Here is a 115,343-nt window from a genome sequence, read left to right on the forward strand (position 1 = left end):
GCATGGGCGAGGAATTGAAATCAAGGTTAAATGATCTTGAGGAGTTGATTTATGCTTTAGCCGGTGAAGCATTTAATATTAATTCACCAAAACAGCTTGGCGTTATTTTATTTGAAAAGCTGGGGCTGCCTGCTATTAAAAAAACAAAAACAGGCTATTCCACTTCTGCAGATGTATTAGAGAAATTAGAGGATGACCATGAAATTATCAGGCAGATTCTTCTTTTCCGTCAGCTGGGAAAATTGCAATCAACCTATATTGAAGGACTGCTGAAAGTCATCAACCCGAAAAACGAAAAGGTTCATACTATTTATAATCAGACATTAACACAAACAGGAAGGTTAAGCTCGACCGACCCTAACCTTCAGAATATCCCAATTCGTTTAGAGGAAGGGCGGAAAATCCGCCAGGCCTTTGTACCTTCTGAAGAGGGCTGGGTCATTTTTGCAGCCGATTATTCACAAATCGAATTACGAGTACTCGCCCATATTGCCGGTGACGAGAAGCTGATCGAGGCCTTTAAAGAGGGCATGGATATACATACGAAAACGGCCATGGAAGTATTCCATGTGAAGGCAGATGAAGTGACAGACCATATGCGCAGGCATGCAAAAGCAGTTAATTTTGGAATAGTCTATGGAATAAGTGATTATGGATTGAGTCAAAGTCTTAAGATCACACGAAAGGAAGCTGGCCATTTTATTAACCGTTATTTGGAAAGCTATCCCGGGGTTAAAGAATACATGGATGAGATCGTTCAGGAAGCCAAGCAAAAGGGATACGTATCGACACTGATGCACAGACGCAGATATCTGCCGGAAATTACAAGCCGCAACTTTAATTTGCGAAGCTTCGCCGAGCGGACAGCCATGAATACGCCAATCCAGGGAAGCGCAGCAGATATTATTAAAAAAGCAATGCTGGATATGGCTGAGCGTTTAAAAGAAGAAGAGTTACAAACCCGATTATTACTGCAGGTACATGATGAATTAATTTTCGAAGCACCAGTTGACGAAGTTGAGAAATTAAAGGTAATTGTTCCCGATGTCATGGAAAACGCGATTGAATTGGATGTACCGCTAAAAGTTGACTACGCATACGGCCCAACATGGTTTGATGCAAAATAGAAAAGCTACACATCAATATAATGGAAAGGAGGGTGGGGAATGCCGGAGCTTCCTGAAGTAGAGACAATTAGAAGAACGTTGCTGCAGCTGATTATTGGAAAGAAAATTCAATCGATTTCCATTTTTTGGCCTAAAATTATTAAACTCCCGCTTGAAGTCGAGCAATTTTCAGATGCATTAATTGGACAAACCATGCAGGATATTGGCAGACGAGGTAAGTTCCTTGTTTTTTATACAGAGATTTATGCGCTCGTATCGCATTTAAGAATGGAAGGGAGATATACACTTACCCAATCGGAGGAACCTGTAGATAAACATACGCATGTTATATTTCACTTTACTGATGGTACTGAACTTCGTTACCGTGATGTTCGGAAATTTGGTACCATGCATCTTTTCCGAAAAGGGGATGAATTTAATTCATTGCCGTTATCACAGCTCGGTCCGGAGCCGCTCGATGATACATTTGACTTAAAAGAGTTTAAAAACAAGCTTGAAAGTAAGAAAAGAAATATCAAATCGGTACTGCTTGATCAAACCGTCTTAGTCGGGCTAGGTAATATTTATGTGGATGAGGCACTGTTTAAGGCACGGATTCATCCGGAAAGAATGGCGCAATCCCTTACAAACGAAGAAATAAACGTTCTTTACGACAGTATTGTTGAAACATTATCAGAGGCAGTGAAAAAAGGCGGAAGTACCGTTCGTACCTATGTGAATTCACAAGGTGAGATGGGCATGTTTCAGTTAGAGCATAATGTGTACGGCAGAAAAGGTGAAGCTTGTAAAGTCTGCGGAGCAGAATTAATAAAAACCGTTGTCGGTGGCAGAGGAACAGTTTTTTGTCCAAACTGTCAAAAACCTTAAAAGCATAGACGCCTTGCCCAGCCGCGACCAGCTTAAGACGATCAGAGGGAAGGTTGTACTTTAACCTTCTCATCGGGAGCGGCTTAAGACCTCGAGAGGCTATGCGTCGGAGCTGGATAGATTAAAAGCGTAGACGCATTGTTTTGCATTTTTTCTTATTAACAATGGAAATGCTCCTTTCATAAACTATCATAGTTGTTTATGCAGGAAGGAGCTTAATCCAATGGTACACACACTTTCTCTTTTATTGTTAGCATTAGCTGTAAGCTTAGATAGCTTTAGTGTTGGTTTCACATATGGGCTAAGGAACATGCGGATTCCTTTTAAGTCAATTATCATCATTGCGTGCTGCTCGGCAATCACCTTGATGCTTGCCATGCTGATGGGCCATCTGCTGGAGCAATTTCTGTCACCTAAAGTGACAGAAAGAATGGGTGGAATCATCTTAATTGTTCTAGGTGCCTGGGTTATTTATCAGTTTTTTCAGCCCGAGAAAGAAAAGGATATCCTGCCGCATGAAAAAGTCATTATTAATTTTGAAATTAAGTCACTCGGTATTGTAATCAACATTTTAAAAAAGCCAATGGTCGCTGATTTTGATAAATCAGGAACGATAACAGGGGTTGAAGCTTTTATGCTCGGACTTGCACTTTCTCTGGATTCATTCGGAGCAGGAGTAGGAGCCGTTATGCTCGGGTTTTCCCCAATCTTTTTAGCCGTTGCTGTCGCCATTTTGAGTTCAGGGCTGGTGTGCTTAGGGATAAAGCTAGGAACAAATCTGACACAAAATGCCTGGCTGCAGAAGTTTTCTTTTATACCTGGCATCGTTCTTATTATCATTGGACTATTGAAAATTCAGATCTAACAGGGGATGTATATAAATATGGCAATGATTATTGGACTTACCGGCGGTATCGCAAGCGGTAAAAGCACGGTTTCGAATATGATTAAGAACTTAGGCATTACGGTGATTGATGCAGATATTGAAGCAAGACTTGCGGTCGAAATTGGAGAAGAAGCTTATCACAAAATTGTTGCTCATTTTGGTCAGTCCGTACTCCTCGAAGACGGAGCCATTAACCGTGCCAAATTAGGTGAAATCATCTTTAATAATGAACAGGAACGAATAGTTTTAAATGGAATTGTCCATCCAGCTGTGAGAAAAAGAATGGCTGAAAAGCAAGAAGCGGCCATCGGCAGAGGAGAGTCGCTGATTGTGATGGACATTCCTTTGTTGTTTGAAAGTAAGTTAACGAATATTGTAGATCGAATATTATTGGTTTATGTTGATCAAGAAATACAATTACAGCGGCTGATGGAAAGGAATCAATATACAAAAGAAGAAGCGCTCACAAGAATGCAATCACAAATGCCATTAAGTGAAAAGAAAGCTTTAGCGGATGCGGTTATCGATAATAATGGATCACTTGAAAAAACACAATGGCAGTTATATAACGTACTAAAAGAATGGGGATTTAAAAAAGAGGGGTAAAAACCTCTTTTTTTATTGGGTTTTTCCGCTATTTTTTTTCATATATAGCCAAATATCGCGGGTTAATAAGTGAAAATTAAAAAATGTTAACAAAAATATACTTAAACTTGTCACAAATGCGAGTCAATGTGTTATACTAATTACATATGAATGGATAACAGTATAACATTATTGTGGAAGGGGCCGAATTATGAAGGCGAGAATAGCAATTAATGGGTTTGGAAGAATTGGACGAATGGTATTTAGAAGAGCTATCGTAGATAATAATCTTGATATAGTAGCCATTAATGCAAGCTATCCGGCAGAGACGCTTGCTCATCTAATAAAATACGACACAAATCATGGACCTTTTGCAGGTGAGGTAAAAGCAGAGCAGGATGCGATTATTGTGAACGGTAAGCGCGTTCAATTATTAAGCAACCGTAATCCTGAAGAACTGCCGTGGAAAGATTTGAAGATTGATATTGTTATTGAAGCAACAGGAAAATTTAATGCTCGTGAGAAGGCTGCCCTACATTTAAATGCAGGGGCAAAAAAGGTTATTCTAACAGCACCTGGTAAAAATGAAGACGTTACAATTGTAATGGGAGTAAATGAACATGCTTTAAATATTTCAGAGCACGATGTGATTTCAAATGCATCATGTACAACGAATTGTTTAGCGCCGGTTGCAAAAATACTTGATGAGAAATTTGGTATTGAAAATGGATTAATGACTACTGTACATGCATATACAAATGATCAAAAAAACATTGACAATCCTCATAAAGATTTGAGAAGAGCTCGAGCATGCGCTCAATCGATTATTCCAACATCGACTGGTGCTGCGAAGGCATTATCACTAGTACTGCCGCAGTTAAAAGGTAAATTGCATGGTATGTCGTTGCGTGTACCAACTCCAAATGTTTCTTTAGTTGATCTTGTTGTTGATCTAAAGCAAACAGTGACAATTGATGATATCAATAATGCTTTTAAAGAAGCTTCAGAAAACGAATTACAGGGTATTTTAGATATCACTGATGAACCATTAGTTTCAATTGATTTTAATACAAACTCGCACTCTGCTATTATTGATGGTTTATCCACTATGGTAATTGGTTCCAATAAAGTTAAGGTACTTGCATGGTATGATAACGAATGGGGTTATTCTTGCCGTGTTGTTGACCTAACAAACTATGTAGCTGAAAAGCTGCTAAATTCATCAATCGTTAATGCATAAAATTTTATTCATAAGGGGATTATCTCATCGAAGGTAATCCCCTTTTATATGTATAAACAATCATATGATTTCTTTTTTATTTGGTGCAGAAATTAATTTTTTAACATAAGGGATGCAGGAAACCGCATCTCTTTTTAATTTCTAAATTTCAAAATGACTTGTACTAGGTTCATCTTTTTAATAAGATAGTAGATAGGAAATTAAAGTCGGAGCTGATTGTATGAAATGCCCTTCATGCCAAAATAATAATTCTCGTGTTGTTGATTCTCGTCCTGTTGATGATGGACGGTCGATTCGACGTCGAAGAGAGTGTGAAAGATGCGGTTATCGTTTTACGACATTTGAGAAAGTAGAAGAAAGTCCTCTTGTTGTTGTGAAGAAGGAAGGCACTAGAGAGGAATTCAGTCGGGAAAAAATGCTGCGTGGTTTAATAAAAGCATGTGAAAAAAGACCTGTTGCCTTAAAACAGCTGGAGGATCTTACTTCAGATGTGGAAAAGGAATTGCGCAACCAAGGGGCTTCTGAAATCAAAAGTGATGAAATTGGTGAAATGGTAATGGAAAGACTAGCCAAGATTGATGAGGTTTCCTATGTCCGTTTTGCTTCCGTTTACCGCCAATTTAAAGACATTAATGTGTTTATTGATGAATTAAAGGAATTAATAAAAAAAGAGCAATCTTGATCGTGTCCTTCTGCAGCATTCATGCGGAACAAGGTGCTTGTGCTTTTCTTATGAGCTGAAGAGTATTCTTTAGCTCTTTTTCAAATTATTCAAGAAAGGTTGACTGTCATGACTCAACATTGGCAAGAACTTTTACCGATTGATCGTTATGCCGTCACTGCCAATGGTCTATTGCATGATTATGATCGTAAAGTGCTTACCTTTTTGTACCAGCCTTTAATCGGTGCAAGCTGTGTAAGCTTGTATATGACTTTGTGGGCGGAGCTGGAGGAAAATCGCCTTTGGTCAGAATCACATTCACACCACAGCTTAATGAATTTTATGGATATGAATCTAAAGGCTATTTATGAAAACCGGTTGAAGCTTGAAGGTATAGGGCTGTTAAAAACATTTGTCAAAAAAGATGAGGAACGAAGATCGTTTATTTATGAATTACAGCCTCCCCTAACCCCAGAGCAGTTTCTATCAGATGGAATGCTAAACATCTATCTTTATCGAAAAATCGGCAAATCTCAATTCTCGAGAGTAAAGCGGTTCTTCAGTGAAAGAACAATGCATAATACAGAGTTTTCTCAGGTTACAAAGGGCTTTCAGGATGTTTTTTCTTCGGCGCACCTAAGTGTTCTCTCTTTTGAGGAAGAAACAAAACAGGACACGACTCTCACTGATGGTGAGCGCTTTATTGGACGGAGTGAAGGAAACAATATAATGGCTGAACCAAGCGATTTCAATTTTGATTTGCTTTTAGCCGGTCTGCATGAAAATTTACTCACGAGAAGTGCCTTTACCCATCAAGTAAGAGAGGCTGTGAAGAATCTTTCGTTTTTATATGGAATTGATGCACTGCAAATGAAAAATATCGTTATTAGTGCAATCACGGAGAACAATGAAATTGACCTTGAGGAATTAAGAAAATCTGCACGGGACTGGTATCAATTTGAACACCAGGACAAGCTGCCGGCTCTCATTGAAAGAACGCAGCCGCTTATTTATCAAACATCAAATAAAGAACCTGAAACAAAGGAAGAAAAGTTAATCCATTATTTTGAAACGACTTCACCGCTGCAATTTTTAAGAGATAAAAGCGGCGGTGCTGAGCCTTCAAAGGCTGATATAAAAATTATTGAAGATGTGATGTTTCAACAGAAATTAAATCCAGGTGTTGTGAATGTTTTAATCGATAATGTACTGCAAAAGACGGATATGAAGCTGACAAAGAATTATGTCGAGAAGATTGCCAGTCATTGGGCAAGAAAAAATATCAAAACAGTTAAAGATGCGATGGAGTTAGCGAAGACGGAGCATCGCCAATATGCTGAGTGGGCCGAGGCGAAGAAAATAGGCAAACAGACTGCTGCAAAGAGGAAACCGATAAGAACGGAAATGATACCGGAGTGGTTTAATGGTGACGATAAAGCTGATACGGCAAAACCAAGTAAGAAAGATGAAAAACAGGAACTTAAAAAATTAGAAATTGAAGCCATGCTGAAAAAATTACGACCACATGAGGTGGAGGAACATGGAGAAAATTAATGAAACGTTAAAACGATTAGCTGGAAATGAGAATTTTCAGAAAAAGTATCAAGAAATGAAAAAGAGGATTTTAGAGAATCCTGAAGTAAAAGCATTTATGCTTGAACATAAGGATGAATTGACTCCGAAAATAATTGAAAGCAGTATGATGAAGCTTCATGAATATGCAAATCAAAGTAAAAAATGTGATAAATGTCCAAGCCTTGGCGGATGTATTAATTTAATGAAGGGCTATTACCCCGAATTAGTGATTTCAAGAGGCGCCATTGAAATCCATTATGATAAATGTCCGAATAAAATAATGGACGATGAAAAAAGAAAAAATGAAAAGCTTATTCAAAGCTTGTATGTACCTAAGGATATATTACGTGCGTCCTTTTATGATATGGAAAAGGATGGGGATCGTACAGATGCGATTCAAAAGGCCCTTGCTTTTGTGCTTAATTATAAAGAAGGGGCAGCCAATAAAGGCTTATATTTTTATGGGCAATTTGGCGTCGGGAAATCCTATCTATTAGGTGCAATTGCTAACGAATTAGCACAAAAAGGGGTTTCTTCAATGATTGTTTATGTTCCGGAGTTATTCAGGGAATTAAAAAGTTCAATTGGAGATCAAACCTTAAATGATAAATTAGAAGCAATCAAAAAAATGCCTGTTCTTATGCTGGATGATATCGGGGCAGAAACGATGTCCAGCTGGGTAAGAGATGAAATTCTTGGTCCCATTCTGCAATTCCGCATGCTTGATAATTTACCAACTTTTTTCACTTCCAATTATGATTTTAAGGAGCTTGAGCATCACCTTGCCCACAGTCAGCGCGGGGAAGAAGAATGGGTGAAGGCGAGAAGAATTATGGAGAGAATTAAGTATTTGGCAGAGCCTGTCTATGTAACAGGCAGAAATCGGAGAAATTAACCGGCTTATAGGCCGGTTTTTCTTATGACCTGCTTCTAATTTGGTCAAGACCCCCATATACATATAAACAGAAGATATGCAAAGGGGGGAGACGGTTGATTGAAATCCATTTCCAGCATAAAGAAGATGCAAAGAGGTTGTATGGCTTTTTACAACAATTACTAGATTACGAGTCATTTGCTAAATATACTCTTCATTATGAAGATTCACATATAGTTCAATGCAGGTATATGGAAGAAACCTATTATTTACAAGATAAAAAAGCTTTCTATCATTGGGTGAAAAAGTCCTTATGTCAATTTATGCTGACAGTTAAATTAAATGATTGGTTAAGACATATTCTCGCTTCGCATTATCATTATCGTGATGAAGAAGAGCAACAGCAAATTATCGATATCGTGCATTCGGTTTTAGAAGGCAAATTGGAAGAACTAACAGTATTTCTCCCGAAAATGAATATGAAGGATTATTTATCAAACCTTATTAACGATTGGTTTGAAGAACATACGGAAGTGCTTTCCTTTGATTCATTTATTACCTTTCGACTGAGGAATTTCTTTAACGAATTGAAGAAATACGTTGAATTGTCGCTTGATGAATATAAAATGGAGCAGGAATATCAAATGTTTATCCAAACGCTTCGAGACTTTTTAGTGGACAGAAAGCCTAAATTGAATCAGCTTCATCTGCTATTATCTGATGTTATTACTTTTTTTGATGAACAATTTGAAGAAATCAGACGGGGCGATTTAGCAAAAATGGTTGATCGCCGGCTGTTAATTAATCACCCAGTCTATGTTGACTCGATTACGATAGCTCCCTTGCTTTCCATTGCTCCATCCCAGATTTATATCTATACTGACGACCTAGAGCAGCCGATTATCCGAACTATCCGAAATATTTTTGAAGAACGGATTATCAGCCGGCCCCTAGCAGCTATTGAAGAATACAAGAAGCAGCATAGAGCCTCTTTCGATAAAAAAGTATAAAAGCTCTTGATTTTAGAAATATTAATAACTATAATACGTACATAGATATTGGAGCGGAAGCACCTTGCCCACCCCCGACTAGCACAAGACGAGCCTCTCGAAAAGGTGTTCTTTACCTTTTTGAGAGGATTGGCTTGTGACTCGAGGGGGTAGGTGCTGCAGCTGGACAGTAGTCAAACTTTTAAGAGCTGACTTAGTCAACCTATAAAATTAAATGTGATGATGAGGACAAGGGTATTCTTTTACGGTTTATAGAGAGGGAAGGCAAGGCTGAAACCTTCCTAACACGAATGGACTACTTACCACCTCTAAACTTCAACCGGGAAGAACGAAGGCAGGCGGCAATTCGCCTCAGCAATCGTTTGAGTATCGGGAGACGGAAACAAACCGTTATCTTACTACGAAGTCATTTTTGCGCTTGTGAAAATGAGAAGTAGGGTGGAACCACGTGTATAACAGCTCGTCCCTTTTTGAGGGAGGAGCTTTTTTATTTTTATATTTTATGAGGAGGAAATAACATGTCAGAGGTTGTGAAAATTTCGTTTCCAGATGGAGCTGTAAAGGAGTTTCCAAAGGGAACCACAACAGAAGATATCGCCGCTTCTATTAGTTCAGGATTAAAGAAAAAGGCGCTGGCAGGAAAACTTGATGGTGTGATGTATGATTTAAAACGCCCGATTGAAACAGATGGAGCGATTGAAATTATTACGCAAGACCAGCCGGAAGCATTAGAAATTCTGCGTCACAGCAGTGCTCATTTGATGGCACAGGCGATTAAACGCTTATATAAAGATGTGAAGCTTGGAGTTGGGCCTGTTATTGAAAGCGGCTTTTATTATGATATTGATATGCCGGAATCATTAACACCAGAGGACCTTCCGTTAATTGAAAAAGAGATGAAGAAGATTATTAATGAAAATCTTCCGATTATCCGTAAAGAAGTAAGCCGTGCAGAAGCGATTCAAATTTATAAGGAAATCGGCGATGAGTACAAGATTGAGCTTGTTGAAGCGATTCCTGAAGATGAAACAGTTACGATGTACGAGCAAGGCGAGTTCTTTGACTTATGCCGCGGCGTTCATGTACCATCGACTGGGAAATTAAGAGAATTCAAACTGTTAAGTATTGCCGGGGCCTATTGGCGCGGCGACAGCAATAATAAAATGCTGCAGCGTATCTACGGTACTGCATTCTTCAAAAAAGAGGATTTAGACGAGCACTTGCGGCTGCTTGAGGAAGCAAAGGAACGTGACCACCGTAAAATTGGGAAAGAGCTACATTTATTTGCTCATTCACAGCAGGTGGGACAAGGCCTACCATTGTGGCTTCCAAAGGGTGCAACAATCCGCCGGATCATTGAAAGATATATTGTCGATAAAGAGGTCAGCCTGGGCTATGATCACGTCTATACACCAATCATGGCAAATGTTGAGTTGTATAAGACATCAGGTCACTGGGCTCATTATCAAGAAGACATGTTCCCTGTCATGGAAATGGACAATGAACAGCTAGTCCTTCGACCAATGAACTGTCCGCACCATATGATGGTTTATAAAAATTCCATGCACAGCTATCGAGAATTGCCGATCCGTATTGCTGAGCTTGGAATGATGCATCGCTACGAAATGTCAGGTGCACTTTCCGGCTTACAGCGTGTTCGCGGGATGACGTTAAACGATGCTCATATCTTTGTCCGCCCGGATCAAATCAAGGAAGAATTTAAACGGGTTGTAGAATTAATTTTAGAAGTATATAAAGACTTTAATTTTACAGATTACTCATTCCGTTTATCCTATCGTGATCCAGAAAATACAGAGAAATACTATGATGACGATGAAATGTGGGAAAAAGCACAAAGCATGTTGAAGGAAGTTATCGATGAAATGGGCGTTGAATATTACGAAGCAGAAGGAGAAGCGGCTTTCTATGGTCCTAAGCTTGATGTACAGGTAAAAACAGCCTTAGGAAAAGATGAGACTCTTTCTACTGTTCAACTGGATTTCTTGCTGCCAGAGCGATTTGACTTAACATATGTAGGTGAAGACGGCAAGCCGCACCGCCCTGTTGTTATCCACCGCGGTGTCGTTTCAACGATGGAACGCTTTGTTGCCTTCCTGCTTGAAGAATATAAAGGAGCGCTTCCAACTTGGTTGGCACCGGTACAAGTTCAAGTTATTCCGGTTTCTCCTGATGTACACTATGATTATGCGAAAAAAGTGCTTGATCAGTTAAAAGCACAAGGATTCCGTGTTGAACTGGATGCCCGCAATGAAAAAATCGGTTATAAGATTCGTGAAGCACAAATGCAAAAAATTCCATACATGTTAGTTGTCGGTGACAAGGAAGTGGCAGAGGATGCTGTAAATGTTCGGAAATATGGCGAGCAAAAGTCCGAAACTGTACCATTTGCGGACTTCGTCAACGGATTAAAAGAGGAAGTAAAAAAATAATTAACTTCATGAATGAAGTTAAGCCTCCGGCGAGCCTTGCGATTTTTTAAGGAAATTTATCGAGCAAGCTCGACGACGGACAGGACGTCCTAGTCAGGCTAGACATATGGATGTGGCGTTTTGAAGCGTGATAAAAATCCGGGCGCATATTCGCCGGGTGGCGAATTTGATTATGATTTCCACTATATCCAAATGAGTAAGGGAATAAATGGATGGCAAAAAACTGTTGCAAGAAATTCATTTATTTGTTAAGATTCTTTTTGTTGTGATAAAAATCAATTATTCCTTTGACATAACAACATCATTTGTGATATAGTGAAACAGTTGAAATTGAATACTTTTAGGGAAAAGAAGAGGCACCCGCTTCTCACCTGATTGACGCATAAGGCAGTTGACAGGTTTTGCGAAGACTTTTATTAGTGATGAACGGTTTCGTAAAGTGTGGGTGTATTCACCCACACTTTTTTGTTGATTTTATATATACCTGTTATCACAGGATCAGGTGATTCTTGACCTAAACTTTGTATTCTGACAAAACCCCGGAGGTGTTTAACTATTAGCAAAGATATGTTATTAAATGAGGGAATTCGTGCTCGCGAAATTCGTCTTATTGATCAAAATGGTGAACAGTTAGGAATTAAATCAAAAAACGAGGCACTTGAAATTGCTGCTCGTGTCAATCTTGATCTTGTTCTTGTTGCTCCAAATGCAAAACCTCCAGTAGGCCGTATTATGGACTACGGAAAGTTTAAATTCGAACAACAGAAGAAAGAAAAAGAAGCACGTAAAAATCAAAAGATTATCAATATCAAAGAGGTTCGGTTAAGCCCGACTATTGATGAGCATGATTTCAATACTAAGCTTCGTAATGCGATTAAATTCCTTGAAAAAGGCGATAAAGTGAAAGCATCCATCCGTTTTAAAGGACGTGCTATCACACATAAAGAAATTGGACAACGTGTATTAGTCCGTTTCTCTGAAGCATGTAAAGAAATTGCGACTATTGAATCACATCCAAAAATGGATGGAAGAAGCATGTTCATGGTCTTGGCACCTAAAAACGAAAAGTAAGAGGAGGAATACCAAATGCCAAAAATGAAAACTCACCGCGGCGCTGCAAAGCGTTTCAAAAAAACTGGATCTGGTAAATTAAAGCGTGACCACGCATATACAAGCCACTTATTCGCAAATAAATCAACGAAACAAAAGCGTAAACTTCGTAAAGGTGCTTTAGTTTCTAAAGGTGATTTCAAACGTATTCGTCATTTATTAGACAACATCAAGTAATATTAAAGTGCATGCCTCCGGCGGATGCCTCAGATTTTTAAAGGAATTTATTGAACGAGTTCGATAAAAATTTGGGCGCAAATACGCCAAGGCGAATTTGATTATATCAGGAGGGAAACCATATGCCACGTGTAAAAGGCGGTACAGTTACTCGCAAACGTCGTAAAAAGGTTCTTAAATTAGCTAAAGGTTATTTCGGTTCAAAACATACTTTATATAAAGTTGCAAATCAACAAGTAATGAAGTCATTACAATATGCTTACCGTGATCGTCGTCAGAAGAAGCGTGATTTCCGTAAGCTTTGGATTACTCGTATCAATGCAGCTGCACGTATTAACGGTCTTTCATACAGCCGTTTAATGCACGGATTAAAGCTTGCTGGTATCGAAGTAAACCGCAAAATGCTTGCTGAATTAGCAGTAAGCGATGCAAATTCATTCGCTGAATTAGCATCTGTTGCAAAAGCAAACTTAAACAAATAATCCTTTTGATAAAAGCCATTCTCTATACGGAGAGTGGCTTTTTGTATAAGGCATTTTAAAAGGAGGAGGCAGTATGGAATACATCGTTTTATACTTTCTTATCATTAATATTGTTGGTCTTATCATCATGAAAGTTGATAAACAGAGAGCCATTAAACATCAATATCGAATAAGTGAGCAGACTCTTTGGGCTATTGCTATTATTGGTGGAGCTATTGGTGCCGCTTTAGGGATGAATATATTCAGACATAAAACCAAGCATTTATCCTTTAAGATTGGTTTTCCGCTGCTGGCTGTAGTTGATCTCTTTCTTATTTTATATAATTTGTCATAACTTTCTCTGTTTGATGATATGCTGTAGAGACAACAAGAAATCGGCAGAGAGAAGGTGGAAAAATGGATGAGAGTCTTTCAATCCTATTCGTTCTCGTTAAAACGGGCGGGATTTTGGCCCCGATTGCTTTTATTTTCTTTCATATTTTTCGTCAGTTTCTTTTTATCCCCGTAACGCTGGTCTGTATGACGGGTGGGATTCTTTTCGGCTCTGTCCTTGGAACAATCTATTCTCTCATTGGCCTAATGATTAGCTCTGTTTGCTTTTATTTTGTGGTGGGAAAGCTGCCAAAAACACATGAAAAATTATCTTATTTGAGAAAAAAGTGGTTTGGTGAATACCGAAATATTACCGTGGCCCAAACAGCGATATTGCGTTTAATCCCCTTTATTCATTATCATTTGCTTAATTTTTGTTTAATCGAAAAAAAACATGAGTTTAATGCTTATGTGAAAAATTGCTTCTTGTCTAACTTGCCCTTAGCGTTCTTTTTCTCGGTATTTGGGCAATTTATAAGAGGTTTCACGCCAACTATTATTGCCATTATCTTATTTTCCTTAGTGATTCTTGCTTATTTGTTTAGGGAGAAGGCATCAATTATTAAATGGCGTGAATTTTTTAAAGCGGGCCAGGCATAAGAAATGATAAATACACAAAAAGAGGCTTCCTTATCAGGGAGCCTCTTAGATATGGTCTAGCTCCAGCGCCTAGCCCCTCGAGGTCATAAGACAAGCCGTCAAGAAGGTTAAAGAACAACCTTCTTGACGGCTTGTCTTATGCTTGTCGGGGCTGAGCAAGGCGCTTGCGCTTTTCTTATTCATATGGCGTTTCAGGTTTATTGTTTTGTTGGACAAATTCTTTGACCGGGCTTTTCCAGTCAATAGAAGCATTGGGATAATCTACTAGGATCATTTGCTCAAGAAAACGAAAATCATCGCGGACAAACCCTTTCAATGCATTGACACTGTGAGGCCAAATAAAAATGGACACGACATCGAACTTGCTATCGGTTGTTCCTAAATATTTCTCCCCCTCGAAAAGAGCGCCTTTATATGTAAGCAGGAAATTTTTTCTTACATTGTTTGGGTCATCTAGAAAATAAAAACGTTTTTGTTCATGTGCGAGTTCAAGTTTTCTTTTTGGGGCTAGGATAAATTTAATGATTCGATAGATGAGAAAAAGAATGAGGGCGAATAGTAAAAAGCGTATGAGCCACATCATAAAATAATTCTCCCCTCTCTATAGTTTTCTTATTTTACGTATGAAATTAGAAAAGGTTTCATTTAAAGATATTTTCCAATGAAAAACTTTAAAAAGGAGGAATAGGCTATTTTTTGTATAAACAGAATGCCCTTTTGTATAATAGAAAAGAAACCAGAAAAAGGAGTCGAAACGATGGCTAATTTAGATGAAACTCTGATGATGTTAAAAGAATTAACGGATGCTAAAGGGATTCCTGGAAATGAGCGTGAACCGCGTGAAGTCATGAAAAAATACATAACTCCTTATGCGGATGAAGTAACTATGGACAATCTTGGCAGTCTGATTGCTAAAAAGACAGGTGACGAGAACGGTCCTAAGATAATTGTCACTGGCCATTTAGATGAAGTCGGTTTCATGGTTACACAAATTGATAAAAATGGATTTTTGAAGTTCCAAACAGTCGGTGGCTGGTGGAATCAGGTCATGCTTGCCCAGCGTGTGACCATTGTAACTCGTAAAGGTGATATAACTGGGGTTATCGGTTCAAAACCACCTCATATTTTATCGGCTGAAGCACGAAAAAAACCATATGAGATTAAAGATATGTTTATCGATATTGGTGCTTCGAGTAAGGAAGAGGCGGAGGAATGGGGAGTTCGTCCAGGAGACATGGTCACACCATATTTTGAATTTACGGTCATGAATAATGAAAAAATGCTTTTAGCCAAGGCTTGGGATAATCGAATCGGTTGTGCTATTGCCATCAATGTGTTGAAGCAGCTAAAAGAGGTCAACCATCCAAATGTCGTTTATGGAATTGGCGCCATTCAAGAAGAGGTGGGACTAAGAGGTTCGAAAACATCAACCTTTAAAGTGGAGCCTGATATTGGATTTGCCGTAGATGTCGGTATTGCCGGCGATACACCGGGAGTAACTGAAAAAGAAGCACTTAGTAAAATGGGCAGCGGCCCGCAAATCGTTTTATATGATGCTTCCATGGTGTCCCACAAAGGATTGCGGGATTTAGTAACAGACACAGCAGATGAGCTGCATATTCCTTATCAATTTGAATCCATTCCAGGCGGCGGTACAGATGCCGGTTCTATTCATGTCACAGCGAAGGGTGTTCCAGCTTTATCGATTGGTATTGCTACACGTTATATTCATTCACATGCTGCGATGCTGCACCGTGATGATTTTGAAAATGCAGTAAAGCTTGTTGTTGAAGTGATTAAACGTTTAGACCGTGAGACGGTCAATCGAATTACATTTGAATAAATGCTACATGAAAAAAGCACCCTTTCGTTCAGGGTGCTTTTCATCTTTATTTATTTTAAACCGTTTTCTAATGCCTGAAGCATTTCCTGTTTGTCCTGTTCTGATGAATTCTTCCAGATGACTTCAAAAAGAACACCTAAGCCAGGAAGCATTTTCTCCTCACCAGTTTGTATTGCGTCAACAATTGTATCTTCTAGCTGTGCCTGTGTATTTCCTGAAACATTGTTAAGAATGGCATTGCGCAGATTTAAATTCATAACAGAACTCCTCCTGTGTATATAATCGCCCAACGAGCATAGTCTCCCACATAACGGAATGCATTATGTATGGTAAATAAGCTATAATAGAAACAAGTGTGAATCTTAAAGGAGCGTTAAGGTTGAAATATATTGAGTCAGTTAAAAACCCAAAAGTAAAAGCATGGAAGAAGCTGTTAATGAAAAAGGAACGGGACCAAACGGGGAAATATCTTGTGGAAGGCTTTCACCTTGTCGAAGAAGCTTTAAAGGAACAGGTAGTTCTGGAGGTTATTGTAAATCAGGACATGGAAATGCCGGCTTCTTTTAAAATAGAAGAAACGGAAGTCATTTATGTTAAAGAAGATGTGATGAAGGCAATTTGTGATACAGAAACACCTCAAGGGATTGCGGCTGTCTGTGAGCAGCGAAAATATCCAATGGAAAAAATCAAGTTAGAAAAACTGTTGCTGCTTGATCGAGTGCAGGATCCCGGCAATCTTGGGACAATGATTCGTACTGCTGATGCGGCCGGGATGGACGCGATTATTTTAGGAGAAGGTTGTGCTGACCCTTATAATCCCAAAGTGATTCGGGCGACACAGGGAAGTTTGTTCCATTTACCAATTATTAAGTCACCATTAGCAGAGTTTATCGATAAACTAAAGATACCAGTATATGGAACGGCATTAGAAGGGGGAATCCCATTTGAGCAGGTAGAAAAAGCAGATGCTTTTGCCCTTCTTTTAGGAAATGAAGGTCAGGGTGTTGCGAAGGAATTATTGGCAAAGACAACGAAGAACCTTTATATTCCTATTTACGGAAAAAGCGAATCATTGAACGTCGGTATCGCTGCGGGAATATTAATGTATTATTTGCGAAAATGAATTTGAATCCAATTTTAAATTGTAATATAATATAACAGAATTTAATAAAAAAAGACATTGACAGAGAAGAGTAGCTTAGGAAATCCATTTCAAGGGAAAAAATGCCGTGACTGGAAGCATTTTAATGGCACTGCTTAAGTGAATTCACCTCTCGAGTCGACATTGGGAAGATCCTTTGATCTGAAAAATGTTCCGGTGAAGAGCCGTTATGTTTATTGAGTGAGTGTGGATGATTAATTCTGCACTAATAAGGGTGGTACCGCGATACATAAACCTCGTCCCTTTTTGGGATCGAGGTTTTTTTGTGTTTTACCATAAGTCTGATGGGTTTTTTAAAACAAAGGAGGAATTTGTAATGCAGGAACGTTTACAACAACTGCAGGCTGAGGCGCTGGAAAAGATAGCAGCATCAGCAAGCTTAAAAGAGCTGAATGATATTCGTGTTGCATATTTAGGAAAGAAAGGACCTATTACCGAAGTATTACGCGGGATGGGGAAGCTTTCTGCTGAAGAACGACCAAAAATGGGTGCTCTTGTGAATGTGGTTCGTGAAACGATCACAACACAAATTGAAGAAAAGCAAGCTGTGCTTGAAGAAGAAGCAGTCAATGCCAAGCTGGCACAAGAAACAATCGATGTAACATTGCCGGCTAGACCTGTAAAACGGGGGAATCACCACCCATTAACACGTATAGTAGAGGAAATTGAAGATATTTTTATCGGAATGGGCTATCAAGTGGCAGAAGGTCCGGAAGTGGAAACGGATTATTACAACTTTGAGGCGTTAAATCTACCGAAGAGCCACCCTGCCCGTGATATGCAGGATTCCTTCTATATCACAGAAGAAATACTCATGCGTACACACACTTCCCCGGTTCAGGCAAGAACAATGGAAAAGCATAAAGGGCAAGGCCCTGTGAAAATTATCTGCCCTGGTAAAGTATACCGCCGCGATAATGATGATGCGACACACTCACACCAATTTATGCAAATTGAAGGACTGGTCGTTGATGAGAATATTTCCATGAGTGATTTGAAAGGGACTCTTGAAGTTTTCTTAAAAAAGGTATTCGGTCAAGACCGTGAAATCCGTCTTCGCCCAAGTTTCTTCCCTTTCACAGAGCCATCTGTTGAGGTGGATATTTCTTGTAAAATCTGTAAAGGATCAGGCTGCAGCGTATGTAAACAAACAGGCTGGATTGAAGTGCTGGGCGCGGGGATTGTTCATCCGAATGTACTTGAAATGGCTGGGTTTGATTCGAAAAAGTACTCAGGCTTCGCATTTGGTATCGGTGTGGAACGAATTGCAATGTTGAAATATGGCGTTGATGATATTCGTCATTACTATACAAATGATGTTCGTTTCTTAAAGCAATTTAACAACTATGAATCATAAAATCGGACGCACGATGAGTGACCAATGATAAAATAAGCGATTAATAAGGAGGATCAACATGTTTGTTTCATATAAATGGCTGCAGGATTATGTAGACCTTTCCGGCATCAGTGCTGCTGAGCTTGCGGATAAAATTACGAAAAGCGGGATTGAAGTAGAAGGCGTAGAGAAGAAAAGTGAAGGATTAAAGGGTGTTGTCATTGGACACGTATTAGAATGTGAACAGCATCCGAATGCCGACAAATTAAATAAATGTTTAGTCGATATTGGTGCTGGGGATCCGGTTCAGATTATTTGCGGTGCGCCGAATGTCGGGAAAGGCCAAAAAGTGGCTGTTGCAACAGTTGGTGCAGTGCTGCCGGGGAATTTTAAAATCAAAAGAGCGAAGCTGCGCGGGGAAGAGTCAAATGGAATGATTTGTTCGCTTCAAGAGCTTGGCATTGAATCAAAATTAGTTGCAAAAGAGTATGCTATTGGAATTTTCAATTTTCCTCAAGATGCTGTTGTCGGTGAGGATGCTCTTGCAGCACTTGGTTTAGATGATGAGATTCTTGAGCTTAGTATTACACCAAACCGTGCAGATGCTCTAAGTATGTTAGGTGTGGCCTACGAGGTAGCTGCCATTCTTGGACGTGATGTAAAGTGGCCAGCTACAGATAAAGAAGAAGCAGCTGAGAAAGCTTCTGATTACATCAACGTAAAAGTGGAAGCACCTGAGGACAATCCATTATATATTGCAAAAGTTGTAAAAGATGTAAAAATTGGACCGTCTCCATTATGGATGCAAACACGTCTGATGAATGCCGGCATTCGTCCTCACAATAATGTGGTGGATATCACGAATTTTATTTTACTTGAATACGGCCAGCCGCTTCATGCGTTTGATTATGATCGTTTTGGTTCTAAAGAGATCGTAGTTCGCCGAGCAAAAGATGCCGAGAAAATCACTACCCTTGATGAAGCAGAGCGTACGTTAACAGCCGATCATCTTGTAATTACGAATGGCAAAGAACCTGTTGCAATTGCCGGGGTAATGGGCGGCGCCGATTCTGAAGTAAAAGAGGATACAACAAATGTTATTATCGAAGCAGCTTATTTTGCAGGTCCGGTCGTTCGTAAAGGTTCAAAAGACCATGGATTACGCAGTGAAGCAAGTGCCCGTTTCGAAAAAGGTGTGGATCCTGCACGTGTACGTGAAGCAGGTGAACGTGCAGCTAAGCTGATGGCTGAATTAGCAGGGGGAACAATCTTAGAAGGATCAGTTGAATTCAATGATTTAAGAATGGAGCCGGCCGTTGTTTCGATCACACTCGATAAAATAAACACATCAATTGGCACAAATATCAGTGCTGATCAAGTAATGGATATTTTCACTCGCCTACAATTTGATGTGAAGCGGGACGGTGAAAACTTCATTGTGACTGTTCCAACCCGCCGCGGCGATATTACAATTGAAGCGGATTTAGTAGAGGAAATTGCGCGTTTATATGGTTATGACAACATTCCTTCCACACTTCAGGTTGGTGTGACGACACCTGGCAGATTAACGGACTATCAGCAAAAGCGACGCATTGCCCGCCGCACATTAGAAAGTACGGGGCTATACCAGGCAATCACTTATTCACTGACAAGTCTTGAAAAGGCTTTACAGTTCTCATTAGCGCAGAGCGATTCCATTCGTCTTGCTATGCCGATGAGTGAAGAACGCAGTCAGCTTCGATTAAGTATCCTTCCACAGCTATTAGAGGTGGTAAAATACAATCAAGCACGACAAATCGATTCAGTAGCTGTATATGAAATTGGTTCTGTCTTCTTAAAGCAAGGCGATAATCAGCTTCCAAATGAGAGGGAGCATGTTGCCGGCGCTGTTACAGGCCTGTGGGAAGCAAACCTATGGCAAGGTGAGAAAAAACCGGTTGATTTCTATGTGGTAAAAGGTGTGTTAGAAGCATTATTTGATTCACTTGGAGTTACAGAAAACATTACGTACCGCCAGGCAGCAATTAAAGATATGCACCCAGGACGTACGGCAGAAGTACTGCTGAATGGCGAAGTCATTGGTTTTGTCGGTCAAGTACATCCAACTGTACAAAAGGATTATGATATTAAAGAAACCTATGTATTTGAGTTATCCTTTAAAGCACTTGCTGAGGCAGAGGTTGAACCGATTTCTTATGAAATGATTCCGCGTTTCCCTTCTATTACACGTGACATTGCGCTTGTTGTCGATAAAGAGAAAACAGCAGGAGAACTGGAAGCTATTATTACAGAAGCTGGCGGAGCATTATTAAAAGAAGTTCATCTTTTTGATTTATATGAAGGTGAACATATGGAAGCAGGCAAAAAATCACTTGCTTTCTCACTAAAATATTTCGATCCGGAACGTACGTTAACGGATGAAGATATTACGAAAGCGCATGATAAGGTATTGAACGCCGTAAAAGAGCAGGCTGGCGCCGTATTACGCAGTTAATATAATGAGATACAAAAAATCCTTCACCATTACTAGGTGGAGGATTTTTTTGTGAAAACTGATTATTTTTTTCTTAATAACTTCATCGCTTTTTCAGTATTGGCAAAATGCAGCTTTACATAAGCGGGCAGTACTTCTTTGCCTTTTTCTTTTATCAGTCTGGCACATGCCGTGTCTACCTGTGATCCGGCACCCTTCGGAATTTTAAAGCCTGCTGCCTTGCTTAATTTTTCAAAATGCTGGACAAAAGCATGTCTTGCGATAATCGACGCAGCAGCAACAGCTAGATGGATTCCTTCCGCTTTTGTACTAAAATAGACATTCTCTCTATGAATGACCTTTTGTCCTTTTAAATATTGATAATAGACTTCTTCTTTGGCGAACTGGTCAATTAAAATAGCCTCGGGCTTTTCAGGAGCCATTTTTGTCAGTAAATGGCCGATCGCTTGATTATGGAGAAGTGCTTTCATTTTCCCCTGTGACATGCCTGTTGCCTGTAGTTTATTGTATTTTTCGTTATGTAAAACCAAAAGGCTGTACGGTAAAAACTTTATTAATTGTTTTGCAATATCAGATATTTTCTCATCCGTTAGATTTTTTGAATCCTGCACGCCGATTTCCTTTAATAAGGCCATGTCTTCTTTTCTCACATATGCTGCGCAGACGGTGATCGGTCCGAAAAAATCGCCTGTTCCTACTTCATCAGATCCGATGGCAGACAGTTGACTGATATTGTTTGGCAGGTTCGCAGAAGCTTTTGTCTTTGTTTGTTTTTTGGCTGCAGTTTCTTCTACAGGGAGTGATCCCCATTTCTTTGCTTCCACATCACACCCGCTGCCCTGAAAAAGAACTTTGCCTGATTTATAGGCTGTAATGGTGCAGCCGTGAGTCTTGGCGGAAAACACTCCTCCAGGAGGGGTTTTTCCTGTTAAATTTGCTTGATAGTGCTCCATCATTTTCATCATTTCCTGGCTGCTTTTCTTTAGTACGACATTGCTCAAATGATTCACTCCTTATCAATTGATCTCACTGATCAAGACGTATTTTGACATTCTTCAACGGAAACCAACATTTCTTTCTTTTCACTGTTTTCTGTTCATGATATGATTATGTTTAGGATTCTTTTGAATGGAGGCATGCAGTTTGTCAGAAACGAAAAAAAATCGTATTACTGTTGATATTTACGGTGTCCCGTATATTATTATCGGCACTGAAAGCCCACGCCATATTCGCCAGGTTGCTTCAATGGTAGATGAAAAAATGCGTGAAATTAACTCCATGAATCCTTCTCTCGGTACCAATAAACTGGCTGTTTTAACAGCTATTAATGCTGTTAATGACTATCTTCTTTTAATGGAACGAGTTGAACGTTTAGAAGAAGAATTAAAACGAGTAAAGGACTGAAAAAGTCATGTTGGACTTAGCTGTACTCATTATTTTAGTTTTTGGATTTTTAGTAGGGTTAAGGAGAGGGTTTATCCTCCAGCTTATTCACCTTACCGGATTTATTATTGCTTTTATTGTTGCTTATTTGTACTATAATCAGCTTGCGCCGAAATTAACTCTTTGGATACCATACCCTAATCTAGATATGAATTCTACATATTCATTACTGTTTGAAAATGCAAATTTAGAAGATGCCTATTATCGCGCCATTGCATTTGTCGTGATTTTTTTTGCTGTGAAAATATTATTGCAAATAATCGGAAGCATGCTGGATTTTATCGCCCAAATTCCAATTCTAAAGCAGTTAAATAGATGGGCGGGAGGGATATTAGGTTTCATTGAAGTTTATCTTATCATGTTTATTATATTATTTATAGCAGCACTCTTGCCAATTGAATCGATTCAAGTTTCACTGACAAATTCAATTCTTGCAGAATTCATTGTAAAGCAAACTCCGATTCTATCACAACACATTCAAGATTTGTGGATACAAGCCCCTTCGGTGAAATAACTTCTCTTTCGAGAGAAGTTTTCTTTTTAAGGGAATAATAAGAAGAAAAGGAATGGACCTGAAGGTGAATAAAGATGACTAATAAAAAAGAAATCATTCGTTTATTGGAAACGATTGCGATTTATATGGAATTAAAAGGTGAAAATACCTTTAAAGTATCGGCATTCAGAAATGCAGCCCAATCATTGGAAGTACATGAAACAGCTTTGGAAGAGATAGCAGACTTTACCGCACTGCCGGGTATCGGAAAGGGAACAGCAGCGGTCATAGAAGAATATATGCAGGAAGGAAAATCCTCGGTTCTAAAAGAACTGCAGGAAAAGGTTCCAAAAGGCTTAATTCCATTGTTACAGCTGCCTGGCTTAGGGGGTAAAAAGATAGCGAGGCTGTACAAGGAATTGGGGATTGAAAATGCGGCGGACCTTGAGAATGCATGCCGGGAACATAAGATACAAGGATTAACCGGTTTTGGTAAAAAATCTGAAGAAAATATTTTAACTGCTCTCCTAAAGGCAGGAGGGAGGCCGGATCGGCTTCCGCTTGCGTTCATGCTGCCACTTGCGGAAAAAATTGAAGCCGCGCTGGCACAAATGGGGGGAGTTGTGCAATTTTCACGTGCAGGCAGCCTGCGCAGAACGAAAGAAACGATAAAGGACCTTGACTTTATTATTTCCACGGAAAATCCCTTAGTGGTGAAAGAGCAGCTGTTAAACTTGGCAGATATAAAGGATATTATTGCCGCGGGTGATACGAAGGTATCAATCGTATTGGACAATGGTTATGAAGTATCGATTGATTTCAGGCTGGTACGTCCGGCAGAATTTGCGACCACTCTGCATCATTTTACTGGATCAAAGGAGCATAATGTCCGGATGAGGCAGCTTGCAAAGGCAAAAGGAGAAAAAATCAGCGAGTACGGGGTCCAAACTGAAAATGGTGACGTTCTAACATTTACATCAGAGGCTGAGTTTTATGCTCACTTTGATCTGCCGTTAATCCCGCCGGAAATGAGGGAAGACGGGAGAGAAGTTGATGAGTACAAAGAAAATTACGGTTTGATTTCCTTGGCTGACATTAAAGGGGATCTCCATATGCATACGACCTGGAGTGATGGAGCCCATTCGATTGAAGAAATGGTGGAGGCATGCCGGGCGAAAGGCTATCAATATATGGCGATTACCGATCATTCACAATATTTAAAGGTAGCAAACGGCTTAACAGCTGACAGGCTCCGTAAACAAAAAGAAGAAATTCACCGCTTAAATGAGAAATATGAAGATATTACGATTCTTGCCGGAGTGGAAATGGATATCTTACCAGATGGTACGTTAGATTACGATGACCAATTGTTAGAGGAAATGGATTTTGTCATTGCCTCCATCCATTCAGCTTTTTCTCAGCCAAAGGAAAAAATCATGGAACGGTTAAAAACGGCTTTAAATAATTCTAACGTAGATTTGATTGCCCATCCTACCGGAAGGAAGATTGGAAAGAGAGAAGGTTATCCGGTCGATATCGATTTACTAATTGAATTAGCAAAAGAAACGAATACGGCACTAGAGTTAAACGCAAATCCCAATCGATTAGACTTATCTGCTGACCATATTCAAAAAGCGCAGGCAGCAGGAGTGAAAATCATGATTAATACGGATGCCCACAAGCTGGAAACACTGGATCATATGAAAATAGGTGTATCGACAGCCAAAAAGGGCTGGATAAAAAAAACTAGTGTAATAAATACATGGGATAAGGATGCATTGATGGCTTATCTCAATGAACGGTAATAATGGAAGGCAAAACAAGCTTTTTAAAATAGAGGGAGGAAATAACTCCATGCAGCAAAAGGTTCTAAAGGTACTAGAATTTGATAAAGTGAAGGCGCAGCTTCTCGAGCATGTATCGTCATCATTAGGAAGGGAGCTCGCTGAACAGCTGATGCCTTCTACAGATTTTGTAGAAGTGGTAAAAAGGCAGGAAGAAACAGATGAAGCGGCAAAAGTATTCCGCATTAAAGCCAATATTCCTTTAGGTGGGATTTTTGATATTCGCCCGCATATTAAGCGTGCTGTTATTGGAGGCATGCTGAGTTCGCATGAATTAATGCAGGTAGCCAGTACAGTCCATACCAGCAGACGAATGAAACGATTTATTGAAGAGTTTTCTGAGGAAGATGGAGATATTCCCCTTCTACTCGAGAAAGCAGGAAGGATCATTGTTCTTGCAGAATTAGAACAATCGATTAATAATGCTATTGACGATAACGGAGAAGTTCTCGACAGTGCAAGTGAAACACTGCGTTCACTTAGAAACCAGCTTCGCACGAAAGAGGCAAGGGTACGGGAACGTCTGGAAAGTATGATCCGTTCTTCAAGTGCCCAGAAAATGCTTTCTGATGCGATTGTAACCATTCGTAATGATCGGTTTGTTATTCCGGTTAAGCAGGAATATCGTGCCCATTACGGCGGAATTATCCACGATCAAAGCTCTTCAGGACAAACGCTTTTTATTGAGCCGCAGGCGATTGTTGAGCTAAATAATGATATCCAAAACATTCGTGTCAAGGAACAACAAGAAATAGAGCGGATCCTCATCATGCTGTCTGCCCAAACAGGAGAGTATAGCTTTGAACTTGAAACCATTGTAGAGATTCTTGCCGATGTGGATTTTATGTTTGCAAAAGCACGTTATAGCAATAGGATTAAAGCAACGAAGCCAATCATGAACCATGAAGGGCGGATTTCCTTAGTCAAAGCCCGCCATCCCTTAATTCCAATTGATGAAGTAGTGGCGAATGATGTTACCCTTGGAAAGGACTTTACAACGATTGTTATAACAGGTCCAAATACAGGCGGAAAAACAGTTACACTTAAAACCGTCGGCCTCTGTTCTTTAATGGCCCAGGCTGGTTTGCAGATTCCTGCATTAGATGGATCGGAAATGGCTGTTTTTGGTGCTGTTTATGCCGATATTGGCGATGAACAATCAATTGAACAGAGCCTAAGTACATTTTCTTCACATATGGTTAATATTGTTGAAATATTAAAAAGTGTAGACTTTGAAAGCCTTGTATTATTTGATGAGCTTGGTGCAGGAACGGATCCGCAGGAAGGTGCAGCATTGGCAATTTCAATATTAGATGAAGTGAATAGAAGAGGAGCCCGGGTGATTGCAACAACCCATTATCCTGAATTAAAAGCATATGGGTATAATCGAGAAGGAGTTGTCAATGCCAGCGTCGAATTTGATATTGAAACACTTAGTCCGACCTACCGTTTATTGATTGGTGTTCCGGGTCGAAGTAATGCATTTGAAATTTCAAAGCGTCTTGGCTTAAGTGACCGTGTGATTGAAAAGGCCCGTTCTTTTATTGGTACTGACAGCCACCAGGTTGAAAATATGATTGCTTCGTTAGAAAGTAGCAAGCGTGAAGCAGAAAAGGAATTACAGGAAGCGAATGAGATTCTGAAAAATGCCGAAATGCTTCAAAAAGACTTGCAAAAGCAAATGATGGAGTACTACGAAAAGAAAGATACGCTGTATGACAAAGCAACAGATGAAGCCCGTGATATTATTGATAGGGCCAAAAGAGAAGCAGAAGGTATTATTCATGATCTGAGAAAAATGCGCCATGAAAAACAGGCTGAGATAAAAGAGCATGAATTAATTGATGCACAGAGAAAATTAAACGAGGCTGCTCCGAAAGAAAGAAAATCGAGAGCTCTGACAGAAAAGAAAACAAAAAAACATGTGTACAAACCGGGTGATGAAGTAAAAGTATTAAGCTTTGATCAAAAAGGTACACTTCTTGAGAAAGTATCAACCGATACGTGGCAGGTCCAAATAGGAATATTAAAGATGAAAGTTGAGGAAAAAGATCTCGAGTTTATTAAGACGCCGAAAGTAGTGGAAACAAAACCACTTGCAACGGTAAAAGGAAAAGACTTTCATGTTAGTCTTGAATTGGATCTCCGTGGAGAAAGATATGAAAATGCCCTTTCCAGGGTTGAAAAGTATATTGATGATGCATTACTGGCTGGATATCCTCGTGTGTCGATAATACACGGCAAGGGGACGGGAGCGTTGCGGCAGGGTGTACAGGAATATTTACGTAATCATCGTGCCGTCAAGAATATACGCTTCGGCGATCATGGGGAAGGCGGTACGGGTGTCACGATAGTGGAGTTTAAATAGCGGGCGGTGAGGCTTAGATGAATCAATTTTGGGAGAACCAATATGTTCAAACAGCTGCCAATTACAGCGTTGTTATACTTTGTATCATTGTTTTCTTAGCTGTATTTGAACTGGTGACAAAGTATAGAAATTGGTCGGAAATAAAAAAGGGAAATTTGGCAGTAGCCATGGCCACCGGAGGAAAAATATTCGGCATCACGAATATTTTCCGTTTCTCCATTGAACATAATAATACTTTGCTGACAATGGTGGGCTGGGGAGTGTTCGGTTTTCTTCTTCTACTTGTTGGATATTTTATTTTTGAGTTTTTAACTCCAACCTTCAAAATAGATGATGAAATTGAGAAGGATAACCGAGCAGTCGGCTTGATTTCGATGGTCATTTCGATCGGTCTATCTTATGTTATTGGAGCAAGTATCACATAAAGGGAGAGCATAAAGTGGAAAAACTCGCAAAAATACTATTGATTTGCTGTGGTATTTTTTTATTGATTGGGATTATTTATATGGTATTTTTTGTTTAATAGAAAAACGAACCTGTATCGAAGCGGGTTCGTTTTTTTGTGTTCTAATTAGAGGCAAGGAATCCATATATATAAATAAAAAAGAATCGTTTGCATAGGTTTGTCACGAAAAAGGAGGGCCATCATGAGTGAAAAGCCGTGGCTTCAACTTTATCCGGAGGAAATCCCTCCACAGTTAAATTACGACAATAAACCGCTTCAAGATTATTTAAAAAGTACAGCAGCTGAATTTCCAAATAAAAAAGCTATCCATTTCTTAGGCAAAGAATTTACATTTCAATATATATATGAGGCTGCTGTGAAGCTGGCAGGATATTTACAGGAAATCGGTATCAAAAAGGGTGATCGCATAGCGATCATGCTTCCTAATTGCCCGCAGGCAGTGATTTCTTTCTACGGCATCTTGATGGCCGGCGGAATTGTCGTTGAAACTAATCCCCTGTACACAGAGCGTGAACTGCAATACCAATTGAATGACTCCGGTACAAAATTGATTATTACCCTGGATATTTTGTTTCCGAGGGTAACGAAAGTGAAAGCAAGTACAAATTTACAACATATCGTTGTAACCACTATCAAGGATTTCCTTCCCTTCCCAAAAAACATCATCTACCCTTTTCTCCAGAAAAAACAGTATGGTCTTGTTGTGAATGTAAAGCACGGGAATAATAACCATTTATTGAAAGAAATATTAAAAGGGCCGAATGCTGCCTATATAGAAAATAACCTACATCATGAAGAGGATATTGCACTTCTCCAATATTCAGGAGGAACAACCGGTTTCCCTAAGGGAGTCATGCTGACACACAAAAATCTTGTTGCAAATGTTTCCATGTGTTCTGCCTGGCTATATAAATGTAAACGCGGTGAGGAAATCATCCTCGGTATTATTCCATTTTTTCACGTGTATGGAATCACAACATTAATGATACTAGCTGTTATGGAAGCCCACAAAATGGTCTTACTGCCTAAGTTTGACGCGGAAACAACTTTAAAGACGATTCACAAACAGCGTCCGACCTTATTTCCGGGAGCACCTACGATCTATATTGGGCTCTTGAATCATCCTGATTTGAAAAAATATGATATATCATCCATTGATTCCTGTCTTAGCGGTTCTGCACCATTACCAGTTGAAGTACAGCAGCAATTTGAGCAGGAAACCGGCGGGAAACTGGTGGAGGGTTATGGATTAACAGAGGCTTCACCGGTTACACATGCAAACTTCCTATGGGGCCGAAGAAAACCGGGGAGTATTGGGGTACCGTGGCCTGATACAGAAGCACAAATCGTCTCCTTGGAAGATGGGGAGTCACTTCCTCCGAGAGAAATCGGTGAAATCACCATTAAAGGTCCGCAAATCATGAAAGGCTATTGGAATAAACAGGAAGAAACAGAAAATATCATTCGAGACGGCTGGCTTTTTACAGGGGATCTAGGGTATATGGACGAAGAAGGGTATTTCTATGTGGTTGATCGGAAAAAAGATATGATTATTGCAGGCGGGTTTAATGTCTACCCGAGGGAAGTAGAGGAAGTCTTGTATGAGCATCCACATATACAAGAAGTAGTGGTTGCAGGTGTACCCGACCCATATCGCGGTGAAACAGTAAAAGCCTATATTGTGTTAAAGAAGAACACCTTTGTGACAGAGCAGGAGCTTAATGAGTTTTCGCGTAAATATCTCGCTGCTTATAAAGTACCGCGAATATATGAATTTCGTGATGAGTTACCAAAAAGTACAGTTGGAAAAATTTTACGCAGAGTGCTTATTGATGAAGAAAGAAATAACCTTGAAAATGTCGAGGACAATGAACAAGAGTGAAAAAGGCCGGAATTCATACCGGCTTTCCTTCTGAGTAAGATTACGGATAGATATTTATGTCAGACTAGCCTGTGAATTTGGAAAATAGAAGGAATAATACACATAATGATAGAAATTATGAATGAACTATGTAAAACATTTGGTAACAGAAAATGAGAAGTTAGGTGGTGTTCAAGTGGAGTTTGTAATGTGGAGTTATCAGGATCGAGTAGCAAAGATTACACTTAAGAGACCGCCCGCAAATGCGCTTTCTTCAATTTCACTAAAGGAACTCTCATCAGTACTGGATCAAATTGAGAAAAGTGATGAAATCAGAGCAGTCATTATTCATGGGGAAGGCCGTTTTTTTTCTGCAGGTGCCGATATTAAAGAGTTTACTAGTATAGAATCTACGGAACAATTTGCCCAATATGGCAAGTATGGTCAAGCATTATTTGAGAGAATTGAAACCTTTTGCAAACCGATTATTGCTTGCATCCATGGAGCTGCACTTGGAGGCGGGTTGGAATTAGCAATGGCCTGCCATTTTAGAATAGCGGCTGAGGATGCAAAGCTTGGTTTACCTGAGCTGCAGCTTGGGTTAATTCCGGGATTTGCTGGAACACAAAGGCTTCCAAGATATGTCGGGGCTGCCAGAGCAGCGGAAATGCTGTATACAAGTCAAGCCATTACAGGGAAAGAAGCCGTTCAATACGGACTAGTTAATCATGCCTTTCCTGAAAAAGAACTGCTTAATAAAACGGAGGAAATGGCTAAATTAATTGCTAAGAAAAGTCCTGCCTCCATCAAAGCAGTCATTACACTACTAAATGCTGCAAAAACAAAAGAGTATTATGCAGGAGTAGAAAAAGAAGCTGAGCTTTTTGGTGAAGTGTTCTCTTCAAATGATGCAAAAGAAGGTATCTCTGCATTTATAGAGAAAAGACAGCCGAAGTTCAAAGGGAACTGATGAATGGGTGGTATAGCTTTTTTGTTAATAATATACAGAATATTTATAAAAATTTTAATTCTACTAAGATAACGGGAGGTAATCAAGATGAATATATATGTCCTTATGAAAAGAACCTTTGATACGGAAGAGAAAATTACACTTTCTAGCGGAGGCATCAATGAAGACGGTGCGGAATTTATTATCAATCCATATGATGAGTATGCCATAGAAGAAGCAATCCAAGTGAGAGATGCTCATGGCGGAGAAGTAACAGTTATTTCTGTCGGCAGCCAAGATGCAGTAACACAACTCCGTACGGCATTAGCGATGGGAGCAGATAAAGCAGTGCTAATCAATACAGAAGATACGGTTGAACATGGGGACCAGTATACAACGGCGAAAATCATTGCGGAGTATTTAAAGGATAAGTCACCTGACTTAATTCTAGGCGGAAATGTTGCAATTGATGGCGGTTCTGGTCAAGTAGGACCAAGGGTGGCTGAACTGCTTGGAATTAATTATGTAACAACAATAACAAAGCTTGAAATAGATGGAAACCGTGCCACTGTTGTACGAGATGTGGAAGGGAATTCCGAAGTAATTGAAACAAATTTGCCATTATTAGTGACTGCACAACAGGGTTTAAATGAGCCTCGATATCCTTCATTACCAGGGATTATGAAGGCCAAGAAAAAACCGCTGGCAGAACTTGAATTAGATGATTTGGACCTTGACGAGGATGAAGTTGCAGCGAAAACAAAAACAATAGAGATTTTTCTGCCACCGAAAAAGGAAGCAGGACGTCTGCTGCAGGGTGAGTTGGAACAACAAGCAAAAGAATTAGTGCAGCTGCTTCATAGTGAAGCGAAAGTGATTTAAGTGAAAGAACAAAATACCCGGGAGGTAATAATGCCTATGTCGAAGAAAATACTTGTACTTGGTGAGGTTCGTGATGGTTCCCTACGTAATGTTTCGTTTGAAGCAGTAGCAGCTGCTAAAGCAGCCGCCCAAGGTGGCGAGGTAGTAGGAGTATTAGTCGGACAATCAGTCCATTCTTTAGGCAATGACTTGATTCAACATGGTGCAGACCGTGTTGTAACGGTGGAACATGTACAATTAGCCCAATATACATCAGATGGATATGCCCAGGCCCTTTTAGCTGTTATCCAGGATGTCAATCCGGATGGGATCATTTTCGGTCATACAGCCCTAGGAAAAGATTTAGCACCGAAGCTGGCAGCAAAATTAAATTCGGGTTTAATCTCAGATGTTACGGCGATTGAGGAAGCGGGAGGTAATATTATTTTTACCCGCCCGATCTATTCAGGAAAAGCTTTCGAAAAGAAAATGATTACGGATGGACTAATGTTTGCTACGATTCGTCCGAATAATATTGCTCCACTTGAGAAGGATGAGTCCAAAACAGGCGATATTTCCTCTTTGCAGGCAGATATTAAGGATTTACGCTCCATCATCAAAGAGGTTGTACAAAAAGCAAGTACAGGTGTAGATCTTTCCGAAGCCAAAGTCATTGTGGCCGGCGGACGCGGTGTAAAGAGTAAAGAGGGATTTGAACCGTTAAAAGAATTGGCTAAAGTGTTAGGCGGCGCAGTCGGAGCATCCCGAGGTGCTTGTGATGCAGATTATTGTGATTATTCCCTGCAGATTGGACAGACGGGAAAAGTGGTCACACCTGATTTGTACATTGCCTGCGGGATTTCCGGTGCCATTCAGCATTTAGCCGGAATGTCTAATTCCAAAGTCATTGTAGCTATTAATAAAGACCCTGAAGCAAATATTTTTAATGTTGCCGACTATGGCATTGTTGGTGATCTATTTGAAGTTGTTCCGATGCTGACGGAGGAGTTTAGAAAACTGCTTATTAAAGCATAAATAGGGTCCTGTAAAAAGAAAGCGAGCGGAAAGCCAAACCGTTCGCTTTTGTGTTTTAGAGCGTTAATTTTTGGACATACTACCTCCGATGAGGCAAAATGTTAGCAAGATGATTGTAACGATGATATACTTTCATTAGAATTTTAAGTTATTCGAGGAGGAAATTGTTAAAATGGCTATAACACATGCAACTGATCAAACGTTTGCAACTGAAACAGGTTCTGGCTTAGTGCTTGTTGATTTCTGGGCACCATGGTGTGGACCTTGTAAAATGATTGCACCTGTTTTAGAAGATCTTGATTCTGAAATCGGCGACAAAGTGAAAATCGTTAAAGTAGATGTTGATGAAAATCAAGAAACTGCTGCTAAATTTGGCGTTATGAGTATTCCAACTCTAATCGTACTAAAAGAAGGCGAAGTAGTTGATAAAGTAGTGGGCTTCCAGCCAAAAGAAGCACTTGCTGAACGTTTACAACAACAATTTTAATTTAAAGCTTCAATCAGATAAATACAGTTAAAACGTCCCGCTAGCGTATGATGTTAGCGGGTTTTTTACATTTTCTTTTTTACTGCTTATGTCCTTTCCTACTTGCCCAACTACTCTTCGAACAACTAAAATGAAAAAAGAAATGACAAAGGAGGGAGCCCTGATGAATGATACAATCAAGAATAAACTCACATTATTGCCTGAACAGCCTGGTTGTTATTTAATGAAAGACCGCCAGGGAACAATCATTTATGTCGGGAAAGCAAAAATTCTCAAAAATCGTGTGCGGTCCTATTTCACAGGTTCCCATGATGGAAAAACATTAAGACTTGTAAATGAAATCGAGGATTTTGAATATATCGTTACATCTTCCAATGTAGAGGCGCTGGTACTTGAGATCAATTTAATCAAAAAATATGATCCTAAGTACAATATCATGCTGAAGGATGATAAAAGCTATCCTTTTATTAAACTGACTACAGAAAGACATCCTAGACTGATTACAACAAGAAAAGTAAAGAAGGATAAAGGAAAATATTTTGGACCTTATCCAAACGTTCACTCGGCAAACGAGACGAAAAAGCTGCTTGACCGGATTTATCCATTGCGTAAATGTTCGACACTGCCCGACCGGGTCTGTTTATACTATCATTTAGACCAATGCCTGGCACCATGTGTCAACGAAGTAAATGAAGAGGAATACCGGAAAATAACCGATGAAATTATCCGGTTTTTAAATGGCGGTTATAAAGAAATTAAGAATGAATTAACAGAAAAAATGACGGCTGCAGCAGAAGAGCTTGATTTTGAAAGAGCAAAGGAATATCGAGACCGAATTGCTCATATTGAAGCAACAATGGAAAAGCAAAAAATGACGACGACAGATTTTACTGATCGTGATGTTTTTGGATATGCAGTGGATAAAGGCTGGATGTGTGTGCAGGTCTTTTTTATCAGACAGGGAAAGTTAATTGAACGTGATGTATCGATGTTTCCGTTTTATAATGAACCGGAAGAAGATATATTGACATTCTTGGGACAATTTTATACAAAAGAAAACCACTTTAAGCCTAAGGAGATTCTAGTTCCTGATACTGTATCAGCTGAAATAGCCGAGGAGGTATTACAGGTAAAAGTGCTGCGGCCGCAAAGAGGACAAAAGAAGGACTTAGTTAAGCTCGCCTGTAAAAATGCAAAAATTGCCCTTACGGAAAAGTTCTCGTTAATTGAACGGGATGAAGAGCGGACAATCAATGCCATCGAACGGCTTGGCCAGGCCATGGGAATTTATACGCCGCATCGCATTGAGTCATTTGATAACTCGAATATTCAAGGTACGAACCCGGTTTCTGCCATGATTGTTTTTATTGATGGAAAGCCGGAAAAAAAGGAATACCGGAAATATAAGATAAAGACTGTCCAAGGGCCGGATGATTATGAATCGATGCGTGAGGTTGTCCGGCGAAGATATACACGGGTTCTAAAAGAAGGATTGCCGTTTCCTGATTTAATTATTATTGATGGCGGGAAGGGACATATTGAAGCAGTTAGAGATGTATTAGAAAATGAACTGGGGATTGATGTACCAATTGCCGGATTGGCGAAGGATGAAAAGCATCGGACATCCCAGCTGTTATATGGAAATCCGCTTGAAGTAATAGATCTGGCGAGAAATAGTCAGGAATTTTATTTATTACAAAGGATACAAGATGAGGTTCACCGGTTTGCGATCACGTTTCATCGTCAATTAAGGGGGAAAAATGCTTTTCAATCCATACTTGATGATATTCCCGGCATAGGAGAGAAGCGAAAAAAACAATTGTTAAAAAAATTTGGCTCTGTGAAAAAGTTAAAGGAAGCGGCGCTTGAGGACATTGTCGCTGCCGGAATCCCACAGAATACAGCAAAAGCATTACTAGATAAACTCCAAGAATAATTGTCAGTATCCTAATAAATATGTTATAGTAAAATTAACTTTATAATTTTGGCACTATATAGTGTTGAAATGAAGGTAGAGGTGCGGGCTTCATGAGTAAAAATCCGGAGAAGGATGAGCTTCTGTGATGGATTTTAAAAGGGACGCTTGCCGAAGTAAGAAAGGACTCATTGCTTTTCTTGCTGGTTCTGTATTGAATAAATGCAGGATTGTCAAGACAAATTAGTCTTGGAGAGCTATCTCATTTTGTGTGCGTATTATTGGAATAATACTGGATTGTCACAGCAATGAGGTAGAGACTCATTGCTTTTTTTTGTGCTGTTCCATTCATGCGCATCCCGTATGAATGAGCTTCTTTCACAAGATAAGCAACTGCTCTAGGAAAAGAACGTACGATAGAAAGAAGGGAAATAATGGGGATTATTGTTCAAAAGTTTGGCGGTACGTCGGTTGGCAGTGTTGAGAAGATTAAAAATGTTGCCGAACGTGTTATTGAAGAGAAACAAAGAGGGCATGATGTAGTCGTTGTTGTTTCAGCGATGGGAAAAACGACAGATCAACTCGTTGTGATGGCAAATGAAATTTCAGATTATCCTAACAAAAGGGAAATGGATATGCTTTTGGCAACCGGTGAGCAGGTAACTATCTCGCTTTTAACGATGGCATTATTAGAAAAAGGATATGATGCCGTTTCCTATACTGGCTGGCAGGCAGGAATGACAACAGAATCTGTTCATGGGAATGCAAGGATTTTAAAAATCGATACAGAACGGATTGAGCGGCCCTTAAAAGAAGGGAAAATTGTAGTTGTAGCAGGCTTTCAGGGAATAACAGAAGATGGTGAAATTACGACATTAGGCCGTGGAGGCTCGGATACGACAGCTGTTGCATTAGCAGCTGCTTTAAAAGCAGATAAATGTGATATATATACAGATGTAACGGGTGTTTTTACGACGGATCCGCGTTATATCAAGGGCGCGCGTAAGCTGCAGTCTATTTCATATGATGAAATGCTAGAGCTTGCTCAGCTTGGGGCAAGTGTGTTACATCCAAGAGCCGTCGAATATGCAAAAAATTATTCCGTACCACTTGAAGTTCGTTCAAGTACGGAAAGAGAACCGGGAACCATCATTGAGGAGGAAGTGTCATTGGAGGAAAATCTAATTGTACGTGGACTGGCATTTGAAGATCAAATTACGAGAGTGACGATAAATGGTTTGTCAAATTCATTAACAGGACTTTCAGATGTGTTTACAACGTTGGCCAAACATCATATAAATGTAGATATTATTATTCAAAGTTTTTCAGATGAACGGACGAATCTGTCCTTTTCGATAAAAAGCAATGATTTAAAAGAAGCAATGGAGGTTTTGGAAAAGAATAAAAGCTTGTTTCCGTATGAAAAAATTGAGACTGAGTCAGGCTTAGCCAAGGTGTCAATCGTTGGTTCCGGTATGGTCTCGAATCCTGGTGTAGCGGCAGAGATGTTTGCGATTCTCTCTGAAGAAGGCATCCAAATAAAAATGGTAAGTACTTCTGAAATTAAAGTTTCAACTGTTATTGCTGACAGCCAGATGGTCCATGCCGTAGAATCCCTGCATGAGACCTTTGGACTTTCACACTCAACTGTCAGGGCATAAAGAAAAGCGCAAGCGCCTGATCAGCCTTAAGGCTGTAATAAGACAAGCCGGCATGAAGGTTGTTCTTTAACCTTCTTGACGGATTGGCTAGACCCAAGAGGGGCCGGCTGCTTGCGCTAGACCACTATCAAAGTCTAAAGATATACTTTTTATCGCATAAAGAAAAGAGGCTGTCTGTGTACAGCCTCCTTTTTAAGATACAATGTCTTTTTTATCCCATTTAATTGTAAAGAGGACTTTTGAAGACTTTTTTCGCGGGTGTTCAAATGCTTCGGAAATCACTTGCTTTTGTATTTCAATTTGTTCAGCTAGAAATCCAGCTTCCAATTGAAATTGATGTGAATCACGGGATTTTTTATTTTGCATGCGTTTTGAAATGATTGAACTTGTTAACTCTAATTCAAGTTCATTATTTGATTCCTTATTAATAGTTAAGATTCCCCAGCCTGCTTTATTGAAAAAGTCTATAATCTCTTCGAGGCTGTTAAGCGGGTATTTCCGTGCAAGCTTTTTACCTGCCCAATATAAAATCTCAGCGGTGTCATCTCCTAGTATTTCAGGTAATAACACCTTTCTTAGCAGTTCATAACCAAAAGCAGGAATGGTCTCTTCAGAGCTGACCTCTTGCTGTATCTCTGCAGCAGTACTTTTACTCAATGCGCTCCCCTCTTTCTACAACTCTATTATATACAATTTTCAATTTGAGTAAGCAAATGTGATGAAAAAAGAAGAATGGAAATCTGAGGGAAAAATGGATAATTTACTATGCTTCAACAAAATAAACCATAAATTTTGTTTGTTATAACGAATATTTGCAATAAGATTGAATTTTTTAAAAAAATTGTAGTAATTACGATAATTATGTAATTCGTTTTCTTGACCTATATTTCACTAGAGAGTAAAATGAAGTTGTCACACAATTGTAAGAAAATAAACTATTTACTTTTCTGATGTTGAGCGATTGCTCAAAATAAGCGGAGAGAAAACAGAAAAGTCAAAAATCACTATTTTTAAAAAACTAAGGGGGTAAAATGCAATGGCTGGAAATCGAGAGTATTTTAATCGCAGATTGCATTCATTACTAGGTGTTATACCTGTAGGATTATTCCTTACACAGCATCTAGTTGTGAATCACTTTGCTACAAAGGGAGAGGAGGCGTTTAACAATGCTTCTCACTTTATGGAAAGTCTTCCATTCAAGATCTTTTTAGAAGTTTTTATTATTTTCTTACCGTTATTATATCATGCAATTTATGGAGTCTATATTGCTTTCACAGCGAAAAATAATACTGGCAGATACACATTTTTCCGAAATTGGATGTTTATGCTGCAGCGTGTTACTGGTGTTATTACGTTTATTTTCGTTATTTGGCATGTGTGGGAAACAAGAATTGCAGCGGCATTTGGAGCAGAGGTTAATTTTCAAATGATGGAAGACATTCTGGCTAATCCATTTATGTTAGGATTCTACATAGTTGGTGTCGTTTCTGCTATCTTCCATTTTGCAAACGGTTTATGGTCATTCCTCGTAAGTTGGGGTATCACAATGACACCAAGATCACAACAGATTTCCACTTATGTTACAATGGTTATCTTCGTTGCACTTTCTATAGTGGGTGTTCGTGCTTTATTAGCTTTTGTATAATAGATACTGATGAATACAGTTTGATAGATTAAAGAACTAATGAACGTACTATGATTGGAGTGAGTTACGAATGTCGAAAGGGAAAGTTATCGTAGTCGGCGGTGGCCTTGCAGGTCTAATGGCGACAACAAAAATTGCAGAATCGGGAACAGCGGTTGACTTGTTCTCACTTGTACCGGTAAAACGCTCTCACTCTGTTTGTGCCCAGGGCGGTATTAATGGAGCAGTAAATACAAAAGGTGAAGGTGACTCTCCGTGGGTTCACTTTGATGATACTGTATACGGAGGAGACTTCCTAGCGAACCAGCCTCCAGTAAAAGCGATGACTGAGGCTGCACCAGGAATTATTCACTTATTTGACCGTATGGGAGTTATGTTTAACCGTACTCCTGAAGGATTACTAGATTTCCGCCGCTTCGGTGGAACGCAGCACCATAGAACAGCATTTGCTGGTGCAACGACTGGACAGCAATTACTATATGCTCTTGATGAACAAGTTAGAAGCCATGAGGTTTCTGGATTAGTTACAAAGTATGAAGGCTGGGAATTATTAAGCATCGTTGTCGATGATGAAGGAGTTTGCCGCGGTATTGTAGCTCAGAACCTTAAATCAATGGAAATTCAATCATTCTCAGCAGATGCCGTTATTTTGGCAACTGGCGGACCTGGAATTATCTTTGGTAAATCTACTAACTCTGTTATTAATACAGGATCAGCAGCAGCTATTGCTTACCAGCAAGGTGTTTACTATGCAAACGGAGAAATGATCCAAATCCATCCTACTGCCATTCCTGGGGATGACAAGCTTCGCTTAATGAGTGAATCTGCCCGTGGTGAAGGCGGACGTATTTGGACATACAAAGATGGTAAGCCATGGTATTTCTTAGAGGAAAAATATCCAGCGTACGGAAACCTAGTTCCAAGGGATATTGCAACACGTGAAATATTCGATGTTTGTATCAATCAGAAGCTCGGTATTAATGGGGAAAATATGGTTTATTTGGATCTTTCTCATAAGGATCCGCATGAACTTGATGTTAAATTAGGCGGTATCATTGAAATCTATGAGAAATTTACTGGTGATGATCCACGTAAACTTCCAATGAAAATTTTCCCTGCTGTTCACTATTCAATGGGTGGATTGTACGTCGATTATGATCAAATGACAAATATTCCAGGGCTATTTGCTGCTGGTGAATGTGATTATTCAATGCACGGAGCTAACCGTTTAGGAGCTAACTCTTTATTATCTGCAATCTATGGCGGAATGGTCGCAGGACCAAATGCTGTTCGCTATATTAATGGACTGGAAAAGAGCTCAGATGCTTTACCATCTACCATTTATGATCGTTATGTTAAAGAGGAAGAAGCTAAATGGAACAACATTATGTCCATGAATGGAACAGAGAATGCTTATGTGCTTCATAAAGAACTTGGAGAATGGATGACTGCAAACGTTACAGTTGTTCGTTACAATGATAAACTTCTTCAAACAGATGAAAAACTTCAAGAGCTTTTAGAACGCTATCAAAATATCAATATTAACGATACGGCTAAATGGAGCAACCAAGGTGCAGCATTTACTCGTCAGTTAGAGCATATGCTTCAGCTTGCACGTGTTATTACGATTGGAGCTTATAATCGTAATGAAAGCCGCGGTGCTCATTACAAGCCTGACTTCCCTGATCGTAATGATGAGGACTTCTTGAAAACAACAATGGCTAAATTCGTTGATAATAAGACAGCACCGGAATTCCATTATGAAGAGGTTGATGTATCACTTCTTAAGCCTCGTAAGAGAGACTATACGAAGAGCAGTCATTAATAGTAAAGTCACCGACAAGAATTAAAATTCAAAAAAGAGGGGAAATAGGGATGTCTGAACAAAAGACCGTTACATTTATTATCACCCGTCAAGATGATATGAATTCAGCACCTTATCAAGAGGAGTTTGAGGTACCGTATCGTCCGAATTTAAACGTTATTGCAGCATTAATGGAAATACGCCGTAATCCTGTCAATAAAAAAGGGGAAAAAACTACACCTGTTGTTTGGGAAATGAACTGTTTAGAAGAGGTTTGTGGTGCCTGCTCAATGGTAATCAATGGCAAACCACGCCAATCTTGTTCTGCGATTGTTGATCAGCTTGAACAACCAATCCGCCTAGAACCAATGAGCACGTTCCCAGTTGTTCGTGATTTACAAATTGATAGAAGCCGTATGTTTGACTCATTGAAAAAGGTAAAGGCTTGGATTCCTATTGATGGAACATATGATTTAGGTGCTGGACCACGTATGCCTGAGCAAAAGCGTCAATGGGCATATGAACTTTCAAAATGTATGACATGTGGTGTTTGTTTGGAAGCTTGTCCAAATGTAAATAGTAAATCAAACTTTATCGGACCTGCTCCATTATCACAAGTTCGTTTATTCAATGCTCACCCAACAGGTGCAATGAATAAAGCAGAACGTTTAGAGCAAATTATGGGCGATGGAGGTTTGGCAAACTGTGGAAACTCACAAAACTGTGTTCAGTCTTGTCCAAAAGGTATTCCATTAACTACATCAATTGCAGCTCTTAATAGAGATACAGCAATCCAATCATTTAAAAATTTCTTTGGCAGTGATACTGTCTAATAGTTATAAGAAAGAAGAGGATGTCTTGTGACATCCTCTTCTTTTCTAATTACAGCTGGCTTTTACACATGACCGCTTGGATAATAAAATAATCGATTTCGCCGTTTAATGCTTCCCAAATTGGTTTTAGTTTCTCTCCGCCTGCCATCTTAATGGCTTCTAACACCCGTTTCTCTGTTTCTGTATCAAACAGCTCCTGCCAATTGACTTCATTTCCTTCCTGAATGCTGCGAATAATATGTTTTTGGACCGTAATATTTGTTAATTTTCGCTCTTTGGCAATTTCCCCGATTGTTTTTCCTTGCATGTAGAGCTGGTAGGAGAGGTTATGACTTGGCTGTTCAAGCTGCTCCTTCCGCTTTGCTTCTTCCTTTTGAAGCGGTGGCATACCTGATACGGAAATATGATTTTCCTCTACATACTCGCATATTTTTGCCAAAAATGCCTGACCATACTTTGTAAACTTTGTTTGTCCTACCCCTTTTATTCGAAGCATTGCTTCTTCATTCATTGGGTAGTGTCTGCTCATCTCTTTTAATGTACTATCAGCAAAGATGATAAATGGCGGAATATGTTCTTCATCTGCGAGTTCTTTGCGTAGGACACGCAGAATTTCAAATAAATCTTTATTTTCGTCGGTTTCTTCTTTGTTATTTGTCATAACAGGTGCTTTTTTCATCATAACGGTTTCCTGCCCTTTTAACACAGGCATGGCTTTAGGCATCACCTTCACAACAGGATATTTTCCGTCTGTTAAGAGGAGGTAGCCTTCAGCCAGTAAATAATTAATCATGTTTACGATCTCTTTTTCTGTTTGTGTACGTAATAAACCATAGGTTGAAAGCTCTTGAAAGCGTAATTCTTTAATCCGTTTCTGGCTTGAGCCTTTTAATACCTGTGCAATTAACGTAACGCCAAACCGTTCTCCCATTCGTTTACAGCAGGAAAAGATCATTTGTGCCTCACGGGTAATATCCACCTTTTCTCGATGGTCAATACAGCTTGAGCATTTCCCACAGTTGCTGGTAGAACTTTGTTGATCAAAATACTGAATAATGTAGGATTGGAGACATTCCTCTGTATGGCAGTACATGACCATTTGATTCAGCTTATGGTATTCCTGCTCCCGTTTTTCAAAATCAAGGTTTGATTCCTCAATGAAAAATTTTTGTAACTGAATGTCCTGCGGTGAGAAAAGCAGATAGCATTCACTTTCCTCTCCATCTCGTCCTGCACGGCCTGCCTCTTGATAATAGGCTTCAATATTTTTTGGAAGATTATAATGAATGACAAAACGAACATTGGATTTATCGATGCCCATACCGAATGCATTCGTTGCAATCATGATTTCCTTTTCATCATAGACAAACTGATCTTGGGCTATTTTTCGCTGTTTTTCACTAAGTCCGGCATGATATTTTGCCACTGAATAGCCTTGCTGAGATAAGTAATGATGAAGCTGATCCGTCTCTTTTCTGCTTGCAGTATAAATAATGCCGGATTGCTTTTGATGCTGCTTTAAATAAGAAATGAGATAGTCACGTTTATTCATTCCTTTCACAACATGAAAGGCGAGATTTTCACGGGCAAAACCCGTTTTAAACGTGTCTGTACGCTGAATATTTAATAACATACGGATGTCATCTGCCACATTTACTGTTGCTGTCGCAGTTAAAGCGACCACAACAGGATTGTGTTTTAGTTTGCTTAAGGAAGAAATGATCGACCGATAGCTTGGTCTGAAATCATGACCCCATTGGGAAATACAATGTGCTTCATCAAATGCAATCAAAGGAATGTCAATTGAATTAAGCAAATCAATAAATTGTGAGGATTCAAATCGTTCTGGTGCTACATAAACAAGCTTATAGGCACCTTGGCGGATGAGAGAAATCCGTTCCGTCTGTTCCTTAGTAGTAAGAGAGCTGTTGATAAATGTTGCTGGAATTTCCGCACTGGAGAGTGAGTCGACTTGATCCTTCATGAGTGAAATAAGCGGGGAAATGACAATGGTGGTTCCGGAGAAAAGTAATGCTGGAATTTGAAAGCAAAGTGATTTTCCTCCACCTGTCGGTAAGATACCGAGCGTATTTTTCTTCTCCAAAATGTTTTCAATAATTTCCTTCTGCCCGTTTCGAAAAGATGAATAACCAAAGTATTCTTGTAACAGTTCCTTCGCTTTTAGTAACATTTCTTATCACCTTATTTACTAGAATAATATCTATTTTATCATTGAACAGTAAGCTTGATAAGAAGGGGGATTTAAATAATCTTTCTGCGTAGTGTCTCATATAATATGGGGAGCCATTTTAATTAATTTTAAATGAATTTGCACGCATTAAATAATTTACTTAAATTTGCCTTTATCATTCAAGAAATATTGTCACTCCAACACTTTCATTGACATATGATATGGTGACTAAATATATACCCATCCCGCAGTTCAAAGCTGGCGAAGGCAAGGAGGGTTACAATATTTGAAGGAGAATGAATATACACACAAGCCATTACTCACCAAACGAGAGAGAGAAGTATTCGAACTGTTAGTACAAGATAAAACAACAAAAGAGATCGCGGGAGAATTATTTATAAGCGAGAAAACAGTTCGTAATCACATCTCGAATGCCATGCAGAAATTAGGTGTCAAGGGGCGTTCACAAGCTGTAATAGAACTCCTTCGTATGGGAGAGCTAAAGCTTTGAAAATTAACCGGTATCCTCTTTTGAGGATACCGGTTAATACATGAATAGGGTTAATTTACTATTCAGCAGGTTCAGTTATCTTACTAATGGATGATTTATTACATATTTGCCTTGTTTGTTATGTATTTGTTCTTGAATTTTAAATTAAAGTGATAGAAAATAAGAACAGCCATTAGGAATGTTCAACGAATATAGAGGAGTGTCCAAAAAGAGATGGAACTTGATAAAGATGAATATTATGACGTAGTCACAAATATTGAAAAAGATCTCCGCTATATCTCCGGAATCATAAAACAAAAAGGGCGCGAGCTTTTAAGTGATTATTCAATTACCTTGCCCCAATTCATTGCATTACAATGGCTATTTGACGAAGGGGACATGACGATTGGCGAGCTGTCGACGAAAATGTATTTAGCCTTCAGCACGACAACAGATCTAATTGATAGAATGGAAAAAAACAGTCTGGTTAAAAGGGTACGTGATGAGAATGATCGCCGGGTTGTCCGGGTCCATCTGCTTCAGGAAGGAAAAAAGCTGATCGATGAAGTCATCAAAAAACGCCAGGCATATTTGCGAGAGCTTTTTCAAGAGTATTCACAGGATGATTTAGTTCAAATACAAAATAATTTAAAGAGATTACATCATGATATGCGATAAGAATGAGGCGGTTAGTTTGAGACATCCGATAGGAGTTATAGATTCAGGTGTTGGAGGGCTGACGGTGGCAAAAGAAATTATGCGCCAGCTCCCAAATGAACAAATTATATATGTTGGAGACACAGCAAGATGTCCATATGGTCCAAGACCAGCGGAGGAGGTAAAAACCTTTACATGGCAGATGACAAGGTTTTTATTGAATAAGGATATTAAAATGCTGGTGATTGCTTGTAATACGGCGACTGCTGTTGTATTAGAAGAAATTAGAAAAGAGCTTTCTATTCCGGTGCTTGGAGTCATTCATCCGGGAGCGCGGGCAGCGATAAAGGTCACGAAGAACAACCGGATCGGCGTGATAGGAACAGAAGGAACAATAAAGAGTGCAGCTTATGAAAAAGCACTTAAACAAATAAACAAGCAAACAAAAGTAGCTTCACTTTCATGTCCTAAATTTGTTCCATTAGTAGAGAGTGGAGAATATAATGGAGCTGTCGCAAAAAAAATTGTGGCAGAGACACTAAAGCCGTTAAAACATAAAGGGCTTGATACGCTAATTTTAGGCTGTACACATTATCCGCTTTTGGAGCCTGTTATTCAAAATGTGGTGGGGAGCAAGGTAAAAGTGATTAGCTCCGGTGAAGAGACAGCAACCGAAGTGAGCACGATTCTTCATCATAGCGGATTGCTGAATGTGGAGCAGGAAAGGTTAAGCCATACTTTTTATACAACCGGTTCAAAGACTATTTTTGCAAAAATAGCTTCTGACTGGCTTGGCAAACCAATTACAAATGTATTTCATATTGAGTTAGAACTGGAACCTCAAAAAAAGTAAGAGGTTCTTTTTTTATATACATTTGATGAGAACTAGCTGTAAAGCGCTTCAGAGGTAGTAGGAATATTTTCTCCTTAAAAGACGGTCTATTTTTAAAAACAGCTCGTATACATGTAGTACAAACTGTCTTTGGAGGGATTGTAATGTCTAAATCTAAATATAAAAAGACTTTAGTATCAACTGTGGTTGTTTCTGCCTTGCTGCTTTCCGGCTGTGGACTCTTTGGAGTGGAAGAGAAAGAACAAATTGATCCGCCGAAGGAAGTGACGTATACAAATGAAAAAACGGAGGTCACAGAGAAAACCAATACGACTGATAAAACTACAGCAGCTGACAAGGAGAAAGATGCAGCGGTTGAGGATACACGAAAAACTGAACTTTATTTATTTGATAAAAATGGATATGTTGTACCGCAAACATTAGAACTACCAAAAACCGAATCAGTAGCAAAACAGGCGCTGGAATACTTAGTGAAAAATGGTCCGGTAACAGATATGCTGCCAAACGGGTTTCAAGCTGTGATTCCAGATGAAACAAAGATTAGTGTGAATGTGAAGGATAAGGTCGCAACGGTAGATTTCTCCAGTGAATTTAAAAACTATAAGGCAGAGGATGAGCTTAAGATTCTTCAGTCCATTACTTGGACATTAACTCAGTTTGATTCGATCGAACAAGTTAAACTCCAAATGAATGGCCATCCGCTTGAGGAGATGCCTGTTAACGGTACACCAATTGGTGACGAGTTATCGAGAAAAATTGGAATTAATCTAGACGTATCACAGGCAGGCGATATTACGAATACAAAACCTTTAACGGTTTATTACATTGGCGGTGAAGCTGATTCCTATTATTTTGTACCTGTAACGAAACGCGTAAGTAATAAGGTGGAAAGCAACATCGATGCGGCTATTAATGAATTAGTGAAAGGACCAAGTGTAACTTCTAATTTACTCAATGAATTCAATTCAGATGTAGAATTACTGGACGAACCAAAGGTGGAGGATGGAAAGGTAACACTTAATTTTAATGAATCGATATTTGGCAGCTTTGATAAAAAAATGATATCCCAAAATGTACTGGAATCGCTTGTCCTTACTCTTACTGAACAAAAGGGGATTGAGAGTGTAGCGATAACGGTAAATGGAAAAGCTGAGCTGATGAGTGAGGATGGTAAAAAACTGACAAAGCCTGTAACTCGTCCAGAAAATGTTAATACAGGTAGCTTCTAAAGTTTTTTTTGATATACTATATAATGAAAGTGGAAAAGAGTGGGCAAAAATGCCGACTCTTATTCCCTTTGTTTAGTGTTATGAAGCAGAGAATCGCGGATATTCAAAGGTGGGCAAAGAGATGGAAAAAGTGATTATCGCAACAAAAAATCCAGGGAAAGCAAAAGAATTTATCCGGATGTTTAAACCATATGGAATAGAGGTTAAGACATTGCTTGATTTTCCGGATATAGAGGATATTGAAGAAACAGGACAAACATTTGAGGAAAACGCTATTTTAAAGGCTGAAACCGTTTGTAAGCAATTCAACCAAATGGTCATCGCAGATGATTCCGGGTTGATTGTAGATGCTCTTGACGGCAGACCGGGAATTTACTCGGCACGCTATGCAGGCGAAGAAAAAAATGATGAAGCCAACAATGATAAAGTATTAAATGAGCTCAAAGCTGTGAAAGAAAAGGATCGTACAGGAAGATTCTATTGTGCATTAGCATTGGCAATGCCCGGTAAGGAGACGATCACAGTAAACGGAAAATGTGAGGGCACTGTTCTATTTGAGAGAAGAGGAACCAATGGCTTTGGATATGATCCTATTTTTTATGTAACAGAAATGAAAAAATCAATGGCAGAACTTTCACCAGAAGAAAAAAATCAAATCAGTCACAGAAAAAAAGCGTTACAAAAACTAGAAGAACAATTATCACATTTGTTTTTGAAGGAGAACGAGTAATGAAAGTGCTGATCGTGAGTGATAGTCACGGAATGACAACCGAACTGGCAAAATTGAAGGAAATCCATGGAAGTGAAGTAGAATACTTCGTTCACTGTGGAGATTCGGAATTAGCTCCGGGTGAAACGGCTCTAAAGGAATTTATTACAGTTAGAGGTAACTGTGATTTCTATGAGGAATTTCCTGAAGATATTGTTAAAAAAATAGGCGGCCGGACGTTTTTCATTACACATGGGCACCGCTACTCTGTTAAATCCGATTTAATTAAGTTGTCGTATCGGGCAAAAGAGGCAGGGGCAGATATAGCATGTTTTGGTCATTCCCATTATCTTGGGGCTGAAATGGTGAACGGAACTCTGTTTATTAATCCAGGCAGCATCAGGCTGCCACGGGGAAGAAGAGAACGGTCATATGTTATTTTAGATATTCAGGAAAATGCCTACGAAATTAAGGTATTTGATCTTGATAAGGGTGAACTGCCTGAATTGAGACAAGTTTTTTCTCTATCGAACTAATCGATAGGGGAAAACTTTCTTCGTGAAACTTTCAACACTGCTATTGACATTTTAATTTACGCTTACTATAATTAAAAATGTCTTTTAAATAATGTCCCAGTAGCTCAGCTGGATAGAGCAACGGCCTTCTAAGCCGTCGGTCGGGAGTTCGAATCTCTCCTGGGACGCCATTTACACATGTAACCTACATAAATTCTACCAATTAAACTCATCTTCGAGAAGGATGAGTTTTTTTATGTTTTTTTGATAATAATAAAAAACAAAGAAATTACAAAATTTTATTTTTTCCTAAAACATCAATGCAACGCTAATGTAAGCGAATTCAAAAATGTTACTTTAACATAATTTTTTAATAATTCTTATGATTGGTCTTGACTCAACCGTAAAATCAGCGTAAGATAATTTCAACAAAAGAGTTACGAAATATTATTAAAAGATTGAAAACAATTCTTTTAAGTAAAAATGTACTCTTAATTGTTTGAAAGTTCTATTCATTTTGAACGCTTCATATGACATATAGTATAAGAGATATAGCTTAAAATGATGATGAGGAAAAGTAGTTTTATACAGAGGATTCTACAGAGAGCCGGGGCAGCTGGAAACCGGTGAATTCGGTATAGAATGAACTCACCTCTGAGTTCCTGCCTGAACAATCTATTTTCAGTAGGGCGGGACGGGTGCAAGACACTCGTTATTAAAGCGAGCAGCATAGGCTGCTCATAAGTGTACGCATTTATATTGCGTAAACAAGGGTGGTACCGTGGAGTAGGTTTCCAAAGCCTTTTCACCCCTTAGTCAAATTATTTGGCGTTTAAGGGATGGAAGGGCTTTTTATATTTTTATCAGAAAGAGGAGGTATAATCCAAATGTTGCAGGAAACTACCTTTGCCGGAACTAAGGCTCAACAACAAACGATTAGTGGATCGGAATTATTAATTAAGGCTTTGGAAAAAGAAAATGTAGAAGTGATTTTTGGCTACCCAGGTGGAGCTGTCTTACCTCTCTACGATAAATTATTTGATTCAAAAATCCGCCACATTTTACCACGTCATGAACAAGGCGGCATTCATGCGGCAGAGGGTTATGCAAGAATTTCAGGGAAACCAGGAGTAGTAATCGCTACATCAGGACCAGGAGCGACAAACCTTGTAACAGGTATAGCTGATGCGATGATGGATTCACTTCCATTGGTGGTCTTTACAGGTCAAGTAGCAACAGGCTTAATTGGATCTGATGCTTTTCAGGAAGCTGATATATTGGGAATTACAACTCCAATTACAAAACATAATTATCAAGTTCGCAACATTCATGATATTCCTCGCATTATCAAAGAGGCATTTTACGTTGCATCAACTGGACGACCAGGTCCAGTACTAATAGATTTTCCAAAGGATATCGCTTCAGGTATCGTAGAGGAAAAAGAATATAGTGAAGAAGTTACCTTGCCAGGCTACCAGCCAACAGTGAAACCTAATTATTTACAAATTAGAAAGCTGACAGAAGCTGTTAGCTCCGCAAAGAAACCGGTTATTTTAGCTGGTGCGGGTGTACTGCATGCGAAAGCGATGGAAGAGTTAAAACAATATGCTGAACAGCAGCAAATTCCGGTTGTTCATACACTTCTAGGTTTAGGTGGTTTTCCGGCAAACCATGACTTGTTTACCGGTCTAGGTGGAATGCACGGCTGCTATGCAGCGAATATGGCGATGTATGAAGCGGATCTTTTAATCAATATTGGTGCTCGTTTTGATGACCGTTTAACAGGTAATTTACAACATTTCGCTCCAAATGCAACAGTAGCACATATTGATATCGACCCTGCTGAAATCGGAAAAAATGTTCCAACTAAACTTCCAATTGTTGCTGATGCCAAAGAAGCGTTAAAGCAGTTAATTGGTCAAGATGGAAAGCCGCCTGTTCATCAAGAATGGATGGATACAATTAATAGTTGGAAAAAAGACTATCCATATTTTTATAACCAAGAAGGCTGTGAACATCTGAAGCCGCAGAAAGTTTTTGAAATGATTTATGAAAAAACAAATGGTGAAGCAATTGTTGTTACCGATGTTGGTCAACACCAAATGTGGGCAGCTCAATACTATCGTTTTAATAAAGCAGACAAATGGGTAACATCTGGCGGACTTGGAACTATGGGCTTCGGACTACCGGCTAGTATTGGTGCTCAAATTGCTGCTCCTGATGACACTGTTGTGTTAGTTTCAGGTGACGGTGGATTCCAAATGTGTATGCAAGAGCTTCAAGTCATTAGCGAGCATAAATTGCCAATTAAAATGGTTATTATTAATAACCAATCACTTGGGATGGTAAGACAATGGCAAGAGCTTTTCTATGAAAAACGTTATTCTCACAGCTTAATTCCTGGTCAGCCTGATTTTGTAAAATTAGCTGAAGCTTACGGGATTAAAGGATATAAAATTAATTCTACAGAAGAAGCTGAAACAGTTTTAAATGAAGTATTAAACAACGATGAACCAGTTGTATTAGACTTCAGAGTTGACCCCGAAGAATGTGTATATCCAATGATTGCATCAGGAAAAGGACTACATGAAATGGTAGGTGTTAAGCCATGATAAAAAGAATTATCAGTTTAACGGTTCTTAATCAACCAGGTGTACTAAACCGGATCACCAATTTATTTTCAAAGAGAAACTATAATATTGAAAGTATCACGGTCGGGGCTTCTGAAAATGAGGGAGTTTCAAGAATTACCTGTGCTGTACAAGTAGAGAATGAAGGCGTTATTGAACAAATCACAAAGCAATTGAATAAACAAATCGACGTATTAAAGGTAACTGATATTACCGACCAATCGATTGTTTCAAGAGAATTGGCTCTAATTAAAGTTCAAACTCTTCCGAATACACGAAGTGAAGTCTATTCACTAATTGATCCTTTCCGTGCTTCTATTGTTGACGTTAGTAAGGAAAGTATTGTTATCCAAATTACTGGTGAATCTGAAAAAATTGATGCCTTTATTGAATTAATCAAACCATATGGCATTAAAGAACTAGCTAGAACAGGTACAACTGCTTTTCCTAGAGGAATGCAGCTGCAAAGCACACAAAAGCTTAATATTGTTTAATAAATATGTTTTTTACACTTGTTTGGCAAAATAATGATATATTTTGCCAAACAGGGTATTATATATGGGATTCATTCTAATAGTAAAAGTAATGACTATCCAAAAACTAAAATAAGATACAGAGAAGGAGAGTTTAACAATGGCAAAAATGTATTATAACGGGGATGCAAACGCAGAATTTTTAAATGGAAAGACAGTAGCAGTAATTGGATTCGGTTCACAAGGCCATGCTCATTCACAGAACATGAGAGAAAGCGGAGTAAATTGTATTATCGGTCTTCGTAAAGGTAAATCTTGGGATAAAGCTGTTGAAGCTGGATTTGAAGTTTACTCAGTTGCTGAAGCTACAGCTAAAGCTGATGTAGTTATGATTCTTTTACCAGATGAGCAGCAAGCAAAAGTATATAAAGAAGAAATCGAGCCAAACTTAAAAGGCCAAGCTCTAATGTTCGCTCATGGCTTCAACATTCATTTCAGCCAAATCGTACCACCTGCAGACTGTGATGTTCTTTTAGTAGCTCCTAAAGGACCAGGACACTTAGTAAGAAGAACTTACACTGAAGGTGCCGGCGTACCTGCAATCTTTGCTATTTATCAAGACGTAACAGGAAATGCAAAAGAATTAGCTCTATCATATGCAAGAGCAATCGGTTCATTACGTGCAGGAGCTATTGAAACAACATTCAAAGAAGAAACAGAAACAGATCTATTCGGTGAGCAAGCAGTTCTTTGCGGCGGTTTAACTTCACTTATTAAAGCAGGCTTTGAAACATTAGTAGAAGCTGGTTACCAACCAGAAGTTGCTTACTTCGAATGTTTACATGAAATGAAGTTAATCGTTGACCTTATCTATGAAGGAGGCATGTCAAACATGCGTTACTCTATCTCAGATACAGCTCAATGGGGTGACTTCGTAAGCGGACCACGTGTAGTAGATGCAGCTGCTAAAGCAAAAATGAAGGATGTATTAACAGATATCCAAACTGGTAAATTTGCGAAAGAATGGATTCTAGAAAACCAATCTAACCGCGCAATGTTTAATGCCATCAATGCACGTGAAAACGAGCATCAAATTGAAGTGGTTGGCCGTGAATTAAGAAAAATGATGCCATTCGTAAATGATGCTAAACAGAAAGAAGTGGTGGGTAGTGCAAAAAATTAAGATTTATGATACGACACTTAGAGACGGAGAACAAACTCCAGGCGTCAATCTTAATTTTTCCGAAAAACTAGAAATCGCGAAACAATTAGAACGTTTAAATGTAGATATCATTGAGGCTGGCTTTCCTGCAGCCTCAAAAGGTGATGCTTCCTCAGTTCAAAAAATTGCCCAGACGATTAAAAATTCTACGGTAACGGGACTAGCACGCTGTGTGCAAAGTGATATGGATATTGCTTGGGAATCATTAAAGGACGGCGTAAACCCTCGACTTCATATTTTCTTAGCTACTTCTCCGATCCACCGTGAGTATAAGCTTAAGATGACAAAGGAACAGGTTATTGAAACATCTGTTGAAGCAGTAAAATATGCTGCAGCTAAATTTCCAGTTGTCCAATGGTCTGCTGAAGATGCAAGCCGGACTGAATTACCGTTTTTAGCTGAAATTGTTGAAAAAGTAATTCAAGCAGGTGCACATGTTATCAATATTCCTGATACTGTAGGCTATGGTACACCATATGACTACGGTCAAATCTTTAAGTACTTAAAAGAAAATGTTCCTTCCATTCACAAGGTTGATCTTTCCACACACTGTCATGATGATTTAGGATTGGCAGTGGCTAACTCACTAGCAGCTATTGAAAATGGTGCCACACAAGTTGAAGGTACGATTAACGGTATTGGTGAAAGAGCAGGTAACACTGCGTTAGAAGAAGTTGCCTTAGCTCTTCGCATCCGTAAGGATTATTACAACACTGAAACACGTCTTCATTTGCAGGAAATCAGCAGAACCAGCAGTGTCGTGAGCAAATTAACGGGTATGATCGTTCCTGCTAACAAGGCAGTTGTCGGTGCAAATGCTTTTGCTCACGAATCTGGTATCCATCAGGATGGTGTGTTAAAAGAAAAATCAACATATGAAATTATTTCACCTGAATTAGTTGGATTTGCGTCAAATAATCTAGTGCTTGGTAAACATTCAGGACGTCATGCCTTTAAAAACCGTTTAGAAGAACTTGGTTTAGTGGTTGAGGAAGAGGAAATCAGCGAATTATTTGCTGATTTTAAAGACCTTGCCGATCGCAAAAAGGAAATGACTGATGATGATTTAACCGCACTGGTTTTGGAAAAAAAAATCTCAAAAGAAGATCAATACTACCAATTGTTGTCCATTGAAGTTCAGAGTAAAGGGAATGAACATTCTGCAACCATAACTCTTTCTGGACGAAACAATGAGAACATTACCAAAACAGGTATTGGAAAAGGCAGTGTTGAGGCTGTATATAACACCTTAGAATCAATGGTTGATGAAAACGTTAATTTATTAGATTATCGTATTCAATCAGTCGGAGCAGGAAGAGATGCGCTTGCGCAAGTATTTGTTAAAATGCGCTGTTTAGAGATGGACACAAGTGGACGCGGTCTTGCTCAAGATGTGATTGAAGCATCTGCAAAAGCATACTTAAACGCTATCAACAGAGTCCTCTATATTAAAGAATCTTCTGATTCAGAGTTAGTTAAGTAAAAAAGAATAGGTAAGGCTGACTTGGAAAGAGAAGATGACAAAGGCTGTAAGACTCGGGAGAGAAGCAGTTGTCAAACTCTTTTGGGTCAGCCTTATTTTATAAAAATTTCGAAAAATTAGATAAATGAACTATCGGAGGGATATTCATGGAAAAGCGAATCGCAGTATTGCCGGGTGACGGGATTGGCAAGGAAGTTGTTCAAGGTGCGATTGAGGTTTTAAAAGCGGTGGGTGAACGTTATAATCACCAATTTTCTTTCGCATTTGCAGAAATCGGCGGATCAGCATATGATTCTACGGGAGTACCTCTTCCAGAAGAAACCATTAAAATTTGTAAAGAAAGCGATGCAGTTCTTCTAGGAGCTGTGGGTGGTCCTAAATATGATACGGTACCTGTTCACCTTCGCCCTGAACAAGGTTTATTACAAATTCGTAAAGCATTAAACTTGTTTGCCAATTTACGTCCAACAACTTATTTCGCTAGTTTAGCAGACTCTTCACCACTTAGAAAAGAGATCATTGAAGGTGTCGATATGCTGATGGTTAGAGAGTTAACAGGCGGAATCTATTTTGGTCAACCAAGAGAACGTAGAGAGGTTAACGGAAAAGAAGCGGTTGTTGACACGCTTTATTATGAAAGAGACGAAATTGAACGCGTGATTCGTCAAGCATTCGAATTAGCGAAAACAAGAAAGAAAAAAGTTACGTCTGTTGATAAAGCTAATGTATTGGAATCAAGCCGCTTATGGCGCGAAGTGGCTGTTGAAATCAGCAAAGACTATCCAGAGATCACACTTGAGCATATGCTTGTTGATAATGGTGCCATGCAATTAGTTCGTAACCCTAAGCAATTTGATGTAGTAGTAACAGAAAATATGTTTGGTGATATTTTAAGTGATGAAGCATCTGTATTAACCGGCTCATTAGGAATGCTGCCATCTGCAAGTATTTCAGAGGAAGGGCCATATCTATATGAACCAATTCATGGCTCCGCTCCAGATATCGCTGGTAAAAATATTGCCAATCCATTAGCAACAATCCTATCTGCTGCCATGATGCTGAAAGTTTCTTTTGGATTAGATGAAGAGGCAGCTGCAATTGAAAAAGCAGTCAATAGCGTTCTAGATGCAGGATTTAGAACAGGCGACATCATGTCAGAAGGAAAAACGCAAGTATCAACAACAGAAATGACCGAAGAAGTAAAGAAAGCTCTTTAAAAATATAAAAATTACTAAAAATTATAAATTGTCATAGCTGAATTATTATTCTATGATAATAGTATCGCAAAGCAACTTGAGGGGGGAAATCGAATGGGTAAGTCAATTATTGATAAAGTTTGGGACAAACATATTGTCCATCAAGAAGAAGGAAAACCGGATTTACTGTACATTGATTTACACTTAGTACATGAAGTAACTTCACCGCAGGCTTTTTCTGGGCTGCGCATGAAAAATAGAAAAGTAAGAAGACCTGATAAAACCTTTGCAACGATGGATCATAATATTCCAACAGTTAATCGTACGGTTATTGAGGATGAAGTAGCAAAGAACCAAATGACAACCTTAGAGAAAAACTGTATCGAATTTGGTGTTCCATTAGCAGGTATTGACAGTCCTGATCAAGGGATCGTCCATGTTATCGGCCCTGAGCTTGGCTTAACACAGCCAGGAAAAACAATCGTTTGTGGTGACAGCCATACATCAACACACGGTGCATTCGGCGCCATTGCTTTCGGAATCGGAACAAGTGAAGTAGAGCACACTTTAGCGACTCAAACACTTTGGCAAGCCAAACCAAAAACAATGAAGCTTGATTTTAAAGGAAAACTATCTGAAGGTGTAACTGCTAAAGATGTCATTCTTTATGTGATCGCAAAGCACGGAATTGGTTTTGGAACAGGACATATCATTGAGTATTGCGGAGAGGCTATTCGCAATATGTCAATGGAAGAACGCATGACAATCTGTAATATGTCTATTGAAGGTGGAGCTAGAGCTGGTCTTGTTGCACCAGACGAAACAACATTTGCTTATTTAAAAGGAAGAAAATATGCACCGGTAAACTTTGATCAGGCAGTTGAAGTATGGAAAGAGCTTGTATCTGATGAAGATGCTGAATATGATACAGTGATTGAAATTGATGCAGCTGATATCGAACCAATGGTCAGCTGGGGAACAAATCCTTCCATGACAGCAAAAATCAGTGAAAGTATTCCAACTCTTGCTGATTGTGAAACGGAAACAGATAAAAAGGCATTAGCAAATGCACTTCAATATATGGGATTAAAAGAAGGACAAAAGATTGAAGACATTGAAATTCAACATGTTTTCATTGGTTCTTGTACAAACTCCCGCATGGAAGACCTTCGTGCAGCAGCGGAAGTGGCAAAAGGGAAAAAAGTACACCCAGGTGTTCGTGCATTAGTCGTACCAGGTTCGCAGCAGATAAAATTAAAGGCTGAACAAGAAGGGTTAGATAAAATCTTTATTGATGCAGGTTTCGAATGGCGTGAGTCCGGCTGCAGCATGTGCTTAAGTATGAATAATGATGTAGTACCTGCAGGCGAGCACTGTGCTTCCACATCAAACCGTAACTTTGAAGGAAGACAAGGAGCAGGAGCTAGAACGCATTTAGTAAGCCCTGCAATGGCAGCAAATGCTGCGCTTCATGGCAAATTTGTTGATGTTCGTAAATCAGAGATATTGAACTAAGGGGGGAAACTTCGTGAGCGGTTTTAAAACACATACAGGAAAAGCAGTTGCCCTTGATCGGGTAAATGTCGATACAGACCAAATCATTCCAAAACAATTTTTAAAACGAATCGAAAAAACAGGGTTTGGACAATTCGTTTTTTACGGTTGGCGTTATCTTGAAGATGGTACATTAAATCCTGACTTTGAATTAAACCAGCCTGAGAATCAAGGAGCTTCTATCTTGGTTGCCAATGAGAATTTTGGCTGCGGTTCTTCTCGTGAGCATGCTCCATGGGCGTTACAAGACTTTGGCTTCAAAGCTGTGATTGCACCATCATTTGCAGATATCTTTTATCAAAACTGTTTAAAAAATGGCATGCTGCCAATCAGACTTGAAAAAGAAAAAGTAGAATATATCCTAAAGGCTGCAAAAAATCAACCTTATGAATTAACGATTAATCTTGAAGACGAAACTGTTTCAGATAACAAAGGCTTTAATGCTTCGTTCAGTGTGTCACCTTATTGGAAGAAAATGCTTATCAATGGCTGGGATGAGATTGAGATTACTCTTCAGCTTGATGATGCCATTTCTAAATATGAACAAGAAAATGCACCGATTAAATAATTGATAAAAATCCACAGTTTTATCTGTGGATTTTTTTTGGAGTTCTTCGTCCATTAGAAGAATAGTTTACTTTCGTTTTTTGCTTATGCTACACTAGCCTAAGGTGAAATTATTGAGGCTGATAAAATATGAATAATGAAAAACATAAAAGTAATAAGATTGTTTATTTTCCTGGTTTAGAGCAAAGACTGGTAGAAAAAGGATTAGAAAATCTACACCGGAAAAATTTTGATGAAGCTATTGAACTGTTGGAACATGCCATTGAATTAGATTCAAAGAATAGTGATAGTCATATAGGCCTATTACTTGCTTATTTTGATGCCGGTTTGGTAAAGAAAGCAACCGATTTAGTCGAGTATATGCTTCAAGAGGGTATCGGGAATGACTTAGAAATCATGAATATCTATATTATGTACCTTGTCCAGCTGCATAAATATGAAGAAGTTATTGTCACGATCCAAAGATTATTCGAGGAGATTAGTATTCCTCCTGAGCAACTTGAACATTTTCAACGGTTGCTTGATTTCAGTCAAAGAATGTTAGATAGCCCTATTGATCTGGATTATAAAGAACCAGCAGCAGATAAATGGATCAACAAGAAAATCGACCTTTTCCAGTATCAAAATCTCGAGGAGCAGATGATGCTGGCAGGTGATTTGAACAACAAAAACATCCGGCCCTTTGTTATGGAAATAACTGACTATCTTCAATCAAAAGAGGGAAGCCCCTTCTTTAAAACGCTGCTCTTAAATGTATTAAAAGAGCAGGAATATGATAAACCGGTTGAAATTCAGAAATTCGATAAAAATATAATCGTTATTCCGGAACAATTACCTAATTTAACTGAAAGCCCACAGCTTCAGGCGATCTTTGAATTAATTGGACAAAGACTGGAAAATGATGACCCGGTTCTATATGGCCATATAAAGTCATTGGTTGAACGGCAATTTTTTCTCTTGTATCCGTTTGAATTAGAATCATTCGAGATCGCAGCTTGGGCTGCAGCCTATCATGTATTAGGAAACGAGTATTTTGGAAATCATGATACAGCATCTTTATTAATGGAAGAATACGATGTTTTAGAAGCGGATATGAACAAGGCCGATTCATTTATACGTATGATTGAAGAAATTTCTTATCCTAATCTTTAAGTCTGCCTGTTGAAACAGTGACAACCTGTGTTATAATGTATTGGTGCTTTGTGAAAAAAAATCATATTACTATTAGAATATGATTGATTTATTAATCATATTCATTCATCATTTCGCTAGTAAATGTAAATGAAATAGATTGTTGGAGGGAAATAAAGTATGTCTGCAAAATTTGAAAAGCAAGAAGGGAACCAAGGGGTTCTTACAGTTGAAGTAGATGCAGAAACAGTAAACAAGAGCTTGGATTCTGCATTCCAAAAAGTGGTAAAGCAAGTAAATGTACCAGGATTCCGTAAAGGAAAAATGCCTCGTGCATTATTTGAAAAGCGTTTCGGTGTTGAATCACTTTATCAAGATGCAATCGATTTAATGCTTCCAGAAGCATATTCTGCTGCAATCGATGAAACTGGTATTGAGCCTGTTGATCGTCCTGAAATCGATGTTGAGCAAATTGAAAAAGGAAAGACATTTATTTTTACTGCAAAGGTTACAGTGAAACCAGAAGTAAAGTTAGGCGAATATAAAGGACTTGAAGTTGAAGCGTTTGATACAACTGTGACAGATGAAGATGTTGACAATGAAATCAAAGCTTTACAAGAAAGACAAGCTGAGCTTGTAGTGAAAGAAGAAGGAAAAGCTGAAAACGGCGATACAGTTGTTATGGACTTTGAAGGCTTTGTTGATGGTGAAGCGTTTGAGGGCGGAAAAGCTGAAAACTATTCATTAGAACTTGGTTCAGGTCAATTTATTCCAGGCTTTGAAGAGCAATTAGTTGGTCTTGCTGCTGGTGAATCAAAAGACGTTGAAGTGACATTCCCTGAGGAATACCATGCTGCTGAACTAGCTGGAAAGCCTGCTGTTTTCAAAGTAACTCTTCATGAAATTAAAGCAAAAGAACTTCCAGAACTAGATGATGAATTTGCTAAAGATGTAGACGATGAAGTTGAAACTTTAGATGCATTAAAAGAAAAAATCAAATCTCGTTTAGAGCATGACAAAAAGCATCAAGCAGAACACCATATCCAAGATGCTGTTGTTGAAAAAGCAACTCAAAACGCTGAAATCGATGTTCCTCCAGTAATGATTAATAATGAAGTGGACCGCATGCTTCAAGAATTCGAACAACGTCTACAAATGCAAGGCATGAATCTTGAGCTTTACTTCCAATTCTCAGGTCAAAATGAGGAAGCACTTCGTGAACAAATGAATGAAGAAGCTGAACAGCGTGTTCGCGGAAGCTTAACTCTTGAAGCAATTGCAAAAGCTGAAAATATCGAAGTAACTGATGAAGAGATCAATGAAGAGTTGGAAAAAATGGCTGGCATGTATAACATGACTGTTGATAATATCCAAAAAGCGCTTGGAAGCCTTGACGGACTTAAGGGCGATCTTCAAGCAAGAAATACAGTTAAGTTCTTAGTTGACAACAGTAAAACAGTTGAGAAACAAGCTTAATAATTTCTTGGGTTTTTGAACATTATTAAAAACAAGGTGCGATTTTATCGTACCTTGTTTTATATTATGGTAAAATCACATATAATAGATAAAAGTAACTCTTCAGCGAAGGTTTTAATTTGAAGATACAGGAATATATATAATACATATAAGATCTAAATGGAATAATGATCATTATTGTTATTAATAGTGATAAGAAATCATTACATAAATGGGCTACGGATCATTTGGCAATAAAAACCTTCGGCTATTTGTCTTCTTGCAAGAGTTATTATTTCCTGTATTTTTATAAAATGTGTTACAATTCAATAAATAGTAACATTCTATATATATTGCGAGTGATCCACGTTAGTTATAGATTACATAATGTCATTCAAGGGGTGAAAATATTGTTCAAGTTTAATGACGAAAAGGGACAATTAAAGTGCTCGTTCTGTGGAAAGACACAGGAACAAGTACGCAAGTTAGTTGCAGGACCGGGCGTTTATATTTGTGATGAATGTATTGAGCTTTGTACTGAAATTGTTGAAGAGGAATTAGGTACAGAAGAAGAGATTGAATTTAAAGATGTGCCAAAGCCGGCTGAGATTCGCGAAATACTTGATGAGTACGTAATTGGACAAGACCAAGCTAAAAAATCTTTATCTGTAGCGGTTTATAACCATTACAAGCGAATTAACTCAAACAGTAAAATCGATGAGGTTGAACTGGCAAAAAGTAATATTGCAATGATTGGACCTACAGGAAGCGGTAAAACATTGTTAGCGCAAACATTAGCACGAATTTTAAATGTACCATTTGCGATTGCTGATGCTACATCGTTAACCGAAGCTGGATATGTAGGCGAAGATGTAGAAAATATCCTGTTAAAGCTTATTCAATCTGCTGATTATGATGTTGAAAAAGCGGAAAAAGGAATTATCTATATTGATGAGATTGACAAAATTGCCCGCAAGTCTGAAAACCCATCCATTACAAGAGATGTATCAGGAGAAGGTGTACAGCAGGCATTGTTAAAAATTCTTGAGGGAACTGTTGCAAGTGTTCCTCCACAAGGCGGAAGAAAACATCCTCATCAAGAATTTATTCAAATTGATACAACGAATATTTTATTTATTTGCGGCGGTGCTTTTGATGGAATTGAAACAATCATTAAACGCCGTCTTGGTCAAAAAGTAATTGGTTTTGGTTCCGACATAAAAGAGCAGGAAGTTGAGCAAAAGGATTTGCTTTCGAAAGTGTTACCGGAAGACTTATTACGATTTGGTCTAATTCCGGAATTTATCGGACGTTTACCAATTATCGCCAGTCTGTCACAGCTTGATGAAGAAGCATTAATTGAAATCTTAACAAAGCCAAAAAATGCTTTAGTAAAGCAATATCAAAAAATGCTTGAGCTTGATGATGTTGAGCTTGAATTTGAAGAAGGTGCACTGCTTGAAATAGCTAAGCAGGCAATCGAAAGAAAGACTGGCGCACGTGGATTGCGTTCTATCATCGAAGGAATCATGCTCGATGTTATGTATGAACTGCCATCACGCGATGATATTTCTAAGTGTATCATTACAAAAGAAACTGTTACGGATAAGACTGATCCTAAGTTAATCCTGACTGATGGAACAATCGTAGAAGAAAAAAGAAAAACTTCTGCATAAATGAAAAAAGCCAAACCTTGTGGTTTGGCTTTTTTTTTCTGTAACCTGCTATTCAGACTCAGAAAATTTGTTTATTCCTGCTTTGTGAAGGAGATACTAGCAATTATCACCTAGTATTAATTTGCAGGAGGGAATCCGATGAGTTGGACAGGTATTGTCTTGTTTATACAATTATTTTTCGGTGTTGTAATTGGTATATATTTTTGGAATTTATTAAAAAACCAACGTACACAAAAAGTATCCATTGACCGGGAATCAAAAAAGGAAATGGACCAGTTAAGAAAACTAAGGGATATTAAGTTAAGTGAACCGTTATCTGAAAGAGTACGCCCGGCAAGTTTTCAAGATATTGTGGGACAGGAGGATGGGATTAAATCTTTAAAGGCTGCTTTATGCGGACCCAATCCACAGCATGTCATTATATACGGTCCTCCAGGAGTAGGGAAAACAGCAGCTGCCAGACTAGTGTTAGAGGAAGCAAAAAAGAATCCCAAATCGCCCTTTCAACAATCTTCAGTGTTTGTGGAACTCGATGCGACAACAGCAAGATTTGATGAAAGAGGAATAGCCGACCCATTGATTGGTTCCGTACATGATCCGATTTATCAAGGAGCAGGGGCGATGGGACAAGCCGGCATCCCTCAGCCAAAGCAGGGTGCCGTAACAAATGCTCATGGCGGAGTATTGTTTATTGATGAAATTGGAGAGCTGCACCCGATTCAAATGAATAAATTATTGAAGGTGCTCGAGGATCGTAAAGTATTCTTAGAAAGTGCTTATTATAATGAGGAAAATACACAGATTCCCAATCATATCCATGATATTTTTAAGAATGGACTCCCGGCGGATTTCCGCCTAATAGGGGCAACAACAAGAACGCCAAGTGAAATCCCGCCGGCAATTCGCTCACGCTGTATGGAGGTTTTTTTCCGCGAATTAAGCGAAGAGGAAATTGCAACTGTCGGAAAAAAAGCAGCTGATAAAGTACACATGCAAATCAATGAGAAGGGAATTGAAATTCTTGCGTCATATGCCCGCAATGGCCGGGAAGCTGTCAATATGATTCAACTCTCAGCCGGATTAGCTATTACAGAGGATCGACAATACATAAAAGAAGAGGACATTGAATGGGTGGTCCATTCAAGCCAGCTAAGTCCAAGAATGGAAAGAAAGATTAACAACGAGTCTACTGTTGGGCTTGTTAATGGGCTGGCCGTTCATGGACCTAACACAGGAACACTCTTAGAAATTGAAGTAACCGTTATTCCGGCCAAAAAGAATGGAACGATCAATATTACAGGGATTGTGGAAGAAGAAAGTATTGGAAATAGCGGAAAATCAATTCGCCGCAAAAGTATGGCAAAGGGTTCAATTGAGAATGTTATTACTGTATTACGGTCGATGGGGGTTCCTGCGGATGAATATGATATTCATGTGAATTTCCCTGGCGGAGTTCCGATCGACGGTCCGTCAGCCGGAATTGCAATGGCAACAGGAATATACTCCGCAATTTACAAGCTTCCAATTGACAATACGGTAGCAATGACAGGTGAGATCAGTATTCATGGAAATGTGAAGCCGATAGGCGGAGTCTATCCGAAGGTGAAAGCGGCAAAAAAAGCGGGTGTGAAAAAAGTGATCATTCCAAAGGAAAACATGCAAACGATTTTACATGAAATAAAAGAGATTAAGATTGTTCCTGTTACACATATTAATGAAGTGTTTGATTTGGCGTTTAATAAGGAGTACAACTCCAGACAATCTATTTCTGCATCATCACTTGAAATAACAAAGAAAGAAAGCATTTAATGCTGTGATAAAAAGTATGGCAGGATAATGAAAAGCAAAGCTTCGGTTTGTCTCTTTTAAGACAAGGCGAAGCTTTATTATGTGCACCAATTAAGAGAGGCTAAGGCCATACTCCTCTATCTTTTGACAAGCATCCACGTTATTAGACACGTGGACTTAAATACGATAAAATTGGTAAAAAGGAAATGTTAGTGATATATGGAAAATAAACATCTGGGGGTGTAATGAATGGTAAATAATGAAGAAGTGATCGTACCTTTGCTGCCGCTTCGTGGACTGCTTGTATATCCGACAATGGTTCTCCATTTAGATGTTGGCCGTGACAAGTCCGTGCAAGCCCTTGAGAAAGCAATGGTTGATAACCATCTCATATTTTTAACCACACAAAAGGACTTGTCAGTCGATCTGCCAGAGGAAGAGGACCTTTACCGAATTGGTACGTTAACAAAGGTAAAGCAAATGCTAAAGCTTCCGAACGGTACCATCCGTGTCTTAATCGAAGGTTTAAAGCGGGCAGAAATTATCGAGTATATTGATGAACCGGATTACTTTCTGATTCGTTTAAAAACATATGAAGACCGTGAGACGACTGATCCTGAAGATCTAGCTTTAATGAGAATGATGCTAGAATACTTTGAACAATACATAAAAGTGTCAAAAAAAATCTCTGCTGAGACGTATACATCTGTCAGTGATATAGAAGAGCCTGGACGGATGGCTGATATTATAGCATCACATCTTCCGTTAAAGCTAAAAGAAAAACAAGATATATTAGAATTGATTGATGTAAAAGAACGGATGAATCGTGTCATCGAAATCATTCATAACGAAAAAGAAGTATTAAATTTAGAAAAGAAAATTGGACAAAGAGTCAAAAAGTCAATGGAGCGCACGCAAAAAGAATATTATTTACGCGAGCAGATGAAAGCGATCCAAAAAGAGCTTGGAGACAAGGATGGGAAGTCAGGAGAAGTAGCCGAGTTGACAGAAAAAATTGAAAAAATCGGCATGCCTGACCATGTAAAACAAACTGCTCTAAAGGAATTGGATCGTTATGAAAAGGTTCCATCCAGCTCTGCTGAAAGTGCAGTCATCCGCAATTATATTGATTGGCTCGTTTCTCTTCCATGGTCTAATGCAACAGAAGATGATATTGATATAGAAAAAGCCGAGCGGATCTTGAATCGTGATCATTTCGGCTTAGATAAAGTAAAAGAGCGTGTTCTCGAATATTTGGCTGTACAAAAGCTGACAAACTCTTTGAAGGGGCCGATTCTTTGCCTTGCCGGTCCTCCGGGAGTGGGAAAAACAAGTCTTGCCCGTTCGATTGCCACGTCATTAAACCGTCATTTTGTCCGTGTTTCCCTTGGCGGTGTCAGGGATGAATCAGAAATTCGCGGACACAGGAGAACCTATGTTGGTGCTATGCCTGGCCGAATTATTCAAGGCATGAAAAAAGCCGGAACGATCAATCCTGTATTTTTATTAGATGAAATTGATAAGATGTCAGGAGATTTTCGCGGGGATCCTTCTGCAGCCATGCTTGAAGTACTTGACCCGGAGCAGAATCATAATTTCAGCGATCATTACATCGAAGAACCCTATGACCTCTCTAAGGTAATGTTTATTGCAACAGCAAATGATTTAGGCACAATCCCTGGTCCGCTTCGTGACCGTATGGAAATTATTTCAATTGCTGGTTATACTGAGCTGGAAAAGCTCCATATTGCAAAAGATCATTTGCTGCCAAAACAAATTAAAGAGCATGGTTTAACAGAAGGACAGCTGCAAATTAGTGATGATGGAATCCTTCAAATTGTCCGCTACTACACACGGGAAGCGGGCGTAAGGGGATTAGAGCGAAAATTAGCTGGCATTTGCCGGAAGACAGCAAAAATTATTGTTTCTAGTGAAAGGGAAGAAGTTTCCATTACTGAGGAAAATCTTGAGGAGTTTCTTGGCAAGAAAATGTTCCATTACGGCCAGGCTGAGCTTGAAGATCAAGTAGGTGTTGCAACAGGGCTTGCTTATACGACAGTGGGCGGTGACACATTACAAATTGAGGTATCCTTGTCACCTGGTAAAGGAAAGCTTGTTTTAACAGGGAAACTAGGCGATGTCATGAAGGAATCTGCCCAAGCTGCTTTTAGTTATATTCGTTCAAAAGCAGAAGAACTGGGAATCGACCCGGACTTTCATGAGAAAACCGACATTCATATTCATGTTCCAGAAGGAGCAGTACCGAAGGATGGTCCTTCAGCTGGAATCACTATGGCCACTGCGTTAGCATCCGCTTTAACTGGTAAACCAATCCGCAAGGAAGTGGGCATGACAGGAGAAATCACCCTTCGTGGCCGGGTATTGCCAATTGGCGGGCTGAAAGAAAAAACATTAAGTGCACATCGGGCTGGATTAACCAAAATCATTTGTCCAAAGGAAAATGAAAAGGATTTAGATGATATTCCGGAAAGCGTTCGGGAAGAATTAGAGTTTGTACTAGTTTCCCACGTTGATGAAGTGCTGGAGCATGCACTAAAAAGCGAGGGATAGGAATGAAAATCAAAAGTGCAGATATTGTCATAAGTGCTGTTAAGCCTGATCAATATCCTAATGAGGTATTACCGGAATTTGCCTTAGCCGGACGTTCGAATGTTGGGAAATCGTCATTTATTAATAAATTATTGAATCGCAAAAACCTTGCCCGTACTTCTTCTAAACCGGGGAAAACACAAACATTAAATTTCTTTCTTATTAATGAAGAATTCTATTTTGTGGATGTTCCCGGATATGGTTATGCGCGTGTGTCGAAAACAGAGCGTGCTGCGTGGGGTAAGATGATTGAGACGTATTTAACAACAAGAGAGCAGTTAAAAGCCGTTGTGTTAATTATTGATTTACGTCATCCTCCGACAGAGGATGATGTCATGATGTATCAATTTTTAAAGCATTATGATATTCCCGTTATCATTATCAATACAAAGGCCGATAAGATTCCAAAATCAAAATGGCAAAAACATATGAAAATAACGCGTGAAACGCTGGAGCTTGATCCAAATGATACAATTGTTTTATTTTCATCAGAAACAGGCTATGGAAAAGATCAGGCATGGGCGGCAATGCAGAGCTATATGAAAGAAAATGAAGTAGAAAGAGCAAAAATAGAAGAAGCGGAACAGTAATGTTCCGCTTCTTTCGTTATTATTTTTTTCTTTTGAAGAATAATAAGTAGACACCAACTAGAATCAATGCTACGGGCCAAAACTTACTAAAGGTAGTAATATTATTTTCTAATAGACCAAACCAGCTCATGACTTGATTATAGAATAGTAATAATCCTGCTAGGGCAAGGAATAATACACCTTGAAATAGCCCATTGCGCGTCTTTTGATAGCGAAGTAAAAATCCAAGGGCAATAATTAAAATAAAGACGCCGAGCGCGTCCGGCCATAAGGATAGACGGTTAACAACATGAAAGTGGAAGCCAAAACCGGTAAGAATGACGCCAGGTAAGATGGCTTCATAATCGTTGCCGCCATAGCCTTGGCATAAAAAAGCAATTCCCACAATCATTAGCAGTGTCGGCCACGTCATAAATTCAGCAAATAATGGAAGATTCGCTTGCTGCAAGAAAAAGAAAATTCCAAAGCCAATTAAAATGATTCCAGGGAAAATACGCGCGTTCTTCATTTGACAATCCTTCCAATAATGATTAGTTGAATATTATTTGTTTTTTTGTTACTGTACTGATATAGGAAACTTAATAGAAAAGATTACTACTAGAGCTATATACTTAACTATCTTACCATACTACCAGAGGATAAACCGCAGAATTTGAGTGATTTCATATGAACTTTTCAAATAGTAATTGAAAGAATTTTGGTATAAATTCATATATTTGTAAAAAATATAAATATTACACATGCTATAATGAGTAAGGGGAATTATGCTTATTTTTTAGGGGGATAAAAATAACATGCATATTATTGTCGTTGGGATTAACCACAAAACGGCCCCGGTAGAAATCCGAGAACGTTTGACATTTGATCCATCTCAGCTAGGGGAAGCGATGAAAAAACTAAATGCTAAAAAAAGTATTCTGGAAAATGTCATTCTTTCTACATGTAATCGGACGGAAATCTATGCGGTCGTAGATCAACTACACACTGGTCGGTATTATATTAAGGAATTCTTAGCAGAATGGTTTCAAATTGAGCAGGATGAATTTTCGCCATTTCTATTTGTATATGACCAAGATGGTGCCATAGAGCATCTGTACAAAGTGGCATGTGGTTTGAATTCACTTGTTCTTGGGGAAACTCAGATTTTAGGCCAGGTTCGTTCAAGCTTTCTATTAGCTCAAGAAGAGCACACAACAGGTACTGTATTTAATCAGCTTTTCAAACAAGCTGTTACGCTGGCAAAACGGGCTCATTCTGAAACGGACATTGGCGCGAATGCAGTGTCTGTCAGTTATGCGGCTGTTGAGCTGGCGAAGAAAATCTTTGGTACCCTTGAAAATAAACATGTTCTAATTATTGGCGCCGGAAAGATGGGCGAGTTAGCAATCCAGAACCTTCATGGGAATGGAGCCAAGAAAGTAACTGTCCTCAACCGTACCTTTGAAAAGGCTGAATCGCTAGCTACTCGTTTCAATGGAGAAGCAAGATCATTAGATGAACTGCAATCAGCACTTATTGACGCAGATATTTTGATTAGTTCAACAGGTGCAAAGGATTTTGTTATCACGAAAAAAATGATTGAAAATGTAGAGAAAAAACGTAAAGGAAAGCCTTTGTTCATGGTAGATATCGCTGTACCGCGTGACTTGGATCCTGCCCTTAGTGAGTTGGACAGTGTTTTCCTTTATGATATAGATGATTTAGAAGGAATTGTGGAAGCTAACCTGCAGGAGCGGAGAAAAGCTGCTGAGACCATTTCTTTAATGGTAGAGCAGGAAATAGTAGAATTTAAGCAATGGCTAAATATGCTTGGTGTGGTGCCGGTTATTTCAGCTCTTCGTGAAAAAGCATTGACAATTCAGGCAGAAACAATGAAAAGCTTGGAAAGGAAACTTTCACATTTGAGTGAACGTGATATGAAAGTATTAAACAAACATACAAAGAGTATCATTAATCAAATGCTAAAGGATCCGATTTTACAAGCAAAAGAATTTGCCGGTGCAAAAGATGCTGATAAAAAATTGGAATTGTTCATGTCTATTTTTGCTATTGAGGAACTTGTTGATAATCAGCGAGAAATGAAAGCGGCCGAACAAAAACGGGTAAATGTTCATTCATCACAGCCTGTCTTTCAATCATAAAGAGGATATCGGCTATGATGGATATCGAAATGACGCGGCTGCATGAGTTGACTGTTATTGTGTATGCTGTGAGTGTGTTGTTATATTTTATTGATTTTCTACATCATAACCGGAGGGCAAACCGCACTGCCTTCTGGTTACTTTCATTTGTATGGATTTTACAATCCGTTTTTTTGTATCTATATATGATAAATACCGGGCGCTTTCCGGTACTGACCATATTTGAGGGGCTTTATTTTTATGTATGGATATTAATTACTCTCTCGCTGATTATTAACCGGCTTTTAAGGGTAGATTTCATTGTTTTCTTTACAAATGTAATTGGTTTCATGTTTATGGTTGTACATACTTTTGCACCTGACCAAATCGATTCAACGGTGAAGGCTCAACAGCTTGTATCGGAACTGCTGTTTATTCATATTACGGCTGCTATTTTATCGTATGGTGCTTTTTCTTTATCATTTGTCTTCTCCCTTTTATATTTATTGCAGTATAATTTGTTGAAAAGGAAAAAATGGGGAAAAAGGCTATGGCGGATTTCAGACCTATCGAAGCTGGAGCAAATGTCCTATGTTTCAAATGTGATTGGGGCACCGATGCTAATGATAGGAGTCATTCTTGGTTCACAATGGGCATACATTAAGCTGCCAAATGTGTCATGGGCTGATCCGAAAATAATCGGTTCCGTGTTTGTTCTTGCCGTATACTGTATCTATTTGTATTTACGGATTAGAAGAGGTTTAGCAGGAAAGTCACTGGCATTATGGAATATTGCGGCTTTTCTCATTTTATTAATAAATTTCTTTTTAATTGGAAGCATTTCATCCTTCCATATTTGGTTGTAGTCTAGCTAGGAGGAGCTTTATGAGAAAAATTATTGTTGGTTCAAGACGCAGTAAGCTTGCCTTAACACAAACAAATTGGGTTATTGAGCAGTTGAAAAAAATAGATGATTCTTTCGATTTCGAAGTAAAGGAAATTGTCACAAAGGGTGATAAGATTCTGGACGTTACGCTTTCGAAAGTAGGAGGAAAAGGATTGTTTGTCAAAGAGATCGAACAGGCCATGCTTGATCAAGAGATTGATATGGCTGTACATAGTATGAAGGATATGCCTGCCGTTCTGCCTGAAGGCCTGGTAATCGGCTGTATTCCAAAGAGGGAAGACTGTCGCGATGCATTAATTTCAAAGAATCATGTCAAATTTAATGATCTAAAGCCTGGTGCGGTTGTGGGGACAAGCAGCTTGCGCAGAGGGGCACAACTTCTGGCAAAACGGCCCGATTTAGAGATTAAATGGATCCGAGGAAATATTGATACGAGATTGGCAAAACTAGAAAATGAAGATTATGATGCGATTATTTTGGCTGCTGCCGGTCTTTCGAGAATGGGCTGGGCAAAGGATGTTGTAACCGAATTTCTTGATCCGGAAATTTGTTTACCTGCGGTCGGACAAGGTGCCTTATCGATTGAGTGCCGTGGCAATGATGATGAACTGCTAGAACTCCTTAAGAAATTTACAAGTATCGAAACAAAGCAGACTGTTTTGGCTGAGAGATCCTTTTTGAATAAAATGGAAGGCGGCTGTCAGATTCCAATTGCAGGCTTTGCTAAGCTAAATGATCAGGCTGAAATCGTGTTAACTGGACTTGTGGCATCACCTGATGGAAAGACGATTTACAAAGAACAATTAAGCGGGCAAAATCCCGAAGAACTTGGTGAACAACTTGCGCAAAAATTGATTGCAACAGGTGCTAAGAATTTAATAGATCATGTGAAAGAGGAGCTTGATCGTCAATGACGGCCTCTTTCCCCCTAAAAAATAAAACGGTATTAGTTCCAAGGGGAAAGGGTCAAGCGAAAGCTTTTTCAGATGTCGTAAGAAAATATGGCGGTACTCCGGTCGAAATCCCATTATTAGCATTTAGACCTATCACGTTGACACCAGTGCTTAAGGACAACTTGAAAAAGTTAGATACATACGATTGGATTATTTTTACAAGCAGTGTGACAGTAGCCTCTTTTCTATCCTATTGGTCAGAGGAGTTACCGCTTCCGAAAAAAATAGCAGCTATTGGTGAGAAAACAGCAAAGACATTAGTAAAAAAGGGATTAAAGGTTGATTTTATTCCGACAAAATACGTGGCAGAAGAATTTGTCATTGAGTTTTCCCCTTTGGTGAAAGATGGAATGAAGGTTTTAATTCCGAAGGGAAATCTTGCGAGGGACTATATCTCTGCTGAATTGAGTAAGATTGGGGCAAAGGTTGATGAGATCATCATGTATGAGACCTTTTTTCCAGAAGAAAGCAAAGAAAAATTAGCTCAAATGCTGAAGGAAGAAAAGCTGGATATTATTCCATTTACAAGTCCCTCTACTGTGGATCATTTTATGGGGGTAGTGGAGGAAAATGGTCTTTTTAACCGGATTCATGATTGTATCTTTGCATGTATTGGACCTGTGGCCAAAAAAAGGGCAGAAAGCAAGGGGCTGCCGATTCATGCAGTACCTTCTGTATATACAGTTGAAAAAATGATTGATGAAGTTGCCGATTATTTGATTAAAGTATCATCATTATAGGGGGAGTTTAAATGGAATTACAATTTACCCGGCACCGCAGATTAAGACAAAGTGCTAATATGCGTGCGTTAGTAAGAGAGACATTTGTCAGAGTAGAAGATTTTATTTACCCGATATTTGTGATTGAAGGAACAAATATAAAAAATGAAATCTCCTCCATGCCTGGTGTTTATCAGTACTCACTTGACAGGCTTTCAGAAGAAATGGATGAAGTCGTTTCATTAGGGATTAAATCCGTTTTATTATTCGGGATTCCTTCTGAAAAAGATGAATGCGGTTCAGGTGCATACCACGACCATGGGATTGTACAAGAGGCGACACGCTTTATTAAAGAACGCTACAAGGATATAATTGTCATTGCTGATACTTGTCTTTGTGAATATACAAGCCATGGACATTGTGGTGTCATAGAAAAAGACCAGGTATTAAATGATCCCTCACTGGAACTGCTTACACAAACAGCTGTTAGTCAGGCAAGTGCCGGCGCTGATATTATTGCCCCATCGAATATGATGGATGGATTTGTAGCGGCCATCCGTAAAGGATTAGATGAAGCAGGCTTTGAAAATGTTCCGATCATGTCATATGCCGTTAAATATGCATCGGCATTTTATGGCCCATTCCGTGATGCAGCAGACAGTACTCCGCAATTTGGAGACCGAAAAGCCTATCAAATGGACCCGGCCAATCGATTGGAGGCTTTCCGTGAAGCTGAATCGGATGTAAAAGAAGGAGCGGATTTTCTGATTGTAAAACCAGGTATGCCTTACCTAGACATTGTTCGTGATGTGAAAGACCGCTTCAATCTGCCGATCGTTACGTATAATGTAAGCGGTGAATTTTCGATGGTGAAAGCAGCAGCAGCTAATGGCTGGATTGATGAAAAGGCTGTTGTGATGGAAATGTTAACCGGTATGAAGCGTGCCGGAGCCAATCTTATTATTACATACCATGCAAAAGATGCTGCCCGCTGGTTAAGTGAGCAGTAAGCTGCAGGAAATCACAGATGAAAAAGCTATCTCACTAAACGTCTATTATTACTAGATATGGAATTATAATAAGGAAAGAGGGATCACCATGCGCTCTTACGAAAAATCAAAACAAGCTTTTCAAGAAGCTAAAACGTTAATGCCTGGCGGTGTTAACAGCCCGGTTCGTGCTTTTAAATCGGTTAATATGGATCCGATTTTCATGGAAAGAGGGAAGGGTTCTAAAATTTATGACATTGATGGTAACGAATATATTGATTATGTTCTGTCATGGGGTCCGCTGATTTTGGGTCATTCCAATGATCGGGTTGTAGAAGCGTTAAAGAAAATGACTGAATTAGGGACTAGCTTTGGTGCTCCCTCTTTAGCAGAAAATAAATTAGCTAATCTTGTTATCGAACGTGTGCCATCAGTGGAAATGATCCGCATGGTTTCGTCTGGTACAGAAGCAACGATGAGTGCCCTTAGGCTTGCCAGAGGATATACTGGCCGCAACATCATTTTGAAATTTGAAGGCTGTTATCACGGAAGTTCTGATTCACTATTAATCAAAGCAGGCTCCGGTGTAGCAACATTAGGTCTGCCTGACAGCCCAGGAGTTCCTGAAGGAGTTGCGAAAAATACCATTACGGTTGCTTACAATGATCTAGATGGTGTTAAATATGCCTTTGAACAATTTGGAAAGGATATTGCCGGAGTTATTGTTGAACCGGTAGCAGGCAATATGGGGGTTGTCCCACCGCTTCACGGCTTTTTAGAGGGACTCCGTGAGATTACGACAAAATATGGAGCGCTATTAATCTTTGATGAAGTGATGACAGGCTTCCGTGTCGGTTATAACTGTGCCCAAGGCTATTTTAACATTACACCTGACATTACCTGCCTTGGCAAGGTAATTGGCGGAGGTCTGCCGGTTGGCGCTTACGGTGGTAAGGCAGAAATTATGGAAAATATTGCACCGAGCGGTACCATTTATCAAGCAGGTACATTATCCGGTAATCCGCTTGCGATGACAGCAGGCTATGAAACGATTAGTCAGTTGACAGAAGCTGATTATCAAGAATTTGAGCGTAAAGGAGATCGCTTGGAAGCCGGAATCAAGGCTGCTGCAGAGAAGCATAATATTCCTGCAACTGTTAATCGTGCAGGTTCAATGATCGGCTTCTTCTTTACAAATGAAGCGGTGATTAACTATGACCGTGCTAAAACATCCAACTTAGATTTCTTTGCTGCTTACTATCGCGCTATGGCGGAGCAGGGAGTATTTCTTCCTCCATCCCAATTTGAAGGTTTGTTCTTATCTAAAACACACAGTGATGAGGATATCGAAAAAACCATCCAAGCAATCGAATATTCTTTTTCAACATTACGTAAGTAATTAAAAGAAAGTTAGTAAACACCCATTTGATTGATGGGTGTTTTTTTGTATTGAAACTCATAAAATTTCCTCCTGATTCATAGAGTGATTAATGACATAGTGAGTAACAGGTGGAATGGAAGGGAGGAGTTCGCTTTGTCGCATGGAAATCAATCATATTTACGATTCTCACTAGAAGAATCAGTCTGGTTTCAAAAAGGACAGGAAGTAGATGAATTAGTTTCGATATCATTAGATCCGATCATCACTATAAAGGAAAGTGACCAGTATGTGACAATTAAAGGCTCGCTGGAACTTTCCGGCGAATATAATCGTGAACAGACTGATGAAGATGAAATGGATTACTTCACAAATCCAAAGCTGATACAAACGGTGGAGGTAAGAGAAGAAGGAGTTCATTTATTTTCCCATCATTTTCCAGTTGAAATAACCATTCCGAAAAATCGAATTGAAGCTTTAAATGATATTCAAGTAACGGTGGAAACATTTGACTATGCTTTTCCAGAGAAGAGTTGTTTGCGGTTATCTGCTGATCTAATGATTACAGGGCTATATGGCGAGCAGCAGCATGAGCTAGTTCAAGAACAGCATGAATATGAAACATATGAATTTGAACCGCAGTATCGAGAGTCAGCCATACCTGAAGAAGAATATAGTGAAAGGAAAAATCCATTTGCCAAACCCCAATTTGCTGACGAAGAATCATCGGAGGTATATAAACCATTCGAAGTGGAGGCCAGAAAAGATCCTGAAGCTGAAGTACAGTATGATAATCAGACAGAAGAATTTGAACAAGAAGAGGCAGATCTGGACAAAGATAACCAATCGGAATATCTATTCCAGCGAAAAGACGTGAATTCACCGGTAAATATAAAGCCAAATCTAGAAGAAGTGCCAGGCCAAGAGGTTGTCAATCGGGATGAAGACGTTCATGCGGAGATTTCTGAGCCAGAGCAGGCTGCATTTCCTGAAATTGTTTTTTCAGCGAAGCGGAGTGAAGAAACGCAGCAAGTCCCGGTGTCGGAAAAACAAACGGTTAAGAAAGTAGTGGAATTACAAGAAGAAAATGTCCAGCCAATGGAATTAGAGGAAATGATGAGCGAATTAGAGGAAGAATCATCTTCATCCTCATCCTCATCTTCAGATGAACCGCCGCAAAAGAAAAAAGGTAAAAAGTTGAAGAATAAACAAAGTCTTACGTTATCTGAGTTTTTTGCTCGCAAAGCAGAGGAAGAGCATACAAGAGTAACCATGTGTATCGTGCAAAACGGTGAGACACTCGATACGATCTCTGAGAGATATGATGTACCGGCTGCACAGATACAACGGGTCAATCATATGGAATTAAACCAGGATATTTATGAAGGTCAAGTATTGTATATTCCTATAGCTCAAACACAAAGATGACGTCCCAAACAAAATAGAGGGATCACATGAGAGAATCTGACAGCTTAAAAAAAGCAGCACAAATATTACGAAGCTATAGGATTGAACCATATTTCGTTGAAGTCTTAGGGAATGTTCAAAAGGTTTATTCCAAAAATGGCGTATATGCGTTAAAAAAAATCAATCCACAGCATGGCATGGATTTTATCAGACATGTTCAAACCTTGTATCAGAAGGGATACAATCGGATTGTTCCTATTTATCCAACTCTTGATGGCCGTTATGCTGTTTTATACGAAAACACCCTTTATTATTTAATGCCTTGGCTTTCAAAAGAGGAAAAGAGGGATCCCTTTGAAAGCCAGCAGCAATTATTTCGCGAGCTTGCCCGGCTCCATTCCATCTCAGCTCGGGAAATAAAGGTGAATCAAGAAGAACGTACCATTCACTATGAGAAAACAAAGGCAGAACTGGAGCAGGAAGAAGAGTTTTTAGATGAATATCTTGAAGCCTGTGAAAGAAAGATTTATATGTCACCGTTTGAATTAATGTTTTGTATGTATTATCATACTGTGAAGCAGGCGCTGTTTTTTTCAAAACAGAAGTTGACGGAATGGTATGAAGGAACTAAGGAGAAAGAAAAAGCCCGCATTGTGATCGTACACGGAAAAATGGCACGCGACCACTTTCTTTTCGATGAAAAGGGCTATGGCTATTTTATCAACTTTGAAGAAGCAAACATCGGATCTCCTACCCACGATTTACTGCCGTTTTTGGCACGATCCTTAAAGGGGTATTTAAAGCAGCCAGACGAATTAGTCGATAGTCTTTATATGTATTTCAAATACTTTCCTCTTAAAGAAGATGAAATGCAGTTGTTTTTTAGCTATTTAGCACATCCGGGCAATTTGATTAAAACCGCTCAGCGCTTTTTTCAGGAAGGGAAAAATCGAAATGAGCGGAAGGCTGTCCAAAAGCTGCAACGAGAATATTGGTATTTAAAAAATACGGAATACATTGTTTTTCGCATTGATGAAATTGAAAAACAAAAAAAGCAAGAAGAAGCAGCCCAGCAGAATCAATAAGTCTGCCGGGCTTTTCTTTTGCTTTGCCGAAGTAAATATAGAAAAACCTATATGATATCAAGATAGAAGGCACAAGCGATCAAAATTAGAACGGCCAATAATAGGACATCAAAGGTTGTCGGCAGCAAAATGGTTCGAATCCCTTGAAATACACTGAATGGAATAGCAAACTGCTGGCAGACGCTTCTAAACGTCCGCAGCCATGGTGGAAGCGTATAAGGATTATAACGTCGTTTCATCCGTTCTCCCCCTTGTCAAAAAGCATCCTTATTCTAAAGTATGATTCGTTATATGGATAGGTGTCTAAAAAACAATAGATGTAACCGCTTCATCATGTATAAATGATAAAAAATAAGGCTATCCTTATTGACGATTAGTCTCTTTTTTAGGTACTATAATTATTAGGTTTAATTACATAAATGCATTGCATTGATAGGGAAGAGTACAATGATCTTTTACTTTTAGAGAGGAAAACCAGCTGCTGAAAGGTTTTCTAAGTGAAACCATTGGAAAGTCACCCTTGAGCTTCTTTTGCGAAAGAAGATATCTTCAAGTAGTAAAAGACGGAGAATCCGTTATCGATTGAAGTGCCGACAGGCTTTTTTTCTGTCGGAAAAAAGGTGGTACCGCGAACAACAGCTCCATTCGTCCTTTTATGACGGATGGGGTTTTTTGTTTTGCAGCAAAGTAATAAGGTATTTTAAAGTGAAACGGTTTCTTAAGCCGGAACGCTTTATACATAGGAGGATAAATGATGGAACAAAATGAAGTAACAATGCCGACGAAGTATGATCCTAATTCAATTGAAAAGGGCCGATATGAATGGTGGCTAAAAGGGAAATTTTTCGAAGCAAAGGATGACGCGGACAAGCAACCTTATACAATTGTGATTCCGCCACCTAACGTAACAGGTAAACTCCACTTAGGCCATGCCTGGGATACGACGCTTCAGGATATTCTTACAAGAATGAAGCGGATGCAGGGCTATGATGTTCTGTGGCTTCCTGGGATGGACCATGCCGGTATTGCTACACAGGCAAAGGTAGAGGCTAAATTACGTGAAGAAGGAAAAAGCCGTTATGATTTAGGCCGTGAGAAGTTCTTAGAACAAACGTGGGCTTGGAAGGAAGAGTATGCAGGGTTTATCCGTGCGCAATGGGCAAAGCTAGGACTTGGACTTGATTACACTCGTGAACGCTTTACGATGGATGAAGGCCTATCAAAGGCAGTTAATGAAGTCTTTGTAAAGCTGTATGAAAAAGGCCTTATTTATCGCGGTGAATATATTATTAACTGGGATCCAGCAACGAAAACAGCTATTTCTGATATTGAAGTTATTTATAAGGATGTTCAAGGTGCGTTCTATCATATGAGATACCCGTTGGCAGATGGTTCAGGCTCGATTGAAATTGCCACTACCCGTCCAGAAACGATGCTTGGTGATACGGCTGTTGCTGTCCATCCGGAAGATGAACGCTATAAGCATTTAATTGGCAAAACCGTTATTTTGCCGATTGTCGGCCGTGAAATTCCGATTGTTGGCGATGATTACGTGGATATGGAATTTGGTTCTGGGGCTGTGAAAATTACGCCTGCCCATGATCCAAATGACTTTGAGGTTGGTAACCGTCATAATTTAGAACGTATTCTTGTTATGAATGAAGATGGAACGATGAACGAAAGAGCCGGCAAATATCAAGGAATGGATCGTTTTGAATGCCGGAAGCAAATTGTGAAAGATCTTCAGGAGCAGGGTGTTTTATTTAAAATCGAAGATCATCTGCATTCTGTCGGCCATTCAGAACGTAGTGGTGCAGTTGTTGAGCCATACCTTTCAACACAATGGTTTGTGAAAATGCAGCCGCTGGCAGATGCATCAATTGAATTACAAAAGCAGGAAGGAAAGGTTCATTTCGTTCCAGACCGCTTTGAAAAAACGTATCTACACTGGATGGAAAATATTCGTGACTGGTGTATTTCCCGTCAATTATGGTGGGGACACCGCATTCCTGCCTGGTACCATAAAGAAACCGGCGAAGTATATGTAGGCAGTGAGGCACCGGCAGATAGCGAGAATTGGCAGCAGGACAATGATGTATTAGACACATGGTTCAGCTCTGCCTTATGGCCGTTCTCAACACTTGGCTGGCCTGATAAAGAAGCGGCTGATTTTAAACGCTACTATCCGACAGATGCCCTTGTAACAGGCTATGATATCATTTTCTTCTGGGTATCACGCATGATTTTCCAAGGAATTGAGTTTACAGGTAAGCGTCCATTCAAAGATGTTCTAATCCATGGTTTAATTCGTGATGCAGAAGGCAGAAAGATGAGTAAGTCACTCGGTAACGGTGTCGATCCAATGGATGTCATTGACAAGTATGGTGCCGATGCCCTTCGTTATTTCCTTGCTACAGGTTCATCACCTGGCCAGGATTTACGTTTCAGTATGGAAAAAATCGAATCAACGTGGAACTTTGCCAACAAGATTTGGAATGCTTCCCGCTTTGCTTTGATGAATATGAATGGATTGAAATATGAGGAAATCGATTTAAGCGGTGAAAAGTCAGTTGCAGATAAATGGATTTTAACAAGATTAAATGAAACGATTGAGCATGTAACAAGACTTTCTGACCGCTATGAGTTCGGTGAAGTAGGACGTGTCCTATACAACTTCATTTGGGATGATTTCTGTGATTGGTATATTGAAATGGCGAAGCTTCCGCTATATGGGGAAGATGAGGCAGCCAAGAAAACAACTCGCTCAATCTTAGCGTATGTTCTTGATAATACGATGCGTTTATTACATCCGTTCATGCCGTTTATTACAGAAGAGATTTGGCAAAACCTTCCACATGCAGGTGAATCCATTACCGTAGCATCTTGGCCGGAAGTGAATGCATCCTTTACAGACGAAAAGGCTGCTTCGGAAATGAAGCTCTTAGTGGAAATCATTCGTTCTGTACGTAACAGCCGGGCGGAAGTAAATACACCGATGAGCAAGAAAATCAAGATGATCGTGAAGGCGAAGGATCAATCGGTCCTTGCAACGCTTGAGAACAATAAAGCATATCTTGAGCGCTTCTGTAATCCAGAGGAATTAACGTTAGCCACTGAAGTAGCAATTCCAGATAAAGCGATGACATCCATCGTGACAGGTGCAGAAATTATCTTGCCGCTTGAGGGCTTAATCAATCTTGATGAAGAAATTGCCCGTCTCGAGAAAGAATTGGATAAATTAAATAAAGAGGTTGAACGTGTGCAGAAGAAGCTCAGCAACCAAGGCTTCGTAAGCAAAGCACCAGAAAAGGTTATCGAAGAAGAAAGAGCAAAGGAAAAAGATTACACCGAAAAACGTGCAGCAGTAGAAGAACGCTTGAAAGAATTAAAGGGCGAATAATTAGCATCTGGTGTCAGGCATCTAATATGGACAAATCACGTCAATTTTGTCTTTTTGTGGTGCCTGACACCATAAATGAGGAGACACAGCAATGTTTCAAACATATGAAGAAGCGCTTCACTGGATTCATTCCCGGCTTCGTTTAGGGATTAAGCCCGGCTTATCGAGAATGGAATGGATGATGGAAAAGCTGGATCATCCGGAACAAAAGATTAAATCTGTTCATATTGGCGGGACAAATGGGAAAGGTTCTACGGTAACCTATTTACGTTCTATCCTTGAACAGGCCGGCTACGAGACAGGTACCTTTACATCTCCTTATATTGAGCAGTTTAACGAACGGATTAGTAGGAATGGAATCCCGATTACAGATGAAGAGATTGTAAAGTTGGCCAATGCTATTTACCCTCTTTCAATAGAGCTGGAAGCGACAGAGCTGGGGGGGCCTTCAGAATTTGAGATTATAACCGCTATGGCGATGTATTATTTTGCAGAGATGCATCCTGTAGATGTCGTTATCTTTGAAGTGGGTCTTGGGGGTCGTTTTGATTCGACAAACGTCATTCATCCGCTTTTGGCGATCATCACGAATATTGGCTTAGATCATACGCAATTTTTAGGGAACACCTATGAAGAAATCGCATTCGAAAAAGCTGGGATTATTAAACGGGAGAAAAGTCTCATAACTGCAGTTAAACAGCCTGGGGCAAGGGAAGTCATTATGAAGCGGGCAATGGAAATGAATGCCCCTGTATATTTATTGAACAAAGATTTTACTATCAAGGATCACCAGTCAATTGAATCAGGTGAAATTTTCACCTGGCAGCATGGTAATCAGGAACTGAAAAACGCTGCCATTACGATGTTTGGTAGACATCAAACGGAAAATGCAGCACTGGCGATAATGGCTGCCATGCTCCTGCAAAAGGAACATGGTTTTCGAATCGAGGAAACAACTATTCTTGAAGGACTAAAAGCTGCTTTTTGGCCGGGCCGTTTTGAGATTGTTACAAAAAATCCTTTGCTTATTCTTGATGGAGCCCATAATGAGGAAGGAATTACAGCTTTAACAAACGAGCTGTCGAAAAGGTATGCTGATAAAACGATTAAGATTATCTTTTCAGCGCTGGCAGATAAAAAATTAGATAAGATGATTCAGAAGCTGGATGAGACAGCACATGAAATTTCTTTTGTCAGCTTTGATTACCCAAGGGCATCGAAAGCAGAGACGTTATACAGCTTAAGCGGTTCTCCACATAAAAAAATGGCGAAGGATTGGAAACGAGCTATAACAACTGAATATGCATCACTAAAAGAAAATGACATTTTAGTTGTGACTGGTTCGCTGTATTTTATTTCGCAAGTAAAAGCTTTTTTAAGAGATATGATGTAAAGAGTGTATTTTTATGAGAAAAAGGGGAGTTCACTCTCCTTTTTTTCTGTTCAGATTTTACAATTGATTATAGTAATATTAGTATTTATATTCTTCTTTAATAATTGCAGGGGCTTCCCAAGTAATATTATTTTTTGCACCAGAACCACTTGAATCTCTTGAGCATGCACCGCCAGCTGAAAAAGCTTCTGGGCCTACTATTACTTTGTCTAATTTATTTGTATTCGCTACTGGTCTATATTCTTTTGCATATATTGTTACTCCGCTCCCAATGCCTTGAACACTCTTTAATGTATTTGCACAAATTTTGACATTCGATCCATTTTGTAAGTTTCCAAGATAAGCTTCCCCTTTTACCTCAATTGTTACATTGCCGGCATTATTTAAATTTCCAAATATACTATTTTATCATTATTATTTATATAATATAATTAAAATAGAGATATAAGTAATGGGAAAAAAGTTCTAAAAAGGCGGAAGAGGAGATTCGAGATGTTAAAAAAATCGGAAACAAGCTAAAGAACCAAAAAGGATTTACATTAGTTGAAATATTAACAGTTATTGTTATTTTAGGGATTATTGCTGCAATTGTAATTCCAAGTATTGGTGGCCTTATTGGCAATTCTAAAAAGGATGCCTATTTAGCAAATGTTGAGACATTGATTTCAGCTGCAAAATTGGGAGTTTGCTGCAGGTGACTATGCACCTACTGAAACAGTAACATTAGTTTAACTGCAAACGGATGGTTACTTAGAGGATACAATCGAAGACCCCGATGGTGATTCCTATGTTTCAGGTAAAGTAGTAATCGGCGGTACTGATACAAATATTACCTATACTGTTACATTAGTTGGATCAGAAAGAAAGATTATGAATAAAACACATAGTGAGTTAAATAGAAAAGTTGTAGTGCCTAAATTAATAAGCTTAAATAAATATAAGTTAATAAACCTCAAAATTAATTAAGAGAGTATTTTATATGAATTATATATATATTATTTTTTTATACAGTCTATTTCTCGGCTCCTTCTACAACGTAGTAGGCCTCCGCATCCCAGCAGGAGAGTCAATTATAAAACCTCGCTCCCACTGTCCGAACTGTGGACATGTACTAGGAGCATTAGAGCTGATTCCAGTTCTATCATATATTTTACAAAAGGGGAAATGTCGGGGCTGTCAAGCACCGATTTCTCCTTTATATGCATTAATAGAGCTTGCAACCGGAATATTATTTGTCACAGCCCCGCTAGTTTTGGGCTGGTCTTCTGAATTAGTCATCGCCTGGACGCTTATTTCTCTATGTGTCATCGTGTTTGTCTCAGACTATAAATATATGATTATTCCTGACAAGGTTCTATTATTCTTTTTACCCATTTTTATTATTGAGCGAATATTTATACCGCTTTCCCCATGGTGGGATTCACTCCTCGGGGCTGTTGTCGGCTTTGGTCTCCTCTATTTGATAGCGGTCATCAGTAAAGGCGGTATGGGCGGCGGTGACATTAAATTATATGGTGTCATTGGGATCGTTCTTGGTGTTAAAATGGTGCTTTTAAGCTTTTTCATTGCAACGCTTGCAGGTGCTTTATTTGGGGGAATCGGATTATTAATCGGGAAAGTGCAAAAGGGGAAACCAATCCCGTTTGGCCCATTTATTTGTTTAGGTGTACTTTTAGCTTATTTTTGGGGCGAGAACATACTAGCATGGTATTTTCAACTTTATATTTAAGGAGTTTTTGATCATGGGCTTTCGTATTAGTTTCGGGAAAAAGAAAATCATCAATCTTACCATCAAAGATCATGTCATTCGTTATGTTGATTTGAAAAATACGAATCCCCCCATGGTTCAAAACTTGGGAGAATCGTTGATCATGAGACCTTTGAGGCAATCCTTGAAGAATGTGTGTCTGATTGGAAAATCGAGAGAAGACTAGTTCGGCTTATTGTGCCGGACTCTTTTGTCATTATCCGAAAAATCACGGTTCCAATTGATATCGGAGATGATGAAATGCATGGCTATATCTTTATGGAAATCAGCTCAAGCATTCACCTTCCGTTTGAAAATCCGGTCTTTGATTATGTCCGGCTGGGACAGAAGGAAGGCAAGCAGGAGCTGCTTTTATTTGCCGGACCTGAAGAAGTGATTCAAGAATATGCCGAAACGCTTGAAGAAGCAAACCTTCACCCGCTAAGTGCAGATATTTCTTCTTTGGCTCACTTTCGTCTCTATGACCGGCAGAGTTCTGCTGAGCATGAAAATGTGATGCTGGTTCAAGTGGATTTAAAGTCGGTCAATATCACCATTTTTGAAAATATAAAACCGGTTGTCATGCGGCATTTAATGATGGACGTGGATATTAGTAAATGGGAGAGAGGAAAAAATCATCTGATCTTAAATACATATTTAGGCGATAAGAATGATATTTTATATCCGCTCGAAGATGCTTATCTGGAAATAGACAGCGTACGAAATTTTTATAACTACTCACTAAACCAAGGCAGAAAACTTGTCAATAAGCTAGTGCTTGACGGAGATCACCCGTGGCTGGATGAAATCGAGGAAAAGCTGAAAAGTCAGTTTGATATCCCTGTCGTTCGGATTGAAAGATCTAACGTTGTCGGAGATGCTGAAAAAATGCCATCCTCTTATCACTTAAATATTGGTCTTGGCTTGAAAGAGGTGGAATAAATGCTTGTTGAAATAAACCTTCTGCCGAAAAAAGACACAAGAAATAAAAATATTATGATTTTTATTGTGACGTTCCTAGTGTTAATCGCTATAACGGTTTCATTTTTTCTTTGGCAAATCAATATCAAGGAAAAAAAGCTTGAAGACATCGAGAATCAAGTAAGCATGACACTTGATATTGTTGAGTCAAAAAATAAGCAGATTACCGATTATCATTCTTCGACATCTGTTTAGCAGCTTGAACAGGCGATCACATGGGCGGAAACACAACCGTTTGATGCGGTTTTTCTGTTAGATGAACTAACAAGAATCCTGCCTGAACGCGGATATTTTACCGAGTTTGAAATGGATGGCAATCATAAGATCACGCAAACGATACAATTTGATACGAAAAGCGAAGCAGCCTACTATTTACATTCATTGCTGGCATTCGATTGGGTAGAAGAAGCGGTTATTACACAAGCGAAAACAGAAACAGTTTTAGAAGAAAAAGGTGAAACAGACGAAAGTGAAAACAGTGCCGTCAGCATTGTTAATGAGGATAATGTGTTACCTCGTTATTTTGCTAAATATTAAATCGTCGTTAATATTCCTAACTTAAATATCGCAGCGGCAGATGCAGAGAAGAAGAAAGAGAACGAGGAAAAAAGCAGTAAAGCTGCCGGGGGAAATACTGAGGAAGGTGATGATCAGTAATGAACTTCTCAAGTCCGAAAAAACATCATTGGATCATCGTAATCGGTATTTTACTCGTTGCCGGAATCATTGCCGGGGGGGACTGTCTTTACCTGCAGCCGTTAAATGACAAGCTGGAAAGAAAACAAACGGAGCTGGATATGGCCAATCAGCAATTGACGAGTATCGAGAATAAAACAGCTGAAAATGAAGAGCACGCCGCTGAAAGCACAAGGAAGTTACAGTTGCTTGTACCTGTTAAACGTCAGCTGGAGCAGCTGATTCTCGATATTGAAAAAGCGGAAGTCATTTCCAATGTTATGATTGATGAAATCAGCATGAACGGTACTGAAGCAGATGAAAAAATAGAGGTTGAACAAGAAACAAATCAAACTGAAGCGGAGAACCAGACTGATGCAGAAGGTACTGAAGCAGGTACGGAAGAAGTGAATCAGGAAGCAGCCGATACAGAGGGAAATGCTGAGACTGGCGGGGGAAAGGCTAAAGAGCAAGAAACAACCCCAAAAGAGGAACCGTTAGAAATCGTTGAAGTAGCACTGCCCGCAGGTGTAAACAGAACATCGATCACCATTAAAGGACAAGCTGAAAACTATTTCGACCTGGAAAAGTTCATCGACAGCCTCCAATCCCTAAAAAGGATTGTCGCAATCGATAATCTCTCATTTAAAGGCCGCGATGAAATTATGAATGTGGATCAAGTCGAGGAAAAAGCTGAATTTGAACTGGCGATTTCGGCTTATTACTATCCAGCACTCGAGGATTTACTAAATGAACTGCCGCCAATCGATGCACCGGCCGCTGCCAATAAAAAGAATCCACTTAACGGCTTTTCTAATGATGTGACAAACAAATAAGTGAAGTGCCTGGAACGGTAATCAACATCGTTGTTCATCATAGCCTTTCTATTAAAAACTTTGACGAAATCATTCGATAACAAGACGACAAAAGTCTTGTTATTTTTTTTTGGTCATATGTTAGGATGTAACCAACCAGCACAAGACAGGGGAGGGCTGAATAATGGACAAGCCAAATAACGGGAACACCATTTCGGTTAAAATTAATGGAAAACACAGTCCGTTTAATGAAGATAACCAAGGAATACCACCCGATAAACAAAAAAAGGAGCGTGAAAGCAGTGACAAACAGCCGAAACAGAGAGAATCTGTTGAAAAAGAATCAGCCGCGGCAAGGGAGTCAATGAATGGCGGTGAAGAATTTGACTGGATTTTACCAAGCGGCAGCAGTCTTCCTAAAAAGGAAGACTCAAAAATCATTTACCTCGAAGATAAAAAGAAAGAGAAGTCGCCAATATCATTCAAAGCTCTTATAAATAAAAAAAACACCCATACCCAGGGGCAGCCAAAGACCAAAGGACGGAAACCGATCAATATCACGATGCTGCTTTCCATTTTTTTTGCTATCATACTGGGAACGTTATTCGGACTTATTTTACTTAAATTAGTACCGACTGAACAGGTAGTCGTGGAAGAAAAACCAGCGGCTGTCAATGATCAAACAAATGAGCAGTCCGTTCAACCCGCTGCTAATGACAATGTTGAAGTTACACTAAAGCCTATTTCTGCTGTCGTTGTTCAGGAGGGAATTTACTCATCACAAGGGGCTGCAGAAAGTACATTGACAGCATTAAAAGAGAAAGGCACTCCAGCGGCGATTATTCCTGTTGAAGGAAAATTTGCAATTTTTGTTAGTATGGCCGAAACGGTTGCCGATGCGAAAACCATTGGTAAAGAGCTAAATGGAAACGGGATTGAAACATTCTCAAAGGAATTTTCAATAAGTGAGAAGAAAATCAATCTACAACATGAAGAAGAAAAGAAACTGCTTGAATTGTCCCCACAGCTATTTCATGCCCTCACAGTAAGTGTCACCTCTGCAAGTGTTTCAAGCAGCATACCTGCAGCTGCGATAGAGAATGTTGAAAAAGAGACAGCGATTCTTTCCAAAATAGATAAGGATAAGCTGAAAAATAAAACAGTCATCGATATGTATTCTCAACTAGAAACAGCTTCAACGCAAATTAAGCAATATGAGAAAAATCCTGGAGCCGATACCCTAAACAAAATACAACAAAGTTTATTATCTTTTCTTGCAAGTTATCAAAGCTTATAGTCGTCCATTAAACAGGCTGATGTCATTTGTCGTCGATACTCGTATTTTCCGGGAAATAGTATAGTTTATAATTTATTGATAGTGATAGGTAAGGTAAGCTATGAAAGTAGGCTGCCTTGCCTATCGTTATTTTTTTGGCCGGCACACTTTCATGAATTGATAGAGTATGCTTTAAAGAATTCATGCAAATGATATGTAAGGGTCTATTTAATAGGGTTATGGCTGATATCTAATTGTTTGTCAACATTATTAATGTTACGATGGAGCTGTATCTTCCTAAACTTTGATAAAGGTAAGGTGAAACAATGAAAAACCTCATTTTAGCCTCATCATCTCCACGGCGAAAAGAACTACTAGAAAATCTCCAATTATCTTTTCACACAGTTTCAAGCGATGTAGATGAGAATTATGATCCGGAATGGAGTCCGGAAGAAATCGTGATGGCCTTAGCCTATCGAAAAGCAAAGGCAGTATCGAAGGAGCATCCAGCTTCCTTTGTCATTGGTTCAGACACTGTCGTGGTAAGAGACCAAACCATTCTAGGTAAACCACAAAACCTTGAGGAAGCTTTTTCCATGCTGAAAAGTCTTTCCGGCAGGTCTCATTCGGTTTACACAGGGGTGGCAATTGTATCAGAATCTAATGAACGTAAATTTTTTGAGAAAACAGATGTAGATTTTTGGGAGTTATCGGATGAAGAAATTAATGACTATCTTGACACAGGAGAGCCCTTTGATAAAGCTGGGGCTTATGGAATTCAAGGGTTCGGCAGTATCCTTGTCAAAAGAATATCAGGGGATTATTTTTCTGTTGTCGGCCTCCCGGTTGCTCGAACAATCAGAGAGCTAAAAAAGGCTGGATATAGCAGCTAATTTTTCTTCGTACTCCCAAAGTTCTTAGAAAGGGAGACAAATATGAAATCAGAACCATTAATGATCCGTGATTATCCAAAGGATGAACGGCCGCGTGAACGATATATTCATTATGGTCCGGAAAGCTTATCAAATCAGGAATTAATTGCTCTCATGCTCAGAACTGGTACAAAGGAAGAATCAGTTCTCCAGCTTTCAAACCGTCTTCTCACCCATTTTGAAGGATTAAGGTTATTGAAAGATGCAACCCTTGATGAAATAACCTCAATCAAAGGAATTGGAACGGCCAAAGCGATTCAAGTATTGGCCTCGATTGAGCTGGGAAGAAGAATCTCCAATTTGCAGCATGATGACCGCTATGTCATTCGGTCGCCGGAAGACGGAGCCAAATATGTCATGAATGACATGAGATTTCTATCCCAAGAACATTTCGTTACCCTTTACCTAAATACAAAAAATCAAGTCCTCCACAAAAAAACCATCTTTATCGGCAGCTTAAATGCATCAATCGTACATCCACGCGAAATCTATAAAGAAGCCTTGCGTCGCTCAGCCGCATCTATAGTTTGTGTGCATAATCACCCTTCAGGAGATCCCTCGCCAAGCCGTGAGGATATTGAAGTCACAAGAAGGATTGTTGAGTGCGGCAAAATTCTTGGAATCGAGCTCCTTGATCATTTGATCATCGGCGAAAATAAATTTGTATCTTTGAAGGAGAAAGGGTATTTATAACACTAGGATTTTGTCGGACGTTAGGATATAATATAGTTTGTGATTTTTTGACGGATTTTCGCAAATGTTAGGACATAAAGAGGATTTATGCATAAATGACAGTTCAGTTCATGGGAAATAGGAAACAACAAATTGGTAAGTGAAACTTTTATCAATGGAGGCAAAAAGACCTTACCTTGAAAGTTTGCATTTTGTTTTAGAAAGGGAGATACAATCATGTTTGGATTTGGGACAAGGGATCTTGGGATCGATCTCGGTACGGCAAATACGCTCGTCTATGTGAAGGGAAAAGGGGTAGTTGTCAGAGAACCTTCTGTTGTAGCATTACAAACAGATACAAAAAGTATTGTAGCGGTTGGGAATGATGCGAAAAATATGATCGGCAGAACTCCGGGAAATGTTGTGGCGCTTCGCCCAATGAAGGATGGAGTTATCGCTGATTATGAAACTACAGCTGTTATGATGAAGTACTATATTAAAGAAGCTTTAAAAACAAAAAGTGTTTTTTCGGGTAAGCCGTATGTAATGGTATGTGTTCCATCCGGTATTACTGCTGTTGAAGAGAGAGCGGTCATTGATGCGACACGTCAAGCAGGGGCCCGTGATGCCTATACGATTGAAGAGCCGTTTGCTGCTGCTATTGGAGCCAACCTACCCGTTTGGGAGCCGACTGGAAGCATGGTAGTGGATATTGGCGGTGGTACGACAGAAGTAGCTATTATCTCACTTGGCGGTATCGTGACAAGTCAATCCATCCGCATTGCCGGAGATGAGATGGACGACGCAATTGTGAATTATATTCGTAAAACCTATAATTTGATGATTGGCGATCGAACTTCAGAAGCGATTAAAATGGAAATTGGCTCTGCAGGTGAGGCAGAAGGAATTGACAATATGGAAATTCGCGGACGTGATCTATTAACAGGTCTGCCAAAAACAATTGAAATTACAGCAAAGGAAATCGCAACGGCTTTAAGAGACACAGTTGATGCCATTGTTGATGCGGTTAAAGTAACACTTGAAAAAACTCCGCCGGAGCTTGCTGCCGATATTATGGACAGAGGGATTGTTTTAACAGGCGGTGGTGCTTTATTACGCAATTTAGATAAAGTAATTAGCGAAGAAACCAAAATGCCTGTGTTAATTGCCGAGAATCCGCTGGATTGTGTAGCCATTGGAACAGGCAAGGCTCTTGACCATATTCAATTATTTAAAAACAAAGCGCGAGATTCTCGCTAACACATATATAGAGGTGTTCTAAATGCCACAGTTCTTTCTGAACAAACGCCTGATTATTTTGCTTGTTAGCATTATCATTCTCGTGTCATTAATAGGGTTTTCACTAAAAGAACGTGAAGAATTAACCTGGCCGGAACAGTTTATTAAGGATACGACCGGCTGGGTTCAAACCCTTGTGTCGAGACCGGCTCATTACTTTGCCGGTTTTTTTGAAAATGTAAAAGACTTGCAAAATACATACGAAGAAAACAAACAATTAAAATCACGATTAAATGAGTTGGCACAGCTGAAAGCTGAAGTACAGAGCTTAACGGAAGAAAATGAAGAACTAAGGGATATCTTAGATAAGCAGGAATCCTTGAGCGATTATGAGCCGATTCAAGCAACGGTTATTGGCCGAAATCCTGATCGCTGGAATGAGTTGTTAATAATCAATAAAGGCTCGACAGATGGAATTAAGAAGGATATGTCTGTTATTACATCAACCGGGTTAATTGGAAAAGTAAAAAACAGCCGGCAGTTCACAGCAACCGTTCAATTACTAAGCTCAAATGATGCGACCAACCGTGTGTCAGCGGAAATAGTCGGAACAGAAACGTACTACGGTCAAATCGAAGGCTTTGATCGTGAAAAGGAATTGCTTTTATTAAAAAGAATTCCGTATGAAGCAAAAATTAAAAAAGGACAGATTGTCCAAACATCCGGTATGGGCGGTATTTTTCCCTCGCAGTTAGTGATTGGTACTGTTGAGGAAGTTGTTCCGGACGAATACGGCTTAACGCAAATGGCCTATGTAAAGCCTGGAGCGAATTTCTATGATATTGAACATGTCATGGTCGTGAAGCGGGGAATGATCCAGCCAGAGTTGAGTGATATGATAGGTGAGGAGGAGGAGAAATAGTGAGAAAGGCTTTTCTTCCTCTCATCATCAGCCTCTGCTTTCTTTTGGAAAGCATCTTTGTTGAATTGATGACGATAGAATCTCTCGCTAGTAAAAGAATCGTCGTCCCTCATTTTTTGATTGTGTCGATTATTTTTACAACGATCTATGGAAATCGTAAGCATGGGCTTATGTATGGATTTATTTTTGGACTGCTATTCGATGTAGTTTACACAGAAGTTATTGGCATCTACTTATTTATGCTCCCATTAGTTGCCTATATCACCTCATGGATTATGAAGGTACTCCAAAGTAATATTGTTATTGTTTCTCTTGTTGCCCTACTAGGGGTCTCCCTATTAGAATTAGGAGTATACGAAATGAATTTTATCATCGACAGGACGGATATGGCTTTTTCTAGTTTTGTTGATATTAGACTTCTGCCGACATTAATATTAAATCTAATCTTTATCGTCCTGATTGCTCTTCCATTGAAAAAGTATTTGGAGAGCTATGCAGAAGCATTAAGAAACGATTAAAGCATATTGCTTTAGTCGTTTGCCTTTTTTATTACAAGCTTGGAGATTTTTGCGAGCGATTTGTTAAATCTTGTTATTATTGATAATTTATCTTGTTAAAATAGCTTTTTGTTATTTTGATAAAGGAGTTTTTACAATTTTTGTCGAAGTAATAAAACGGTTTTATTTACTGGGTATTCATGCTTATTATAAAAAAACAAATGGTATATGATTATCAATAAAGGAACATAAAACCCATTTTTTATATAAATTCTCTTAATCTATTCTTTTTTTAATAGTGCTCTAGTTGAGGTGACCATCTTTAAATGAAAAAACTCCAAAATGTAACCATAAAAGGTACAAAAGAAGGGCTTACTCTTCACTTGAACGATAGTTGTTCCTTTGAAGAGCTAAAAAAAGAGCTCCAGTGGAAATTATCGGAAACTTCCCGCTTACAGGATGGCAATCAGCTGATCACAGTAAAAGTCCAAGTGGGGAATCGTTATTTAACGGAACAGCAGGCGGAAGAATTAGAAGAATTGATTAGTCAAAAAAAGAATCTTATTGTAGATTCCATTACTTCTAATGTCATGACAAAAGAAGAAGTAGAGAAAATGAAAGAGGAACAAGAAATTGTTTCTGTCACAAGAATTGTCCGCTCCGGTCAAGTATTAAAAGTACCTGGGGATTTATTATTAATTGGCGACGTGAATCCAGGCGGTACCGTAATTGCTGGGGGGAATATTTTCATCATGGGTGTATTAAAAGGAATCGCCCATGCAGGCTGTTTTGGAAATAATGAGGCAATTGTTGCCGCTTCCATTATGAAGCCATCTCAGCTCCGGATAAGTAAGCATATTAATCGGGCACCAGATCATTATGATGAAGAGGAACCAAGAGATATGGAATGTGCTTTTATAAATGAAGATGGTCAGATCATGATTGATAAATTACAAGTTTTAATGCACATTCGACCGAATTTAACGAGATTGGAAAGGGGAAGGTAGGATGGGAGAAGCAATCGTTATAACATCAGGAAAAGGCGGAGTTGGAAAAACGACGACTTCTGCGAACATTGGTACAGCTTTGGCTCTTCAGGGGAAGCGTGTATGTTTGATCGATACAGATATCGGTCTCCGCAACCTTGATGTAGTCATGGGTCTTGAAAATAGAATCATCTACGATCTTGTCGATGTGATCGAGGGAAGATGTAAAATCCACCAGGCGCTCGTAAAGGATAAACGATTTGAGGATCTCCTTTATCTTCTTCCTGCTGCCCAAACTAGTGATAAAACTGCTGTCACTCCTGAGCAGATGAAAGATTTAGTAGATGGATTAAAACAGGATTATGATTATATTATTATTGACTGCCCTGCGGGAATCGAGCAAGGCTATAAAAATGCGGTTGCAGGTGCTGATAAAGCGATCGTCGTAACGAATCCCGAAGTATCTTCTGTAAGGGACGCAGACCGGATTATTGGCTTGCTTGAGAAAGAGGAAGGGCTAGAGCCTCCAAGACTGATTATTAACCGGATTCGTAATCATATGATGAAAAGCGGAGACATGCTTGATGTTGATGAAGTGACTAATCATTTATCGATTGAATTGATCGGAATTGTGGCAGATGATGATGAAGTCATTAAAGCCTCAAACAGCGGTGAACCAATTGTGTTAAATCCTAATAACAGAGCAAGTATTGCTTATCGTAATATTGCTAGAAGAATTTTGGGTGAATCCATCCCGCTTCAAACGCTGGAGCCAGAAAGTGGCGGTGTATTTAAAAAACTTAAGAAATTTTTTGGTGTAAAGTAAGGGACTGGCCCATTGGGTCGGCCCCTTTTTATGTTTGCAGATGCCTATGCCTAACAATCCTCGAAACCCTATTCCAGTCTTTGGGAGAGTCATATTTTGCGGGACTTGTTCATAGACTTGTACTACTAAATTGCCTTATAAGGAATGGTGGGGGGATCATGCGTTCAAGAAATGATGACATTCGAAGAAGGATCGAAAAAAGAAAAAAACAACGTGAGCGGACGACGCGGCAGATGGAAACAAAGCTACCGTGGACAGAGGATGAGGAGCGTTATGGGTTTGAAAGAATGACATCTTATGAAAGCGGTCCTGTTGATGAAGAAAATCATCCACTTTTTCGTAAAGAAGTTTTCATTTTTAAAGTATTGGCCTCTGCTTGTTTAGTGCTTGTCATTGCCATAATGTTTCGAAATCAAACTCCTGAATTGGATTCTGCAAGAGAATTTGTCACCAAATCTATGAATGAAGAGTTTCAATTTGCTGCAGTATCTGACTGGTATGAAGGTACTTTTGGCAAGCCTTTGGCACTCTTGCCGACCAATGAACAAAAAAGTGAAGAAAATAGACCTGTCGAATCGAAACCTCAATACGCCTTGCCTGCTTCTGGAAAAATCTTGGAGGACTTTGGCGAAAACGGGCAGCGAATCACGATTGAAACGGGTCAAGGAGCAGCTGTTGAGGCCATGAATGAAGGACTTGTTCGTTTTATTGGAGAGCAGGAAGGATTTGGTCAAACCGTTGTGATTCAGCATGCAGATAAAAGCGAATCATGGTATGGGAATTTAAGTGAAGTGGATGTTTCGTTATACCAATACATTGAAAAGGGTACAAAGGTTGGAAAGGCCACTGATTATGCGGATGGAACAAACAGCTCTTTTTATTTTGCTATTAAAGAGGGTGAAGATTTTGTTGATCCAATACAGGTGATTCAATTTGACTAATATGTTAACAGTATTGAAATACATTCATATTCATCCGTTGTTGTGGCTCGTGATGGCTTTATCAATTATGACGGCTCATTTTATTGAACTGTCCCTTTTTTTGTTCATTGTGATTATGCATGAATTGGGTCATGCCTTTGCGGCCGCTTTTTTCTCCTGGCGAATCAAAAGGATTTCGCTTTTGCCGTTTGGCGGTGTAGCGGAGGTTGACGAACATGGTAACAGACCGTTAAAGGAAGAAGCGTTAGTTACGCTCGCAGGACCTTTACAGCATGTATGGATGATTGGATTAGCGTTCATGCTAAATCAATTTTCTTTGATTCCTGAGCATTTTTATACAATATTTGTTGAATTTAATATTATGGTACTGCTGTTTAATCTGCTTCCGATTTGGCCGCTTGACGGAGGTAAACTTATTTATCTATGGAGGTCGCAAAAGGAATCCTTCCCAATTGCACATCTAAAAACAGTCTTTATTTCCGCAGTTAGTCTGCTGCTATTCTTTATGCTCTTACTTTTCGTACAGCCTTTTAATTTGAATTTGTGGATTGTGATTGGATTCTTAAGTTTTTCGCTCTTTTACGAATGGAAACAAAGACGTTATGTCTTCGTGCGCTTTTTACTTGAGCGCTACTATGGAAATAATATGGAATTCAAAACGTTAAAGCATATTTATGTCAACGAGGAAGAGTCCATCATCCGTGTTCTAGAACAATTTCAACGCGGCTGCAAGCATTTAATTATCATTGAAAAGGAAGACGCAGAAACAGAGCAGTTAGATGAAAATGAATTGCTTCATGCTTATTTTTCTGAGAAAATGCTGCATGCGAAAATTGGAGAGTTGCTTTATCCTTATTAAATCGAGATAATAATAGAAGTGAAGGGAAAAATGAGTGAATATAAAGATATTCACTCATTTTTACGTTGGAAAAGCGAGGAACATGATTTGAAGAAATTAGTCGTGAATTATTTAACAAGAGAAAAGCGCTTTGCACTATTACATAATCAAAAAATGGAAAAGCTTGTTGTAAAACAGCCAAGACATTCCTCTCTTGTCGGAAACATCTATATCGGAACGGTCACCAAGGTGCTTCCCGGAATGAATGCCGCTTTTGTTGAAATCGGGGAAGGAAAAAATGGTTTTATCTACCGCAATAAATTGCCTTCATATGTGCTGTCAGAAGAGGAAAAATCACAAAAAGAGAAAAAAGGTATTTCCTCCTTTGTTCATCAAGGGGAAAGGCTGATGGTTCAAGTAGACAAGGATGCCACGGGTACAAAGGGACCTAGATTAAATGCAGTCATTGAGCTTTCAGGTCAATCGATCATCTACATGCCAAAAGGAAAATACGTGGCTGTATCTAAAAAAATGGAGCGGCCGGAAGAAAAAGAAAAAATGCGGCAGTTTGGCTATGAAATCAAAGAAGAGGATGAAGGTTTAATTTTTCGTACAGCGAGTTTAACTTTATCACAGCAGGATATTCGTAAGGAATTAACTGAGCTTAGACAAGCCTATCGTGAGCTTGAAATTCAGGCAAAAGCAATGAAAAAACCGGGGATTTTACTGGAGCAGGATCATTTCCTATCGGAGATGATAGCGGAAATTACACCGATTTCAGATGATGTCGAGGTAATCGCTGATGACCGCGATATTGCAGAACGTTTGAAAAAGGAGTTTCCGCAGCTTCCGATAATGATGTATACAGATAAAGAAAATATTTTCTCTTATCACCATCTTGAAGGGGAATTGGAAAAATTATTAAAACGTATGGTCTGGCTTGATAATGGAGCCTATTTAGTGATGGATGAGGTCGAAGCTTTAACCATTATTGATGTTAATACGGGGAAATATTCGGGTAAGAATGATTTAGCTGATACCGTTTTAAAAACCAATCTGCTGGCAGCCGAAGAAGCGGCGCGACAAATCCGCCTGCGTGATATCGGAGGCATGATTTTAATTGATTTCATCGATATGAAGAGCGATCACGAACGAAACCAAGTGATAAATAAAATGAAGAAGGAATTACAAAAGGATGAACGACGGACGGAGGTAATCGGCTTTACACAGCTTGGTATTTTACAATTAACGAGAAAAAAGACAAAGGTTTCTCTCTCTGAAAGTCTAATGGAAAGATGCCCGCAATGTGAAGGAACCGGGAAAATTCCCAGCGCTGAAACGATTGCATTTCGCCTAGAAAGAGAACTTTATGAATATCGCTATCGTGATATTGAAGAGGTTGTCATTGAATTAGCCGAAGAGGTAAAAAAGGTATTCTGTGGAGACCAAAACGTTCACCATAATAGGCTGGAGGAAATATTAGGCTTTACAATCCTTTTTGAGGTGCATTCCAGCCTCCGGCCTTTCTATCATATCGGAAAGATACGGTAATGGGATTGACATAGTCTTCTCTTATGTGATAATATTTTCATGTTATGTTTGTAGCACCTGTGCTACAACCGCTCAGAACAGGTATTAAGAGTTTGTTTTTTTGGCAAAACACCTGCGATTGGCGAGTCTGAGTTTATGAGGAGGTGCAGTTATGTACGCAATTATCGAAACAGGCGGTAAGCAAATCAAAGTAGAAGAAGGTCAAACAATCTACATTGAGAAGCTAAACGCTGAAGCAGGCGAAACAGTTACTTTTGATAAGGTTCTTTTCGTTGGTGGTGAAAATGTAAAAGTAGGAAGCCCAGTTGTTGAGGGAGCTACAGTTACAGCTAAAGTTGAAAAGCAAGGTCGCGCAAAGAAGATCATTGTTTTCAAATATAAAGCAAAGAAAAACTACCACAAAAAGCAAGGTCATCGTCAGCCATACACAAAAGTTGTTGTTGAAAAAATCAACGCGTAAGGTTTTGAACGATGATTCAAATTACGATTAATCGTAACGAGTCTGAATTGATTCAATCGTTTACGATGACGGGACATGCATTATTCGCTGAACATGGTCAGGATATTGTCTGTGCAGGAGCATCAGCCGTATCCTTTGGGGCGATTAATGCTGTTCATGAGTTAACAGGAGTCATCCCTGATATCGAGCAGGGTGAGGATGGATTTTTAAGCTGTGCGGTTCCAGAAGAAATTCCGGACACTGTTCAAGAGAAAATCCAGCTTATTCTCGAAGCGATGGTGATTTCCTTACAAACGATTGAAGAACAATACAGAGAGCACATAAAAATAACCTTCAAAAAGTAGGAGGTGGAATACAATGTTATTGAAATTAGATCTTCAGTTTTTCGCTTCTAAAAAAGGAGTAGGTTCAACTAAGAACGGTCGTGACTCAATCGCTAAGCGTCTAGGTGCTAAGCGTGCGGATGGTCAATTCGTAACTGGCGGAAGCATCCTTTATCGCCAACGCGGTACGAAAATCTATCCAGGAGTAAACGTTGGCCGTGGTGGTGACGATACTCTATTCGCAAAGGTTGACGGTGTTGTTAAATTTGAGCGTGTAGGCCGTGACCGTAAACAAGTGAGCGTATACCCTGTAGCTCAAGAAGCATAATATTGATGATGAAAACTCTAACTGTTATGGTTAGAGTTTTCTTTATGTTGCAGATAAAATAAAATAATCGGACCTAAGTTTCTTCTTTTTTCCTTTAAAATGCTTACTCTACCTAACTTTTTTGATATACTAGCAAAAAGCAGTCTTGACACTAAAAACTCTTGTAGGGGTATTATAGATGATGAAAAAAGAATGGAATACAGTTGATGTGCTTCGCCATGCGCGGCATGACTGGTTAAATAAACTGCAATTAATCAAAGGAAATATCGATTTAAATAAAATGGACCGTGTAAAAGAAATTATTGCGGAAATTGTCATCGAGGCACAACATGAAACAAAGTTATCAAATTTAAACCTTCCTAAGTTTACATCGCTGCTCTTACTACATAATTGGGAAACGGAATCATTTAAGTTGGAGTTTGAAGTAATTGATGATCATAAATGCGGGAAACTTGATGATGATAGGCTGACCGAATGGACGAGTAGGTTTTTTACTATTTTGAACAAAAGTATAAAAAGCTATTATGATAATCATTTAATCCTAACAATTGAACAGCAGCAGGAAGGGCTTCGTTTCTTTTTTGACTTTTGTGGAATAATAGAGAATAAAGAAACAATAGAGCCATTTTTACATAATACTTCTTTTGAGATGGATATAAAACAGTTTGAAATAAATGAGCGGGAATTTACACTTGAGTTGCTGATTCCCTATTAGTGAGCTCTTGTTCCAATTAATCGTTTGGAGGAAATGAAATATGTTTGTGGATCAAGTCAAAGTATATGTCAAGGGCGGGGATGGCGGTAACGGTATGGTAGCCTTCCGCCGGGAAAAATATGTGCCAAAGGGCGGTCCTGCTGGCGGGGACGGCGGTAAGGGCGCTGACGTTGTTTTTGAAGTGGAGGAAGGGTTACGGACCTTGATGGACTTTCGTTATCAACGTCATTTTAAAGCACCGCGCGGTGAGCACGGAATGTCAAAAAATCAGCATGGTAAGGGAGCTAAAGACATGATTGTCAAAGTTCCCCCTGGAACGGTTGTAACCGATGCTGAAACAAATGCGGTCATTGCTGACTTAACTGAGCATGGCCAGCGTGCCGTCATTGCTAAAGGTGGCAGAGGCGGCAGAGGAAATACACGCTTTGCTACACCTGCAAATCCTGCTCCGGAGCTTTCCGAACATGGTGAACCGGGTCAGGAAAGAAACGTTGTTCTTGAATTAAAGCTCTTAGCAGATGTGGGACTTGTCGGTTTCCCAAGTGTTGGTAAATCCACGTTATTATCGGTTGTTTCATCGGCAAAGCCAAAGATAGCCGATTATCACTTTACAACGCTTGTGCCAAATTTAGGCATGGTGGAAACAGAGGACGGACGCAGCTTTGTCATGGCCGACTTGCCGGGGCTGATTGAAGGTGCACACTCTGGAGTCGGGCTGGGGCACCAATTTTTACGTCATATCGAAAGAACAAGAGTCATCGTTCATGTTATAGATATGTCAGCAATGGAAGGCCGGGATCCATATGAGGATTATGTGACAATTAATAATGAATTGGAACAATATAATTTGCGTTTAATGGAAAGACCGCAAATTATTGTTGCTAATAAGATGGATATGCCTGAAGCGGAGAGTAATCTGGAGGAATTCAAGAAAAAACTGACAGAAGATTATCCGATCTTTCCAATTTCCGCTGTCACAAGAAAGGGTCTTAGAGACTTATTATTTGCCATTGCGGATAAGCTTGAGGATACACCTGAATTTCCGCTTGAGGCTGAAACAGAGGATAACGGTGTACACCATGTTCTCTATAAGCATGAAGCAGAGCAGAAGGAATTTGAAATTTCAAGGGACCCGGACGGTAGCTTTGTGTTATCTGGTGATGCAGTTGAAAAATTATTTAAGATGACCGACTTTTCACGAGATGAGTCTGTGAAACGATTTGCCCGTCAGCTTCGCGGAATGGGCGTTGACGAGGCGCTCCGTGAAAAAGGCGCTAAAGATGGAGATACCGTTAGACTGTTAGAATTTGAATTTGAATTTATTGAATAAACCTTTGCATATGACAATACCTGTGAAAAACTGCGTTGTAAAGAATCGCATCGTTTAACACAAGCGTAGAAATGATAAAGATGCTTGTGTATATGTTTTTGGGGGTAGAGGAATGAGACATGATAAAGCTGATAAAAAGTTTTATTTAGTAAGGGAAGATGTGCTGCCTGAAGCAATGAAAAAAACGCTTGAAGCCAAGGAAATGATCGAACGGGGAAAAGCTGAATCGGTCTGGGATGCGGTACAGCGTGTTGACTTAAGCAGAAGTGCATTTTATAAATATCGGGACACCGTTTTCCCGTTTCACACCATTGTCAAGGAACGTTTAATTACCCTGTTTTTCTATTTAGAGGATCGCTCAGGTACTCTTTCGCATCTTTTAACAACGGTCGCTTCAACCGGCTGTAACGTATTGACGATACACCAAACCATTCCGCTTCAAGGAAGGGCAAACGTGACTCTATCCGTTAATACAGTTGATATGGAAATAGATATCGAAGAGCTTCTAACGAGACTGAGACGATTGGAGTTCGTAGAAAAAGTAGAGGTGCTTGGTTCAGGTGCATAATAACGCACTTGAATCAGCGCCTTTTTTATATTTCTATGTAAGAAAAAATTTTACGAAAATCAGCAACCATGTACAAAAGCCAATAAATTATAGTTGTAAAGTAATGTACTTTTATTTTTTTAAGTGGTAAAGTATTTGTAAAATACAAAATAGGGAGAATAGTGAAGTGAAAACAGGTTATTTAGGTCCTAGAGCAACATTTACAGATTTGGCCGTGCGAGAAATGTTTCCAGAATATGAATCCGTTGCCTATACAACTATTCCTGACTGTATCGATGCAGTTGTGAATGACGAAATAGATATAGCGGTTGTGCCGCTTGAAAATGCTTTGGAAGGCTCCGTCAACATTACCCTTGATTACTTGATTCATGAAGTGGATTTACCAATTAGAGGGGAACTCTCTGCACCGATACGCCAGCATTTAATGGTCCATCCTAATCAGCTGGATAACTGGAAGGAAATAAAGACCATTATAAGTCATACACATGCAATTGCCCAATGTCACAAGTTTTTACACCAGGAGTTAAAGGGAGTGAGAGCAGAAGGCTATACATCAACAGCTGGGGCAGCCCAATATGTGGCAGAGCATTCTGATGAGCCGATTGGTGCAATCGCGAACGAATTGGCAGCAAAGGAATACGGCCTCGTCATTGCCAAATACGATATTCATGATTTTGACTTTAATCATACCCGCTTTATATTCTTATCAAAACAAGCGTTAAATCTGCCGATTAAGCCAAATTATGTTGGTTATAAAACAACCTTAATGGTTACGCTGCCGGCAGACCATTCCGGAGCCCTTCATCAAGTACTATCCGCGTTTGCCTGGAGAAAGCTGAATTTAATTAAAATTGAGTCGAGACCAACTAAGACAGGTCTTGGAAATTACTTCTTTATCGTTGATTTAGATACAGCGCTTGATGATGTGTTAATTCCAGGTGCTATTGCTGAAATCGAAGCCTTAGACTGCCACGTAAAGATTTTAGGCAGCTATCCATACTATCAATTAAAAAAATAAAAAAAAGAGTCAGACAAGCATAATAATGGAGTCTGACTCTATTTATTTTTATTCACTCGTATCAATGAGAAAGCTAGCTTCCCTTAAGGCTTCTACTGTATCATCCAGTGCTTTTTCAGATGGAGCAGAAATGGTATGAAGATGAATTCCGTTTGTCAGCTCCAATAAATAGGAGGACTGAGTTGAATGGATTTTTTTGATAAACTGTTTTACTTCTTTTCGATTTGAAACTAAAATTGAAGCCGTTAAATCTCCATAAACCGGATGTTCAATTCTTACATCTTTGACGGTCACACCATGGTCAACACAGATACACAATTCTTCTTCCGTTCGCTCAGGAGGATGTTTACAGGCGATGGTACGCTCATACATTGTAACAGGAGAATTACTTTTTAAATATAGATACCCTTGGCTGGTTGCAATAATTGGTTCATTTCTTGCTTTTAATAAGGAAATATCGCCTACAATTACTTGTCTGCTGACATTTGTTCTAGCAGCTAAATCACTGCCTGTCATTGGTTCATTCGCTTCTTTTAAGAGGGATAGCAGCAAAGTTCGTCTTTCCTCTCCGAAAACCTTCTTCTGTTCCTTCACTTTTTTCCCTCCCTAGTGCTTATCGTGGATGATATTCAAGAGCGTCTCACCGAGAGCTGCTACATCCTGTTCATTAGTATGATGTCCAAAGGAAATACGGATAAATTCCTTTCCGATTTTCTCAGGTATATTCATGGCAGTCATGGTTTTCGATGCCGAAGTAAGACCTGTGGAGCAGGCGCTCCCCGTCGAAATCGCAAATCCGAGTCTGTTACATTCGAGCATCACCCATTGCCCTTCCAGCCCGTTTAGACGCAGTCCAAGCGTATGGGGAAGCTGTTGTTCTTCGGTATTTTGGTATAGGGTGATTTGATCACCCGCTTCAGCTAAAATAGCTAAAAGCTGCTGACGTAGTTTTTCTATCTTTGTGAACTGCCATTCTTGTTTTTCTATGCTCTTTTGTGCTGCAACCGTCATAGCAGCGATCGCAGGAACATTCACAGTACCGGGTCTAAAGCCTTTCTCATGTGTTGTGCCAGGGTAATAAGGCTTCCAAGCAAGCTTAGGATTAATATAGCCAGCCCCTATCCCTTTCGGACCGTAAAATTTATGCGATGAAATTGATAAACTATCAACGAGGTTTATTATTTTATTCAAATTAATTTTTCCAAATGTATGAACACAGTCACTATGAAATAATATTTGCTGCTCCTGACACCAATTGCCGATTTCTTCGATTGGCTGCAATGAGCCAATTTCTGAATTCCCATGCTGAATGGCAATTAGGACGGTGTCTTTTCGGGTTGCACTTTTTAGCCTGTCGATATCGATTTGTCCATTTTCAGTAAATGGCAGGAGGGTAATTTCATAGCCTTGTAATTCCAATGCATCTAATGTACTGCGGACGGATGAATGCTCTGCTAAGCTAGATATAATATGGAAGCCCTGTTTTTTCTTGGCTGAGAGAAGTGAATGGATCCCCAAAAAATTACTTTCTGAACCGCCGCTGGTAAAGAAAACACCATCCTTTTGTACAGCAAGAAGACGGGCAAATTCCTCCCGGCAATTTTCAAGTATGTCTTTTGCTGTACTGCCGATATCATGGAGACTTCCCGTGTTGCCATAATATTCAGTAGCTGCTTGAACATAGATATTGGCTGCTTCAGAATCCAGTGGTGTTGTTGCTGCATAATCGAAATATTTCATAAGGGTTCACCAACATTTCATATTTTTTAAGAGTGATCAAAATTTCACATGAACAGAGCTATTATAAAAGGACTTTAAAATAATTGCTAAACTTTAAAACTCTTTGGCTGAAATTATTTAATAAATCTAGTAAACATGTAGGTAACAAAAGAAAAAAACACATGGGAAATAAAGTAATCTAACGGAATTTAAGAAAAAATGCTTGTCATTAGTTTAAATCTATGTAAATATATGTGTCAAGACACCTGTTAACTTAAAAAGGCAGATGAAGGGCAGATGAAGGGAAAATGCAAGCAAATGTAGTTATTATTGGTAGCGGGATAGCGGCTTTACAATTGGCTAAAAAGCTAAGTAGTGACTTGCATGTGATTATTATCACAAAAGCTGAAGTAACAACCAGTAATTCTTATTTAGCCCAAGGAGGAATTGCTGTCGCCTTATCAGAACATGATGATCCATCGAAACACTACGAGGATACACTAGAAGCTGGGCGTTTCCATAACAATCATGAAGCTGTTTCTTTAATGACAAAAGAAGCACCTGAATTAATAAATGAACTCCTGCACGAGGGATGTCCTTTTGATCGTGATGCATCAGGTCATGTAAAGCTGGGGCTGGAAGGTGCGCATAGCGAGAAAAGAATCATCCATGGCGGTGGAGATGCAACAGGGAAAACAGTAGTTGATTTTTTACACAAACAAATTGACCATATTACTGTGATTGAAAATATGACAGTCTATGAATTATTGGTTAATGAAGATAAATGCATTGGAGTAAAGGCAAAAGATTGCAACGGCCGCTCGATTCAAGTGTTTGCTGATCACACGGTCATTGCCACAGGCGGCCTGGGGCAGCTTTACAGCTTTACATCTAATGCTGAAACTGTGACAGGTGATGGTTTAGCTTTAGCTTACCGTGCAGGTGCAGAGCTGGCTGACATGGAATTTGTTCAATTTCATCCAACCCTTTTATATGCTGGCGGGAAAGGTGCCGGACTTGTTTCAGAAGCGGTTAGAGGTGAAGGGGCAAGACTCGTTACAGAGGATGGAACATACATTATGGAGGGTGTTCACCCATATAAGGATTTAGCTCCAAGGCATGTTGTTTCACAGACCATTTATAACTGGCTGAAAAAAGGACATACAGTATACTTAGACATTTCTTCAATTGATGATTTTGAAGCCCATTTTCCTACGGTTGCTTCCATTTGTAAGGAGAATGGAATCGATGTGAACAATGGCAAAATACCGGTTGTACCAGGCTGTCACTTTTTAATGGGCGGCATTGTCACAGATCTGAATGGACAAACCACGATCCCTCAACTTTATGCAATAGGGGAAGCAGCATGTACAGGTATACACGGGGCAAATCGACTGGCAAGCAATTCTTTGCTAGAAGGGTTATTCTTTGGCAAGCGTTTAGCCGCCTTTATCAATGGTTCAAAGGTTAAAGAGAAGAAACTAGTCCGAAAAAGAACGAATGAAAAGATAACACCTTCCCGAAGTATGCTGCCTGATATAACCAAGCTGAAGAATAGTATGATGGAGCGGACCGGTATTGTAAGATCAAAAGAGAACTTAAAAAAACAATTGGATTTTCTGGAGGGTTTTGCGATTGATCAATGGCTTGAGGCTGATTTAGATTACTTATCAGTTGAAGAACTAAATAAAGTATTTATGCTGATTAGTTCATGGCTGGTAACGAAAGCAGCGATTACAAGAACAGAAAGCCGTGGTGGTCATCTGCGTCTAGATTATCCAAATGAAGATAAAGCATGGGAGCAAACACAAATAATACAACATATAAAGGGTGGTCGCGTTGAACAAGCTGAAATTGCGCTTACAACTTGAGCAATTTTTCATTGAAGATATTGGGGATCGGGATCTGTCAAGCGAATCTATTTTTGGTGAAGAAGAAATGGGTGAAATTATTTTTATCGCAAAGGCAAATGGAATCTTTTGCGGTGAAGACGTGATTCGTATCGGCTTTCATTTATTAGATCCAGATTGTGTCATCGATCTGAAAGTGAAAGAAGGGGATCGAGTTGAAAAAGGTGAAATTTTTGCAAGTGTAAAAGGCAAAGTAGCCAGCTTATTAAAAGGGGAGCGGGTAGTACTTAACCTTATTCAAAGAATGAGCGGCATTGCTACGCAAACAAATGAAGCTGTTAATATATTAAATAGTCAGCATACAAAAATTGCCGATACAAGAAAAACAACCCCTGGGCTGCGAATGCTTGAAAAACATGCTGTTCAATGCGGCGGCGGAGCAAATCACCGTTTTGGTTTGTATGATGCAGTTATGATCAAGGATAATCATATTTCCTTTGCTGGTTCGATTACAAAGGCAGTTGAAAAGGCACGTTCTCAAATTGGTCATATGGTAAAAATAGAAGTAGAAGTTGAAACGAAAGAACAAATGCTTGAAGCAATTGCAGCAAAAGCGGATGTCATTATGTTTGATAACCGAACTCCTGAGGAAATTAAAGAATGGATCGGGCTTGTACCAGAAGGAATTTACACAGAAGCATCTGGCGGAATTAACTTGGACAATTTGGCAGATTACAGGGATACAGGAGTAGATGTCATTTCGCTCGGTGCGTTAACACATACAGTGAAGGCACTTGATATCAGTGTTAGGGTGAAAATTGGATAGATTAATCATTTATAAGGTGTGTTCTTAATCTACTATTAAAAGGGTGTGGGGATATGACGACAATTTTACAATCAATGAATAGAACAATGATTCCGGACGTGTACAAACAAATGTCTACAGAAGAACTAGAAAATCGTGTCAGAGAAGTAAAAGCGAGATTAGGGAATCGCCTGTTTATTCCAGGACACCATTATCAAAAGGATGAGGTTATTCAATTTGCCGATGCAACAGGAGATTCTTTAGTACTGGCTCAGCTTTCTGCAAAGAACCGGGATGCAGAGTTTATCGCCTTTTGCGGCGTGCATTTCATGGCAGAAACAGCTGATATTTTAACGACATCTGAGCAAAAGGTATATTTACCGGATATGCGTGCAGGCTGTTCCATGGCAGATATGGCAGATATCTATCAGACAGAAAGAGCCTGGGAAGTGTTAATGGAAACGTTCGGAGACACCATTCTACCTTTAACGTATGTGAATTCAACAGCATCCATTAAGGCATTTGTCGGTGAACATGGCGGAGCAACAGTGACTTCATCGAATGCGGAAAAAATGGTTTCTTGGGCATTTGAGCAAAAAGAAAGAATTTTATTCTTGCCAGATCAGCATTTAGGCCGAAATACAGCTTATAATTTAGGCGTTTCTTTAGAGGACATGGCTGTATGGAATCAACAGGAAAATAGACTTGAATATGACGGTGCAGTTGAAAATGTAAAAGTTATCTTATGGAAAGGGCATTGCTCTGTCCATGAAAATTTCACGGTCGCTAACGTCCATAATGTTCGAAAACAACATCCTGAAATGAAGATCATTGTTCACCCGGAATGCTCCCGTGAAGTCGTTGCCTTGAGTGATATGGCCGGTTCAACTAATTATATTATTGATGTGATTAATAAAGCAGAACCAGGTTCAGCTTGGGCGATCGGAACAGAGCAGAATTTAGTGAACAGAATCATACAACAGCACCCAGATAAACATATTGTTTCCTTGAATCCATATATGTGCTCATGTCTAACAATGAATCGTATCGATCTTCCTCATTTAGCTTGGTCACTAGAATCAATCGAACAGGGAACAGCTGAAAATAATATTATTAAAGTAGATGAAGACGTAGCAGCAAAGGCTAAACTAGCACTTGATAGAATGCTGCAAAAATAAAGAATGTACAAGGGTGTCAGGCACCTTAAAAAGACAGTTGTCTTTTTAAGGTGCCTGACACTTTTTTTGGCGTAATCATATTTATTCAAAAAATAGCATAAGTTTTTATGAAGTTTAAATTAGCAATTTGCCCAATTCAACATAGAATGAAAGGACTTATGCATGGGAGGGAAATCAGAGTGAAAATCCATATCGTACAAAAAGGGGACACTCTTTGGAAAATAGCCAAGAAGTACGGCGTAAATTTTGAAGAGCTGAAAAAGATGAATTCACAGCTTAGCAACCCCGATATGATTATGCCCGGTATGAAAATAAAAGTCCCAACATCAGGAGGCAATATAAAGAAAGAAGCGCCAACTGGCGTACAAGGGACGAAAATTAATATGAGTTCCAAAAAAGAAATGCCGAAGCAGGAGATTCCAATTTCAAAAGAAATAATAAAAGAGAAGCCGAAGGAGATGCCAAAGCCTGTTGAAGTGCCAAAAGCCCAGCCAATAGAGGCGCCAAAGCCAAAACCTGTTGAAGCTCCGAAAGCAAAACCAATAGAAACACCGAAGCCAGTGCCAAAAGCAAAACCAATCGAGATACCGAAACCGGTGCCAAAAGCAAAACCAATAGAAACACCGAAACCAGTACCAATAGCAAAACCAATAGAAACACCGAAGCCAGTGCCAAAAGCAAAACCAATAGAGGCTCCGAAAGAAGTTCCAAAGGCAAAACCAATAAAGTCAGTTAAAGAGGTTCCAAAGGAGATGCCGGTTGAACATCCATATCCGCCTAAAATGCCGCAACCAGTCCCAGAAATTGACGTAAATAATTATTATATGATGAATATGGCAAATGTTAACGTAAAAGAGCAGCAAAAGCCATTGCCACAATTGCCGCCGAAGCCAGTAAATGTTCTGCCGGAGGTAAAGCCGGTTATGGAAAGTCCTGTAGAAGAGTCGCCAATTATGGCACCCCCAATCGATCATTATGTAGGAGGTCATTTCCAGCCAATGTATCCATATATGCCAAATTTTGACCCATGTTTCGATCCTTGTTTTCCAGGTCAACCCATGCCATTCCCGCAGGTACAGGGAACGAATATGCCGGCACAAATGCCATTTCCACAGGTACAGGGAGCACAAATGCCGGCTCAACCGCTGCCATACCCTCCTGCAATGGGAGTCCAGATGCCGGCTCAGCCGATGCCGTGTCCACCAATGCCATATGCGCCTATGTATGGACAGCAGCCAATGCCGCAAGTACAGGGGGCTTATATGCCGGAGGCGCCAATGCCGAATCAGCCTAGTATGGTAGGCGGGATTCAAGAGGGTCCTGATATGTATGACGAGTCATCTCCATATATGCCGCAGATGTATTCACCAATGACAAGCGGTGAAGGAATGCCTGCAACTAATCCGTCGTTTGGAAATCAGCCATTTCCACAAGTACAAGGCGTTTCAGAAGAGGCTGGATACCCTGAGATGGGGGCACAACCTTCAATGATGCCGGGTCAAATACCAATGATGGAACAGCAAATGCCGATGATGGGTCAACCAATGCCGATGATGGGTCAACCAATGCCAATGATGGGTCAACCAATGCCAATGATGGGTCAACCAATGCCGATGATGGGTCAGCAAATGCCATATCCTGTCCAGGAAGATTGCGGCTGCGGCGCGGCATCAGGGATTCCGATGGGTGGTTATGGAGTAAATCCTGGGCAATATGTTCCTCCGATGATGCCAGGAGGATTTTATCCAGGTCAGCATTATCCGCAAATGGGCTATGGTCAGCTTCCTTACGATCCATATATGCAAGCAGGGGCACCTGAATATGGAGCACCTTATGGAAGTCCATATGATTTTGGACCGGGTTATCCACCAAGGGATGAAGAAAGCAGTGAATATAACGGCTAAATTTAGAGGAGACGATGGGTTTCATGATCGTCTCCTCTCCTATTTAAACGAAAATCTGCCTTTTCAAATCGTTCGTCTTACTCCGTTAAGAAGAAATGTGTTTATAGTCAGGCTGAGTGATGGTTTTCAATTTGTTTTAAAAGGCTATTCATCGCTTCGACGTTTGAAAATCCAAGAAGTTTTTACCCAATCGCTGAAAAAGGAAGGGTTTCCCTATACGTATTCATTCTATTCCTTTCCGAAGGAACATTGCTTATATTTCGAGTCACAGTACTTTGGTTTTCTTGAATTTCTGAAAAGAGGGGAGCAGCCATTTTTCTATGATTCAAAAAATAATTGTCAGGAAGGAATACAACTATTACAAAGATTTCATACAGTATCAGAAAAACTGGTTGGAAGGTATAAAACGATCCTGCCATCTTTTCATCTAATTGATAAATGGGAAGAAAGGTATCGGCTATTTGAGCAAAATATTTCTTTAATTTCATTTTTTTTGCAAAAGGAAGTCATACAAGACTTATTAGCTTGGGCAGAATGGTCAATAACGGGTTTAAAACAGGAAAAAAACTCACTATATGCATTTCCGAATGTCATATTACATGGGGATGTTGCCCACCATAACTTTTTTCGAACCTCAAATGGAGAATTGCTATTAATCGATTTTGATTTAATTAGTATTGGTCCTGTCATATCAGATTATTTACAATATGCAAACCGAATCCTCCCTTTTTTAAATTGGTCATTGCAAGAGTTAACCTCATTTGAACAGTTTCGCCCATATTTTAATCATCATGTATTTTTGTATGCGCTTGTCTATCCAACTGATATTTTCCGTGAATGGAATCGACTCGTAAAAGAGAAAAGTTATAATGACAATCGAAAACTTCGCACTGTCATGGAATTAACTTTAAGGCAATTTGAAAAACGAAAGGATTTTTACAAAGAAATCGAAGCCAGAATAAATGGTGGTAACTGACAGGATTGAAAGGCGGAGTTCTCTCACATTCTAATAATGAGCATTGAGTTTACATTTTATTAAAAAAAAGCCTGTAAGCCCAAATGAAAACGCAATCAAAATGCAATGCTCATTCTTAGTGGAGAGGTGGAACTCGCTTGCAACAACATACAAAATTCTGGTTAATATCATCTATATTGATGATCGGTCTTACTGGCTGTGGTAACGATGATGAAACAGCTCTGCAAGACCGGCGGAATGATGATACGATTCCGATCGGCTATTATTCAAATGAAAACCATGACGGAAATGGCGGGAATGCCATTTTGCTTGAGAATGATAATGATGGTCCCGCTACAGAAGCATTGGATCATTCATTGGGAAAAGAACGGGAATTGAACCGTCAAGGTGTTCAGGAAATGAAGAATAACAATGGCCTTTACAAAATAAATAATCGTGAAATTGCCAATGATGGCAGATATGATATTGGCGCTGGCGATAAGAACTATCATGGTCATTTAAATAACGGCGCACTTCCGACGCGCCAAAGCTATTACACCGGGTACGATGGAAGGTTAAGTGAACAAATTACGAGTGAAGTAAAAAAGGTAGAAAATGTAAAGGATGCTCAGACCGTAATTGACAAAGAAAATATAATTGTTGGTGTGCGGTTAAACGATGGAAATAAGGCAGAAGAGACAAAAAGAAATATTAAAAATGCCATCGAGTCTCATGTTAACGGAAGGTCTGTCAAAATCATGACAAATGAAAGTCAATATAACCGTATCAAGGTTATTAACAATGATTTGCGAAATGGCGGTCCGAAAGACGAACTGGACAGGGAAATAAGAAATCTGAACCGAACAAATGTAAATAATGATTAAATACAGGAATGAAAAAACAGAGCGGGCATGTGCTTCGCTCTGTTTTAATTTTTTATCTTCTAAACTGGGATAAGCAAGAAAAAAATGGTCAAAATAGTAATGTGATAATAAGAAATACACGTGTCATTTACAGATCATTCGCTTTCTTAATTATATTAAAAAGCCGTTTCTCCGATTACAAAACGAGGTGATCGTCTATGCAGGCAAAAAGGTTTATTCGAATAATTGCCCTATGTGGAGTTGTATGGGTGATCTTTTTAGCAGATTTTGCGCTTGGAGGAGAAATAAGAAAAGCATCTGCTAATCAACCAGCTGAAGAAATTAAACTCCCTGTTGAAGTGGAAGTGGTCTTAACGTACATGTATGTCGACGGAGAAATAAGTGAAGAGACCATCACAGAAACCATTTATTCAATGGAAAACTTTTGGGCTAAATATGATGAATGGCAATTGATTGGGATGGACCAGGGAAAGTTCATATTTCGTAAAGAAATGGACGATATCTCGCCATTATTGAAAGCAAATGGTTATTTTGGTGTTACGGAGGACGGGATTTTAACGATTTTTAATGGAAAACCTTATAAATCCCATATTATTCAATCCTTTTTCCAAATAGATGTCGGAAAGCTTGAAAGCCGCAAAAGAATGGAATTAAAAAAAGGAATTCCTATTAAAACAAAAGATCGTTATGTTGAAGTATTAGAAACGTTTAAATCTTATTCAAAAGAAAAACAGGCCAATTAAAGAATCTACCTAAGAACCGGTTAACCGGTTCTTTTTTTATGAGTAGTGCAGGGAATAATTAGATTTATCCAACATTTTTCTTAATCCGTAATTTATTGTATGATAAAATGATGTACAGCTATTTAGAGGAGAGAAAAACATTGTATGAATTTATTAGAGGAAGTGTTCAATATATCCATCCTGAGTATATTGTGATTGAAAACAATGGAATTGGTTATCAAATTGCTGCCCCAAACCCATTTGCCTATTCAAAATACTCCGGTCAAGAAGTGATAGTCTATACGTATACATATGTACGAGAGGATATTCTCGCCTTGTACGGATTCCAGACTCGTGAAGAGAAAACATTATTTATGAAGCTGTTAAATGTAACGGGCATCGGCCCAAAGGGAGCTCTTGCAATTCTTGCTTCCGGTGAACCGCAGCAGGTTGTCCAGGCCATTGAAAATGAAGATGAAGCTTTTCTTGTGAAATTTCCTGGTGTCGGGAAAAAGACAGCGAGACAAATGATCCTTGATTTAAAAGGTAAACTGCCTGATATCTTGCCGGATTATTTTCCAAATTTATTTCAGCCTGATCAAGTGGAACAATCTGAAGGGCACCATGAGGAATTTGATGAAGCGGTTCTTGCCTTACTGGCTCTTGGCTATTCGGAGAAAGAAATTAAAAAAATCTCAATTGAACTAAAAAAAGAGCCGCTTACGACAGACCAATATATTCGAAAAGGATTACAAATGCTGCTTCGATCATAAATTGGAGGAGATGACGAATGGAAGAACGAATTATTTCAAGTGAAGCCGATTTAGGGGAAATCTCTTTTGAAACAAGCCTTCGTCCACAAACCTTAAACCAATATATTGGGCAGGACAAGGTGAAAGAGAATTTAGCCGTCTTTATTAAGGCTGCTAAGCTTAGACAGGAAACCTTGGATCATGTGCTGCTTTACGGGCCTCCGGGACTCGGGAAAACAACGCTTGCTGCCATTATTGCCAATGAAATGGGAGTCAATATTCGTACAACAGCAGGACCAGCGATTGAAAGACCGGGCGATTTGGCTGCGATTTTAACAGCACTTGAGCCTGGTGATGTATTGTTTATTGATGAAATTCATCGTTTGACAAGGTCGATTGAAGAAGTGCTTTATCCGGCGATGGAGGATTTTTGTTTAGATATCGTGATTGGAAAAGGTCCAAGCGCCCGATCTGTACGACTTGATCTACCTCCGTTTACCCTTGTAGGTGCTACGACAAGGGCAGGATCATTATCTGCGCCGTTACGGGACCGATTCGGTGTTCACAGCCGGCTGGAATATTACAACTCGAAGCAGTTAACGGAAATTGTCATTAGGACAGCTGAAGTATTGGATATTGAGATCGATTCACAGGCTGCAGCTGAAATTGCTTCAAGGTCACGGGGAACCCCAAGAATCGCAAACCGCCTGTTAAAACGTGTCCGTGATTTTGCCCAAGTACGCGGAGATGGCCATATTGATGAAGAAATTGCTTTGAAGTCGCTTGATCTTCTACAAGTTGACCGTTTAGGGTTAGATCATATTGACCATAAATTATTAAGAGGGATAATTGAAAAATTTCGTGGTGGTCCTGTTGGCCTTGAAACCATTGCTGCAACGATCGGGGAAGAAGCACATACCATTGAAGATGTGTATGAACCGTATCTCTTGCAAATTGGATTTCTACAGAGGACACCTAGAGGAAGATTAGTAACGGATTTAGCTTACCGTCATCTTGGATTGGAGGTGCCAAAAGAGTGACAGGTATTGGCAAACTATTGATGACGATTGGGGTAGTTATTTTCATTATTGGTTTCCTTATGCAATTTATCCATATTGGAAAATTACCCGGTGATATTGTAATAAAGAAAGGCAGCACCACCTTTTATTTTCCAATCATGACTTCGGTTGTGTTAAGTATTGTGCTGTCGTTGATTTTTTACTTCATCGGAAAGTTTCGTTAAAAGTTATAGATAGGGTGAAATTATGAAAGTAGACTTATTTGATTTTTATTTGCCAGAAGAATTAATTGCACAAACTCCATTACTTGATCGTTCAAGCAGCAGATTGATGGTATTAGATAAAGAGACCGGTAGCATCACGCATGATATTTTTAAACATATTAAAAACTATTTAAAGCCTGGGGACTGTCTTGTATTAAATGATACAAAGGTTTTACCGGCAAGGCTGTTTGGGGAAAAAGAAGATACAGCTGCGAAAATAGAGGTTTTATTATTAAAGCAGCAAGAAAATGACTGCTGGGAAACGCTGGTGAAACCTGCAAAACGGATTAAAAAAGGGGCAAAAATCGTATTTGGCAACGGATTATTAACGGCGGTTTGTACCGAGGAGCTCGAGCATGGCGGGAGAATTCTTGATTTTCAATATGAAGGAATTTTCTATGAGGTTCTTGAGCAATTAGGAGAGATGCCGCTGCCGCCTTATATTAAAGAACAACTAGAGGATCAAAATCGCTACCAAACGGTCTATGCCCGTGAAAGGGGTTCCGCCGCTGCCCCAACAGCAGGTCTTCATTTTACAGAAGATCTGCTTGAGGAAATAAAGGCAGCCGGTATCCATCTTGCCTTTATTACTTTACATGTTGGATTAGGAACATTCAGGCCTGTAAGTGTTGAGGATGTTGACAAGCATGAAATGCATTCAGAGTTTTATCAAATGACAGAAGAAACAGCTGCTTTGTTAAATGAGGTACGTCGTTCAGGAGGGCGGATTATTTCGGTGGGGACGACTTCTACCCGAACATTGGAAACTATTGCATCCGAATATGATGGAAGGTTTGAAGCAAGAAGTGGCTGGACAGATATTTTTATTTATCCTGGCTATGAGTTTAAAGCAATAGACGGCATGATTACGAATTTTCACCTGCCTAAGTCAACACTCATTATGTTGGTAAGTTCTTTAGCGGGAAGGGAATCTGTGTTACATGCATATGAGACAGCGGTTCAAGAGCGTTACCGTTTCTTTAGTTTTGGTGATGCGATGCTGATTATTTAAGAGTTTGAAAAAAGTGTTGAAGGGAGAATGACGATTGACAGCTGTAACTTATGAACTAATAAAAACTTGTAAACAAACAGGTGCCCGTCTTGGCCGTGTCCATACCCCGCATGGTTCATTTGAAACTCCTGTTTTCATGCCTGTTGGAACGTTAGCAACAGTGAAAACGATGTCTCCTGAGGATTTAAAGGAAATGGGAGCAGGGATTATTTTAAGTAATACATATCATTTGTGGCTTCGTCCCGGACATGATATTGTTAAAGAAGCCGGCGGTCTGCATAAATTTATGAATTGGGACCGTGCTATTTTAACGGATTCCGGCGGCTTCCAAGTGTTTAGTCTTAGTGAGTTTCGGAAAATTGAAGAAGAAGGCGTTCATTTCCGCAATCATTTAAATGGCGACAAACTTTTTCTTTCACCGGAAAAAGCAATGGAGATTCAAAATGCACTCGGTTCCGATATTATGATGGCATTTGATGAGTGCCCGCCATATCCAGCAGAGTTTGATTATATGAAAAAGTCGGTGGAACGAACATCCCGTTGGGCAGAGCGCTGTTTGAAAGCCCATGCGAGACCGAATGATCAAGGATTATTTGGAATTGTCCAAGGCGGTGAATATGAAGAATTACGCAAGCAAAGCGCCCGTGATTTAGTGTCACTTGATTTTCCTGGATATGCAATTGGTGGTCTTTCGGTTGGTGAGCCGAAGGATGTGATGAATCGGGTTCTTGAATTTACGACGCCATTATTGCCGGCAAATAAGCCGCGTTATTTGATGGGGGTTGGTTCACCGGATTCATTGATTGACGGGGCTATTCGCGGAGTGGATATGTTTGATTGTGTATTACCGACCCGTATTGCTCGAAACGGAACATTGATGACATCAAGCGGCCGTTTAGTAGTGAAGAATGCAAAATACGCCAGGGATTTCGGACCAATTGATGAGCATTGCGACTGCTATACATGCAGGAATTATAGCCGCGCTTATATCCGCCACCTTATCCGATGCGAGGAAACATTCGGAATTCGTTTAACGTCTTATCATAACCTATATTTTCTGGTAAAATTAATGGAACAAGTCAGACAAGCGATCAGAGAAGATCGTCTGGGGGACTTTAGAGAAGAGTTTTTTGAGCAATACGGTTTTAATAAACCAAACGCCAAGAACTTTTAAATATTAAAGGTTTGAAAGGAGGTAATGTGAGCATGGAAGGTCTTTTAGGAACAGTTGGTCCTATTATTTTAATGTTTGTTCTGTTTTATTTCTTATTAATTCGCCCGCAGCAAAAAAGACAAAAAAATGTGCAGCAGATGCAAAGCTCTCTAAAAAAGGGAGATAAAATTGTTACAATCGGCGGTCTTCACGGTATTGTTGACTCAGTTGATGAAGGTAAAGTTGTCATTCGATGTGGAGATGGAAGCCGTCTTACATATGACAGATCAGCAGTACGTGATGTTGTTGAATCTGCTCAAGCGTAATTCTATGAAAGAGAAAAAACAGGAAGCTGAATTGTTGGCTTCCTGTTTTTTTATTATTAACTATTACGTGATTTTCCACTCATGTTTACACCTAATATTCCACCCATCATGGCAATCAAAATATAACAAATATGATAAATAATTTGTTCGAAATTAAAGAGTGAGTCTAAGCCTAAGAATTGGTACAAAAAGACAATAATTGAATAGATGATGCCTGTTATCCCGCCAAGCATCCAACCTTTTTGTTTTCCCTTTCCCCCTGAAATAAAACCTCCCATAAAAATGGATATGAAAGAAATAGCCGAAATAATATACTGTACGGATGCTTCCTGCAGGGAAGTAAACCTTAATAAAAAGGCGAAAAGCAAGCTTGAGATAATCGCTAAAATAAAAATAACCAAGGTTCCAAAAAGTACAGCGCTGCCAAGGTTTTTTGATTCTTCGATAATCAACCTCTCCCTTCAGCATTTGGAAAATAATGTTTATTCCAAATGCAACAGTTCTCTTAGTACAAGCATATTCGCTAACAGATGAATATAGAATCAAATCTTTCAGTTGTACTTAATAAGCCGGAGGTAAATCTTTCCGACATGGATTTTTTGATAAAGTACATAATAAATATGCTGAATTGAAAAAGGAGGCAGGTCTGCTAAAGAAAGTTGGTCGAAAGGGGGATTTGGAGATTGGATGATTTGCTCATTATTATATTAAGGACTTTATTAATTTATTTCATTATTCTATTGATTTTCCGTTTAATGGGGAAAAGAGAAATTGGTGAATTAAGTGTATTTGACCTGGTGGTAAATATTATGATTGCTGAAATAGCCGTTATGGCAATTGATGAAACTTCCGTTGAATTAATGAAATCAATCGTACCAATTGTTTTGCTAATGGTCATCCAAATCACGATGGCGCGCTTGTCGTTAACAAGTAAAAAATTTAGAGACCTGGTAGACGGATCCCCTTCTATCATAATTAATAAAGGACAAATTGACGAATCGGTAATGCGAAAGCAGCGCTACAATTTTGATGACTTGATGCAGCAGCTGCGGGAGAAGAACGTTAGCAATATTGCAGACGTTGAATTTGCCATTCTTGAGCCATCGGGAAAGTTGTCCGTAATGGAAAAGAATCCGAAAGAAAAAGGACATTTAACCCTCCCGCTTATTATCGATGGTGAAATTCAGCGTGACCATTTAAGCATTCTAAACAAAACAGAGCTGTGGCTAAGACAGCAGCTAAAACAAAAAGGATACACAGACATCAAAAAAATCT

Annotated in this window: 111 protein-coding genes, 1 tRNA gene, 1 pseudogene, 1 riboswitch and 5 other annotated features (2 of these 119 running past the window's edge); of the genes and pseudogenes, 103 read left to right on the forward strand and 10 right to left on the reverse strand. The window is 39.3% G+C overall.

Going from position 1 to position 115,343, the window contains the following annotated elements; translation table 11 throughout:
• The 15 genes from polA to R4Z09_RS05885 form a co-directional block, all read left to right on the forward strand.
• Positions 1-1,127: the 3' end of a DNA polymerase I gene (gene polA / locus R4Z09_RS05815; RefSeq protein ID WP_338451399.1), read on the forward strand. It extends 1,507 nt beyond the left edge of the window; the window shows 1,127 of its 2,634 coding nt (coding positions 1,508-2,634); its start codon lies beyond the left edge, outside the window; the stop codon is at positions 1,125-1,127.
• A 39-nt stretch (positions 1,128-1,166) separates the two neighbouring features.
• Entirely contained in the window at positions 1,167-1,994 is an 828-nt protein-coding gene (mutM, locus tag R4Z09_RS05820) for a DNA-formamidopyrimidine glycosylase (RefSeq protein WP_338451400.1), read from the forward strand.
• A 223-nt stretch (positions 1,995-2,217) separates the two neighbouring features.
• Entirely contained in the window at positions 2,218-2,859 is a 642-nt protein-coding gene (gene ytaF, locus R4Z09_RS05825) for a sporulation membrane protein YtaF (RefSeq protein WP_338451401.1), read from the forward strand.
• An 18-nt stretch (positions 2,860-2,877) separates the two neighbouring features.
• Positions 2,878-3,486 (forward strand): dephospho-CoA kinase, encoded by a 609-nt coding sequence (gene coaE / locus R4Z09_RS05830; protein WP_338451402.1) that lies wholly within the window; start codon positions 2,878-2,880, stop codon positions 3,484-3,486.
• Positions 3,487-3,676: 190 nt separating this feature from the next.
• On the forward strand, positions 3,677-4,705 hold the full coding sequence (locus R4Z09_RS05835) for a glyceraldehyde-3-phosphate dehydrogenase (protein ID WP_338451403.1): 1,029 nt from the start codon (positions 3,677-3,679) through the stop codon (positions 4,703-4,705).
• Positions 4,706-4,925: 220 nt separating this feature from the next.
• Positions 4,926-5,387, forward strand: coding sequence for a transcriptional regulator NrdR (gene nrdR, locus R4Z09_RS05840; RefSeq protein WP_338451404.1), 462 nt, complete (start codon positions 4,926-4,928; stop codon positions 5,385-5,387).
• A gap of 108 nt (positions 5,388-5,495) precedes the next feature.
• Positions 5,496-6,920, forward strand: coding sequence for a replication initiation and membrane attachment family protein (locus tag R4Z09_RS05845; RefSeq protein ID WP_338451405.1), 1,425 nt, complete (start codon positions 5,496-5,498; stop codon positions 6,918-6,920).
• Positions 6,907-7,836, forward strand: a complete 930-nt coding sequence (gene dnaI, locus R4Z09_RS05850; RefSeq protein WP_338451406.1) for a primosomal protein DnaI — start codon at positions 6,907-6,909, stop codon at positions 7,834-7,836. Before R4Z09_RS05845 ends, dnaI begins: the two co-directional genes overlap by 14 nt.
• 95 nt (positions 7,837-7,931) lie before the next feature.
• Positions 7,932-8,825, forward strand: a complete 894-nt coding sequence (gene ytxC, locus R4Z09_RS05855) for a putative sporulation protein YtxC (RefSeq protein WP_338451407.1) — start codon at positions 7,932-7,934, stop codon at positions 8,823-8,825.
• 518 nt (positions 8,826-9,343) lie between these two features.
• The gene (gene thrS / locus R4Z09_RS05860; protein WP_338451408.1) at positions 9,344-11,275 is read left to right on the forward strand and encodes a threonine--tRNA ligase; all 1,932 of its coding nucleotides are present in this window, start codon (positions 9,344-9,346) and stop codon (positions 11,273-11,275) included.
• A gap of 342 nt (positions 11,276-11,617) precedes the next feature.
• Positions 11,618-11,748, forward strand: a sequence feature (ribosomal protein L20 leader region).
• A gap of 94 nt (positions 11,749-11,842) precedes the next feature.
• Positions 11,843-12,346, forward strand: coding sequence for a translation initiation factor IF-3 (infC, locus tag R4Z09_RS05865; RefSeq protein WP_150440640.1), 504 nt, complete (start codon positions 11,843-11,845; stop codon positions 12,344-12,346).
• A 15-nt stretch (positions 12,347-12,361) separates the two neighbouring features.
• Positions 12,362-12,562, forward strand: a complete 201-nt coding sequence (gene rpmI / locus R4Z09_RS05870) for a 50S ribosomal protein L35 (protein ID WP_338451409.1) — start codon at positions 12,362-12,364, stop codon at positions 12,560-12,562.
• 122 nt (positions 12,563-12,684) lie between these two features.
• Positions 12,685-13,044, forward strand: a complete 360-nt coding sequence (gene rplT, locus R4Z09_RS05875) for a 50S ribosomal protein L20 (RefSeq protein WP_338451410.1) — start codon at positions 12,685-12,687, stop codon at positions 13,042-13,044.
• A gap of 73 nt (positions 13,045-13,117) precedes the next feature.
• On the forward strand, positions 13,118-13,378 hold the full coding sequence (locus tag R4Z09_RS05880) for a DUF1294 domain-containing protein (protein WP_338451411.1): 261 nt from the start codon (positions 13,118-13,120) through the stop codon (positions 13,376-13,378).
• Positions 13,379-13,440: 62 nt separating this feature from the next.
• Positions 13,441-14,016 carry a TVP38/TMEM64 family protein gene (locus R4Z09_RS05885; RefSeq protein ID WP_338451412.1) on the forward strand — a complete coding sequence of 192 codons (576 nt, stop codon included), beginning with the start codon at positions 13,441-13,443 and terminating at the stop codon, positions 14,014-14,016.
• A 175-nt stretch (positions 14,017-14,191) separates the two neighbouring features.
• Here R4Z09_RS05885 and R4Z09_RS05890 read toward each other — a convergent pair whose 3' ends face one another.
• Complete coding sequence (locus tag R4Z09_RS05890; RefSeq protein WP_338451413.1) at positions 14,192-14,599, reverse strand: sigma-w pathway protein ysdB; 408 nt, start codon at positions 14,597-14,599, stop codon at positions 14,192-14,194.
• 174 nt (positions 14,600-14,773) lie between these two features.
• Between R4Z09_RS05890 and R4Z09_RS05895 the strand changes: the two genes are divergently transcribed.
• Entirely contained in the window at positions 14,774-15,859 is a 1,086-nt protein-coding gene (locus R4Z09_RS05895) for a M42 family metallopeptidase (RefSeq protein ID WP_338451414.1), read from the forward strand.
• A 50-nt stretch (positions 15,860-15,909) separates the two neighbouring features.
• On the opposite strand, the gene sspI is transcribed toward R4Z09_RS05895, so the two are convergent.
• Entirely contained in the window at positions 15,910-16,116 is a 207-nt protein-coding gene (sspI, locus tag R4Z09_RS05900; protein ID WP_338451415.1) for a small acid-soluble spore protein SspI, read from the reverse strand.
• A gap of 122 nt (positions 16,117-16,238) precedes the next feature.
• Between sspI and R4Z09_RS05905 the strand changes: the two genes are divergently transcribed.
• From R4Z09_RS05905 to pheT, 3 genes are all read left to right on the forward strand, one after another.
• A complete protein-coding gene (locus R4Z09_RS05905) occupies positions 16,239-16,982 on the forward strand; it encodes an RNA methyltransferase (RefSeq protein WP_338451416.1) in 744 nt (247 codons plus the stop codon).
• A gap of 48 nt (positions 16,983-17,030) precedes the next feature.
• Positions 17,031-17,268, forward strand: a binding site (T-box leader).
• A gap of 69 nt (positions 17,269-17,337) precedes the next feature.
• Entirely contained in the window at positions 17,338-18,378 is a 1,041-nt protein-coding gene (gene pheS, locus R4Z09_RS05910; protein WP_338451417.1) for a phenylalanine--tRNA ligase subunit alpha, read from the forward strand.
• A gap of 58 nt (positions 18,379-18,436) precedes the next feature.
• Positions 18,437-20,851, forward strand: a complete 2,415-nt coding sequence (pheT, locus tag R4Z09_RS05915) for a phenylalanine--tRNA ligase subunit beta (protein WP_338451418.1) — start codon at positions 18,437-18,439, stop codon at positions 20,849-20,851.
• A 62-nt stretch (positions 20,852-20,913) separates the two neighbouring features.
• Here the strand turns inward: pheT and rnhC are convergent, their stop codons facing one another.
• Positions 20,914-21,852 carry a ribonuclease HIII gene (rnhC, locus tag R4Z09_RS05920; protein ID WP_338451419.1) on the reverse strand — a complete coding sequence of 313 codons (939 nt, stop codon included), beginning with the start codon at positions 21,850-21,852 and terminating at the stop codon, positions 20,914-20,916.
• A 142-nt stretch (positions 21,853-21,994) separates the two neighbouring features.
• Between rnhC and zapA the strand changes: the two genes are divergently transcribed.
• The 12 genes from zapA (at position 21,995) to R4Z09_RS05980 (ending at position 36,234) form a co-directional block, all read left to right on the forward strand.
• Complete coding sequence (zapA, locus tag R4Z09_RS05925; protein WP_338451420.1) at positions 21,995-22,255, forward strand: cell division protein ZapA; 261 nt, start codon at positions 21,995-21,997, stop codon at positions 22,253-22,255.
• A 7-nt stretch (positions 22,256-22,262) separates the two neighbouring features.
• A complete protein-coding gene (locus R4Z09_RS05930) occupies positions 22,263-22,808 on the forward strand; it encodes a CvpA family protein (RefSeq protein WP_338451421.1) in 546 nt (181 codons plus the stop codon).
• A gap of 74 nt (positions 22,809-22,882) precedes the next feature.
• Entirely contained in the window at positions 22,883-24,592 is a 1,710-nt protein-coding gene (polX, locus tag R4Z09_RS05935; protein ID WP_338451422.1) for a DNA polymerase/3'-5' exonuclease PolX, read from the forward strand.
• A 49-nt stretch (positions 24,593-24,641) separates the two neighbouring features.
• The gene (locus tag R4Z09_RS05940) at positions 24,642-26,999 is read left to right on the forward strand and encodes an endonuclease MutS2 (protein WP_338451423.1); all 2,358 of its coding nucleotides are present in this window, start codon (positions 24,642-24,644) and stop codon (positions 26,997-26,999) included.
• A gap of 17 nt (positions 27,000-27,016) precedes the next feature.
• The gene (locus tag R4Z09_RS05945) at positions 27,017-27,424 is read left to right on the forward strand and encodes a DUF350 domain-containing protein (RefSeq protein WP_338451424.1); all 408 of its coding nucleotides are present in this window, start codon (positions 27,017-27,019) and stop codon (positions 27,422-27,424) included.
• A 222-nt stretch (positions 27,425-27,646) separates the two neighbouring features.
• The gene (locus tag R4Z09_RS05950) at positions 27,647-29,347 is read left to right on the forward strand and encodes an AMP-binding protein (RefSeq protein ID WP_338451425.1); all 1,701 of its coding nucleotides are present in this window, start codon (positions 27,647-27,649) and stop codon (positions 29,345-29,347) included.
• A gap of 175 nt (positions 29,348-29,522) precedes the next feature.
• Positions 29,523-30,296 (forward strand): enoyl-CoA hydratase, encoded by a 774-nt coding sequence (locus R4Z09_RS05955; RefSeq protein ID WP_338451426.1) that lies wholly within the window; start codon positions 29,523-29,525, stop codon positions 30,294-30,296.
• A gap of 87 nt (positions 30,297-30,383) precedes the next feature.
• Positions 30,384-31,157 carry an electron transfer flavoprotein subunit beta/FixA family protein gene (locus R4Z09_RS05960; protein ID WP_338451427.1) on the forward strand — a complete coding sequence of 258 codons (774 nt, stop codon included), beginning with the start codon at positions 30,384-30,386 and terminating at the stop codon, positions 31,155-31,157.
• A 36-nt stretch (positions 31,158-31,193) separates the two neighbouring features.
• Complete coding sequence (locus R4Z09_RS05965; RefSeq protein ID WP_338451428.1) at positions 31,194-32,171, forward strand: electron transfer flavoprotein subunit alpha/FixB family protein; 978 nt, start codon at positions 31,194-31,196, stop codon at positions 32,169-32,171.
• Between the two features lie 172 nt (positions 32,172-32,343).
• Positions 32,344-32,658, forward strand: coding sequence for a thioredoxin (trxA, locus tag R4Z09_RS05970; protein WP_338451429.1), 315 nt, complete (start codon positions 32,344-32,346; stop codon positions 32,656-32,658).
• Between the two features lie 163 nt (positions 32,659-32,821).
• Complete coding sequence (gene uvrC, locus R4Z09_RS05975) at positions 32,822-34,594, forward strand: excinuclease ABC subunit UvrC (RefSeq protein WP_338451430.1); 1,773 nt, start codon at positions 32,822-32,824, stop codon at positions 34,592-34,594.
• A 68-nt stretch (positions 34,595-34,662) separates the two neighbouring features.
• Positions 34,663-34,841: riboswitch (Lysine riboswitch) on the forward strand.
• A 166-nt stretch (positions 34,842-35,007) separates the two neighbouring features.
• Entirely contained in the window at positions 35,008-36,234 is a 1,227-nt protein-coding gene (locus tag R4Z09_RS05980) for an aspartate kinase (RefSeq protein ID WP_338451431.1), read from the forward strand.
• Between the two features lie 192 nt (positions 36,235-36,426).
• Here the strand turns inward: R4Z09_RS05980 and R4Z09_RS05985 are convergent, their stop codons facing one another.
• A complete protein-coding gene (locus tag R4Z09_RS05985) occupies positions 36,427-36,891 on the reverse strand; it encodes a YslB family protein (protein WP_338451432.1) in 465 nt (154 codons plus the stop codon).
• A 379-nt stretch (positions 36,892-37,270) separates the two neighbouring features.
• Here R4Z09_RS05985 and R4Z09_RS05990 point away from each other — a divergent pair, with 379 nt between their 5' ends.
• From R4Z09_RS05990 to sdhB, 3 genes are all read left to right on the forward strand, one after another.
• Positions 37,271-37,879, forward strand: a complete 609-nt coding sequence (locus R4Z09_RS05990) for a succinate dehydrogenase cytochrome b558 subunit (protein WP_338451433.1) — start codon at positions 37,271-37,273, stop codon at positions 37,877-37,879.
• A gap of 70 nt (positions 37,880-37,949) precedes the next feature.
• Complete coding sequence (gene sdhA, locus R4Z09_RS05995; RefSeq protein WP_338451434.1) at positions 37,950-39,704, forward strand: succinate dehydrogenase flavoprotein subunit; 1,755 nt, start codon at positions 37,950-37,952, stop codon at positions 39,702-39,704.
• A 50-nt stretch (positions 39,705-39,754) separates the two neighbouring features.
• Positions 39,755-40,516, forward strand: a complete 762-nt coding sequence (gene sdhB / locus R4Z09_RS06000; protein ID WP_338451435.1) for a succinate dehydrogenase iron-sulfur subunit — start codon at positions 39,755-39,757, stop codon at positions 40,514-40,516.
• Between the two features lie 49 nt (positions 40,517-40,565).
• On the opposite strand, the gene recQ is transcribed toward sdhB, so the two are convergent.
• On the reverse strand, positions 40,566-42,707 hold the full coding sequence (gene recQ, locus R4Z09_RS06005) for a DNA helicase RecQ (protein WP_338451436.1): 2,142 nt from the start codon (positions 42,705-42,707) through the stop codon (positions 40,566-40,568).
• Positions 42,708-42,993: 286 nt separating this feature from the next.
• Between recQ and R4Z09_RS06010 the strand changes: the two genes are divergently transcribed.
• From R4Z09_RS06010 to yihA, 20 genes are all read left to right on the forward strand, one after another.
• Positions 42,994-43,218: a helix-turn-helix domain-containing protein gene (locus R4Z09_RS06010; protein ID WP_071395962.1), complete on the forward strand. Its 225-nt coding sequence runs from the start codon at positions 42,994-42,996 to the stop codon at positions 43,216-43,218.
• A 213-nt stretch (positions 43,219-43,431) separates the two neighbouring features.
• Positions 43,432-43,875 (forward strand): MarR family transcriptional regulator, encoded by a 444-nt coding sequence (locus tag R4Z09_RS06015; protein ID WP_338451437.1) that lies wholly within the window; start codon positions 43,432-43,434, stop codon positions 43,873-43,875.
• 16 nt (positions 43,876-43,891) lie between these two features.
• Positions 43,892-44,707, forward strand: coding sequence for a glutamate racemase (racE, locus tag R4Z09_RS06020; protein WP_338453208.1), 816 nt, complete (start codon positions 43,892-43,894; stop codon positions 44,705-44,707).
• Between the two features lie 143 nt (positions 44,708-44,850).
• Positions 44,851-45,936: a GerMN domain-containing protein gene (locus R4Z09_RS06025; RefSeq protein ID WP_338451438.1), complete on the forward strand. Its 1,086-nt coding sequence runs from the start codon at positions 44,851-44,853 to the stop codon at positions 45,934-45,936.
• Between the two features lie 121 nt (positions 45,937-46,057).
• Positions 46,058-46,666, forward strand: coding sequence for an XTP/dITP diphosphatase (locus tag R4Z09_RS06030; RefSeq protein WP_338451439.1), 609 nt, complete (start codon positions 46,058-46,060; stop codon positions 46,664-46,666).
• Complete coding sequence (locus R4Z09_RS06035) at positions 46,666-47,181, forward strand: metallophosphoesterase (RefSeq protein WP_338451440.1); 516 nt, start codon at positions 46,666-46,668, stop codon at positions 47,179-47,181. Before R4Z09_RS06030 ends, R4Z09_RS06035 begins: the two co-directional genes overlap by 1 nt.
• Before the next feature lie 93 nt (positions 47,182-47,274).
• Positions 47,275-47,351, forward strand: a tRNA-Arg gene (locus R4Z09_RS06040).
• 364 nt (positions 47,352-47,715) lie between these two features.
• Positions 47,716-47,976: a binding site (T-box leader), on the forward strand.
• Positions 47,977-48,047: 71 nt separating this feature from the next.
• Positions 48,048-49,772 carry an acetolactate synthase large subunit gene (gene ilvB, locus R4Z09_RS06045; RefSeq protein WP_338451441.1) on the forward strand — a complete coding sequence of 575 codons (1,725 nt, stop codon included), beginning with the start codon at positions 48,048-48,050 and terminating at the stop codon, positions 49,770-49,772.
• Positions 49,772-50,284 (forward strand): acetolactate synthase small subunit, encoded by a 513-nt coding sequence (ilvN, locus tag R4Z09_RS06050; protein ID WP_338453209.1) that lies wholly within the window; start codon positions 49,772-49,774, stop codon positions 50,282-50,284. Before ilvB ends, ilvN begins: the two co-directional genes overlap by 1 nt.
• A 139-nt stretch (positions 50,285-50,423) precedes the next feature.
• Positions 50,424-51,446 carry a ketol-acid reductoisomerase gene (ilvC, locus tag R4Z09_RS06055; protein WP_338451442.1) on the forward strand — a complete coding sequence of 341 codons (1,023 nt, stop codon included), beginning with the start codon at positions 50,424-50,426 and terminating at the stop codon, positions 51,444-51,446.
• Positions 51,433-52,968, forward strand: coding sequence for a 2-isopropylmalate synthase (locus tag R4Z09_RS06060; RefSeq protein WP_338451443.1), 1,536 nt, complete (start codon positions 51,433-51,435; stop codon positions 52,966-52,968). The genes ilvC and R4Z09_RS06060 overlap by 14 nt, the downstream gene beginning before the upstream one ends.
• Positions 52,969-53,114: 146 nt before the next feature.
• Complete coding sequence (gene leuB / locus R4Z09_RS06065; protein ID WP_338451444.1) at positions 53,115-54,185, forward strand: 3-isopropylmalate dehydrogenase; 1,071 nt, start codon at positions 53,115-53,117, stop codon at positions 54,183-54,185.
• 93 nt (positions 54,186-54,278) lie between these two features.
• Positions 54,279-55,679, forward strand: coding sequence for a 3-isopropylmalate dehydratase large subunit (leuC, locus tag R4Z09_RS06070; RefSeq protein WP_338451445.1), 1,401 nt, complete (start codon positions 54,279-54,281; stop codon positions 55,677-55,679).
• A gap of 13 nt (positions 55,680-55,692) precedes the next feature.
• On the forward strand, positions 55,693-56,286 hold the full coding sequence (leuD, locus tag R4Z09_RS06075) for a 3-isopropylmalate dehydratase small subunit (protein WP_338451446.1): 594 nt from the start codon (positions 55,693-55,695) through the stop codon (positions 56,284-56,286).
• 128 nt (positions 56,287-56,414) lie between these two features.
• The gene (locus tag R4Z09_RS06080; RefSeq protein ID WP_338451447.1) at positions 56,415-57,437 is read left to right on the forward strand and encodes a tetratricopeptide repeat protein; all 1,023 of its coding nucleotides are present in this window, start codon (positions 56,415-56,417) and stop codon (positions 57,435-57,437) included.
• Between the two features lie 159 nt (positions 57,438-57,596).
• Complete coding sequence (gene tig / locus R4Z09_RS06085; protein WP_338451448.1) at positions 57,597-58,892, forward strand: trigger factor; 1,296 nt, start codon at positions 57,597-57,599, stop codon at positions 58,890-58,892.
• 389 nt (positions 58,893-59,281) lie between these two features.
• On the forward strand, positions 59,282-60,547 hold the full coding sequence (gene clpX / locus R4Z09_RS06090) for an ATP-dependent protease ATP-binding subunit ClpX (protein ID WP_338451449.1): 1,266 nt from the start codon (positions 59,282-59,284) through the stop codon (positions 60,545-60,547).
• A gap of 138 nt (positions 60,548-60,685) precedes the next feature.
• Positions 60,686-62,356, forward strand: coding sequence for an ATP-dependent protease LonB (gene lonB, locus R4Z09_RS06095; protein ID WP_338451450.1), 1,671 nt, complete (start codon positions 60,686-60,688; stop codon positions 62,354-62,356).
• A 228-nt stretch (positions 62,357-62,584) separates the two neighbouring features.
• Positions 62,585-64,906, forward strand: a complete 2,322-nt coding sequence (gene lon, locus R4Z09_RS06100) for an endopeptidase La (protein WP_338451451.1) — start codon at positions 62,585-62,587, stop codon at positions 64,904-64,906.
• 2 nt (positions 64,907-64,908) lie between these two features.
• The gene (gene yihA, locus R4Z09_RS06105; RefSeq protein ID WP_338451452.1) at positions 64,909-65,535 is read left to right on the forward strand and encodes a ribosome biogenesis GTP-binding protein YihA/YsxC; all 627 of its coding nucleotides are present in this window, start codon (positions 64,909-64,911) and stop codon (positions 65,533-65,535) included.
• 19 nt (positions 65,536-65,554) lie between these two features.
• Here the strand turns inward: yihA and R4Z09_RS06110 are convergent, their stop codons facing one another.
• Positions 65,555-66,043, reverse strand: a complete 489-nt coding sequence (locus R4Z09_RS06110; RefSeq protein ID WP_338451453.1) for a LiaF transmembrane domain-containing protein — start codon at positions 66,041-66,043, stop codon at positions 65,555-65,557.
• 286 nt (positions 66,044-66,329) lie between these two features.
• Between R4Z09_RS06110 and hemA the strand changes: the two genes are divergently transcribed.
• The 8 genes from hemA (at position 66,330) to ysxE (ending at position 75,093) form a co-directional block, all read left to right on the forward strand.
• Positions 66,330-67,676, forward strand: coding sequence for a glutamyl-tRNA reductase (gene hemA / locus R4Z09_RS06115; RefSeq protein WP_338451454.1), 1,347 nt, complete (start codon positions 66,330-66,332; stop codon positions 67,674-67,676).
• Positions 67,677-67,690: 14 nt separating this feature from the next.
• Entirely contained in the window at positions 67,691-68,521 is an 831-nt protein-coding gene (locus tag R4Z09_RS06120) for a cytochrome c biogenesis protein (RefSeq protein ID WP_338451455.1), read from the forward strand.
• A gap of 19 nt (positions 68,522-68,540) precedes the next feature.
• Positions 68,541-69,476, forward strand: a complete 936-nt coding sequence (gene hemC, locus R4Z09_RS06125; protein WP_338451456.1) for a hydroxymethylbilane synthase — start codon at positions 68,541-68,543, stop codon at positions 69,474-69,476.
• Positions 69,473-70,255 carry a uroporphyrinogen-III synthase gene (locus R4Z09_RS06130; protein ID WP_338451457.1) on the forward strand — a complete coding sequence of 261 codons (783 nt, stop codon included), beginning with the start codon at positions 69,473-69,475 and terminating at the stop codon, positions 70,253-70,255. Before hemC ends, R4Z09_RS06130 begins: the two co-directional genes overlap by 4 nt.
• An 11-nt stretch (positions 70,256-70,266) precedes the next feature.
• The gene (gene hemB, locus R4Z09_RS06135; protein WP_338451458.1) at positions 70,267-71,244 is read left to right on the forward strand and encodes a porphobilinogen synthase; all 978 of its coding nucleotides are present in this window, start codon (positions 70,267-70,269) and stop codon (positions 71,242-71,244) included.
• 88 nt (positions 71,245-71,332) lie between these two features.
• Entirely contained in the window at positions 71,333-72,622 is a 1,290-nt protein-coding gene (gene hemL / locus R4Z09_RS06140; protein ID WP_338451459.1) for a glutamate-1-semialdehyde 2,1-aminomutase, read from the forward strand.
• A 135-nt stretch (positions 72,623-72,757) separates the two neighbouring features.
• Positions 72,758-74,029: a stage VI sporulation protein D gene (spoVID, locus tag R4Z09_RS06145; RefSeq protein ID WP_338451460.1), complete on the forward strand. Its 1,272-nt coding sequence runs from the start codon at positions 72,758-72,760 to the stop codon at positions 74,027-74,029.
• Positions 74,030-74,055: 26 nt separating this feature from the next.
• Positions 74,056-75,093, forward strand: a complete 1,038-nt coding sequence (ysxE, locus tag R4Z09_RS06150; RefSeq protein WP_338451461.1) for a spore coat protein YsxE — start codon at positions 74,056-74,058, stop codon at positions 75,091-75,093.
• Positions 75,094-75,140: 47 nt separating this feature from the next.
• On the opposite strand, the gene R4Z09_RS06155 is transcribed toward ysxE, so the two are convergent.
• Positions 75,141-75,332 (reverse strand): hypothetical protein, encoded by a 192-nt coding sequence (locus tag R4Z09_RS06155; protein WP_338451462.1) that lies wholly within the window; start codon positions 75,330-75,332, stop codon positions 75,141-75,143.
• 181 nt (positions 75,333-75,513) lie between these two features.
• Positions 75,514-75,749 (forward strand) — a binding site (T-box leader).
• 98 nt (positions 75,750-75,847) lie between these two features.
• Here R4Z09_RS06155 and R4Z09_RS06160 point away from each other — a divergent pair.
• The 27 genes from R4Z09_RS06160 to pheA all read left to right on the forward strand — a co-directional run bounded on the left by R4Z09_RS06160 (position 75,848) and on the right by pheA (position 99,526).
• The gene (locus tag R4Z09_RS06160) at positions 75,848-78,493 is read left to right on the forward strand and encodes a valine--tRNA ligase (protein WP_338453210.1); all 2,646 of its coding nucleotides are present in this window, start codon (positions 75,848-75,850) and stop codon (positions 78,491-78,493) included.
• A gap of 91 nt (positions 78,494-78,584) precedes the next feature.
• The gene (locus R4Z09_RS06165) at positions 78,585-79,886 is read left to right on the forward strand and encodes a folylpolyglutamate synthase/dihydrofolate synthase family protein (protein ID WP_338451463.1); all 1,302 of its coding nucleotides are present in this window, start codon (positions 78,585-78,587) and stop codon (positions 79,884-79,886) included.
• 548 nt (positions 79,887-80,434) lie between these two features.
• Positions 80,435-80,584, forward strand: a complete 150-nt coding sequence (locus R4Z09_RS31010) for a type II secretion system protein (protein ID WP_422392289.1) — start codon at positions 80,435-80,437, stop codon at positions 80,582-80,584.
• Between the two features lie 281 nt (positions 80,585-80,865).
• Positions 80,866-81,615 carry a prepilin peptidase gene (locus tag R4Z09_RS06170; protein ID WP_338451464.1) on the forward strand — a complete coding sequence of 250 codons (750 nt, stop codon included), beginning with the start codon at positions 80,866-80,868 and terminating at the stop codon, positions 81,613-81,615.
• 13 nt (positions 81,616-81,628) lie between these two features.
• Complete coding sequence (locus tag R4Z09_RS06175) at positions 81,629-81,820, forward strand: hypothetical protein (RefSeq protein ID WP_338451465.1); 192 nt, start codon at positions 81,629-81,631, stop codon at positions 81,818-81,820.
• Positions 81,790-82,575 (forward strand): type IV pilus biogenesis protein PilM, encoded by a 786-nt coding sequence (gene pilM, locus R4Z09_RS06180; protein WP_338451466.1) that lies wholly within the window; start codon positions 81,790-81,792, stop codon positions 82,573-82,575. The genes R4Z09_RS06175 and pilM overlap by 31 nt, the downstream gene beginning before the upstream one ends.
• Positions 82,576-82,809, forward strand: a complete 234-nt coding sequence (locus R4Z09_RS06185; RefSeq protein WP_338451467.1) for a hypothetical protein — start codon at positions 82,576-82,578, stop codon at positions 82,807-82,809.
• Positions 82,810-82,863: 54 nt separating this feature from the next.
• Entirely contained in the window at positions 82,864-83,151 is a 288-nt protein-coding gene (locus R4Z09_RS06190; protein ID WP_338453211.1) for a PilN domain-containing protein, read from the forward strand.
• 119 nt (positions 83,152-83,270) lie between these two features.
• Positions 83,271-84,125 (forward strand): pilus assembly protein PilO, encoded by an 855-nt coding sequence (locus R4Z09_RS06195; RefSeq protein WP_338451468.1) that lies wholly within the window; start codon positions 83,271-83,273, stop codon positions 84,123-84,125.
• Positions 84,126-84,288: 163 nt separating this feature from the next.
• Positions 84,289-85,401: a hypothetical protein gene (locus R4Z09_RS06200; RefSeq protein WP_338451469.1), complete on the forward strand. Its 1,113-nt coding sequence runs from the start codon at positions 84,289-84,291 to the stop codon at positions 85,399-85,401.
• A 305-nt stretch (positions 85,402-85,706) separates the two neighbouring features.
• Complete coding sequence (locus R4Z09_RS06205; RefSeq protein ID WP_338451470.1) at positions 85,707-86,273, forward strand: Maf family protein; 567 nt, start codon at positions 85,707-85,709, stop codon at positions 86,271-86,273.
• Between the two features lie 42 nt (positions 86,274-86,315).
• On the forward strand, positions 86,316-87,005 hold the full coding sequence (radC, locus tag R4Z09_RS06210) for a RadC family protein (RefSeq protein ID WP_338451471.1): 690 nt from the start codon (positions 86,316-86,318) through the stop codon (positions 87,003-87,005).
• Between the two features lie 216 nt (positions 87,006-87,221).
• Positions 87,222-88,244, forward strand: coding sequence for a rod shape-determining protein (locus R4Z09_RS06215; RefSeq protein WP_338451472.1), 1,023 nt, complete (start codon positions 87,222-87,224; stop codon positions 88,242-88,244).
• 22 nt (positions 88,245-88,266) lie between these two features.
• Entirely contained in the window at positions 88,267-89,145 is an 879-nt protein-coding gene (gene mreC / locus R4Z09_RS06220; RefSeq protein WP_338451473.1) for a rod shape-determining protein MreC, read from the forward strand.
• Entirely contained in the window at positions 89,145-89,663 is a 519-nt protein-coding gene (gene mreD, locus R4Z09_RS06225) for a rod shape-determining protein MreD (protein WP_338451474.1), read from the forward strand. The genes mreC and mreD overlap by 1 nt, the downstream gene beginning before the upstream one ends.
• A gap of 305 nt (positions 89,664-89,968) precedes the next feature.
• Positions 89,969-90,649 (forward strand): septum site-determining protein MinC, encoded by a 681-nt coding sequence (gene minC / locus R4Z09_RS06230; protein ID WP_338451475.1) that lies wholly within the window; start codon positions 89,969-89,971, stop codon positions 90,647-90,649.
• A 1-nt stretch (position 90,650) separates the two neighbouring features.
• Complete coding sequence (minD, locus tag R4Z09_RS06235; protein ID WP_338451476.1) at positions 90,651-91,454, forward strand: septum site-determining protein MinD; 804 nt, start codon at positions 90,651-90,653, stop codon at positions 91,452-91,454.
• 158 nt (positions 91,455-91,612) lie between these two features.
• Positions 91,613-92,395 (forward strand): M23 family metallopeptidase, encoded by a 783-nt coding sequence (locus R4Z09_RS06240; RefSeq protein ID WP_338451477.1) that lies wholly within the window; start codon positions 91,613-91,615, stop codon positions 92,393-92,395.
• Positions 92,388-93,254, forward strand: a complete 867-nt coding sequence (locus tag R4Z09_RS06245; RefSeq protein ID WP_338451478.1) for a M50 family metallopeptidase — start codon at positions 92,388-92,390, stop codon at positions 93,252-93,254. The genes R4Z09_RS06240 and R4Z09_RS06245 overlap by 8 nt, the downstream gene beginning before the upstream one ends.
• 30 nt (positions 93,255-93,284) lie before the next feature.
• Positions 93,285-94,784 (forward strand): Rne/Rng family ribonuclease, encoded by a 1,500-nt coding sequence (locus R4Z09_RS06250; RefSeq protein ID WP_338451479.1) that lies wholly within the window; start codon positions 93,285-93,287, stop codon positions 94,782-94,784.
• A 56-nt stretch (positions 94,785-94,840) separates the two neighbouring features.
• Positions 94,841-94,923: a sequence feature (ribosomal protein L21 leader region), on the forward strand.
• Between the two features lie 12 nt (positions 94,924-94,935).
• On the forward strand, positions 94,936-95,244 hold the full coding sequence (gene rplU, locus R4Z09_RS06255; protein WP_338451480.1) for a 50S ribosomal protein L21: 309 nt from the start codon (positions 94,936-94,938) through the stop codon (positions 95,242-95,244).
• A gap of 11 nt (positions 95,245-95,255) precedes the next feature.
• Positions 95,256-95,588: a ribosomal-processing cysteine protease Prp gene (locus R4Z09_RS06260; protein ID WP_338451481.1), complete on the forward strand. Its 333-nt coding sequence runs from the start codon at positions 95,256-95,258 to the stop codon at positions 95,586-95,588.
• 13 nt (positions 95,589-95,601) lie between these two features.
• A complete protein-coding gene (gene rpmA, locus R4Z09_RS06265) occupies positions 95,602-95,895 on the forward strand; it encodes a 50S ribosomal protein L27 (protein WP_150440556.1) in 294 nt (97 codons plus the stop codon).
• Between the two features lie 178 nt (positions 95,896-96,073).
• Complete coding sequence (locus R4Z09_RS06270; RefSeq protein WP_338451482.1) at positions 96,074-96,610, forward strand: sporulation initiation phosphotransferase B; 537 nt, start codon at positions 96,074-96,076, stop codon at positions 96,608-96,610.
• Between the two features lie 40 nt (positions 96,611-96,650).
• Positions 96,651-97,940, forward strand: a complete 1,290-nt coding sequence (gene obgE, locus R4Z09_RS06275) for a GTPase ObgE (protein WP_338451483.1) — start codon at positions 96,651-96,653, stop codon at positions 97,938-97,940.
• Positions 97,941-98,052: 112 nt separating this feature from the next.
• A complete protein-coding gene (locus R4Z09_RS06280; RefSeq protein WP_338451484.1) occupies positions 98,053-98,508 on the forward strand; it encodes an ACT domain-containing protein in 456 nt (151 codons plus the stop codon).
• Positions 98,509-98,674: 166 nt separating this feature from the next.
• Entirely contained in the window at positions 98,675-99,526 is an 852-nt protein-coding gene (pheA, locus tag R4Z09_RS06285; RefSeq protein WP_338451485.1) for a prephenate dehydratase, read from the forward strand.
• A 48-nt stretch (positions 99,527-99,574) separates the two neighbouring features.
• Here pheA and R4Z09_RS06290 read toward each other — a convergent pair whose 3' ends face one another.
• Positions 99,575-100,120: a transcription repressor NadR gene (locus R4Z09_RS06290; protein ID WP_338451486.1), complete on the reverse strand. Its 546-nt coding sequence runs from the start codon at positions 100,118-100,120 to the stop codon at positions 99,575-99,577.
• Between the two features lie 12 nt (positions 100,121-100,132).
• A complete protein-coding gene (locus R4Z09_RS06295) occupies positions 100,133-101,266 on the reverse strand; it encodes an IscS subfamily cysteine desulfurase (protein ID WP_338451487.1) in 1,134 nt (377 codons plus the stop codon).
• 287 nt (positions 101,267-101,553) lie between these two features.
• Between R4Z09_RS06295 and nadB the strand changes: the two genes are divergently transcribed.
• From nadB to yajC, 13 genes and pseudogenes are all read left to right on the forward strand, one after another.
• Positions 101,554-103,116: an L-aspartate oxidase gene (gene nadB, locus R4Z09_RS06300; protein ID WP_338451488.1), complete on the forward strand. Its 1,563-nt coding sequence runs from the start codon at positions 101,554-101,556 to the stop codon at positions 103,114-103,116.
• Positions 103,085-103,921, forward strand: a complete 837-nt coding sequence (nadC, locus tag R4Z09_RS06305) for a carboxylating nicotinate-nucleotide diphosphorylase (RefSeq protein ID WP_338451489.1) — start codon at positions 103,085-103,087, stop codon at positions 103,919-103,921. Before nadB ends, nadC begins: the two co-directional genes overlap by 32 nt.
• A gap of 53 nt (positions 103,922-103,974) precedes the next feature.
• Positions 103,975-105,078: a quinolinate synthase NadA gene (gene nadA / locus R4Z09_RS06310; protein WP_338451490.1), complete on the forward strand. Its 1,104-nt coding sequence runs from the start codon at positions 103,975-103,977 to the stop codon at positions 105,076-105,078.
• Positions 105,079-105,257: 179 nt separating this feature from the next.
• Positions 105,258-105,411: pseudogene (gene safA, locus R4Z09_RS31015) on the forward strand (SafA/ExsA family spore coat assembly protein); the annotation flags it as partial.
• Positions 105,412-106,899: 1,488 nt separating this feature from the next.
• Positions 106,900-107,958: a phosphotransferase gene (locus tag R4Z09_RS06320; RefSeq protein WP_338451492.1), complete on the forward strand. Its 1,059-nt coding sequence runs from the start codon at positions 106,900-106,902 to the stop codon at positions 107,956-107,958.
• A gap of 137 nt (positions 107,959-108,095) precedes the next feature.
• Positions 108,096-108,821: a YhcN/YlaJ family sporulation lipoprotein gene (locus R4Z09_RS06325; RefSeq protein ID WP_338451493.1), complete on the forward strand. Its 726-nt coding sequence runs from the start codon at positions 108,096-108,098 to the stop codon at positions 108,819-108,821.
• Between the two features lie 197 nt (positions 108,822-109,018).
• Positions 109,019-109,564 carry an intercompartmental signaling factor BofC gene (locus tag R4Z09_RS06330; protein WP_338451494.1) on the forward strand — a complete coding sequence of 182 codons (546 nt, stop codon included), beginning with the start codon at positions 109,019-109,021 and terminating at the stop codon, positions 109,562-109,564.
• A gap of 140 nt (positions 109,565-109,704) precedes the next feature.
• The gene (gene ruvA / locus R4Z09_RS06335) at positions 109,705-110,316 is read left to right on the forward strand and encodes a Holliday junction branch migration protein RuvA (protein WP_338451495.1); all 612 of its coding nucleotides are present in this window, start codon (positions 109,705-109,707) and stop codon (positions 110,314-110,316) included.
• A 17-nt stretch (positions 110,317-110,333) separates the two neighbouring features.
• Positions 110,334-111,335: a Holliday junction branch migration DNA helicase RuvB gene (gene ruvB / locus R4Z09_RS06340; RefSeq protein ID WP_338451496.1), complete on the forward strand. Its 1,002-nt coding sequence runs from the start codon at positions 110,334-110,336 to the stop codon at positions 111,333-111,335.
• 20 nt (positions 111,336-111,355) lie between these two features.
• Positions 111,356-111,538, forward strand: coding sequence for a DUF2905 domain-containing protein (locus tag R4Z09_RS06345; RefSeq protein WP_422392290.1), 183 nt, complete (start codon positions 111,356-111,358; stop codon positions 111,536-111,538).
• Positions 111,539-111,560: 22 nt separating this feature from the next.
• On the forward strand, positions 111,561-112,589 hold the full coding sequence (gene queA / locus R4Z09_RS06350) for a tRNA preQ1(34) S-adenosylmethionine ribosyltransferase-isomerase QueA (RefSeq protein ID WP_338451498.1): 1,029 nt from the start codon (positions 111,561-111,563) through the stop codon (positions 112,587-112,589).
• 34 nt (positions 112,590-112,623) lie between these two features.
• Complete coding sequence (gene tgt / locus R4Z09_RS06355; protein ID WP_338451499.1) at positions 112,624-113,763, forward strand: tRNA guanosine(34) transglycosylase Tgt; 1,140 nt, start codon at positions 112,624-112,626, stop codon at positions 113,761-113,763.
• Between the two features lie 32 nt (positions 113,764-113,795).
• The gene (gene yajC / locus R4Z09_RS06360) at positions 113,796-114,068 is read left to right on the forward strand and encodes a preprotein translocase subunit YajC (RefSeq protein WP_338451500.1); all 273 of its coding nucleotides are present in this window, start codon (positions 113,796-113,798) and stop codon (positions 114,066-114,068) included.
• Between the two features lie 56 nt (positions 114,069-114,124).
• On the opposite strand, the gene R4Z09_RS06365 is transcribed toward yajC, so the two are convergent.
• Positions 114,125-114,514 carry a TIGR04086 family membrane protein gene (locus tag R4Z09_RS06365; RefSeq protein WP_338453212.1) on the reverse strand — a complete coding sequence of 130 codons (390 nt, stop codon included), beginning with the start codon at positions 114,512-114,514 and terminating at the stop codon, positions 114,125-114,127.
• 237 nt (positions 114,515-114,751) lie between these two features.
• On the opposite strand from R4Z09_RS06365, the gene R4Z09_RS06370 reads away from it, so the two are divergent.
• On the forward strand, positions 114,752-115,343 hold the 5' portion of the coding sequence (locus R4Z09_RS06370) for a DUF421 domain-containing protein (protein ID WP_338451501.1). Its footprint extends 53 nt past the window's final position; only the first 592 of its 645 coding nucleotides appear in the window; the start codon lies at positions 114,752-114,754; the stop codon falls past the right edge of the window.

It is taken from the genome of Niallia oryzisoli (assembly GCF_036670025.1).
Classification (GTDB): Bacteria; Bacillota; Bacilli; order Bacillales; family Cytobacillaceae; genus Bacillus_BD; species Bacillus_BD oryzisoli.

Coding starts and splice junctions, on each gene's coding strand:
- mutM (WP_338451400.1), top strand. CDS start 1,167: ATGCCGGAGCTTCCTGAAGTAGAGACAATTAGAAGAACGTTGCTGCAG.
- ytaF (WP_338451401.1), top strand. CDS start 2,218: ATGGTACACACACTTTCTCTTTTATTGTTAGCATTAGCTGTAAGCTTA.
- coaE (WP_338451402.1), top strand. CDS start 2,878: ATGGCAATGATTATTGGACTTACCGGCGGTATCGCAAGCGGTAAAAGC.
- R4Z09_RS05835 (WP_338451403.1), top strand. CDS start 3,677: ATGAAGGCGAGAATAGCAATTAATGGGTTTGGAAGAATTGGACGAATG.
- nrdR (WP_338451404.1), top strand. CDS start 4,926: ATGAAATGCCCTTCATGCCAAAATAATAATTCTCGTGTTGTTGATTCT.
- R4Z09_RS05845 (WP_338451405.1), top strand. CDS start 5,496: ATGACTCAACATTGGCAAGAACTTTTACCGATTGATCGTTATGCCGTC.
- dnaI (WP_338451406.1), top strand. CDS start 6,907: ATGGAGAAAATTAATGAAACGTTAAAACGATTAGCTGGAAATGAGAAT.
- thrS (WP_338451408.1), top strand. CDS start 9,344: ATGTCAGAGGTTGTGAAAATTTCGTTTCCAGATGGAGCTGTAAAGGAG.
- infC (WP_150440640.1), top strand. CDS start 11,843: ATGTTATTAAATGAGGGAATTCGTGCTCGCGAAATTCGTCTTATTGAT.
- rpmI (WP_338451409.1), top strand. CDS start 12,362: ATGCCAAAAATGAAAACTCACCGCGGCGCTGCAAAGCGTTTCAAAAAA.
- rplT (WP_338451410.1), top strand. CDS start 12,685: ATGCCACGTGTAAAAGGCGGTACAGTTACTCGCAAACGTCGTAAAAAG.
- R4Z09_RS05880 (WP_338451411.1), top strand. CDS start 13,118: ATGGAATACATCGTTTTATACTTTCTTATCATTAATATTGTTGGTCTT.
- R4Z09_RS05885 (WP_338451412.1), top strand. CDS start 13,441: ATGGATGAGAGTCTTTCAATCCTATTCGTTCTCGTTAAAACGGGCGGG.
- R4Z09_RS05890 (WP_338451413.1), bottom strand. CDS start 14,599: ATGATGTGGCTCATACGCTTTTTACTATTCGCCCTCATTCTTTTTCTC.
- R4Z09_RS05895 (WP_338451414.1), top strand. CDS start 14,774: ATGGCTAATTTAGATGAAACTCTGATGATGTTAAAAGAATTAACGGAT.
- sspI (WP_338451415.1), bottom strand. CDS start 16,116: ATGAATTTAAATCTGCGCAATGCCATTCTTAACAATGTTTCAGGAAAT.
- pheS (WP_338451417.1), top strand. CDS start 17,338: ATGCAGGAACGTTTACAACAACTGCAGGCTGAGGCGCTGGAAAAGATA.
- pheT (WP_338451418.1), top strand. CDS start 18,437: ATGTTTGTTTCATATAAATGGCTGCAGGATTATGTAGACCTTTCCGGC.
- R4Z09_RS05930 (WP_338451421.1), top strand. CDS start 22,263: ATGTTGGACTTAGCTGTACTCATTATTTTAGTTTTTGGATTTTTAGTA.
- polX (WP_338451422.1), top strand. CDS start 22,883: ATGACTAATAAAAAAGAAATCATTCGTTTATTGGAAACGATTGCGATT.
- R4Z09_RS05940 (WP_338451423.1), top strand. CDS start 24,642: ATGCAGCAAAAGGTTCTAAAGGTACTAGAATTTGATAAAGTGAAGGCG.
- R4Z09_RS05945 (WP_338451424.1), top strand. CDS start 27,017: ATGAATCAATTTTGGGAGAACCAATATGTTCAAACAGCTGCCAATTAC.
- R4Z09_RS05950 (WP_338451425.1), top strand. CDS start 27,647: ATGAGTGAAAAGCCGTGGCTTCAACTTTATCCGGAGGAAATCCCTCCA.
- R4Z09_RS05960 (WP_338451427.1), top strand. CDS start 30,384: ATGAATATATATGTCCTTATGAAAAGAACCTTTGATACGGAAGAGAAA.
- R4Z09_RS05965 (WP_338451428.1), top strand. CDS start 31,194: ATGTCGAAGAAAATACTTGTACTTGGTGAGGTTCGTGATGGTTCCCTA.
- trxA (WP_338451429.1), top strand. CDS start 32,344: ATGGCTATAACACATGCAACTGATCAAACGTTTGCAACTGAAACAGGT.
- uvrC (WP_338451430.1), top strand. CDS start 32,822: ATGAATGATACAATCAAGAATAAACTCACATTATTGCCTGAACAGCCT.
- R4Z09_RS05980 (WP_338451431.1), top strand. CDS start 35,008: ATGGGGATTATTGTTCAAAAGTTTGGCGGTACGTCGGTTGGCAGTGTT.
- R4Z09_RS05990 (WP_338451433.1), top strand. CDS start 37,271: ATGGCTGGAAATCGAGAGTATTTTAATCGCAGATTGCATTCATTACTA.
- sdhA (WP_338451434.1), top strand. CDS start 37,950: ATGTCGAAAGGGAAAGTTATCGTAGTCGGCGGTGGCCTTGCAGGTCTA.
- sdhB (WP_338451435.1), top strand. CDS start 39,755: ATGTCTGAACAAAAGACCGTTACATTTATTATCACCCGTCAAGATGAT.
- recQ (WP_338451436.1), bottom strand. CDS start 42,707: ATGTTACTAAAAGCGAAGGAACTGTTACAAGAATACTTTGGTTATTCA.
- R4Z09_RS06015 (WP_338451437.1), top strand. CDS start 43,432: ATGGAACTTGATAAAGATGAATATTATGACGTAGTCACAAATATTGAA.
- R4Z09_RS06025 (WP_338451438.1), top strand. CDS start 44,851: ATGTCTAAATCTAAATATAAAAAGACTTTAGTATCAACTGTGGTTGTT.
- R4Z09_RS06030 (WP_338451439.1), top strand. CDS start 46,058: ATGGAAAAAGTGATTATCGCAACAAAAAATCCAGGGAAAGCAAAAGAA.
- R4Z09_RS06035 (WP_338451440.1), top strand. CDS start 46,666: ATGAAAGTGCTGATCGTGAGTGATAGTCACGGAATGACAACCGAACTG.
- ilvB (WP_338451441.1), top strand. CDS start 48,048: ATGTTGCAGGAAACTACCTTTGCCGGAACTAAGGCTCAACAACAAACG.
- ilvC (WP_338451442.1), top strand. CDS start 50,424: ATGGCAAAAATGTATTATAACGGGGATGCAAACGCAGAATTTTTAAAT.
- leuB (WP_338451444.1), top strand. CDS start 53,115: ATGGAAAAGCGAATCGCAGTATTGCCGGGTGACGGGATTGGCAAGGAA.
- leuC (WP_338451445.1), top strand. CDS start 54,279: ATGGGTAAGTCAATTATTGATAAAGTTTGGGACAAACATATTGTCCAT.
- R4Z09_RS06080 (WP_338451447.1), top strand. CDS start 56,415: ATGAATAATGAAAAACATAAAAGTAATAAGATTGTTTATTTTCCTGGT.
- tig (WP_338451448.1), top strand. CDS start 57,597: ATGTCTGCAAAATTTGAAAAGCAAGAAGGGAACCAAGGGGTTCTTACA.
- lonB (WP_338451450.1), top strand. CDS start 60,686: ATGAGTTGGACAGGTATTGTCTTGTTTATACAATTATTTTTCGGTGTT.
- lon (WP_338451451.1), top strand. CDS start 62,585: ATGGTAAATAATGAAGAAGTGATCGTACCTTTGCTGCCGCTTCGTGGA.
- yihA (WP_338451452.1), top strand. CDS start 64,909: ATGAAAATCAAAAGTGCAGATATTGTCATAAGTGCTGTTAAGCCTGAT.
- R4Z09_RS06110 (WP_338451453.1), bottom strand. CDS start 66,043: ATGAAGAACGCGCGTATTTTCCCTGGAATCATTTTAATTGGCTTTGGA.
- hemA (WP_338451454.1), top strand. CDS start 66,330: ATGCATATTATTGTCGTTGGGATTAACCACAAAACGGCCCCGGTAGAA.
- R4Z09_RS06120 (WP_338451455.1), top strand. CDS start 67,691: ATGATGGATATCGAAATGACGCGGCTGCATGAGTTGACTGTTATTGTG.
- hemC (WP_338451456.1), top strand. CDS start 68,541: ATGAGAAAAATTATTGTTGGTTCAAGACGCAGTAAGCTTGCCTTAACA.
- R4Z09_RS06130 (WP_338451457.1), top strand. CDS start 69,473: ATGACGGCCTCTTTCCCCCTAAAAAATAAAACGGTATTAGTTCCAAGG.
- hemB (WP_338451458.1), top strand. CDS start 70,267: ATGGAATTACAATTTACCCGGCACCGCAGATTAAGACAAAGTGCTAAT.
- hemL (WP_338451459.1), top strand. CDS start 71,333: ATGCGCTCTTACGAAAAATCAAAACAAGCTTTTCAAGAAGCTAAAACG.
- ysxE (WP_338451461.1), top strand. CDS start 74,056: ATGAGAGAATCTGACAGCTTAAAAAAAGCAGCACAAATATTACGAAGC.
- R4Z09_RS06155 (WP_338451462.1), bottom strand. CDS start 75,332: ATGAAACGACGTTATAATCCTTATACGCTTCCACCATGGCTGCGGACG.
- R4Z09_RS06160 (WP_338453210.1), top strand. CDS start 75,848: ATGGAACAAAATGAAGTAACAATGCCGACGAAGTATGATCCTAATTCA.
- R4Z09_RS06165 (WP_338451463.1), top strand. CDS start 78,585: ATGTTTCAAACATATGAAGAAGCGCTTCACTGGATTCATTCCCGGCTT.
- R4Z09_RS06170 (WP_338451464.1), top strand. CDS start 80,866: ATGAATTATATATATATTATTTTTTTATACAGTCTATTTCTCGGCTCC.
- R4Z09_RS06175 (WP_338451465.1), top strand. CDS start 81,629: ATGGGCTTTCGTATTAGTTTCGGGAAAAAGAAAATCATCAATCTTACC.
- R4Z09_RS06185 (WP_338451467.1), top strand. CDS start 82,576: ATGCTTGTTGAAATAAACCTTCTGCCGAAAAAAGACACAAGAAATAAA.
- R4Z09_RS06195 (WP_338451468.1), top strand. CDS start 83,271: ATGAACTTCTCAAGTCCGAAAAAACATCATTGGATCATCGTAATCGGT.
- R4Z09_RS06200 (WP_338451469.1), top strand. CDS start 84,289: ATGGACAAGCCAAATAACGGGAACACCATTTCGGTTAAAATTAATGGA.
- R4Z09_RS06205 (WP_338451470.1), top strand. CDS start 85,707: ATGAAAAACCTCATTTTAGCCTCATCATCTCCACGGCGAAAAGAACTA.
- radC (WP_338451471.1), top strand. CDS start 86,316: ATGAAATCAGAACCATTAATGATCCGTGATTATCCAAAGGATGAACGG.
- R4Z09_RS06215 (WP_338451472.1), top strand. CDS start 87,222: ATGTTTGGATTTGGGACAAGGGATCTTGGGATCGATCTCGGTACGGCA.
- mreC (WP_338451473.1), top strand. CDS start 88,267: ATGCCACAGTTCTTTCTGAACAAACGCCTGATTATTTTGCTTGTTAGC.
- minC (WP_338451475.1), top strand. CDS start 89,969: ATGAAAAAACTCCAAAATGTAACCATAAAAGGTACAAAAGAAGGGCTT.
- minD (WP_338451476.1), top strand. CDS start 90,651: ATGGGAGAAGCAATCGTTATAACATCAGGAAAAGGCGGAGTTGGAAAA.
- R4Z09_RS06240 (WP_338451477.1), top strand. CDS start 91,613: ATGCGTTCAAGAAATGATGACATTCGAAGAAGGATCGAAAAAAGAAAA.
- R4Z09_RS06250 (WP_338451479.1), top strand. CDS start 93,285: ATGAGTGAATATAAAGATATTCACTCATTTTTACGTTGGAAAAGCGAG.
- rplU (WP_338451480.1), top strand. CDS start 94,936: ATGTACGCAATTATCGAAACAGGCGGTAAGCAAATCAAAGTAGAAGAA.
- R4Z09_RS06260 (WP_338451481.1), top strand. CDS start 95,256: ATGATTCAAATTACGATTAATCGTAACGAGTCTGAATTGATTCAATCG.
- rpmA (WP_150440556.1), top strand. CDS start 95,602: ATGTTATTGAAATTAGATCTTCAGTTTTTCGCTTCTAAAAAAGGAGTA.
- R4Z09_RS06270 (WP_338451482.1), top strand. CDS start 96,074: ATGATGAAAAAAGAATGGAATACAGTTGATGTGCTTCGCCATGCGCGG.
- obgE (WP_338451483.1), top strand. CDS start 96,651: ATGTTTGTGGATCAAGTCAAAGTATATGTCAAGGGCGGGGATGGCGGT.
- R4Z09_RS06280 (WP_338451484.1), top strand. CDS start 98,053: ATGAGACATGATAAAGCTGATAAAAAGTTTTATTTAGTAAGGGAAGAT.
- R4Z09_RS06295 (WP_338451487.1), bottom strand. CDS start 101,266: ATGAAATATTTCGATTATGCAGCAACAACACCACTGGATTCTGAAGCA.
- nadB (WP_338451488.1), top strand. CDS start 101,554: ATGCAAGCAAATGTAGTTATTATTGGTAGCGGGATAGCGGCTTTACAA.
- nadA (WP_338451490.1), top strand. CDS start 103,975: ATGACGACAATTTTACAATCAATGAATAGAACAATGATTCCGGACGTG.
- R4Z09_RS06320 (WP_338451492.1), top strand. CDS start 106,900: ATGGAGCACCTTATGGAAGTCCATATGATTTTGGACCGGGTTATCCAC.
- R4Z09_RS06330 (WP_338451494.1), top strand. CDS start 109,019: ATGCAGGCAAAAAGGTTTATTCGAATAATTGCCCTATGTGGAGTTGTA.
- ruvB (WP_338451496.1), top strand. CDS start 110,334: ATGGAAGAACGAATTATTTCAAGTGAAGCCGATTTAGGGGAAATCTCT.
- R4Z09_RS06345 (WP_422392290.1), top strand. CDS start 111,356: ATGACGATTGGGGTAGTTATTTTCATTATTGGTTTCCTTATGCAATTT.
- queA (WP_338451498.1), top strand. CDS start 111,561: ATGAAAGTAGACTTATTTGATTTTTATTTGCCAGAAGAATTAATTGCA.
- yajC (WP_338451500.1), top strand. CDS start 113,796: ATGGAAGGTCTTTTAGGAACAGTTGGTCCTATTATTTTAATGTTTGTT.